105 protein-coding genes, 1 pseudogene and 1 other annotated feature (2 of these 107 only partly in view) are annotated in these 115,343 nt (G+C 38.6%); of the genes and pseudogenes, 85 read left to right on the top strand and 21 right to left on the bottom strand.

Going from position 1 to position 115,343, the window contains the following annotated elements; all coding sequences use genetic code 11:
• The 5 genes from smc to IGJ52_RS12360 form a co-directional block, all read left to right on the top strand.
• Positions 1–1,639 carry the 3' portion of a chromosome segregation protein SMC gene (gene smc, locus IGJ52_RS12380; protein ID WP_438792149.1) on the top strand. Its footprint begins 1,940 nt before the window's first position, so 1,639 of the gene's 3,579 nt are visible here — the last part of the coding sequence; the start codon falls outside the window, past its left edge; its stop codon occupies positions 1,637–1,639.
• Between the two features lie 24 nt (positions 1,640–1,663).
• On the top strand, positions 1,664–2,491 hold the full coding sequence (locus IGJ52_RS12375; RefSeq protein ID WP_002359053.1) for a Cof-type HAD-IIB family hydrolase: 828 nt from the start codon (positions 1,664–1,666) through the stop codon (positions 2,489–2,491).
• Positions 2,492–2,493: 2 nt separating this feature from the next.
• Positions 2,494–3,822 (top strand): signal recognition particle-docking protein FtsY, encoded by a 1,329-nt coding sequence (gene ftsY / locus IGJ52_RS12370; protein ID WP_438792148.1) that lies wholly within the window; start codon positions 2,494–2,496, stop codon positions 3,820–3,822.
• A 160-nt stretch (positions 3,823–3,982) separates the two neighbouring features.
• On the top strand, positions 3,983–4,468 hold the full coding sequence (locus tag IGJ52_RS12365) for a cupin domain-containing protein (protein ID WP_010715467.1): 486 nt from the start codon (positions 3,983–3,985) through the stop codon (positions 4,466–4,468).
• A gap of 119 nt (positions 4,469–4,587) precedes the next feature.
• Positions 4,588–4,986, top strand: coding sequence for a VOC family protein (locus IGJ52_RS12360; RefSeq protein WP_219259741.1), 399 nt, complete (start codon positions 4,588–4,590; stop codon positions 4,984–4,986).
• A gap of 50 nt (positions 4,987–5,036) precedes the next feature.
• Here the strand turns inward: IGJ52_RS12360 and IGJ52_RS12355 are convergent, their stop codons facing one another.
• Both IGJ52_RS12355 and IGJ52_RS12350 read right to left on the bottom strand, forming a co-directional pair.
• Positions 5,037–5,933 (bottom strand): YitT family protein, encoded by an 897-nt coding sequence (locus IGJ52_RS12355; protein WP_002365354.1) that lies wholly within the window; start codon positions 5,931–5,933, stop codon positions 5,037–5,039.
• 189 nt (positions 5,934–6,122) lie between these two features.
• Entirely contained in the window at positions 6,123–6,629 is a 507-nt protein-coding gene (locus IGJ52_RS12350; RefSeq protein WP_194177538.1) for a cysteine hydrolase family protein, read from the bottom strand.
• Positions 6,630–6,799: 170 nt separating this feature from the next.
• On the opposite strand from IGJ52_RS12350, the gene gshAB reads away from it, so the two are divergent.
• Positions 6,800–9,070: a bifunctional glutamate--cysteine ligase/glutathione synthetase gene (gshAB, locus tag IGJ52_RS12345; RefSeq protein ID WP_113793087.1), complete on the top strand. Its 2,271-nt coding sequence runs from the start codon at positions 6,800–6,802 to the stop codon at positions 9,068–9,070.
• Positions 9,071–9,230: 160 nt separating this feature from the next.
• The gene (locus tag IGJ52_RS12340) at positions 9,231–9,416 is read left to right on the top strand and encodes a hypothetical protein (RefSeq protein ID WP_048949489.1); all 186 of its coding nucleotides are present in this window, start codon (positions 9,231–9,233) and stop codon (positions 9,414–9,416) included.
• Between the two features lie 277 nt (positions 9,417–9,693).
• Here the strand turns inward: IGJ52_RS12340 and IGJ52_RS12335 are convergent, their stop codons facing one another.
• Positions 9,694–10,146: a YueI family protein gene (locus tag IGJ52_RS12335; protein ID WP_002383256.1), complete on the bottom strand. Its 453-nt coding sequence runs from the start codon at positions 10,144–10,146 to the stop codon at positions 9,694–9,696.
• Between the two features lie 184 nt (positions 10,147–10,330).
• Between IGJ52_RS12335 and IGJ52_RS12330 the strand changes: the two genes are divergently transcribed.
• The 10 genes from IGJ52_RS12330 (at position 10,331) to IGJ52_RS12285 (ending at position 24,103) form a co-directional block, all read left to right on the top strand.
• On the top strand, positions 10,331–11,278 hold the full coding sequence (locus IGJ52_RS12330) for an ABC transporter permease (RefSeq protein ID WP_438792147.1): 948 nt from the start codon (positions 10,331–10,333) through the stop codon (positions 11,276–11,278).
• Positions 11,275–12,240: an iron chelate uptake ABC transporter family permease subunit gene (locus IGJ52_RS12325; RefSeq protein WP_438792146.1), complete on the top strand. Its 966-nt coding sequence runs from the start codon at positions 11,275–11,277 to the stop codon at positions 12,238–12,240. The genes IGJ52_RS12330 and IGJ52_RS12325 overlap by 4 nt, the downstream gene beginning before the upstream one ends.
• On the top strand, positions 12,237–12,992 hold the full coding sequence (locus tag IGJ52_RS12320) for an iron ABC transporter ATP-binding protein (RefSeq protein WP_438792145.1): 756 nt from the start codon (positions 12,237–12,239) through the stop codon (positions 12,990–12,992). Before IGJ52_RS12325 ends, IGJ52_RS12320 begins: the two co-directional genes overlap by 4 nt.
• A gap of 38 nt (positions 12,993–13,030) precedes the next feature.
• On the top strand, positions 13,031–13,984 hold the full coding sequence (locus tag IGJ52_RS12315; RefSeq protein ID WP_438792144.1) for a siderophore ABC transporter substrate-binding protein: 954 nt from the start codon (positions 13,031–13,033) through the stop codon (positions 13,982–13,984).
• 147 nt (positions 13,985–14,131) lie between these two features.
• Positions 14,132–14,377, top strand: a binding site (T-box leader).
• 49 nt (positions 14,378–14,426) lie between these two features.
• Positions 14,427–16,067, top strand: a complete 1,641-nt coding sequence (locus IGJ52_RS12310) for a peptide ABC transporter substrate-binding protein (protein ID WP_438792143.1) — start codon at positions 14,427–14,429, stop codon at positions 16,065–16,067.
• Positions 16,068–16,088: 21 nt separating this feature from the next.
• Positions 16,089–17,309 carry a peptidase T gene (gene pepT / locus IGJ52_RS12305; protein ID WP_010816819.1) on the top strand — a complete coding sequence of 407 codons (1,221 nt, stop codon included), beginning with the start codon at positions 16,089–16,091 and terminating at the stop codon, positions 17,307–17,309.
• An 85-nt stretch (positions 17,310–17,394) separates the two neighbouring features.
• Positions 17,395–17,952, top strand: a complete 558-nt coding sequence (locus IGJ52_RS12300; RefSeq protein WP_002419597.1) for a GNAT family N-acetyltransferase — start codon at positions 17,395–17,397, stop codon at positions 17,950–17,952.
• Between the two features lie 34 nt (positions 17,953–17,986).
• Positions 17,987–18,598, top strand: coding sequence for a YktB family protein (locus tag IGJ52_RS12295; protein ID WP_002416537.1), 612 nt, complete (start codon positions 17,987–17,989; stop codon positions 18,596–18,598).
• Positions 18,599–18,978: 380 nt separating this feature from the next.
• The gene (locus IGJ52_RS12290; RefSeq protein WP_010816818.1) at positions 18,979–19,350 is read left to right on the top strand and encodes an LPXTG cell wall anchor domain-containing protein; all 372 of its coding nucleotides are present in this window, start codon (positions 18,979–18,981) and stop codon (positions 19,348–19,350) included.
• Positions 19,337–24,103, top strand: coding sequence for a WxL domain-containing protein (locus IGJ52_RS12285; RefSeq protein ID WP_438792142.1), 4,767 nt, complete (start codon positions 19,337–19,339; stop codon positions 24,101–24,103). Before IGJ52_RS12290 ends, IGJ52_RS12285 begins: the two co-directional genes overlap by 14 nt.
• Before the next feature lie 55 nt (positions 24,104–24,158).
• Here the strand turns inward: IGJ52_RS12285 and lepB are convergent, their stop codons facing one another.
• The 3 genes from lepB to rpsD form a co-directional block, all read right to left on the bottom strand.
• Positions 24,159–24,695 carry a signal peptidase I gene (gene lepB / locus IGJ52_RS12280; protein ID WP_002383266.1) on the bottom strand — a complete coding sequence of 179 codons (537 nt, stop codon included), beginning with the start codon at positions 24,693–24,695 and terminating at the stop codon, positions 24,159–24,161.
• A gap of 61 nt (positions 24,696–24,756) precedes the next feature.
• Positions 24,757–25,305: a biotin transporter BioY gene (locus IGJ52_RS12275; protein ID WP_438792141.1), complete on the bottom strand. Its 549-nt coding sequence runs from the start codon at positions 25,303–25,305 to the stop codon at positions 24,757–24,759.
• A gap of 159 nt (positions 25,306–25,464) precedes the next feature.
• Positions 25,465–26,076 carry a 30S ribosomal protein S4 gene (rpsD, locus tag IGJ52_RS12270; protein ID WP_002365342.1) on the bottom strand — a complete coding sequence of 204 codons (612 nt, stop codon included), beginning with the start codon at positions 26,074–26,076 and terminating at the stop codon, positions 25,465–25,467.
• A 324-nt stretch (positions 26,077–26,400) separates the two neighbouring features.
• Here rpsD and IGJ52_RS12265 point away from each other — a divergent pair, with 324 nt between their 5' ends.
• The 3 genes from IGJ52_RS12265 (at position 26,401) to IGJ52_RS12255 (ending at position 28,715) form a co-directional block, all read left to right on the top strand.
• Positions 26,401–27,204, top strand: a complete 804-nt coding sequence (locus tag IGJ52_RS12265; RefSeq protein WP_002365340.1) for a formate/nitrite transporter family protein — start codon at positions 26,401–26,403, stop codon at positions 27,202–27,204.
• Positions 27,205–27,275: 71 nt separating this feature from the next.
• A complete protein-coding gene (locus IGJ52_RS12260) occupies positions 27,276–27,929 on the top strand; it encodes a DNA alkylation repair protein (protein WP_033601053.1) in 654 nt (217 codons plus the stop codon).
• Between the two features lie 9 nt (positions 27,930–27,938).
• Positions 27,939–28,715: an HAD family hydrolase gene (locus tag IGJ52_RS12255; protein ID WP_002361040.1), complete on the top strand. Its 777-nt coding sequence runs from the start codon at positions 27,939–27,941 to the stop codon at positions 28,713–28,715.
• Positions 28,716–28,761: 46 nt separating this feature from the next.
• On the opposite strand, the gene def is transcribed toward IGJ52_RS12255, so the two are convergent.
• Positions 28,762–29,325: a peptide deformylase gene (gene def, locus IGJ52_RS12250; RefSeq protein WP_002381104.1), complete on the bottom strand. Its 564-nt coding sequence runs from the start codon at positions 29,323–29,325 to the stop codon at positions 28,762–28,764.
• 279 nt (positions 29,326–29,604) lie between these two features.
• Here def and rpsO point away from each other — a divergent pair, with 279 nt between their 5' ends.
• The 8 genes from rpsO to IGJ52_RS12210 all read left to right on the top strand — a co-directional run bounded on the left by rpsO (position 29,605) and on the right by IGJ52_RS12210 (position 37,050).
• A complete protein-coding gene (gene rpsO, locus IGJ52_RS12245) occupies positions 29,605–29,874 on the top strand; it encodes a 30S ribosomal protein S15 (protein ID WP_002354983.1) in 270 nt (89 codons plus the stop codon).
• 186 nt (positions 29,875–30,060) lie between these two features.
• Positions 30,061–32,175, top strand: a complete 2,115-nt coding sequence (pnp, locus tag IGJ52_RS12240; protein WP_002367402.1) for a polyribonucleotide nucleotidyltransferase — start codon at positions 30,061–30,063, stop codon at positions 32,173–32,175.
• Positions 32,176–32,356: 181 nt separating this feature from the next.
• Complete coding sequence (gene mreC / locus IGJ52_RS12235) at positions 32,357–33,217, top strand: rod shape-determining protein MreC (protein WP_002383273.1); 861 nt, start codon at positions 32,357–32,359, stop codon at positions 33,215–33,217.
• Positions 33,214–33,723, top strand: a complete 510-nt coding sequence (mreD, locus tag IGJ52_RS12230; protein WP_002359075.1) for a rod shape-determining protein MreD — start codon at positions 33,214–33,216, stop codon at positions 33,721–33,723. The genes mreC and mreD overlap by 4 nt, the downstream gene beginning before the upstream one ends.
• Before the next feature lie 331 nt (positions 33,724–34,054).
• On the top strand, positions 34,055–35,473 hold the full coding sequence (locus IGJ52_RS12225; protein ID WP_438792189.1) for a CHAP domain-containing protein: 1,419 nt from the start codon (positions 34,055–34,057) through the stop codon (positions 35,471–35,473).
• 177 nt (positions 35,474–35,650) lie between these two features.
• Positions 35,651–36,220: a TetR/AcrR family transcriptional regulator gene (locus IGJ52_RS12220; protein WP_002354991.1), complete on the top strand. Its 570-nt coding sequence runs from the start codon at positions 35,651–35,653 to the stop codon at positions 36,218–36,220.
• A 40-nt stretch (positions 36,221–36,260) separates the two neighbouring features.
• Complete coding sequence (locus IGJ52_RS12215) at positions 36,261–36,731, top strand: low molecular weight protein-tyrosine-phosphatase (RefSeq protein ID WP_010715461.1); 471 nt, start codon at positions 36,261–36,263, stop codon at positions 36,729–36,731.
• 88 nt (positions 36,732–36,819) lie between these two features.
• Entirely contained in the window at positions 36,820–37,050 is a 231-nt protein-coding gene (locus IGJ52_RS12210) for a hypothetical protein (protein ID WP_002383277.1), read from the top strand.
• 47 nt (positions 37,051–37,097) lie between these two features.
• On the opposite strand, the gene IGJ52_RS12205 is transcribed toward IGJ52_RS12210, so the two are convergent.
• Positions 37,098–37,832: a class A sortase gene (locus IGJ52_RS12205; RefSeq protein ID WP_002354994.1), complete on the bottom strand. Its 735-nt coding sequence runs from the start codon at positions 37,830–37,832 to the stop codon at positions 37,098–37,100.
• Between the two features lie 233 nt (positions 37,833–38,065).
• Here IGJ52_RS12205 and IGJ52_RS12200 point away from each other — a divergent pair, with 233 nt between their 5' ends.
• From IGJ52_RS12200 to IGJ52_RS12185, 4 genes are all read left to right on the top strand, one after another.
• Positions 38,066–38,851: a hypothetical protein gene (locus IGJ52_RS12200; RefSeq protein WP_002354996.1), complete on the top strand. Its 786-nt coding sequence runs from the start codon at positions 38,066–38,068 to the stop codon at positions 38,849–38,851.
• Positions 38,852–38,927: 76 nt separating this feature from the next.
• Positions 38,928–39,581, top strand: a complete 654-nt coding sequence (locus IGJ52_RS12195) for a PepSY domain-containing protein (RefSeq protein ID WP_438792140.1) — start codon at positions 38,928–38,930, stop codon at positions 39,579–39,581.
• A gap of 163 nt (positions 39,582–39,744) precedes the next feature.
• On the top strand, positions 39,745–40,320 hold the full coding sequence (gene thiT / locus IGJ52_RS12190; RefSeq protein WP_002354998.1) for an energy-coupled thiamine transporter ThiT: 576 nt from the start codon (positions 39,745–39,747) through the stop codon (positions 40,318–40,320).
• A gap of 93 nt (positions 40,321–40,413) precedes the next feature.
• On the top strand, positions 40,414–41,550 hold the full coding sequence (locus IGJ52_RS12185; RefSeq protein WP_438792139.1) for a hypothetical protein: 1,137 nt from the start codon (positions 40,414–40,416) through the stop codon (positions 41,548–41,550).
• A gap of 72 nt (positions 41,551–41,622) precedes the next feature.
• On the opposite strand, the gene IGJ52_RS12180 is transcribed toward IGJ52_RS12185, so the two are convergent.
• Positions 41,623–41,985, bottom strand: a complete 363-nt coding sequence (locus tag IGJ52_RS12180) for a hypothetical protein (protein WP_002354999.1) — start codon at positions 41,983–41,985, stop codon at positions 41,623–41,625.
• 216 nt (positions 41,986–42,201) lie between these two features.
• Here IGJ52_RS12180 and IGJ52_RS12175 point away from each other — a divergent pair, with 216 nt between their 5' ends.
• Positions 42,202–42,978 (top strand): peptidase C39 family protein, encoded by a 777-nt coding sequence (locus IGJ52_RS12175; RefSeq protein ID WP_002419589.1) that lies wholly within the window; start codon positions 42,202–42,204, stop codon positions 42,976–42,978.
• A gap of 76 nt (positions 42,979–43,054) precedes the next feature.
• The gene (locus tag IGJ52_RS12170; protein ID WP_002372857.1) at positions 43,055–43,606 is read left to right on the top strand and encodes a DNA-3-methyladenine glycosylase I; all 552 of its coding nucleotides are present in this window, start codon (positions 43,055–43,057) and stop codon (positions 43,604–43,606) included.
• 37 nt (positions 43,607–43,643) lie between these two features.
• Here IGJ52_RS12170 and IGJ52_RS12165 read toward each other — a convergent pair whose 3' ends face one another.
• Together IGJ52_RS12165 and IGJ52_RS12160 are read right to left on the bottom strand one after the other, a co-directional pair.
• Entirely contained in the window at positions 43,644–45,299 is a 1,656-nt protein-coding gene (locus IGJ52_RS12165; protein WP_002389392.1) for a peptide ABC transporter substrate-binding protein, read from the bottom strand.
• Between the two features lie 318 nt (positions 45,300–45,617).
• The gene (locus tag IGJ52_RS12160; protein ID WP_002355012.1) at positions 45,618–45,959 is read right to left on the bottom strand and encodes a PepSY domain-containing protein; all 342 of its coding nucleotides are present in this window, start codon (positions 45,957–45,959) and stop codon (positions 45,618–45,620) included.
• Positions 45,960–46,265: 306 nt separating this feature from the next.
• On the opposite strand from IGJ52_RS12160, the gene pepA reads away from it, so the two are divergent.
• The 7 genes from pepA (at position 46,266) to IGJ52_RS12125 (ending at position 52,455) form a co-directional block, all read left to right on the top strand.
• Entirely contained in the window at positions 46,266–47,342 is a 1,077-nt protein-coding gene (gene pepA / locus IGJ52_RS12155) for a glutamyl aminopeptidase (RefSeq protein WP_002355013.1), read from the top strand.
• A gap of 11 nt (positions 47,343–47,353) precedes the next feature.
• The gene (locus IGJ52_RS12150; protein WP_002355015.1) at positions 47,354–47,668 is read left to right on the top strand and encodes a thioredoxin family protein; all 315 of its coding nucleotides are present in this window, start codon (positions 47,354–47,356) and stop codon (positions 47,666–47,668) included.
• Positions 47,669–47,815: 147 nt separating this feature from the next.
• Positions 47,816–48,271: a universal stress protein gene (locus IGJ52_RS12145; protein WP_002385249.1), complete on the top strand. Its 456-nt coding sequence runs from the start codon at positions 47,816–47,818 to the stop codon at positions 48,269–48,271.
• 210 nt (positions 48,272–48,481) lie between these two features.
• A complete protein-coding gene (gene ytpR, locus IGJ52_RS12140; protein ID WP_002361057.1) occupies positions 48,482–49,102 on the top strand; it encodes a YtpR family tRNA-binding protein in 621 nt (206 codons plus the stop codon).
• 321 nt (positions 49,103–49,423) lie between these two features.
• Positions 49,424–49,750 carry a hypothetical protein gene (locus tag IGJ52_RS12135; protein WP_010715459.1) on the top strand — a complete coding sequence of 109 codons (327 nt, stop codon included), beginning with the start codon at positions 49,424–49,426 and terminating at the stop codon, positions 49,748–49,750.
• 87 nt (positions 49,751–49,837) lie between these two features.
• Complete coding sequence (locus IGJ52_RS12130) at positions 49,838–51,853, top strand: ABC transporter permease (RefSeq protein ID WP_438792138.1); 2,016 nt, start codon at positions 49,838–49,840, stop codon at positions 51,851–51,853.
• Complete coding sequence (locus IGJ52_RS12125; RefSeq protein WP_002383287.1) at positions 51,850–52,455, top strand: ABC transporter ATP-binding protein; 606 nt, start codon at positions 51,850–51,852, stop codon at positions 52,453–52,455. Before IGJ52_RS12130 ends, IGJ52_RS12125 begins: the two co-directional genes overlap by 4 nt.
• A 306-nt stretch (positions 52,456–52,761) precedes the next feature.
• Here IGJ52_RS12125 and IGJ52_RS12120 read toward each other — a convergent pair whose 3' ends face one another.
• A complete protein-coding gene (locus IGJ52_RS12120; RefSeq protein ID WP_002416060.1) occupies positions 52,762–54,051 on the bottom strand; it encodes a S1C family serine protease in 1,290 nt (429 codons plus the stop codon).
• Between the two features lie 400 nt (positions 54,052–54,451).
• Between IGJ52_RS12120 and rlmH the strand changes: the two genes are divergently transcribed.
• Both rlmH and IGJ52_RS12110 read left to right on the top strand, forming a co-directional pair.
• Positions 54,452–54,931 (top strand): 23S rRNA (pseudouridine(1915)-N(3))-methyltransferase RlmH, encoded by a 480-nt coding sequence (gene rlmH, locus IGJ52_RS12115; protein WP_002383290.1) that lies wholly within the window; start codon positions 54,452–54,454, stop codon positions 54,929–54,931.
• 47 nt (positions 54,932–54,978) lie between these two features.
• Entirely contained in the window at positions 54,979–55,821 is an 843-nt protein-coding gene (locus IGJ52_RS12110) for an LEM-3-like GIY-YIG domain-containing protein (RefSeq protein WP_002381116.1), read from the top strand.
• A gap of 97 nt (positions 55,822–55,918) precedes the next feature.
• Here IGJ52_RS12110 and IGJ52_RS12105 read toward each other — a convergent pair whose 3' ends face one another.
• Entirely contained in the window at positions 55,919–57,322 is a 1,404-nt protein-coding gene (locus IGJ52_RS12105; RefSeq protein WP_002383291.1) for a dicarboxylate/amino acid:cation symporter, read from the bottom strand.
• A 326-nt stretch (positions 57,323–57,648) separates the two neighbouring features.
• Here IGJ52_RS12105 and IGJ52_RS12100 point away from each other — a divergent pair, with 326 nt between their 5' ends.
• The 10 genes from IGJ52_RS12100 (at position 57,649) to IGJ52_RS12055 (ending at position 68,590) form a co-directional block, all read left to right on the top strand.
• Positions 57,649–58,350: a hypothetical protein gene (locus IGJ52_RS12100; RefSeq protein WP_438792137.1), complete on the top strand. Its 702-nt coding sequence runs from the start codon at positions 57,649–57,651 to the stop codon at positions 58,348–58,350.
• Positions 58,351–58,383: 33 nt separating this feature from the next.
• Positions 58,384–59,145, top strand: coding sequence for a hypothetical protein (locus IGJ52_RS12095; RefSeq protein ID WP_438792136.1), 762 nt, complete (start codon positions 58,384–58,386; stop codon positions 59,143–59,145).
• A 39-nt stretch (positions 59,146–59,184) separates the two neighbouring features.
• The gene (gene gst / locus IGJ52_RS12090; protein ID WP_002361063.1) at positions 59,185–59,694 is read left to right on the top strand and encodes a DinB family glutathione transferase; all 510 of its coding nucleotides are present in this window, start codon (positions 59,185–59,187) and stop codon (positions 59,692–59,694) included.
• A 138-nt stretch (positions 59,695–59,832) separates the two neighbouring features.
• Entirely contained in the window at positions 59,833–60,297 is a 465-nt protein-coding gene (locus IGJ52_RS12085; protein ID WP_002383292.1) for an RNA polymerase sigma factor, read from the top strand.
• A gap of 2 nt (positions 60,298–60,299) precedes the next feature.
• Entirely contained in the window at positions 60,300–61,226 is a 927-nt protein-coding gene (locus IGJ52_RS12080) for an anti-sigma factor (RefSeq protein ID WP_033600620.1), read from the top strand.
• 151 nt (positions 61,227–61,377) lie between these two features.
• Positions 61,378–63,159, top strand: a complete 1,782-nt coding sequence (locus IGJ52_RS12075; protein ID WP_438792135.1) for a DNA-binding protein — start codon at positions 61,378–61,380, stop codon at positions 63,157–63,159.
• 111 nt (positions 63,160–63,270) lie between these two features.
• Positions 63,271–64,011, top strand: coding sequence for a tRNA pseudouridine(38-40) synthase TruA (gene truA / locus IGJ52_RS12070; protein ID WP_002355033.1), 741 nt, complete (start codon positions 63,271–63,273; stop codon positions 64,009–64,011).
• A gap of 102 nt (positions 64,012–64,113) precedes the next feature.
• Positions 64,114–64,497, top strand: a complete 384-nt coding sequence (locus tag IGJ52_RS12065; protein ID WP_002355036.1) for a potassium channel family protein — start codon at positions 64,114–64,116, stop codon at positions 64,495–64,497.
• A gap of 128 nt (positions 64,498–64,625) precedes the next feature.
• Positions 64,626–65,888 (top strand): serine/threonine transporter SstT, encoded by a 1,263-nt coding sequence (gene sstT / locus IGJ52_RS12060; RefSeq protein WP_002383297.1) that lies wholly within the window; start codon positions 64,626–64,628, stop codon positions 65,886–65,888.
• A 149-nt stretch (positions 65,889–66,037) separates the two neighbouring features.
• Positions 66,038–68,590, top strand: a complete 2,553-nt coding sequence (locus tag IGJ52_RS12055) for a cation-transporting P-type ATPase (RefSeq protein WP_010816807.1) — start codon at positions 66,038–66,040, stop codon at positions 68,588–68,590.
• 5 nt (positions 68,591–68,595) lie between these two features.
• Here IGJ52_RS12055 and IGJ52_RS12050 read toward each other — a convergent pair whose 3' ends face one another.
• The 5 genes from IGJ52_RS12050 to IGJ52_RS12030 all read right to left on the bottom strand — a co-directional run bounded on the left by IGJ52_RS12050 (position 68,596) and on the right by IGJ52_RS12030 (position 75,175).
• Positions 68,596–70,035: a helix-turn-helix domain-containing protein gene (locus IGJ52_RS12050; RefSeq protein WP_002396642.1), complete on the bottom strand. Its 1,440-nt coding sequence runs from the start codon at positions 70,033–70,035 to the stop codon at positions 68,596–68,598.
• Between the two features lie 100 nt (positions 70,036–70,135).
• Complete coding sequence (locus IGJ52_RS12045; RefSeq protein ID WP_002383300.1) at positions 70,136–71,317, bottom strand: hypothetical protein; 1,182 nt, start codon at positions 71,315–71,317, stop codon at positions 70,136–70,138.
• A 43-nt stretch (positions 71,318–71,360) separates the two neighbouring features.
• On the bottom strand, positions 71,361–72,785 hold the full coding sequence (locus IGJ52_RS12040; RefSeq protein ID WP_438792134.1) for an oxamate carbamoyltransferase subunit AllG family protein: 1,425 nt from the start codon (positions 72,783–72,785) through the stop codon (positions 71,361–71,363).
• A complete protein-coding gene (gene fdrA / locus IGJ52_RS12035) occupies positions 72,772–74,331 on the bottom strand; it encodes an acyl-CoA synthetase FdrA (RefSeq protein WP_002419569.1) in 1,560 nt (519 codons plus the stop codon). Before fdrA ends, IGJ52_RS12040 begins: the two co-directional genes overlap by 14 nt.
• Positions 74,309–75,175, bottom strand: coding sequence for a DUF2877 domain-containing protein (locus IGJ52_RS12030; RefSeq protein WP_279259422.1), 867 nt, complete (start codon positions 75,173–75,175; stop codon positions 74,309–74,311). Before IGJ52_RS12030 ends, fdrA begins: the two co-directional genes overlap by 23 nt.
• Positions 75,176–75,302: 127 nt before the next feature.
• Between IGJ52_RS12030 and IGJ52_RS12025 the strand changes: the two are divergent.
• The 3 genes and pseudogenes from IGJ52_RS12025 (at position 75,303) to IGJ52_RS12015 (ending at position 79,636) form a co-directional block, all read left to right on the top strand.
• Positions 75,303–76,961: pseudogene (locus tag IGJ52_RS12025) on the top strand (PucR family transcriptional regulator).
• Positions 76,962–77,183: 222 nt separating this feature from the next.
• Positions 77,184–77,855: a glucose-6-phosphate 1-dehydrogenase family protein gene (locus tag IGJ52_RS12020; protein ID WP_438792133.1), complete on the top strand. Its 672-nt coding sequence runs from the start codon at positions 77,184–77,186 to the stop codon at positions 77,853–77,855.
• Positions 77,856–77,974: 119 nt separating this feature from the next.
• The gene (locus IGJ52_RS12015) at positions 77,975–79,636 is read left to right on the top strand and encodes a SulP family inorganic anion transporter (RefSeq protein WP_002396652.1); all 1,662 of its coding nucleotides are present in this window, start codon (positions 77,975–77,977) and stop codon (positions 79,634–79,636) included.
• A 165-nt stretch (positions 79,637–79,801) separates the two neighbouring features.
• Here the strand turns inward: IGJ52_RS12015 and IGJ52_RS12010 are convergent, their stop codons facing one another.
• A complete protein-coding gene (locus IGJ52_RS12010; RefSeq protein WP_438792132.1) occupies positions 79,802–80,494 on the bottom strand; it encodes a hypothetical protein in 693 nt (230 codons plus the stop codon).
• A 192-nt stretch (positions 80,495–80,686) separates the two neighbouring features.
• On the opposite strand from IGJ52_RS12010, the gene sylA reads away from it, so the two are divergent.
• The 6 genes from sylA (at position 80,687) to allE (ending at position 87,337) form a co-directional block, all read left to right on the top strand.
• A complete protein-coding gene (gene sylA / locus IGJ52_RS12005) occupies positions 80,687–81,139 on the top strand; it encodes a transcriptional regulator SylA (RefSeq protein WP_002383314.1) in 453 nt (150 codons plus the stop codon).
• Positions 81,140–81,157: 18 nt separating this feature from the next.
• Positions 81,158–81,670, top strand: coding sequence for a GNAT family N-acetyltransferase (locus tag IGJ52_RS12000; RefSeq protein WP_002399070.1), 513 nt, complete (start codon positions 81,158–81,160; stop codon positions 81,668–81,670).
• 593 nt (positions 81,671–82,263) lie between these two features.
• Positions 82,264–83,760, top strand: a complete 1,497-nt coding sequence (gene allW, locus IGJ52_RS11995; RefSeq protein ID WP_438792131.1) for an allantoin permease — start codon at positions 82,264–82,266, stop codon at positions 83,758–83,760.
• Positions 83,761–85,125, top strand: coding sequence for an allantoinase AllB (gene allB / locus IGJ52_RS11990; protein ID WP_002367359.1), 1,365 nt, complete (start codon positions 83,761–83,763; stop codon positions 85,123–85,125).
• A gap of 181 nt (positions 85,126–85,306) precedes the next feature.
• A complete protein-coding gene (allC, locus tag IGJ52_RS11985) occupies positions 85,307–86,530 on the top strand; it encodes an allantoate deiminase (protein WP_002383320.1) in 1,224 nt (407 codons plus the stop codon).
• 21 nt (positions 86,531–86,551) lie between these two features.
• Positions 86,552–87,337, top strand: a complete 786-nt coding sequence (gene allE, locus IGJ52_RS11980; RefSeq protein WP_194177529.1) for a (S)-ureidoglycine aminohydrolase — start codon at positions 86,552–86,554, stop codon at positions 87,335–87,337.
• Between the two features lie 117 nt (positions 87,338–87,454).
• Here allE and IGJ52_RS11975 read toward each other — a convergent pair whose 3' ends face one another.
• Positions 87,455–89,080: a PucR family transcriptional regulator gene (locus IGJ52_RS11975; protein WP_016614291.1), complete on the bottom strand. Its 1,626-nt coding sequence runs from the start codon at positions 89,078–89,080 to the stop codon at positions 87,455–87,457.
• 171 nt (positions 89,081–89,251) lie between these two features.
• Here IGJ52_RS11975 and IGJ52_RS11970 point away from each other — a divergent pair, with 171 nt between their 5' ends.
• Together IGJ52_RS11970 and IGJ52_RS11965 are read left to right on the top strand one after the other, a co-directional pair.
• The gene (locus tag IGJ52_RS11970; protein WP_002355061.1) at positions 89,252–90,460 is read left to right on the top strand and encodes a pyridoxal-phosphate-dependent aminotransferase family protein; all 1,209 of its coding nucleotides are present in this window, start codon (positions 89,252–89,254) and stop codon (positions 90,458–90,460) included.
• Positions 90,461–90,557: 97 nt separating this feature from the next.
• The gene (locus IGJ52_RS11965; protein ID WP_002368361.1) at positions 90,558–91,817 is read left to right on the top strand and encodes an MFS transporter; all 1,260 of its coding nucleotides are present in this window, start codon (positions 90,558–90,560) and stop codon (positions 91,815–91,817) included.
• 45 nt (positions 91,818–91,862) lie between these two features.
• Here IGJ52_RS11965 and IGJ52_RS11960 read toward each other — a convergent pair whose 3' ends face one another.
• A complete protein-coding gene (locus IGJ52_RS11960; protein ID WP_002355063.1) occupies positions 91,863–92,123 on the bottom strand; it encodes a metal-sensitive transcriptional regulator in 261 nt (86 codons plus the stop codon).
• Positions 92,124–92,291: 168 nt separating this feature from the next.
• On the opposite strand from IGJ52_RS11960, the gene IGJ52_RS11955 reads away from it, so the two are divergent.
• From IGJ52_RS11955 to IGJ52_RS11855, 21 genes are all read left to right on the top strand, one after another.
• On the top strand, positions 92,292–92,606 hold the full coding sequence (locus IGJ52_RS11955; protein WP_002365287.1) for a rhodanese-like domain-containing protein: 315 nt from the start codon (positions 92,292–92,294) through the stop codon (positions 92,604–92,606).
• Entirely contained in the window at positions 92,607–94,256 is a 1,650-nt protein-coding gene (locus IGJ52_RS11950; protein WP_438792130.1) for an FAD-dependent oxidoreductase, read from the top strand.
• A complete protein-coding gene (locus IGJ52_RS11945) occupies positions 94,249–94,548 on the top strand; it encodes a rhodanese-like domain-containing protein (protein ID WP_002355066.1) in 300 nt (99 codons plus the stop codon). Before IGJ52_RS11950 ends, IGJ52_RS11945 begins: the two co-directional genes overlap by 8 nt.
• Positions 94,549–94,719: 171 nt before the next feature.
• Entirely contained in the window at positions 94,720–95,886 is a 1,167-nt protein-coding gene (locus IGJ52_RS11940; RefSeq protein ID WP_173958682.1) for an efflux RND transporter periplasmic adaptor subunit, read from the top strand.
• Positions 95,879–96,553 carry an ABC transporter ATP-binding protein gene (locus tag IGJ52_RS11935; RefSeq protein WP_002365285.1) on the top strand — a complete coding sequence of 225 codons (675 nt, stop codon included), beginning with the start codon at positions 95,879–95,881 and terminating at the stop codon, positions 96,551–96,553. The genes IGJ52_RS11940 and IGJ52_RS11935 overlap by 8 nt, the downstream gene beginning before the upstream one ends.
• Positions 96,550–97,758, top strand: coding sequence for an ABC transporter permease (locus IGJ52_RS11930; RefSeq protein ID WP_002419550.1), 1,209 nt, complete (start codon positions 96,550–96,552; stop codon positions 97,756–97,758). The genes IGJ52_RS11935 and IGJ52_RS11930 overlap by 4 nt, the downstream gene beginning before the upstream one ends.
• Positions 97,759–98,139: 381 nt before the next feature.
• On the top strand, positions 98,140–98,805 hold the full coding sequence (locus IGJ52_RS11925; protein ID WP_002383329.1) for a helix-turn-helix domain-containing protein: 666 nt from the start codon (positions 98,140–98,142) through the stop codon (positions 98,803–98,805).
• Between the two features lie 96 nt (positions 98,806–98,901).
• The gene (locus tag IGJ52_RS11920; RefSeq protein WP_002409223.1) at positions 98,902–100,350 is read left to right on the top strand and encodes an amidase; all 1,449 of its coding nucleotides are present in this window, start codon (positions 98,902–98,904) and stop codon (positions 100,348–100,350) included.
• A 65-nt stretch (positions 100,351–100,415) separates the two neighbouring features.
• The gene (locus IGJ52_RS11915; protein WP_002359138.1) at positions 100,416–100,943 is read left to right on the top strand and encodes a histidine phosphatase family protein; all 528 of its coding nucleotides are present in this window, start codon (positions 100,416–100,418) and stop codon (positions 100,941–100,943) included.
• A gap of 120 nt (positions 100,944–101,063) precedes the next feature.
• The gene (locus tag IGJ52_RS11910; RefSeq protein WP_438792129.1) at positions 101,064–103,877 is read left to right on the top strand and encodes a sigma 54-interacting transcriptional regulator; all 2,814 of its coding nucleotides are present in this window, start codon (positions 101,064–101,066) and stop codon (positions 103,875–103,877) included.
• Between the two features lie 71 nt (positions 103,878–103,948).
• Positions 103,949–104,350, top strand: coding sequence for a PTS sugar transporter subunit IIA (locus tag IGJ52_RS11905; protein ID WP_002367343.1), 402 nt, complete (start codon positions 103,949–103,951; stop codon positions 104,348–104,350).
• A 19-nt stretch (positions 104,351–104,369) separates the two neighbouring features.
• A complete protein-coding gene (locus tag IGJ52_RS11900) occupies positions 104,370–104,864 on the top strand; it encodes a PTS system mannose/fructose/N-acetylgalactosamine-transporter subunit IIB (RefSeq protein WP_002368351.1) in 495 nt (164 codons plus the stop codon).
• A gap of 23 nt (positions 104,865–104,887) precedes the next feature.
• Complete coding sequence (locus IGJ52_RS11895) at positions 104,888–105,637, top strand: PTS mannose/fructose/sorbose/N-acetylgalactosamine transporter subunit IIC (RefSeq protein ID WP_002355079.1); 750 nt, start codon at positions 104,888–104,890, stop codon at positions 105,635–105,637.
• Positions 105,637–106,488, top strand: a complete 852-nt coding sequence (locus IGJ52_RS11890) for a PTS system mannose/fructose/sorbose family transporter subunit IID (protein WP_002359140.1) — start codon at positions 105,637–105,639, stop codon at positions 106,486–106,488. The genes IGJ52_RS11895 and IGJ52_RS11890 overlap by 1 nt, the downstream gene beginning before the upstream one ends.
• Before the next feature lie 11 nt (positions 106,489–106,499).
• Entirely contained in the window at positions 106,500–107,603 is a 1,104-nt protein-coding gene (locus tag IGJ52_RS11885) for a DgaE family pyridoxal phosphate-dependent ammonia lyase (protein ID WP_438792128.1), read from the top strand.
• A gap of 3 nt (positions 107,604–107,606) precedes the next feature.
• Positions 107,607–108,350, top strand: coding sequence for a 2-dehydro-3-deoxy-phosphogluconate aldolase (gene dagF, locus IGJ52_RS11880; RefSeq protein WP_010715450.1), 744 nt, complete (start codon positions 107,607–107,609; stop codon positions 108,348–108,350).
• Positions 108,351–108,696: 346 nt separating this feature from the next.
• Positions 108,697–110,610 (top strand): endonuclease MutS2, encoded by a 1,914-nt coding sequence (locus IGJ52_RS11875; RefSeq protein ID WP_033601102.1) that lies wholly within the window; start codon positions 108,697–108,699, stop codon positions 110,608–110,610.
• Between the two features lie 87 nt (positions 110,611–110,697).
• Entirely contained in the window at positions 110,698–112,143 is a 1,446-nt protein-coding gene (locus IGJ52_RS11870) for an alkaline phosphatase (RefSeq protein ID WP_002381148.1), read from the top strand.
• Positions 112,144–112,254: 111 nt separating this feature from the next.
• On the top strand, positions 112,255–113,226 hold the full coding sequence (locus IGJ52_RS11865; RefSeq protein ID WP_016614488.1) for a dimethylarginine dimethylaminohydrolase family protein: 972 nt from the start codon (positions 112,255–112,257) through the stop codon (positions 113,224–113,226).
• Positions 113,227–113,652: 426 nt separating this feature from the next.
• Positions 113,653–114,345, top strand: a complete 693-nt coding sequence (locus tag IGJ52_RS11860; RefSeq protein ID WP_002415866.1) for a WxL domain-containing protein — start codon at positions 113,653–113,655, stop codon at positions 114,343–114,345.
• A gap of 87 nt (positions 114,346–114,432) precedes the next feature.
• Positions 114,433–115,343, top strand: partial view of a DUF916 and DUF3324 domain-containing protein gene (locus IGJ52_RS11855; RefSeq protein ID WP_002419331.1) — the 5' portion only. Its footprint extends 223 nt past the window's final position; 911 of the gene's 1,134 nt are visible here — the first part of the coding sequence; the start codon lies at positions 114,433–114,435; its stop codon lies off the right edge, out of view.

Raw genomic sequence — 115,343 nt, 5'->3', positions numbered from 1 at the left:
CTCATTGGAAGGCGATGTGATGAATCCTGGCGGTTCGATGACTGGGGGAGCCAATAAACGTGGCAACCAAGGAAGCCTATTTTCACAAGCGCAAGAACTTCAAACAATTACTGAACAAATGACTCAATTAGAGACACAACTAAGAAGTGTGGAACAAGAAGTCCAAGCGCTCTCGCAAGAAGTGAAAACAGCCACGGAACGTGCAGAAATGTTGCGCTCTGCTGGTGAACAAAATCGCTTAAAACAACAAGAAATTGACAATAAATTAGCCAATCAAACAGAAACGATTACTCGTTTAACAAAAGAAAAACGTCTGTTTGAATATGAATCACGGGAATTGCATCAATTCTTAACCGAATATCAAACGAAAAAAGCCACATTAACAGAGCAACAAGCAAACTTAACGGCAACGAAAGAACGTTTAGATGCTGAAATGAAACAAGTGGAACAAGAAGCTAGCCAAATGGAAACCTTTAAAGCCCAAGCGCAAGAACGCTTGACGACAGTTCAAGCAGAACAAGCAGTAGCGGCGGAACAATGTGCCCATTTTGCTCGTCAAAAGCAAGACAAACAAGAACAATTGGACGAATTGTTGATTCGAGAAACGGCCATCCGTCAACAGCTACAACAACTAAGTAGCCATTCTAGCGATCACCAGTTAACCGAAGAAGGCTTAGCGGCACAAGTCGCGCAATTAGCGGAGAAACAAACAGCGTTGCAAACGTCTTTACAAACGGTACGCAGTCAACGACAAGCGTTGCAAGAAGAAGTAGACGAGTTAGATACAAAATTAGCGGAAGAAAACAAACGCCAACAACAGTATTTAGCAGATAAAACACAAATTGAAGTCCTAAAAAATCGTGCAGAAATGCAATTAGATAGCTCGTTAAGTTACTTACAGGAAGAATACAGCTTAACCTTTGAAGCTGCCTATGAAGCGTATTTCCCAATCGATGATTTAGCGCAAGCGCAGCAAACAGTGAAACGCCTAAAACAAGAAATTGAGCGGTTAGGACCTGTTAACTTAAGCGCCATCGAGCAATTTGAACAAGTCGATGAACGCCATCAATTTTTAGTCAGTCAACGAGATGATTTATTAAATGCGAAAGAACAATTATTTGAAACCATGGATGAAATGGACCAAGAAGTGAAAGAACGGTTTAAAGAAGTCTTTGAAGCAATTCGTGGCCAGTTCAAAGTGGTATTTCCTAATATGTTTGGTGGCGGCCGGGCAGAACTGGTGCTAACCAATCCAGAGGATCTCTTGAATACAGGGATTGAGATTGAGGCGCAACCACCAGGGAAAAAATTACAACATTTAAGCTTGTTGTCTGGAGGCGAACGGGCATTAACGGCGATTGCATTACTCTTTTCAATTATTCGTGTTCGACCCGTTCCGTTCTGTATTTTAGATGAAGTAGAAGCAGCTTTAGATGAAGCCAACGTTGCTCGTTTTGGCCATTATTTAAGCGAATTTGAAGATGGCACACAGTTTATTGTGGTGACGCATCGTAAAGGGACAATGGAAGCCGCAGATGTTTTATATGGCGTGACTATGCAAGAATCTGGGGTTTCAAAAATCGTTTCAGTTCGCTTGGAAGAGGTCAAAGAAGGTGGCGCAATTGAAAAAAGCAATTAGCCAGAAGTAAGGAGGAGCGAACGTTTGATAAAATTAGTTGCTATTGATTTAGATGGAACATTATTAAATAGCCAAAAAGAGATTTCTTTACGGAATAAACAAGCACTGATGGCTGCGAAACAAGCAGGCGTGAAAGTTGTTATCTGCACAGGTCGACCTTTGGCAGCTATTGGTCCTTACTTAGAAGAATTAGGTTTACAAGATGAAGGCGATTATAGCATTACTTTTAACGGCGGATTGGTTCAAAAAAATGATACAGGGGCCATTATTGAGAAAACATTGATGCCCTTGGAAGCAATTCATGAGCTATACCAATTAGCAACCACACTCAACATGCCGTTTGATGTCTTATCCGATGAGGTCGTGATGCAACTGCCTTCTGCTCCAAATTATCCTTCAATTTATAGTTCTCTAAACAAATTATTAACCTTTGAGTCCTACAAATTAGAAGAGTTAACCCCGAATCGAATTTATAATAAAGTTGTTGTTGCGATTGATGAAGCGTATTTAAATGAACGCATCAAGGAAATTCCGGCCTCTTTTTATGAGCGCTTTGAAATTATTAAAACGCGAAATAACTTATTAGAATTTATGCCAAAAGGGATTACGAAAGCCTATGGTATTTCCTTGTTAGCCAAAGATTTAGGAATCCGTGCGGAAGAAATCATGACCCTAGGGGACGAAGAAAATGATTTACCGATGATTGAATACGCTGGCTTAGGTGTCGCCATGGCAAATGCGATTCCATTAGTTAAAGAAGCTGCAGATGTCGTTACAGACACGAATGACCAAGATGGCGTTGCCAAAGCGGTCGAAAAATATATTTTAACGCCGTTGGAAGGAGGCCAATAAGAATGGGATTTTTTGATAAAATTAAAAAAGCTTTTTCCGCTGAAAAAAAGGAAGAAGAAAAACAAGAGATTGTTGAAGAAACAGTAGACGTAACACCAAGTGATGAATCAGCGCCTGCTGAATCAAAAGAAACCGCAGCAGAAGAGGCGCAAACAACGCCAGAAACGACAGCGGAAGAAGTCGCAGAAACAGCCGATTTAACAGATAACGCTGAAATGGAAAAATTAGCTGGCGTAGAAGAAGCATTAGAAGAAGAGCCAGAAGAAATCTTGACAGAGGAAACACAAGAAGTTGTTGTGGAAGTGCCTGAGGAAGAAAGTAGTGTCGTAACCCCTTTGGCAGAACCAACAGACACGCAGGTTTCAGAAGAAATTGAAGAGTCGAAAGAAGAGCAGGTCCAAGAAAAATATGAAAAAGGCTTGGAAAAAACGCGTAAAACATTTGGTCAACGGTTGAATGAATTGTTTGCTAATTTCCGGAGCGTCGATGAAGATTTCTTTGAAGAATTAGAAGAAACGTTAATTGGTGCAGACGTAGGCTTTGATACATCCTTAAAAATTACAGAAGCCTTGCGACAAGAAGTGAAACTGCGAAATGTGAAAAAACCAGCTCAAGTTCAAAATACCATCATTGAAAAAATGGTTGATTTGTATGAAGAAGCAGGAATTAATGAAAATAACGCGATTAACTTACAGCCAAATGGCTTAACCGTGATTTTATTTGTTGGTGTTAATGGAGTTGGTAAAACAACCAGCATTGGTAAATTAGCCCATCAATACAAGTTGGAAGGAAAGAAAGTTTTAATGGCAGCTGCCGATACGTTCCGAGCGGGCGCCATCGATCAATTAGTTGTTTGGGGCGAACGGGCTGGCGTTGAAGTTGTGCGTGGGAATGCTGGCGGCGACCCAGCAGCGGTCGTTTTCGATGCAGTGGAACGTGCCAAAGCAGAACAGGCCGATGTTTTGCTAGTGGATACAGCAGGTCGTTTACAAAATAAAGTCAACTTAATGAAGGAATTAGAAAAAATCAAACGAGTCATCCAACGAGAAATTCCAGATGCGCCTCACGAAGTTCTCTTAGTCGTGGACGCAACTACTGGGCAAAATGCGATGACACAAGCTAAACAGTTCAAAGAAACAACCGATGTCACTGGCTTAGTTTTAACCAAACTAGACGGAACAGCCAAAGGTGGTATTGTCATTGCTATTCGGAATGAATTACACTTGCCAGTGAAATTAGTTGGTCTAGGTGAAGGCATTAACGATTTAGAACCATTCAATGCCAACGATTTCGCAATGGGCTTATTTAAAGGCTTATTAAAAGATGTTTAGTTGTAGAAAATAAACAGGTTTGGGAAGAACGTGGGACAGGAGTATTTAGCTTCAAGAATGAAGAAGCTACTCCTGTCCCGCCGTTTATTTTAGGATTAGGACGGATGTTCTAAGTTCTTCCTAAATTGTTTCTGAAAAAAATGAAGGAGTGAGGGAGAAGATGACAGAACAAATGTGGATTGAGAAGTTAGGATTAGAAGCGCATCCTGAGGGCGGTTATTTTAAACAAACCAATAAAAGTGAACAATTGATTCCGACCAAACGAGGCGAACGGGCGTTGCATACAGCGATTTTATTTCTATTAAATACAGAAAGTCCGTCACATTTTCATCGTTTAAAAGCGGATGAATTATGGTTTTTTCACGATGGTCAGCCGTTAACCGTTCACTGTATTTTTCCTGATGGAACATATCAAGCTGTTCAGTTAGGGAAAGACTTAGTTCAAGGGCAACAGCTTTCGCTCTCAGTTCCTGCCGGCACAATCTTTGGCTCTACAGTAGCGACAGGATTTGCGTTAGTCAGTTGTGTGGTTACACCAGGCTTTGAGTTTGAAGACTTCGAGTTATTTACTCAAGCGGAATTGTTAAACGATTATCCACAACATAGTGAAATCATTCAGCACTTGGCTTATCGAGAATTACCTTAAGAAAACGTTTTAGTAACATTTCTTTTATGAATATGCTAGTATAAATCAAACAAGCTTGTTGATTTTGTCGCAACGCACACTTAGCTGTCGTAGATGATTAAAAGAAAGGGATGAATCACATGGGCACAATGGTTTTTGTTAACTTCCCAGTAGCGGATGTCCAACGTTCTACAGCATTTTATGAAAAACTTGGATTCAAAAAGAACGAGGAATTTTCAACAGAGGAAGCTAGTTCGATGATGTGGGATGATCAATTTTGGATTATGTTGTTGAACCATGACTTTTATGGAAAATTTATCCAAGAAAAGCAAATTATTGATGCGCAAACAACCAGTGGAGCATTAATTTCCTTTAGTTTAGAGAGTGCCGAAGCCGTAAAACAGTTTGGCGAAATCGCCAAAGCTAACGGAGGCAACTGTTACCGAGTTGATATGGGAATACCAGAAGAGCAAATGTATGGCTTAGAAGTGCAAGATTTGGATGGCAATAGCTTAGAACCTGTCTGGATGAAGATGTAAAAAGAGCCGCAAAATCTCTACAGATTTTGCGGCTCTTCTCCTACAAAAAACTATTGTAAATTATTGGCATTAGTAGCTTCAACACCATAAGAATCAGCTACTTTTTTCAAGCTAAATCCTTTTCCGTAAACTTCACTTGCACTCATTGAAATCAAAAAGGCTTCTTCATCAATCTCAAGAATGGCTTCTTTTAAGCGGGGAAAATCTTTTTCACGAATGACGGTCATTAAGAGCATGCCTTTCGCACTTCGATAACCGCCTTCGATTGGCACCAAGGTCACACCTTTATCTAGTTCACGTAATAAGCGTTCTTGAATAGCGACATATTTTGGTGAAATAATCATCACATTCTTCGAGCGAACCAGACCAACTTGAATCATGTCAACGACACGACCAATTGTAAATAAACAAATTAAAGAGAATAACACAATATCTGCATTAAAAGCGTACATTGCTGATAAAATGACTAAACCATCGACGAATAAAATAGCAATACCTAAGGAAACTTTGAAGTATTTATTGACAATTTGTGAAATGATTGCTGTGCCACCAGTTGAGGCATTGCCACGGAAAACCAAGCCTAGGCCAGCACCTGTAATAATACCGCCAAATAATGCTGCTAGAAAAATATTATGTGTTAAAACAGGCATCCCTGAAGTAATTCCTACAAAAAATGGATAAATAAGACTGCCATAAATGGTTTTGACACCGACCTCTTTCCCAAGAAGTAGGAAACAAAGCACTAAAAGAGGAATATTGATGGCGTAAAGAACAATGGCGGGACTAATCCCGAAAACATAATTAATAACAATACTAATGCCATTGGCTCCGCCTGCCACAAGTTTATTTGGCAATAAGACCGCATTGATTGAAATGGCCAAAATGAATGCACCGACTGTTACATAGGCGGTGTCTTTTAAACGTTGGGCTGTAAAAAATTTGTTCATAAAATACCTCCAATTATTTATTAGTTTAGTGAATGATGACATAAAAAAAGACAGAACATGAGAGACAAGCCTAATCGACTTATGTCCCACACTCTAAATCTTCAACTAATCAACTGAACACTTTTTCCTTATACTAACATGAAATACGACAAGAAAACATAGTGAACAAACAATTTTTTGGAAAAGCTCTCAATTTATTGAAGGCAAAAAAGTCAAAAAGCGGCCAGCCCAAATAGCTTCATGATGCTGGATAATTTGTGCCGCGGTTAAATGTCCATTATCCAAGGTGGAAGTGGTTTTCGGTGTCATCAAACACGTATAGCCTAAACCATGAGCCATCCGAATTGTAGTGTCCACACAAAACTCGGTTTGCACGCCAGCAATTTCTAACGTTTGAATGGCTTGTTCCGTCAATAAATCATTTAAATTTGTTTGGTAAAAGGCATTCGCATGTGTTTTGCGGATGAAAAAATCTGTAGGTTGTGAATCCAGTTTTTCAAAAAGTTGCCAAGAGTCTGAGCCAAAAGGTAGTTCAGTTTCTTCATGTTGAACAAAAATAATGGGCGCATGGTGTTGGCGGTAGACAGCAATACGCTGATTGACCTTTTCCAACACTGCTGGCAGACGGTACAATTGCTGCGACGGACTTTCGATGCCTTTTTGAAAGTCAATTAAAAGTAATGCACGATTTTTCATGAGCAATCCCCACTTTCTATAAACTAGTTGTTTTCAGTATAACGGAAAAAGGCGCTCTCTAAAAGTGTCTCGAAAATTCCCAAGCGAACGTTCAAAAAAACAGCATATTTACTCGTTTTCCTATATAATAGTAAGAGAAACAGATAGTTTGTAGAAAGAAAGGCGACAAGATGAATTATAGAGAATTAATGCAAAAGAAAAATGTTCGTCCTTACGTATTGATGGCTCGTTTTGGTTTAGAAAAAGAAAACCAACGTAGTACACGAGAAGGGCTTTTAGCGACAACTGATCATCCCACGGTTTTTGGTAACCGTTCTTATCATCCATATATTCAAACAGATTTTAGTGAAACACAATTAGAACTAATCACGCCTGTAGCAAATAGCGGCACAGAAATGCTTCGTTTTTTAGATGCCATTCACGATGTGGCTCGTCGTTCGATTCCAGAAGATGAAATGCTGTGGCCATTAAGTATGCCGCCACAATTACCAACAAAAGATGAAGAGATTAAAATTGCTAAATTAGATCAATATGATGCGGTGTTATATCGTCGTTATTTGGCAAAAGAGTATGGCAAACGAAAACAAATGGTCAGCGGAATTCATTTTAATTTTGAATATGACCAAGCCCTGATTCAGCAATTATATGATGAACAATCCGAAGTGACAGATTGCAAACAATTTAAAACGAAAGTGTACATGAAAGTTGCCCGTAACTTTTTACGTTATCGTTGGTTAATTACGTATCTTTTTGGGGCTTCGCCAGTTAGTGAAGACGGCTACTTTAGGGTCTACGACGACCAACCGCAAGAACCTATTCGCAGTATTCGGAATAGTACGTATGGCTACAGAAATCATGACAATGTGAAAGTATCGTATGCCTCATTGGAACGCTATTTAGAAGATATTCATCGCATGGTGGAAAATGGTTTACTTTCTGAAGAAAAAGAATTTTATGCGCCTGTGCGCTTACGTGGCGGGAAACAAATGTCTGATCTGCCTAAAACAGGTATTCGCTATATCGAGTTGCGTAATTTAGACTTAAATCCTTTTTCACGTTTAGGCATTGTGGAAGATACCGTGGATTTCTTACATTATTTCATGTTGTATTTATTGTGGACAGATGAAAAAGAAGAAGCGGATGAATGGGTAAAAACTGGCGATATTTTTAATGAACAAGTGGCTCTTGGTCATCCTCATGAAACGATTAAGTTAATTACAGAAGGCGATCGGATTTTTTCAGAAATGATTGATATGTTAGATGCTCTAGGCATTCGCAAAGGCAAAGAAGTTGTCGGTAAGTATTATCAACAACTGCGGAATCCACAAGACACCGTTTCTGGCAAAATGTGGACGATTATTCAAGAAAACTCCAACAGTGAATTGGGTAATATTTTTGGAAACCAATATCAAAGTATGGCCTTTGAACGCCCTTATCAATTAGCTGGTTTCCGTGAGATGGAATTATCCACACAAATTTTCTTATTTGATGCGATTCAAAAAGGTCTGGAAATCGAAATTTTAGATGAACAAGAGCAATTTTTGAAACTGCAACATGGCGAGCACATTGAATACGTCAAAAATGCCAACATGACTAGCAAAGATAACTACGTGGTACCATTGATTATGGAAAACAAAACCGTGACAAAGAAAATTTTGTCTGCAGCAGGTTTCCATGTGCCTGGCGGTGAAGAATTTTCATCTTTTATTGAGGCACAAGAAGCACATTTGCGCTATGCCAATAAAGCGTTTGTCGTGAAACCAAAATCAACGAATTACGGTTTAGGAATTACCATTTTTAAAGAAGGCGCTTCGTTGGAAGACTTTACGGAAGCGTTACGGATTGCTTTTAAAGAGGACACAGCGGTTTTAATTGAAGAATTTTTACCTGGAACAGAATATCGGTTCTTTGTGTTAGATAATGATGTAAAAGCCATCATGTTGCGCGTGCCAGCCAATGTTACCGGAGATGGCAAACATACTGTAGAAGAATTGGTGGCCGCTAAAAATAGTGATCCATTGCGGGGAACCAATCACCGTGCACCACTAGAATTAATCCAGTTAAATGATTTAGAAAAACTAATGTTGAAAGAACAAGGTTTAACTATCTATTCTGTGCCAGAAAAAGAGCAAATCGTGTACTTGCGAGAAAATTCTAATGTTAGCACGGGCGGGGATTCGATTGATATGACCGATGTCATTGATGATAGTTATAAACAAATCGCCATTGAAGCCGTAGCTGCTTTAGGAGCCAAAATTTGTGGCATTGATTTAATCATTCCTGACAAAGACGTAAAAGGCACACGTGATAGCTTAACGTACGGGATTATTGAAGCAAACTTTAATCCAGCCATGCACATGCATGTGTATCCTTACGCTGGAAAAGGACGCCGTTTAACAATGGACGTTTTAAAACTTTTATACCCAGAAGTGGTTCAATAAAAAAGAATACCGCCAAAAAGTCATAATAGATTTTTTGGCGGTATTCTTTATAAAAACGTTTTCTTGGTGAACCCAATAGGTTATACTAAAACTATTACCAATGAAAGTTGTATGACGGTGGCTCTGAGTTAGAGAGGCAGGTGATGCCTATGTGTATCCGATGCACTTTAACGAAAGGAGCATTTTTTTGTCAATCGAAGCGACATTGGAATTGATGATTAGTTTTGCTCTGAGGCTAAGGCGAAAGCGTTTAGCTCCGAGAAATAAGAAGGAATTTCCGAAAATAGTTCTTCAATTTTTGGAGAATTTCGGCTTATTTCCGAAGGAGTTGCTTTTGTTCAGCTGATTAGCGTTTGTTGCGTTACTGATTTTCGGTATCCTTGAAGCAACGAAAAACAATAAAAAATAACCGTTCATAAGCTTGACAGGCCGAACGGTTAAATAGTAACAAAAATTTAACTCAGTAAGCCACCAGTTCTTATAACTGGCGCTGGTATAAAGGAGAGGTATGTACCCGCATACCTCTCTTTTTCATCTTTATAATAGCACAATTCTATTATAAATGGAAGCGCTCATAACTTATGTTTAAACAATCCAATGACTCATAACTTTTCTTGAGCTTTTTATGAGTGAAATAGTTTTTGCCAGAAGCCTTTTTTAGCTTTTGGCTCTTCTTTTGGCGTTTCGGTTGCTTGAGGATATTTTTCTGTAACGTCAATCACAGGTTCATCGACTGCATGTTTTTCAGCTAACAGTAAGCCGAGAGAGTCAGGGTTGTTCTCCACAAAATTGTTAACAATCTTAAAGGTTGCGCCATGCTGATTTAATAATTTAATATAGGTACTTTGCAGGTCAGAAGAGATTTCGCCGTTTAAAAGTACTGTAACTTCAGGATGCTTCGCTAATTCTTCTAATAAATGTTGTTGGTTCTGTGCATCTTTCATTTCAGCGACGGTCATGGAGAGACGGCAGCGTTCACGAAATGTGCCCATGTATTTGTGTTGTTCTTCAGGATTGACGAGGGGCGTACCATACATTCCTTTATCCAGACGTTGTTGTAAGTCATCATTCGCCATTCAGTAACACTCCTTTCCTAACGTTTCCCTCCATTATAGCATATCTTAGATAAGTCGTTGGTCAGTCGGCTTGAGAAGAAGTTTTTAAGAAAGGAAAAAAAGTGGTTGCATTTGTGATGGTTTTCTCATACACTGTAATTAAGAATGAGAATCATTCTCAATTAAATAAAAATGGAGTTTTCTCATGAAAAAGATTGGTTTGTTTGTTCTACTATTATTTTTCAGCTTATTGTCATTAGTGATAGGGGTGAAGGACATTGCACTTTCTCAGTTGTTTCAATTAGATGCGCAGCAACAATTTGTTTTATTTACCACCCGTGTTCCCCGCACGTTGAGTTTAATCATTGCTGGTAGTACGATGAGTATTTCTGGATTGATTATGCAGCAACTCACACAAAATAAATTTGTCGCTCCTAGTGTCGCTGGAACAACCGATAGTGCAAGGTTGGGTATTTTAGTTGCAATGTTATTTTTCCCAACAGCTCCGTTTCTCTATCGAACGGCAATTGCTTTTATTTTTGCGCTAAGCGGGACCTTATTATTCTTAGCGCTCATTCGATTATTACCAAGTAAGAATCAAGTAATGGTCCCTTTGGTGGGCGTGATGTTTGGTAACATTCTAGGCTCAATTGCCACATTTTTTGCCTATCAATACCAATTGGTTCAAAATATGTCTGCTTGGTTACAAGGAAATTTTTCCACAGTTATGAAAGGGAATTATGAATGGTTATTTTTAATGATTCCTTTGTGGTTTGTTATTTATTTATTTGCTTATCATTTCACTGTCGTTGGTATGGGTGAAGCATTTGCAAATAGTCTTGGCGTCCATTACCAGCGAATTCAGTTTTTAGGTTTGACGCTGGTTGCTTTAGCAAGTGCCATCGTTTTATTGATGGTGGGGAATATTCCGTTTTTAGGGGTTGTGATTCCCAATCTCGTGTCTTTACGTTATGGCGATCATATGAAAAATACCTTGTGGTTAACTGGGATTTGCGGGAGTTTGTTCTTGTTAATCTGTGATATTTTAGCACGAGTATTGATTGCCCCCTATGAAATTCCTGTCAGCGTGGTTGTCGGAACATTAGGGAGCATTTTGTTCATTTTATTATTACTAAGGGGGCGCAAACGATGAAACGGCCTTTAAAAAAATGGCTTTCATTACTTTTGCTTTTAGCTGCCGTAGTAATTGTGAGTCTTTGTTATTTAACTTATAACACGTATGGCAATTGGTCCTTTGCTTTGGCGTTACGAGGGAAAAAGTTATTGGCTTTTATTTTTGTCGGAATCGCTGCGGCTTTTTCAACTATTAGTTTTCAAACAGTCACGCAAAATCATTTCCTAACGCCAAACATTTTAGGGATGGATTCCTTGTACGTCTTTGTGCAGACGGTGTTATTTTTTCTTTTAGGAGGCGCACAAGCGTTAGGTCAAGTAAGTCTTGGCTCGTTTTTGATGAACGTCTTTTTAATGGTATTTTTAAGCACTAGTTTATCGTATTTTCTATTACGCAAAAATCAATCCGACCTATTCTTATTGTTGATGATTGGCATGATTTTAGGTACTTTTTTCAGTAGTATCAGTACGTTTTTACAAGTGACTATGGATCCTAACGAATACGACTTACTCCAAGGAAAGTTGTTTGCCAGTTTCGGTAACGTCAATAGTCAGTATCTCGTTTTCGTTGGTGTGGCGGTACTCATGATTTGTGGGATACTTTGGCGGGAAAGTTACCGTTTAGACGTTTTACATTTAGGGAACCATCAAGCCCAGAATTTGGGGATTGCTGTGAATCAGTTTCAATTAGTGTTGTTGTGTTTGATCAGTAGTCTGGTCGGCTTATCAACAGCATTAGTGGGACCGATTACATTTTTAGGTTTTATCGTGGCCAATATGAGTTATCAATTCATGAAAACCTATCGCCACCGAGAACTGTTTGTGGCAGGGAGTTTAATAGCAGTCTTTTTACTGGTGTTTGGTCAATTGATGGTTGAACAGGTCTTTCATTTGAATACCCCGCTCAGTGTGGTGATTCAATTTGTTGGGGGCGTTTATTTTATATGGAAAATTATTGCAGAAAGGAAGCAACGCACATGATCCAGATGAGTGATGTATCAAAAAAATATGGCGATAAATTTGTCGTTTCAGACATTGATTTACCTATTTCTGAAGGCAAATTAACGGCCTTTATTGGGCCGAATGGCGCTGGGAAAAGCACGCTGCTAGCCATGATGAGTCGCTTAATTCCCAAAGATACCGGGGAAATTTATCTGGACAAGCAAGAAGTAAAAACCTGGAAGCAATCGGCTTTTTCACAAAAAATTGCCCTTTTAAAACAAGCCAACGGTGTACAACTTAAATTAACTGTGCGAGAACTGGTCAATTTTGGCCGCTTTCCTTATTCCAAAGGTCGCTTAAAAAGCGCTGACCATGAAAAAGTAACAGAAGCACTGGAACAATTGGGCTTAACTGAAATGGCGGAAGAATACATTGATACCCTTTCTGGAGGGCAATTACAACGGGCGTATATTGCCATGATTTTAGCCCAAGATACCGATTATATTTTATTGGATGAGCCCTTAAATAACCTCGACATGAATTATGCGGTTCAAATGATGCAGATTCTTAAACGCTTAGTGGGTGAACTAGGAAAAACAATTCTGATTGTTCTACATGATATTAATTTTGCCGCAAGCTATGCAGATGAAATTGTCGCCATGAAAGGCGGAAAGCTCTATGCGCATGGCGCAACAGAGGAAGTTATTCAAACAAGTATTTTAAATGATCTTTATGAAATGAATATCCGGATTTGTGAAATTGAAGGAAAACGCTTTTGTCTTTATCACTAAATCGAGCAATTTAAAAATAACGTTTTTGGAGGAAAAGAATGAAAAAGAAATTTTTAGCAATGATGGCAGTTTCAATGATGGGACTGTTAATGTTAAGTGCTTGTCAAACAAATAAAAAAACAGCAGATTCTGCAACAACAGAAACAGCAGCTAAAACGGAAGTCACAGTCAAAGACACCAATGGTCAATTAACCGTTCCCCAAAATCCTAAGAAAGTCGTTGTTTTTGATAATGGTTCCTTGGATACAATGGATGCACTAGGTGTTGGTGACCGCGTGGTAGGTGCGCCAACCAAAAATATCCCTGCGTATTTGGAAAAATACCAAAAAGTTGAATCAGCAGGCGGTATTAAAGAACCAGATTTAGAAAAAATCAATCAACTAAAACTAGACTTAATTATTATCTCTGGTCGTCAACAAGATTATCAAGAACAATTAAAAGCCATTGCGCCAACCATTTACTTAGCTGTAGATGCCAAAAATCCTTGGGCATCAACGAAACAAAATATTGAAACGTTAGGCACTATTTTTGGTAAAGAAGAGGTAGCCAAAGAAAAAATAACCGGCTTAGAAAAAGAAATTGCTGACGTGAAAAAACAAGCAGAAGCTAGCGCGAATAATGCGCTTGTTGTGTTAGTTAACGAAGGACAACTTTCCGCTTACGGAAAAGGCTCTCGTTTCGGTTTAATTCATGATACATTTGGCTTCAAAGCAGCAGACGATAAGATTGAAGCTTCCACTCATGGGCAAAGTGTTTCTTACGAATATGTTTTAGAAAAAAATCCTGGGATTCTCTTTGTGGTAGATCGTACCAAAGCAATTGGTGGCGACGATTCAAAAGATAACGTCGCTGCAAACGAATTGATTCAAAAAACCGATGCTGGTAAAAATGATAAAGTCATTATGCTTCAACCAGATGTTTGGTATCTAAGTGGTGGTGGATTAGAATCAATGCATTTGATGATAGAAGATGTTAAAAAAGGATTAGAGTAAAATTGTTTTAGAAAAGAGGAATTGAAACCTCTTTTCTTTTTTTGATGAAAAACAAAAAAGTTTTAAATTAAAAATGTGGTTGACGGCCTCGAAAATGTTTGCTAAACTATCCGTAAATCAGTATGATTGATGAAACAAATAAAAGAACAAAATGTGATGAGAAGGAAAGTACTTTTTAAAATAGCTTTCAGAGAGCCTCGTTTGGTGAGAAGAGGTAGTGACGTTAAAGAGGAAAATGGCCTTTGAACAGGTTGGTTGAAGCCGTTCGCTTAAACCAATTCAGGTGCGCCTGTTATAGCGCTACAGTATGATTGTACTGGAAACGAGCGGATCTTTTTTAGCGAAGAGATCAACAAAGGTGGTACCGCGATTGCATAAGCATTCGTCCTTTTTAGGACGAATGCTTTTTTTATTTGTTTAAAAAATATGAGGGGGCAACAACATGAAATTGGGGAAAAAAGTAGTAGGTTTGATTGCAACAGGGTTTCTTTTAGCCGCATGTGGCGGAACCAAAGAAGCAGCAGAGAAAGTAGATTCGGGAAATTTAGCAGCTGAACAAAAAATCAGTATTAGTTCACCTGCACCAATCTCAACATTGGATACAACACAAACAACAGATAAAAATACCTTTACAATGGCACAACATTTATTTGAAGGCCTGTATCGGTTTGATGATAGTGCCACGGTGCCAGCTCTAGCTAAAGATGTCAAGATTAGTGACGATGGGCGCAAGTACCACTTTACCTTGCGGGAGGGGATTAAGTGGAGCAACGGCGAGCCAATCACGGCCCAAGATTTTGTTTATTCTTGGAAAAAACTGGTGACACCAGCGACGATTGGACCGAATGCCTATTTACTAGATAGTGTTAAAAATAGTTTTGAAATACGCAACGGTGAAAAGTCAGTCGATGAATTAGGGATTTCAGCCCCTAATGACAAAGAATTCATTGTTGAATTAAAACAGGCCCAACCTTCCTTCTTAGCAGTCGTTTCGATTGCTTGGTTAGCGCCACAAAATCAAAAATTTGTCGAAGCGCAAGGTAAAGATTACGCCTTGGATAGTGAACATTTACTTTATAGCGGGCCATTTACGCTAGCCAATTGGGATGCGACTTCAGATACTTGGACATTGAAAAAAAATCCAGAATACTATGATGCGGATCAAGTGAAACTGGAAGAAGTTGCGGTTAGTACAATCAAAGAAGATAATACTGGGATTAACTTATATCAAGCGAATGAACTAGACTTAGTTCGCATTAACGGACAATATGTTCAACAATATCAAGAGGATCCAGGCTATGTCAGTCATCCAGATGTGGCCAACTACTTCTTAGATTTCAACAAAAAAGAAGGAACGCCATTAGCGAATGTTCATTTACGAAAAGCGATTGGCCAAGCAATTGATAAAGAAGCCTTAACACAAAGTGTCTTAAACGATGGGTCAAAACCCCTCAACGGATTGATTCCAAGTAAACTTTATGCGAACCCAGAAACAGATGAAGATTTCCGAGCTTACAGTGGCGAATATTTGAAAAATGACATCAAAAAAGCTCAAGCTGAATGGACGAAAGCCCAGGCGGATGTCGGTAAAAAAGTGAAACTTTCCTTGCTAGCGGCAGATACAGATCAAGGAAAACGAATTGCGGAATATGTTCAAAGTCAGTTACAAGAAAATCTGCCAGGTTTAGAAATTACCATTTCATCGCAACCAAGTAATAATGTGAACCAATCGCGACGTGAAAAAAATTACGAGTTGTCTCTTTCAGGTTGGATTGCCGGCAGTAGTGAATTAGACTCTTACTTTAACTTATATGCAGGAGAATCAAGTTACAATTATGGCAATTATCATAATGCCAAATACGACCAACTGGTAGAAGATGCACGAACGATTAATGCCAATAATCCAGAGAAACAGTTTGCAGAATACAAAGAAGCGGAAGACATCTTGTTGAACCAAGATGCTGCCCAAGTACCGCTGTATCAAAGTGCCTCAAATTATCTAATCAATCCTAAATTGAAAGGCATTAGTTATCACTTGTATGGGGATTATTTCCACTTGCGCAATGCTTATTTAACAGAATGATTCAGGAAGAAGGAGTAAGAAATGGAAAAATTAGTCGAACGATTTTTAACTTACGTGAAAGTTAACACCCGTTCAGATGCCAACAGTCAAACCACACCGACGACGGTCGGGCAAGTGGTTTTAGCAAGAATGATTGAAACAGAACTGCATGAATTAGGTTTGGCCGATGTGCATTATAACGAACAAAACGGTTTTTTAACGGCAAGGTTGCCTGGTAACCAACCTGCAGCGAAGAGCATCGGCTTGATTGCACATCTGGATACGGCGGATTTTTCAGCAGAAAACATCCGTCCACAAGTCATCACTAATTATGATGGCCAAGATGTCCTCTTGAATCAAGAACAAGGCATCGTTTTATCGGTTGCTGAATTTCCCAATTTAAAAGAGTATCAAGGGGAAACGTTGATTACTACAGACGGAACCACACTTTTAGGAGCAGATGACAAAGCGGGAATTGTCGAGATTTTAGCTGCTGTTGAGTATTTTTTGGCACATCCAGAAGTAGCGCGGGGGGATGTTTGGCTCGCTTTCGGTCCAGATGAAGAGATTGGACGCGGGGCCGATCAATTTGATGCGCCGAACTTCCCAGTCGCTTTTGCGTATACAATCGACAGTGGCCGCGTGGGGCATTTCGAGTATGAAACGTTTAACGCTGCTCAAGCTGTGATAACAATTGAGGGAACCAGTGTCCATCCGGGAACGGCCTATGGTTCGTTAGTAAATGCCATTAAATTAGGCGAACAACTTGATCAATCACTGCCGCAAAAGGAAGTACCAGAACAAACACGTGGAAATGAAGGATTTTATTTACTCAATAAATTTACAGGAAGTATTGAAAAAGCAGAACTTGTCTATATCATTCGGGATCATGATCAAGAAAACTTTCAAGCGAGAAAGCAATTTTTGGAAAAACAAGTTCAACGTTTAAATGCGCTGGCGGATAAACCCAGACTAACAATTACTTTCCAAGACCAATATTATAATATGAAGGAAATCATCGAAAAAGATTGGACCCCTGTGGAATTAGCCGTCCAAGCAATGGAAAGTTGTGACATTGAACCAATTATCACACCTTTTCGTGGCGGGACAGATGGTTCTAAGATTTCTTTCATGGGCATTCCCACGCCTAATCTATTTACAGGAGGCGAAAATTTTCACGGGCAATATGAATTTATTACCGTTGAATCAATGGCCAAAGCTGTTCAAACAATCATTGCCATCATTCGCCTAAACGCTAATTAAAGAAACACGCGAGGGAAATGCCGATTTTCCTTGCGTGTTTCGCTGTTTTTCGGTAAAGTATTTAGAAAAGTAGGGAGTTTTGCTCATGAATTATCCATTGATTTTTGCAGAAAACCAACAATTGGAAACGGAACGATTGCATTTACGACCAGTGACATTAGCAGATACAGATGATTTATTTGAATATGCTTCAGATGAAGAAACGACGCGTTTTGTGTTTCCTAAAAATGAAACCAAAGAAGAAACAAGAGCCAGTATTGCGAAATATTTTATGGGGGAACCTTTAGGAAAATATGGGATTGAAGTGAAAGAAACGGGCAAAATGATTGGCACGATTGATTTGCGGGTCAATGAAACCAATAATATTGGAGAATTAGGCTATGTCTTGAACCGTGCCTTTTGGGGCAAAGGCTACATGCCTGAAGCCGCGACGGCGTTAGTTGAACTGGGTTTTGCAAAAATGAAACTCATGAGAATCTTTGCTTTACATGATCAAGACAATCCAGCTTCTGGTCGTGTCATGGAGAAAATTGGTTTTACCTACGAAGGAACACTGCCCAATGCCCGAATTAGTAAAGGGAAAATTGTCACAGATGTTTATCGTGGGATGACGCTGGAAACATGGCAAAATCGACAAAAATAGAAGTGTAAGACAAGTTGAGAGAGGAATTAGAGAAATGTTGATGTTTACAGAAAAAGAATTCGCAGCCTTTGAAGTTGCTGGATTAGATGAACGAATGGCGGTTATCCGTGCGCAAATTCAACCGATTTTTCAAGAATTAGACACTTATTTTGCCGAACAACTAGCGCCTGAACTAGGAACGGAGTTGTTTGTCCATATTGCGCAACATCGCCGTCGCACCGTGTATCCACCAGAAAATACTTGGTCCGCACTCAGTCCGAATAAGCGTGGCTATAAAATGCAGCCGCATTTTCAATTAGGCATTTGGGGCGACTATGTGTTTATGTGGTTGTCATTCATTGATAATCCTAAAAATGAAAAGCAGATTGCGCAAGCCTTTTTAGAGAATCAGCCATTATTCCAAGCTTTACCAGAAGATACGTATGTTTCCTTGGATCATACGGTTCCTCAAATTACTCCGCTGCCAGACACGGATTTAGAAAAAGCCTTAACTCGTTTTAGAGATGTAAAAAAAGGGGAATTTGAAATCGGGCGCATCATTCCCAAAGATAGTGCTTTATGGCAAAGCCCTGAAAAAGCACGCGCTTATATGTTGGCAACCTACCAACAACTCCTGCCATTGTACCAATTGGCTGTTGCCCAATAAGAGAAACAGACAGTTATTTTTTGCTTTGGTGTTATTTTATTTAATTGTACAAGCGTCAAAAATTAGAAAAGCTCACAATGTTAGTGTTCAACACTAACATTGTGAGCTTTTCTAAAGTTTTACTAGTAAAACTTTAAGAAATTAAAGGCGTTTTCTAAAGAATGGACGTGTTTTGACAATCATTTTCAAAGGATATCTTTAAATAACGAAGCGGGAAAGGCTTGCTATATAAGAGACTTGTGAAAAATAGGATTGTCAAATGGAAAATAATGGTGTTTTGAAAAGCTGTTTCTTTGTTATCATGGAGGTATAAAAAAAGGTTCTTTGAGCAGCAGGAAGTAAAAGCTCAAAGCGATTGTTGATTTAAAGGAGGTTTTTAAATGAAAAAAAAGCGTTATTTAGTACTTGCGTGCCTACTATTTTCTCCTAGTCTTTTTATAAATGCTGAAGCGTCTGAACGTGGTTCTAGTTCGGTGGGGATTGAATTTTACAAAAAAGCACCCCCGAAAGTAGCTCCGAAAGAAAAGCCCTCACCGAAAACAGACGCGCCAAGTCCTAAGGGGCAAGTATCGGGACAGACGAGAACTAATCAAGCCGGTGTGGTAGGCGGTCAAGGTACCCCTACCACTGGCGACAAACAACTACCGAGTACAGGAAGTAAGAGCCAGGCCAATCTTAGCATACTTGGCTTCGTCGTACTTGGCCTTGTAGCAATAGTACATAGAAAGAGGGGACGACATGAAGCAAAATAAATGGCAACGTCTTGCAGCTATTGGCTTATGTGGTTCTTTGCTAGTAAATGCCTTTTCGGGCGTGACGGCAGTTGCGGAAACCGTGACGATTGAAAGTAGTCCGACCGCCGAAAGTAGTGTGAAAGAAGAAACACAAGCAAGTAGTGAAACGCAAGAAACAACGACTGAAACAAGTCGGGAAGTGGCAGAGAAGACAGAGCAACCAGTAGAGGTGCAGAATCAAGAAACTGTTGATACATCACAAGATGCCTTCGCAGAAAATAATCAATCAAAAGGTGTGCCACCATCCGAGACTACACCGATATCATCAGAGGCAAATCCATCCCAAATTAAACCGAGATGGGTTCCTTTAAAAACGGTTGTTTATCCTAATGTTCAATATGATTTTGTAGATGAAACAGGTACGCCTTTTACAGAACAATTAGTCTTCTCTGGAAACTATCAAGCGTTTAAAGGTGGTGATTTTAATTCAACACCAGTTCCTTTGCCGGCACCATATAATAAACTATCAGCTCAGAACAATGGTTCGGGTTCTTATATTTTAAGTGTTAGTAATGGTTCAGCAATGCCATTTACTGAGCAAACAATTGCAAATTATGGCGGTGGTGGAACAAACCCCGTTGTTAAGTATCGAACAATGTTTATTTTAGATAAATTGAATATTGCAACACCATTGAAATTTGTGGACAGTATTGAATATGATTTTGTAAACAGTAATTGGGCTCTGTACCTGTACACCGGATTTAATGCAACGACAGGTATCTTTGATAACAGTGTTGAGGAAGCAAAAACATTTCCAATGTCGGAAACATCAAAAGATGCGAAGTTCCAAAAAAATGCGCAAGGATATTTTGAAATTATTCAGCCCAGTACCTTTGCGATTTCAAGTGGGGATTTTACTGGTTGGACGATTCCTGGATACAGTAATATTAGATTATTTGGATTTGATGGTACAAATACAATTAAATCAAAAATGATTTACAAAGTTACTCGAAAACAAGTCACAGAAAAATTTGTTGATGGAACAGGTGTGGCAATTACACCACCGACTGGTTTTACGCAAAATAAGAAAACACCGATGACAAGTAACAATTTTACTTATACAAGTGCCAAAGCCTTGCCAGATACGTACAAGGCAGGCGGCAAAACTTACAAGTTCAAAGGCTGGTACAAAGGCAAAACAAAACCAGCGACTTTAAAAACGACGAAGACACCAAGTTACGCTGTGACTTACGATGACAATGACGACATGACAGCGGTCTATGAGGAAGTTGTACCTAAAACAGTAACGGTACCAGCAGTTGATTATTTATTTGGCTTTATCAATGAGAAAGGTGTGTACGTCTATGATGCGAAACTAACTGCAACTATCACAGAGGTCAGTGGTGGAACAGTCAAAAACGGTAGTGCAATCACTAGTGTACCCGAAGGTGTTTTCCAAAAATTAACAATTCCTAGTAAAGCATTAACATATACGGAAACGTCACCCGTGTTTTATGGCGTTACTAAAGCTAACGTGCAAGTACCAAAATACTATAAACAACCAACCGTTAAACCAGGTAGTTATTTTACTGGACCTCTTGGCGGCTACCCGATGGCTACCATCGCTCTGCAAAACATTGCCAACGGTCAAAAAAGTAACGCTTCTGTAGACGGTTCACGCTTTGATGTTGTCCCAAATGAGTCAGCTAAGCCTAACAATTATTTGCTAGTAAGCAATTTTTGGGCAAGTGATACAACTAAGACAGCTTTTTCAAAAGCCTTAAGCATGACTACAACCGTAAACGCGCCGTCCTTCTTTACAACAGAGGATAAAATGTTTTATTTCTTAGAAAACCGACGTATCACCGAAAACTTCGTCGATAGTAATGGAACGAAAATTACACCGCCAACTGGTTTCACGCAAGGCAAACAAACCGTGATTGATAGTGATTCTTATACCTTCAAACAAGCTGGTACTTTGCCTGACACCTATAAAGCTGGCACAAAAACCTACAAATTCAAAGGCTGGTACAAAGGCAAAACCAAACCAGCAACATTAGAAACCAGCAAAACACCAAGTTATGCTGTTACTTACGATGATAATGACGATTTAACAGTTGTCTATGAAGACCAAACATCAATTACTTTGCCAGGTGCAAGCTATCAATTTGGTTTTATTGATGATTCAGGAAAGATAGTGGATCCATCAAAAGTTGGTTTAACCTATGACTTATGGCTGTTAGATAAAAAAGTAAGTACCGTTACTAACAAAAATCTAAGTGGAGTCAATATTGGCAATGTTAAGTCAATGAGTATTCCTGATAAAGAAATTCCATTGCCTGTTTATGGAGATGGGAATAGTCTGTTTAGTCCCATCAACATGACGTTCTCCTTGCCAAAATATTATTCAAATATGACTATCAATACTGGCTTAAATAGCAGTTATCCGCTTCCTGTAGTTACTGAACATCGAAGCAATGAAGCGCCAAAAGAAGTACCAACAACCGATGCTAGTTTTGCTTTACAAAAGGTAGCAGATCAATCTTATACCACAGCATATACGAATAGTAATCCAGTAGCGCCTAATGTTAAGTTTCCAATCCTTTATCGTCGATATGCAGTCCCACCAATGGGGCTTGATCCTTATACTAATTACTCAACCTTTAGTGGGCCAGTATATTATACGTTAACTCAACGGCGAGTAACGGAACATTTTGTTGATAATAACGGCAATGAAATTCCAGCGCCAACAGGCTTCACGCAGGGCAAACAAACCGTGATTGATAGTGAAAACTTTACGTATACGAGTGCCAACGCCTTGCCAGATACGTATACCGCAGGAGACAAATCTTATAAGTTCAAAGGTTGGTACAAAGGTATTGATAAAACTGCGCTGGAAACCACGAAAACACCAAGTTACGCCGTCACTTACGATAACAAAGACGACATGACAGCGGTCTATGAAGAAGTGCAAGAAACCACTGTTCACCCTGGTTTCTACGCGGAGTTTGTCGATGAACAAGGCAAAGCATTCACGAATCCACTTACGCTTTCTGGAAACTATACAGAATTTCTCAGAAAAAATGCTACTAGTCCCTTTGAAGCGACGGGTTCGCTTTACCCAATGGCGGGAAGTAAAGAGGCAACTGTTGCTAATCGCTATAAGATAGAAACCAAGCAAAACGTCTTGATTCCTAATAATTATGAGCTTTTACCTGATCCAGCAACAGGTGTTTTAAATAGAGGATTTGCGTTGAATAACTTTGGTATTACGAATGAATTGAAGTACGTGGACAAAGTGGAAGCAATAACGAAAACCATTACGTTGTACGACTATGATACGATTAGTGACATTGGCACCAACCTTCTGTCAGATGCAGCAACGACTAGTTTAAATAGCTTTGAAACAACGCTTAACAAGGAAACGAACAATACTTTTTCTGTTAAGGCCAAGTGGGGCCAATCAGGATTATCAAGAGATATCCTACCTAATCTGTTATTTTTAACCAGTGCAAATTCCAAACCAAGACTATTTGGTTTTGATGGAACTAGTGACTACAAGCAAACGATAAACTATAAAATTACACGAAAACAAGTCACTGAAAATTTTGTCGATGCAACGGGGGCCAAAATTACACCACCAACAGGTTTTACGCAAGGTAAACAAATACCAATGACAAGCAATAGCTTCACCTACACGAGTGCCAATGCCTTGCCAGATACGTATACCGCAGGAGACAAATCTTATAAGTTCAAAGGTTGGTACAAAGGTATTGATAAAACTGCGTTGGAAACCACGAAAACGCCAAGTTATGCCGTGACTTACGATGACAAGGATGACATGACAGCAGTCTATGAGGAAGTCCAACCAACGGCAGAAATGACTGTTAGTCGGTTACTAGAAGTGATTCCCAACGGATCTTCTATGGTTTGGACAGTTAGACTAAAAAACACCAGTGAAGTTCCGTTGACCAATATTAAACTAGCACCAACGGCCAAATGGGCGGCAGGTATTTCGGCGCCGACTCAATTAGCTGTTCGCATTGGTAGTACATCAAAAATTATCCCAGTGACGGCAGAACAATGGCGCACAGGAGTTAACTTGGGTGTGGAAATTCCGGTGAATGGTGAAGCTTTAGTGACAGTGAACACAGCGAAAATCACTGGAGAACCAAGGCAACTTTTAACCGCAGAAATGACAGCTAGCGGGAACTTTTCTGCAGTGACAGCTAGTAACTTTGTGCGTATTCAAGGCGAAGATCAAACGATTACGCCTGCGCCAGTAGAAGAAGGTTTCATTAGTACACCAACGTTTGATTTTGGGAAAATTACGATTAGCAGTAGTGCCAAACAGTACGGTCTGAAAAAAGCAGCCGATTATTATGGGAATGGTACGCGTAATCCATACTTGCGGATCAAGAAAAGCCAACCCAATTGGCAGTTGACAGCACAATTATCACAGCTCAAAGCATCTACCGATAGTTTGCCAACAAGTACGCGCTTATTATTAGGCAATGCGGATGTTGCAGCAATCGAAAACTATAACCAAGTCACAGAATCAACGAATAAAGTGGGGGTTACGAAAGCCTTAACTTTGACGAGTGACGGTACATCTACACCAGTAATTCTTAATAACCAATTTACAGGTAATGATGTCTACCAATTAGATTTTGATTTTGCTAGCGTGAAATTAGACGTCCCAGCCAATCAAGGGAAAATAAATGAGAAATATCAAGGGACGGTGACGTGGAACTTAGTCACTGGACCTTAAAAAAATAATAAACCACCCTCAAAAAGTCTAACTTTTTGAGGGTGGTTTATTATTTTTATGGAAAGCCAATTTTATCTAATGGATAATAACGAAAAGTCAAAACACCTTCCACGCTCTCTTGTTTTACAAAGCCAAAGTAACGACTGTCATCTGAGCGCGGGCGATTATCGCCTAAGACAAAATACATGCCTTCTGGAACGGTCAGGGATTGGGTGGCTTCTAAGGTCTCTAAGGTAAAATCTTGGGTATAATTTTCATTTTTAGAGACATTTCGTTTAGCACTTGCTAAGTAATCTTCACTGAGTGATACACCATTAATATAAAGGGTATCATCACGATACTCGACTGTTTCGCCAGGTAAACCAATTAAACGTTTGGCTACTCGTTGGCCGTTGCGAGGACTAGGAAAAGCGATAATATCAAAGCGTTGTGGCTTTTTAATCGAAGTCACCCATAAACGGTCGTTGTTATGAAGTGTTGGTTCCATTGAAGAGCCATTCACCGCAGCAGGGGAGAACACATAGTGTCGAATCAGCAAGACAGCGCCGACTAACAAAACCAACTGAACCAATCGTTTTAATAATGAGGACATGGACTTCACTCCTTTGTCCTTTTAGTGTACTACAGACAAGGAAAAGAAAAAAGTTTTCCCCTTAAGAAAGGTGTGCTAAAAAACGTTTCATAAAGCGTTGGCGAATTAAAATACCAACATAAGCAGCTGCGATAGCCTTGATGATACCAGGAATAATAAACGGAGCAAACCCGCCAGCGAAAGCATTTGGCCACGGCAGATTTGCGGAATATTTCAACCAAATCATACCGAAAACTAAGGTAACTAAGGCGCCAGCAATATTTGCGATAATGGCCCAAGTATAGTTAAAGGTTGTTTTTTCTAAAATATAACCAGTTAATAAGCCGTTAAAGATAAAGCCGATTAAATAGCCGCCAGTTGGTCCAAAGAGTACACCGAACCCGCTAGACATCCCAGCGTAAACGGGTAGACCAATTAATCCTAATAAGAAGTAAATTAAAATAGCGTAGGTCCCCGTTCTCTTGCCCAAAACGGTAGCGGTTAAGCCGATGGCAAATGTTTGTCCAGTTAAGGGGACAATCCCCAATGGAATTGTAAATTGTGAAAGTACAGCAATAATCACAGCGAATTCTGCTGCTAAAATTAAGGAGCGTAACGATGCTTTATTCATAAGAAGCCTCACTTTCTATTGTTAACCAATTATTTTTATTTGGTTAACAATAGTTTAGCGGAAGTAAACAATTTTGTAAAGAGGGCAAAGAAAAAAACCTTGCCAAGAAAGGCAAGGTTTTGAAAGAAGGTAAGAACCGTAGTTCGACCTTTTGAAATCTTAAAGTTTTTGGTTGTAGTATTCAACGACAAGTGCTTCGTCGATTTCTGGGTAAAGTTCATCACGTTCTGGTAAACGAGTGAAGCTACCTTCTAATTTTTCAGTGTCAAAGCTTACGAATGCTGGACGTCCAACAGTTGCTTCAACTGCTTCTTTAATTGTTGAGATGTTTTGAGATTTTTCACGAACACCGATCACTTGACCAACTTCAACGTGATATGATGGAATATCAACACGTTTGCCGTCTACAGTGATGTGGCCATGGTTAACTAATTGACGTGCTTGACGACGAGTAGTTGCAAGACCTAAACGGTAAACAACGTTATCTAAGCGTTGTTCTAGTAAAACCATGAAGTTAACACCGTGTTTACCTTCTTTAATTTTGCTTGCTTTAATGAACAACGTACGGAATTGACGTTCGTTCATGCCATACATATGACGTAATTTTTGTTTTTCAGTTAATTGCATTCCGTATTCAGAAACTTTACCACGGCTGTTAGGTCCGTGTTGTCCTGGTTTGTAAGGGCGACGAGCTAGTTCTTTACCAGTACCTGATAAAGAGATACCTAGACGACGAGATACTTTCCATGATGGTCCAGTATAACGAGACATTAAAAATTCCTCCAATAAATAAATGTTTTTTTGGAGTAAAATAATTAGATGAAAAATTCATATTCGTTCAGTTCATTCTTCAACCTTCGCCTTTGCAGCCGCGGTTACGCAGTTGAACCAAGTTTGGCAATGAACTGTTGACGAGTTATTATTCTTCTGCTGCAATTATTTTACACAAAATCTAGTATACTTAATAGGATAGGAAACGTCAAGGTTTTAAAGTGAAATCTGAAAAAAAAGGTAGACAAAAACACTTTTCCTCATTAGAATAAGAGGAGATGTTTTGAAAATATAAGTTGAAAACGGAATGAAAGGGAGTTTACAATGAAGTCTGGTTCACCATTGTTTGAACAAATTGATAAATCCATCGACAAGAAAGTGAATTTATTCTCAAACAGCTTTTCCCGCTACGCTGTTCGTGCAATGCTTGCTTGTCTATTTTTAACGTTGGGAACAGCCGTTGCTTTTGCAATCGCAATTAAAGGAGAAGGAATTTCTCATGGTTTAGGGAAAATGCTTTACGCCTTCATGTTCAGTTGGTCACTTGTGATGATTTTATATATGAATGCCGAACTTGGTACCTCGAATATGTTGTACATGACTGTTGGCGTCTATCGTAAAAAAGTCAACTTTTCCTTAGCTGCAAAAATTTTATTTACCTGTATCTTATTCAATTTAATTGGTGGTGTCTTATTTGGTTTCTTGGTATCACTTACGGTGCCGTTCCAAGATTTACCAAAAGATAGTTTCTTCTTTACGTCGATTGCTGGAAAATTAGAAAAAACCACCCTGCAAATTTTAGTTGAAGCTATGTTCGCCAATATTGTGGTTAATACAGCCGTATTAGTGAGTATGCGAATGAAAGATGACGCCGGCAAAGTCGCGGCCATTATTTTCATTATCTTTATCTTTGCTTTCCTTGGTTTTGAACACGTGATTGCCAACTTCCCAGCCTTCAGTTTAGCTTACTTTGCTTCAAACGGCGCAATTGAAGCTTTCACAGCTGGTAATGTTGTTCATAATCTGTTCTGGGCCTTTATCGGTAACTTTATCGGTGGTGGCTTAATTATGGGTCTCGGCTATGCCTGGTTAGATAAAGACAACAAAAACTTAACGTATTTTGATTAATTGATCAACCAACTATACTAAAACATGGTACACTGTTTTAGTATAGTTTTTTTATTATAAGGAGCGAAGGAATGGACACACTTCAATTTCAGAAGAACCCAGAAACAGCAGCAAAAATGTCTGCTTATATGAAACACCAATTTGTTTTTGCAGGCATCCCCGCCCCAGAACGTCAAGCGTTAAGTAAACAACTTTTAAAAGAAAGTCATACGTGGCCAAAGGAAAAATTATGCCAAGAGATTGAGGCTTACTATCAAAAAACAGAACGAGAATATCAGTATGTCGCTATTGATTTAGCTCTTCAAAATGTTCGGAGATTTTCATTAGAAGAGGTCGTAGCGTTTAAAGCCTATGTTCCACAAAAAGCGTGGTGGGATAGTGTGGATGCTTGGCGAAAATTTTTTGGGTCGTGGGTGGCGTTGCATCTGACTGAATTGCCAACGATTTTTGCCCTTTTTTATGGCGCTGAAAATTTATGGAATCGGCGAGTTGCGCTGAATTTACAGTTGATGTTGAAAGAAAAGACCAATCAGGACCTGTTGAAAAAGGCGATTATTTATGATAGAACTACAGAGGAGTTCTTCATTCAAAAAGCGATTGGCTGGTCATTACGCCAATATAGTAAAACGAATCCGCAATGGGTCGAGGAATTGATGAATGAATTAGTGTTGAGTCCTTTAGCACAACGAGAAGGCAGTAAATATTTAGCGAAAGCGAGCGAATAAGGAGAAATGATGGAAAGAAAACTTTTTGCATTTGATATTGATGGGACGTTGTTAAATTCGGAGAAGAAAGCATTGGATAGCACGAGAGAAGCGCTAGCAAAATTGCGGGAGCAAGGACACTTAGTTACGCTGGCAACTGGCAGAAGTCGTTACATGGCGCAAGAGGTGATTTGGGATTTAGATTTTACCAATTACGTATTATGTAATGGCGCTGCGGCTTTTGTAGATCATGAGCAATATTATCAAAATTTATTGCATGCTGAAGCGTTGGAACGTTTGGCACAAGATAGTGATCAACGCGGCTTAGGATTTGCTTGTGTGGGCTTAGATGATATTAAGAAGAGCAACCAGCACCGTGCTGAAAAAATGGAAATTGCGATGAACTCTTTTCATTTTCATTCACCTGCTTATGATGAACACTTTTATCGTCAAAATGATATTTACCAAGCGCTGGCTTTTTATGACGCAGAAGATCAGTGTACGTTTGAAGAAGAATACCCAGAATTCCGCTTTATTCGCTGGCATCAACATAGCGTAGATGTTGTGCCTAAAGATGGCTCAAAATCAGCTACGTTAACGTATTTAGCTAAACGTGTGGGTATTGATGCAAAAAATATCATTGCCTTTGGGGACGGCGAAAATGACCGAGAAATGTTAAGCCATGCAGGGATTGGCGTCGCAATGGGCAATGCGAGTCCTTCCATTCAAAAAGTGGCCACGATGGTCACAGATACCAATGATAATGATGGCATTTGGAAAGCCTTAAAAGAAATGAAGGCCATTTAAAAAAACTGCACCGTTTGTCTGAAAACAAACGGCGCAGTTTTTTTCTTTATTCGATGACTAAAACGCCCTCTTTTAAAGCAAATGGATTTTCTTTGTTAATATGATCGTAGAACATGATGCCATTAATATGATCAATTTCATGTTGAACCACAATCGCTTCGTAGTTTTTTAAACGAACTTTGTGTTTTTCGCCAGCCATGTCAAAATAACTGACGGTAATTTTGTTATGGCGAACGACATACCCAGGCACATCCCGATCGACAGATAAACAGCCTTCCCCTTCACCTAAACATACATCTTGCACAGAATGGCTCAAAATTTTAGGGTTGTACATTACCGTACTTAATGAAGGCTTTTCGTTTTCTGGGTCGTTACTAGGAACATGGACAGCAATAATTCGTTTAGAAATATCTAATTGTGGTGCAGCTAAACCAACGCCACCACGTAATTGTAATTCTTCGGCTTTGACTGGATCTTGACTATTTTTTAAGAAAGTCAACATGTCCTCACCTAATTGTCGGTCTTCCTCAGTGATAGGGACAGGCACTTCTTCTGCCACAGCACGAAGTGTGGGATTCCCTTCACGAATAATATCTTTCATTGTAATCATTCAATGGTTCCTCCTTTGAAACATAAAAAAATTCTTCTTTTATTTATTCATGCGCTGAAATAATCAGTTGTTTACCACCATTTAGTGTATCACAAAATCACCAAAAAAGGGGCTAGATTGTTTAAAAAAACTGTCGAATAATAGAGATTAAGCTTGCATTTTAGCGGTGTTTCCTGTAAAGTAAGCTTGTGTGGAAACACACCATCTATCACTTGGTTTAGCGAGTCACCAACGCTTCACTCAGTGATCAGACGAATAATAGAGAAAGAGGTGGAACAAATGGCAATTTCACAAGAAAGAAAAAACGAAATCATTAAAGAATACGCACGTCATGAAGGAGATACTGGTTCTCCAGAAGTACAAATTGCTGTCTTAACTGAAGACATTAACCAATTGAACGAACATGCGCGTACACACAAAAAAGATCACCATTCTTACCGTGGTTTAATGAAAAAAATCGGTCACCGTCGTAACTTGTTAGCTTACTTACGTAAAACTGACATCCAACGTTACCGCGAATTGATCCAACGTTTAGGATTACGTCGTTAATCATTACGTATAAAGCGAGGTTCAATCAGAATCTCGCTTTTTATCTTATTGTCACTATTGAAGGTCCTCTTTGGAAAGTTTTTAGGAACTACTAACCAAATGAAAGAGCAACAACGACTTGTTACTTTTTCATTTGTTTAGTAGCCGTCTGACTTTTCCAAAGAGCAAGAGTAAAGGAGAAGAATTATGACAGAAAAACAAGTCTTTAAAACAACTTGGGGCGGCCGCCCACTAGAAGTAGAAATCGGCCAATTAGCCAAACAAGCCAATGGAGCTGTCTTAGTACGTTACGGCGATACGGTCGTTTTAAGTGCTGCTGTTGCCTCTAAAGAAGCAAAAGATGTAGACTTTTTCCCATTAACTGTAAACTATGAAGAAAAAATGTATGCGGTAGGAAAAATTCCTGGTGGCTTCATTAAACGTGAAGGTCGTCCAAGTGAACGTGCGACATTAACCGCTCGTTTAATCGACCGTCCTATTCGTCCAATGTTCTCAGAAGGCTTCCGTAACGAAGTCCAAATCACAAACATCGTTATGAGTGTGGATCAAGATTGTACACCAGAAATGGCTGCAATGTTTGGGTCTTCCTTAGCGTTAGCAATTTCAGATATTCCGTTTGATGGACCAATTGCTGGTGTTGACGTTGGTCGTATTAATGGCGAATATGTTTTAAACCCAACGGTAGAACAAGCGGAACAAACAGATATTGAATTAACTGTTGCTGGAACAAAAGAAGCCATCAACATGGTTGAAAGTGGTGCTAAAGAAGTATCAGAAGAAGATATGTTAGGTGCCTTACTTTTCGGTTTTGATGCCATTAAAGAACTAGTGGCGTTCCAAGAAGAAATCGTTGCCGCTGTAGGTAAACCAAAAATGGACGTGGACTTATTACAAGTGGACGCTGATCTTAAAAAAGAAATTTTTGATGCGTACTACAATACAATGAAAACAGCCGTAATGACGGAAGAAAAATTAGCACGTGAAGTTGAAATTGACAAAGTAAAAGATACAGTCAAAGAAGTTTACGCTGAAAAATTTGCGGAACACGAAGAAGAAGCGCAATTACTAAAAGAAGTGAAACAAATTGCGGAAGATCTTGAAAAAGATGTCGTACGTGAGTTAATCACGATCGATAAGATTCGCCCGGATGGCCGTAAATTAGACGAAATTCGTCATTTATCATCAGAAGTAAGTATTTTACCACGTGTGCATGGTTCTGGCTTATTTACTCGGGGTCAAACACAAGCTTTATCCGTTTGTACATTAGCGCCTTTAGGGGAACATCAAATTATCGATGGATTGGGTGTCCAAGATAGCAAACGTTTCATCCATCATTATAACTTCCCGCAATTCTCTGTTGGTTCAACAGGACGCGCGGGCTCACCAGGTCGTCGTGAAATCGGTCACGGTGCGTTAGGTGAACGTGCCTTAGCACAAATTATTCCATCAGAAGAAGACTTCCCTTACACAATCCGCTTAGTAGCAGAAGTGTTAGAATCAAATGGTTCTTCTTCACAAGCAAGTATTTGCGCGGGAACATTAGCATTAATGGATGCGGGTGTGCCAATTAAAGCGCCAGTTGCAGGTATTGCAATGGGTCTTGTTAGTGATGGCGAAAACTATACAATCTTAACAGATATTCAAGGTTTAGAAGACCACCTTGGCGATATGGACTTTAAAGTAGCAGGAACGAAAGACGGAATCACTGCTTTACAAATGGACATCAAAATCCAAGGAATTACAGAACAAATTTTAACGGAAGCATTAGACCAAGCGAAGAAAGCACGGATGGAAATTCTAGAAGAATTAACAACAACGATTGCTGCTCCTCGTGAAGAATTAAGTCAATATGCACCGAAAATTGAAATGATTCAAATTAAACCAGCGAAAATTAAAGATGTCATTGGTAAAGGTGGCGAAACAATCAACAGCATCATTGATGAAACTGGTGTTAAGATTGATATCGATCAAGACGGTAACGTAAGTATTGCTTCATCAGATGCTGAAATGATTAAAAAAGCCATCAAGATTATTGAAGAATTAACCAAAGAAGTCGAAGTCGGCCAAGTTTACTTAGCAAAAGTTGTCCGCATTGAAAAATTTGGTGCGTTTGTTAACCTAATTAAAGGCAAAGATGGCTTGATCCATATTTCTCAATTAGCAAACGAACGTGTGAACAACGTTGAAGATGTCGTGAAATTAGGCGACGAAGTCCTTGTCAAAGTAACTGAAATTGACAAACAAGGCCGTGTCAACGTGTCAAGAAAAGCATTATTAAACGAAGAAAACAAAGAAAAATAATTTCTTTTTAAACCAACGAAAACCAAGGAAGTTTCCTTTCTTTTCGTTGGTTTTTTCGTTGAAAATAAGCCCTAAAAAAGAAATGATAAAAAAAGCTAAAGACGATCGCCAACTCTTTTGTTTATAGTCAATTAGTGGTAAAATTAATACTATCAGTCTGAAGAATATCTGGGGTGTCTTTGTGAAAAAATTTAATCCAAATAAAAATATAATCATTACCTTAATTTTAGTCATTATTTTAGTAACCATTATTAGTTTAACTGCTGCGCAACGTTCTGAAAAAGGCAAAACCAATGTCGTTCAAGGTGGCGTCAACAATAGCGTTAGTATGGTGGATCGTGTGATTTCTTTTCCAGCTCGTGTGGTGGAAAACGGCTTGTCTTCAATGGGCAATTTAATTAACACGTTTAAAGAAAATGAACGTCTAAAAGAAAAAATTGATAGCTATAATGAATTAGCTGTCCAAAACAATAACTATAAACGCGAAATTGATAGTTTAAAACAAGAATTGAATCTGAACGAAACGTTAGCTAACTATGAAAAAGTAACTGCGAATGTCATTACGCGTTCGCCGGATACTTGGCAAGACTTATTAATTATCGATAAAGGAACCAATGACGGCATTGAAGCGGGCATGGCGGTCATGGCGCAAAAAGGGTTAGTGGGGCGTGTCATTGAAGTCAATGCAACGACTGCAAAAGTGGAACTACTAACGTCTAAAAATGTCAACTCGAACCATTTCCCTGTGCGAGTAACTTCCGCAAATGGCGAATCGTTTGGTTTACTTAAAAATTACGACAATAAGACAAATGCATTAATTGTGTCACAATTAACTGGCGATGCCACTCTGAAAGAAGGCGATGTCGTTCAGACTTCTGGCTTAGGTGGTAATTCCCCAGCCGATTTAGCGGTAGGGACAGTTATTAAAGTGAAACCAGATAGTTTTGGTTTAGATCGTGAAGTGTATGTGAAACCTTATGCGGATGTCTATGGTATCTCCGTTGTGACGGTCGTGAAAAGATCGGCAGGGGAAAGCGAATGATTCGGAAAGAGTATTTAAAATACGTCACACCTATTCTCTTGTTTTTCTTAATGTTAATTGATGCTCATTTAACAAAGTCTTTTGAAACGTGGACAAGTAATGTTTACTTCGCCAGTTCTCATCTGTTATTACTTGCGTTTATGTTTGCCGTTCCTAATTTTTCTAAACGTTATTTATTAATTACTTCGTTAATTTTAGGCTTTATTTGCGATAGCTACTACATTGGCATTATCGGGATTTATACAGTCGCACTGACGATTTCGGTTATGTTGATGTATACATTTAAAGAAGTAATTCAAACAAATTTACTAACTGGTTTTTTTGGGATCGTTATTTTTACCACGTTGTATGAACTGATTGCGGTACTGATTCAAGTGGCCTTTCATTTAGCGGATGTCAGCCCGATTTTATTTATTACGCGTGTGTTGGGCCCTACATTGCTATTGAACATGGTGTGGTATGTTATTTTATCTTATCCGCTGAAAAAACTGTTTTCCGTAAAATAAAAATTGAAAATTTTGTTCGTTTGCGAAAAATGCTCATTTGTTAGCATTTTTCGCTTTTTTTATTTTCTTTAAATAACAAAACAATGAGAAGATTACCCTGGAGCCTTGAAGAAAGTTGTGAAAAAAGTGAAGCTTTTTTTTGTCATTTACAAGAAGAAAATTGAAATATTACTGTAACATCCATATTATCTCAGTGACATACAGCTATGCTACAATTGCTCTATCGTTGAAAAAGAGAAATTTATTCAAATTTTAATAAATAATAAAAAAGCTTAACAAAAAAGGATTTTCGGAGGACAACAGATTGAAGAAAAGTGTATTATCGGCTCTAATGGTATGTTCCATTACATTAACAAGCGTAGCGTTGCCATCCGCAGCATTTGCAGATGAATACGATACAAAGATTCAACAACAAGATCAAAAAATTAATGCGTTAACAAGCCAAATGTCAGATGCAGAAGCAAAAGTTGCCGCGATGGAAAATGATATGGTTGAAACGGCCAAACAAATCGATACATTAACAGCTAAAAAGAACAAGCTATCATCAGAAGTATCTAAATTATATAGTGAAATTTCTGATTTGAATGTCCGTATTCAAAAACGTGAAGTACAAATGACAAAACAAGCACGCGATGTCCAAGTGAATGGTCAAAGTGATTCAATTATTGATGCTGTCTTAGATGCAGATTCAGTAGCAGATGCAATTGGTCGCGTTCAAGCGGTCTCAACAATGATGAGCGCCAACAATGAATTACTAGAACAACAAAAAGAAGACAAAGCGACTGTTGAAAAGAAAACAAAGAATGTTGAAAAACAAATTGCTGAATTAGAAGCAGCAACAAAAGAATTAAATGACAAAACAGAATCATTAAAAACATTGAAGATTCAACAAGAAGTGGCTAAAAATGATTTAGAAGCACAACGTTCTGAAGAACAAGGGAAAAAAGACGGCTTCATTAAACAGAAAAAAGAAGCGGAAAAACGTTTAGCAGAAGAACAAGCACGCCAACGTGCAGCTGCTAAAAAAGCAGAAGAACAAGCGGCAGCGCAAGCACAAGCCGCAGCACAAAAAGCGGCAGCAGAGCAAGCGAAAGCAACAAAAGCAGCCAATGAGGCAGTAGCATCCGCCGCTGAAGAAAAAGCCGCAACACCAGTAGTAGAATCATCAACAACTACTGAAAGTACCACAACGCAAGAAACAACAACTTCAAGTACTGAAACAGAAAGTGTTGTAACAACACCTGCAGCAGCACCTGAAAAAGAAAAAGAAGTTCCTGTAACTAACCCAACGACTCCTGAAAAAGGTAATGAAGCAAAACCAGGGAATGGTGGCGTGACTTCAGGAAAACAAGCCGCAATTAATGCAGCTTTAGCAGATGTTGGTAATTCTTATGCAACAGGTTGGAATCAGCCAGGCGAATGTTTAGTATCCGTTCGTCGCTGGTTAGCGGCAGGCGGTATTAACTTCGGTTATGGTGGTCCAAACAGTGGCTATGTTGCTTCTGGCGCAACACAAGTTAGCTGGAGTAACGTGCAACCAGGCGATGTTGTTCAATATGAAAGTGCCTATAGTCCAGATAGCTGGATTGGTGGCGTGCATACTGTCTTAGTTACAGGTGTAAGTGGTGGAAGTGTTCAAATCGTTGAAGCGAACAACCCAGGAGGTTCTGGTTATGTTTCTTCTAACTCTAACTGGTCACCAGCACCACCAGCAGGATTCCGCGCTGTTGTATGGCGTTTTCCAGGCTAAATAGTCATCTATTAATAATTGATAACAAGGAGTGGTAACTAACAAAAATCGTTAGTTGCCGCTTTTTTTATTCATTTAATTTTAAATATATGCATAAAATGTATCTGAAAATATTGTAATCTGGCCGTTTTTTTGCAATTATAGAGGTATATACATATTAGGAGCGGAGGAATCAGCATGAGCGGAACGCACGATACAAAACAAGCAATCGCTTCAGCTTTAATAGAATTATGTGAACAAAAGGATTTTCGTAAAATAAGTGTCCAAGATATTACCAAAAAAGTGGGCTTGAATCGCCAAACATTTTATTATCACTTTACAGATAAATATGATTTATTACGTTGGATTTATCGTCACGATGCATTGATTTACTTAGAAACAGATATTTGTTTGGAAAACTGGGAGGAACAAGCCCTGAAGTTATTAAAAGCGATTAAAGAGAAGAGCCATTTCTACTATACAACGGTGACCTCAGATTCAGAAGTTCTTCTTAATGTTTTTTCCGCTTCGACCAATCGCTTATTTATATCATTATTTGAACAAGTCGATGTTGAGAATCATTTAACAGATAAAGACAAACAATTTTATGCGAATTTCTTTTCCTATGGATGTAGTGGCGTCTTAACGAAATGGATTCTTGAGGAATATCCTCAGACTCCTTTGGAAATGGCGACGCAATTATTCCGTTTAGCGAAAGATACAGAATTTATGGCTTATCATTTGTATGAACAAGAAGCCAATGAGTAATGTGTGAAGGATAAAAAGTTTTATGAAGGAGTGAAACGTTGTGGTAACTGTGTTATTTGTTTGTTTAGGCAATATTTGTCGCTCGCCAATGGCAGAAGCGATTTTTCGTCAGAAAGTCCAACAAGCTGGTTTAGAATCGGCTATTCAAGTGTTTTCAGCAGCTACTAGCCACTGGGAAGTTGGCAGTCAGCCACATAAGGGAACCAGAAAAATTTTGGAGCAACAAGGAATTTCCTATCAAGGAATGCAGGCAACACAAATCCAGCCAAGTGATTTTAAAAAATATGACTATATCATTGGGATGGATGCGAATAATGTGGCAGATTTAAAAGCATTAGCTCCTCAAGAAGAGCAACGGCGGATTCATTTATTTATGGAAGTTGTGGCTGGTAAAGAAACCATGGACGTACCTGATCCTTATTATACTGGAGATTTTGAGGAAACTTACCGCTTAGTGGAAGCAGGTACCTCAGAATGGTTGAAAAAAATAAAAGCACAGCTGAAAGATTAGGACTATAGTCCGATAGTACTTTCTGTTTCCCCTTGGTACAATAGTGCTAACAAATTGTTCAGGGAAAAAGAGACAGGAGGGAAGTAAGATGAACAGTAGTTATTTATCCTATGTTTTTGAATTAAGTTTGTATTATTTATTGTTGATAATGAGTCTGCCGCTAGTGTATGCTGTCACGTATCATTTATCTTTTAGTAGTATGTATACAAGTGAATGGTTAATGATCTCTGTTTTCTTATCTCCGTTAGTTTTATTATTTGCAGGTATTCGTTATGGTTTTGCTCGTTTGAAACAGCAAGAACGTCAAGCGATGAAATAAAGCAAAAAATCCTTGAAAAGTGTCAAAACTTTTCAAGGATTTTTTTATTAAGCCACCCAATCGGCTAAGGTTTTTTGCTCCAATTGGAAAGCCTTCAACATATCGTCGTTGGCGTCTTTAATAGGCGTCGTTGCTGCTAATGTTCCTTGAACAGCAATTCGCGTCGTTGCTTGTAAATCGCCACAGGTAATTAAGGTAATCATATTTTGACCAGGAACGTCATCAATTAACTCAACGCGGGTTGGTTCGATTTTTTCTACAGAAGTTATTTTGTATGTATAAACAGTAGATAAATCAGTGATATAAATGAGTTCGTCTTTTTTGGTTCTTTCTAAAGGTGAAAATAAGGAAACGCCATCTTCCGTTCGATGACTAGCCAAGGCATAATTGTTTTTCCCCATGACTTGATCTTCTTTCATGGTTCCCGCACCAGTTAATAAAGCGACATTTGACAATCCTTTAAAAATAGGCAAATTAATTTCGACACTTGGTATCGCAATGGCACCAATCACAGGTAAGTTTTTGTTTTCAAATTGGGCTTTCATCACCGCTTCTGTGCTCAAGGACTCAACTGAATCAAAGTCAAACGTTGTTTCACGAGCCATATTTTTCTTCACATCAGCTGGTTTCAGCTTGCTAACGGCGTACGAGCGGCTATTTTGTTGAACCACCCAACTGCGTATCTGATTGTTAAAAATTAAGGCCAAGCCAATGATAAATAGTAAAACTAATAAGCTGTTGATTAACCAATTTTTTCCTCTTTTTTTCTCTTTTGGGCGCATATTCTCCCTCCTTTTAATGTATCAAGTTTACCACAATTTATTTGAAAAACCTATTTATTTTCTTCGGGGAATAGGTAAGCAGACCGGACCTTGATTTAATAAAAAACAACTGAATCGATTGATTTTTCAAAAAAATCCTCATTTTGTAATGGAATTTTAAAGTAAAAGAAACAAGCTTTTCTTTTGAAAATATTGTAAAATGGTAAGGAGGCTAGTAGAGGGGAGATGGGAATTTGCTTGATTTAATTTATGTACATATAGATGTAACCAGCAACGCGGTTTTATCTAAAGGAATTACCCATTCCGATTTTGTTCGTTCAATTGTGCATCATCCACAGAACTTACTATTATTAGATCCTTCTGCCGAAGCTGGCGAATACGATATGCATTCAGGCTTGAAAATTATTCGTGGAGAAGAAAGCGTCAATCGCTATTTTCAATCGCTACAACGTCGTTGGATGACTGAAGAGATTAAATGGATTGACTTTTCCGATGTGACGATGCTAAAAGAGCTAACGCCATTAGAAATTTCGGAACTTCTTTATTTTGGACACATGAAGAATAGTTTGCATTCGCCTTTCTTTTATAAGCTACAAAATGATTTTGTCTTTTTTGAATTTGCAGATCAGATGACGCGTGTCTATTATCGTTATATTGATGAATTTTATCGAATCTTTGCTGATAAAATTACACGTGTTGTTTTAGAGAAAGTCAACCAGAAAAAGGCCTTCTTTAAACGAAATACGCCTGTCGAAAAATTAAGTCCTGAATTACTTAAAAATATGAAAGGTATCTTGCAAGAAGGTGTTATTTTTTGCTTCCAACAAACGGAAGTGGATAAAGAAGAATATCGGATTCCTATTTACTTGGTGGAAGATTCACTTAGCAAGATGAAAAATACCTCTTACCAAAAAGAAGAAATTTTGGCAACGCTTGTCTATAATAGTGAAAAACGCATTTGGCACATTGAACAAGAGAATGATTTCGGTGAAATTTTTATGTTAGCCCATGAAGGCTGAGAGAGCTCTAACTTTATCAACTAAAGTAGGGCTCTTTTTGTAGCTATGATTTGAATGAGAAATCAAGTATAATAAAATGATAAAAAGGAAAGAAGGTTGTTTAATGAAAAAAATACTCTATGGCGCTCTGACTGGCTTGGCCCTCTTTTTGGTAGCTGGCTGTACACCCAAAACGCCTACTGCTGTTTCACCAACAAATGAACAAAAAGAAACAGCAATATCAACTAGTGAAACAAGTTCATCCGTACAACAAGAAGCAACGACGACATCAGAGAAGACAAGTGCGGTAGCTGTCTCTTTAGAAAAAGTAACGATAGCATTTGAGAAAAAATATCCAGAAGCTAAAATAACAAGTCTGCAGTTAGATACAGATTTTGGCCGTTATTTTTATGAAATAGAAGGCGTGGATCAGCAAAAAGAATATCAAGTTGAAGTGAACGCAGAGACAGGCGAATTCACAAAAGAAAAAGTCGAAACTTTGGATGTCGATGAACAAAATAGCGTTAAAATGCAAGAAGAGGCACTTGATTTAACAAAGATCATTTCCAGAGAACAAGCTACAACCTTGGCTGAAAAAGCAGCAAAAGTCGGCCAGGCAACAGATTGGAAGTTAGAGAAAGAATTAGGAATCACCTATTGGGAAGTGAAAGTGAAAGAGGGCCAACAAAAAATAGAGGTAAAAATCGATGCTCATTCTGGTAAAATTTTGACAACTGAGCGGGATGATTAATGGATAAACAGTAGCTGGCATGCGTTTGAGTAGGAGTTGATTCCCTTAAACGTTGGTCCAGCTATTTTTTTGCTTGTTCGACAAACGTGTTTTTCTAAAGTCCCTATGGTAAAATAACGATGTATTAGTGGTTGAGAGCGTCAGAACATAGGAGGAAATTTGTTTGGCTAGAAAAATGGATTTACGTATTTGGGTAGAAGGAACAGTCGTCGCAGCAATGGCAATGGCCCTCTCTTTTTTACCGATTGAATTTGCCAATAGTGGCTTGGACCTATCGTTGGGAATGGTCCCATTAGTTCTTTATTCGTTTCGTCGTGGGTTGCTTCCCGGAGTTGCAGCAGGCTTTGTTTGGGGCATGTTAAATATTATTCTCGGTACAGCCATGAAAAATTTCTTGTCCGTTCCACAGATTATTTTTGAATATCCCTTTGCTTTTGCGTTTGGAGGAATGGGTGGCGTATTCGCTAGAAAAATTCAACTCTATTTTCAAGCGAATCGCTTAAAATCAGCCATTCGTACGATTATTTTAGGAAGTGTTGTCGCAGTCTTCGCCCGCTGGTTTTGGCATTTTTGGGCGGGTGTATTGGTTTGGGGCATGTATGCACCAGAAGGAATGAGCCCATACCTCTATTCTTTTGTACTAAACGGTACGAGTACCGTCGTCAATTGTTTGTATGTAAGTCTAGTACTAGGCTTATTGGCAAAAGTAGCACCGCAATTATTTGTTCCTAAGAAATAAGTTGAGTCCTAAGTCAGAAGTTTCCTTTACTTCTGACTTAGGACTTTTTCTTTTTAAAGCAACTAGCTATTTCATTGTCGAGTACGGTATAATATGAATAAAAAAAGAAAAAAGGCGGTGGTTTCACTGAGTGAATTGTTAGAAGTCTCTTTTTATCCGAAGGCTTTGCCACATGTGGCAAAAAGAGTAACCATTTTCGGTCCGTTAAGTGAACAGGAGCTAGTTGAGCAATGGCAACAAAAACAGTCATGTGCTAGACAGGACGAAAGAACAATAATGCCAGAAAAGCTGTTACAGCAATCAGCTAGCAAAAGTTATTTAAGCATCCGTTGTTTAGGACTGACCTTAGACCCGAAGATTTTGCTAGAAAAGTTGCAACACTTGTTTCCTCTCTTTATCTGGACAAAGGGACAAGCCGAAACAAGCGATACAGAAAATTGTTATTTTTGTGAATTTATACCAATCTGTTCCAATGCGGCACAACCTTGCAACCTCGAAGCAAGCTTACAACAAATGAATTATCCAACCACGCAATCATTGGTAGAAATTGTTAACGAGTGGCTAAATAACGAACGACAAATAGAACAAGCATCCGTAACGGGTACATATTATCAACAGGCAAGTTTACCCCAACAAGTGGGCAGCCAATCTGAAATAAAAACAAAAGAAGAGCAGCAAATTCGATTTCTACAAGAAAGCTTACGACAAGAAAAAGCAGCTAAAGCGCGCATGAAAGTAGCGAAAGAAAAAGCAGAACAAGAGCTATTAAGATTAGAAAAAGGGGTGTTCGCAAGTAGTTGGGCACACTTCGAGGAGCAACAAACTAAGGAATTAGAGGAAGAGGAATGGTACGATCTCGTTAAAATTGATTTGTTTTACTACGATGAGTTATCAAAAAAAGCTAAATTCCTGAAAGAAGCTTGGGAGATTAATCAACAATTATTAAAGGCGTTCCCTCAAAAAGAAGGCCCTACTTTTTTACCAGAATTAGCTCACCATGGTCGCGTGACCTCTTTGACAGACCAAGTTTCTGAATTAGAGATAAAAACGCTCTATGAGCAAGGCGTGTTAATCAAGGAACGAATGAAGCTTACACAAGGCTCCTGGCTAACCAAACCAAGAGTGAAACTTTATCAAATAGACTTGGAACAATTAGAAAGAATTGGCACACTGTTTGATCTTTTACAAACAGAAAATCGTTTAATTGAGGTCGCTTTGGCGCATCCCTAAAATAAAAGAAACCACCAACCTGCAATCGCCAGGGTTGGTGGTTTCCATTTATTTTATAAAGACTTCAATATTCTAGTGAATTTGACGTTGGTGACGATTGGCTAACGTGCTGACTTTCATGACAGAAGCAACAGGAATCATGCGCAACTGTTGTTCATCCGTTTGTAAACGAACGACGATATTGTCCGAAATATTTTTTGAGACAATCCAGCCGATCACCGTTTCGAATTTATGCGCTGTAGGGACTTCTTTCAATTGTAAGACCACTAAGGATTTTTGGGCGGCAGCGACTTGGAGCTCTTGTAAAAGCGCACTGCGTTCCTTTTCTTTATTCTTTTGATCTTGAGAATCTTCTAAAAATGCCGAAAAGAAATGTTGGGAAGAGAGCGTAATCAGTTTAGAAATGCTCTTGATGGTAGCTTTATGTTGATCCATTCTTCTGCCTCCTTTACGAATAAAATAGAATAAAACTCAAATGACTAATTACCTGTATTTTACCTAATTTTGTGATAAAATTCAAGAAAATATGTTCGCCTTCAATAATTATGAGAATTTACCAACGTTTCTGTTTTTCGAAAAAGAAAGTAGTATAATGTGTGAGCATATAAGAAATACATAAGATTATCGGATGTAGTCAATAGATAGAAAAGGATGAATAGTATGTCAAAAAAACCATCAGGTTACCAAAAAAAAGTTCTCACGGTGTTGTTGGTATCGTTTGGATTTGGCGGATTGTTAGCGCAGTTTTCGCCGATGAAATCAGGTGGGTTTTCAAGTTGGTTTGATGATTCATATGTTAAAGCTAGTGCTGAATCAAGTAAAACAAAAGAACCAGCACCAGTTAAAATTGAGAAAAAAGTCAAACCTTTAAGCTATGGACAACAGGTCAATCAAGAAATTGAAAAGAAGCAATATGATGGACATCTGGATTTGCCGTTAGAATTGCAGACAGATGCTAAATGGAAAGACACCGCGTACGGATTTGGCAATGTAGATAAGCCGAATACAATCGAAATTAATGGCTGTGCGATTGTGTCGCTTGCAATGGTTGGTTCATACATGGATCACCAAGAAGTTACCCCGCTAGATGTGTTAGCTTGGGCAAAAAATGACTTCTTTATGGAAGGACAAGGGACGGCGTGGTCTATTTTTGGTGCGTATGCTGAAATGAAAGGCTATAACTGTCAAGAAATTGGGGATATTGAAACAGTGGCAGCTTTCTTGAAGGAAGGTCATCCAGTCATTATTTCTGTAAAACCGGGCTATTTCACTACAACTGGTCACATTATGGTGATGAGTGGCGTGGATGAAAAAGGCGATTTCTGGATTAATGATCCAAACGATTCAGAAGAAAAGGGCCATTCAAAACGGACATTTACAGCCGAAGAAGTGATGAATGAAGCGTTAAACTTCTGGGCATTTTATTAGGAATAAGAAAAGGTGTGGAACAACAGGCAGTGCCCTTTGTTCGCATCTTTTTTAGCAAATAAAAGGAGGCAGTACAATGGAGCGATGTACTTGGGCAACGAATACAACGGAAGAGATGCAAGCCTATCATGATGATGAATGGGGACGTCCAGTTCATGAAGAGCAACAGTTATTTGAGTTATTGACCTTGGAAAGTATGCAAGCGGGCTTAAGCTGGGCGATTATTTTGAATAAACGAGAAACGCTCAGAGCAGCTTATGATGCGTTTGATTATCGGAAAATTGCGCGATATGATGAGGAAAAAATTTTAGCTTTACTAGCAAATCCTGGTGTGATTCGTCATCGTTTAAAAATTCAAGCGACCATCACGAATGCGCAAGTTTTTCAAGAAATTCAGGCAGAATTTGGCTCCTTTGATCGCTACCTCTGGAACTTTGTCGATCAGCAACCAATCGTTAATCACTGGCAGCACCCAGAAGAGGTTCCAGCCTCCACGGAATTATCGCAACAGATTAGTCGAGCGTTAAAAAAAAGAGGATTTAAATTTTTAGGTGCCACGACAGTCTATTCCTTTTTACAGGCGGCGGGATTGGTGAATGATCATTTAGAAACGTGTCAGTATAAATAATAAAGGTCTCCTTCCAAAATTGAAGGAGACCTTTACTTTATTCTTTATACGCCCACTTGAAGTCGTATTTAGCACCGGTTGGATGATAAATAATTTCTTTCACGTTTGGTGCACGTAAGTGTGATTCTGCTTTTTGGTAAATTGGCACAACACCCATATCAGCAATTACTGTTTTTTCAGCATTGATTAGATCTTCCCAGCGTTTTTCAGGATCGTTAACATCTGTGGTTTTGGACGCAGCAATGAATTTATCGTATTCAGGATTGCTGTAACGTCCACGGTTATTAGAAGTTGAGCTTTCTAATAAATCTAAGAAGTTAATTGGGTCTGAATAGTCGGCACTCCAACCACGAACAGCGATTTGGAAATCCCCTTTTAAGGTACGATCTAAGCGAACAGCCATAGGGACAGGCGTCACAGTTACTTTTAAGCCTTCCAAAGTATCAGACAGTGATCCTTGAAGATATTCGCCCATTTTTTTAGCGCCTTCAGAGTCGTCTACCATTAAATCAACCGTTAAGTTGGAAACACCAAGTTCTTGTTTCGCTTTGTTCCAGTATTCCACAGCTTTTTTCTTGTCGTATTTGACTAATTTGTCGCTACCAGCTTCTTTAACAAAGTCTTCACCCGTTTTTGGTGATTTCGCGACATCCACAGGAACGAAGCCTTGTGAAGGAAGAGAGCCATTGGCTAAAATGTTTTTAGCTAATGAATCGCGATCGATGGCATAAGACATAGCACGACGTAAGTTTGCGTTGGTCAATGGTGATTTTTCATCTGCTTGATTCATTTCTAAATAGAAAGAAGAAGCGGCTTTTAATTGGACCAAGTCAGGCGAGTTTTGCATTTGTTGGGCCAGTTCGCCAGATAAATACGTATCATCCACTTCACCAGTTTCATAAAGATTTAAGGCAGTTGGGGCTTCTTTTACCACGTTGATAGCGACTTTATCTAACTTGACAGTCTCTTTGTCCCAATATTCTTCATTTTTAGTTAGAGACCATTTAGTATCTGTTCCGGGACCATCAAACTCAGTTAGTGTAAATGGACCATTGTAGACTGCTTTATCGCTACTCTTTGTATAATCTTTACCAAAACGTTCAACGATATCTTGACGTTGCGGCAAGAAAGAAGGGAAAGCCAATAAATCGTCAAAATATGGTGTTGCTGTTTCTAAAGTGATTTCCAATTCATGATCATTGATTGCTTTAATGCCCAATTCTTCTTTAGGTAGTTCCCCTTTAGAAATTTTTTCAGCATTTTTTACTGGTTCAAACATGTAGGCATATTCTGAAGCAGTGGCAGGGTCCACTGTTCGTTGCCAACCATAAACGTAATCTGCAGCAGTAACTGGTTTGCCATCAGACCATTTTGATTCTTCACGTAATTTAACTTTGTAAACTAAACCGTCTTCTGAAACAGTCGCTTTTTCGGCTGCACCAGCAGGCGCGGGTTTGTTGTCTTTATCTAAACGATAGATTCCTTCGTAGACATTATTTAAAGTGGTAAAACTCACTTCATCTGTCGCAAGGGACGGATCGGCACTAGGCATTTCTTGGGATTCAACCATTGTGTATACTTGGTTGTTGCTACCGCCGTTGCTTGCTCCTTTATCGTCACTGCCACCGCCGCAGGCCGCTAAAGCTAAGCTTGATAATACAAGTAATGAAGTAAATAAAACAGATTTCTTCATTTGACACGCTCCTTTTCATTTTTAGCAATACTCTCAGTATAATGTAAAAATGAAAAGGAGAAATTAAAAAATCGTTAGAAATGATTATTCTTTTATCAATTTTTAAAAAATGTCTAATCTTTTTTATGAAAAAAGTGGACAAACGTTGATAAGTAGAGATTTAAGGTGATTTCCATGCAGAAAACATTCGATTTTTGAGTATTTATTCATCATTGATTTGATTTTTTTGACATAAAATAAACATCCCTTTTACAAAAAACAAATGAGAAGAAAAAAAGATTGTTACAAAAGCAAATAAGTGCTTTTGTAACAATCTTTTTAATCTTTTAATCGTTGGATGTCAATGACAGTTCCTGTGTAGGCATCTGCAGTGAATTCGTATTGAACAATGCCGTCGTCTTCAATGCGGCAAATTCCTCCAGTATACGTTTTGGAGTGGATGGCGAATTTCCGCAAGGGCTTTTTCTCAAACTCAATCCACGAACCTTCAATCGGTCCTTCTTTTAAAAAAGCAGCTTTTACATTTTCTAAGACGAGATCAGCGGAGATTGTTTTTTTCTTATGGTAGAACAAGGTTGAGGCAATGCCGCCTACTAAACCAAGACCAACGCCTAGCGCTAAGCCGCCTTTAAAGTATGTCAACTCATTTTCTTCGTTCATTTGTATGACCTCCCTTGGTCGGTTTCTGCTTACTATTACTTTTGTCAGTATCACTCTTATTTTACCATAGAGAAGGGGCCGCTGAGAAATAAAAAAAGTTTTTCAATCATTCTTTTAGGGCATTCTCATTGTCACGTTTAAAAAGAGAAAGCGATGTGCATTTTCTAGTATTTGCGTTATAATAAGAGTGAAATCATATGAAAGGAGTACCTATTTTTATCGACAGGATAAAGTGACTTTTTAGAGAAAAAGTGACGCTTGGTTGGCGTAATTTCCAACAAATCAAAAGCAATAGGACATACATCTATGGAAGAAAAAACATTTCAACGAATCAAGGAATTAACTGAATTACAAGGAACCAGCGGATTTGAAGACGACATTCGCGCGTACATGAAAGAACATATCACCCCGTTAGTGGACGATGTTCAATATGATGGTTTAGGTGGTATTTTTGGGATTAAACGTTCAAAAGTGGAAGCAGCGCCACGCGTAATGGTAGCAGCCCACATGGACGAAGTTGGCTTCATGTTAACTCAAATTAACGATAATGGTTTATTCCAAGTGGTTCCTTTAGGTGGCTGGAATCCCTATGTTGTTTCAGCACAACGTTTTACGTTAAAAACAAGTAAAGGGAACTATCCATGTATTTCTTCATCTATTCCGCCACACTTGTTGCGTGGTACGAGTGGTCAAAAACAATTAGAAGTCTCTGATGTGTTATTTGATGCAGGATTCTCTTCAAAAGAAGAAGCTGAAAGCTTTGGCGTTCGTCCAGGGGATTCCATTGTTCCACAAACAGAAACGATTAAAACAGCCAATGGCAAAAATATTATCAGTAAATCATGGGATAACCGCTATGGTTGTACGTTGGTATTAGATGCATTGGAAACGTTACAAAATGAAGAATTAGGCCACACATTAATTGCTGGAGCAAACGTACAAGAAGAAGTCGGTTTACGTGGTTCTAAACCATCTGTTCATAAATTTAATCCAGATATCTTCTTTGCGGTGGATTGTTCAGCGGCAGATGATATTCACACGAAAAAAGGGACATATGGTCATTTAGGTGAAGGAACGTTATTACGGATTTTCGACCCAGGTTTGATCACATTGCCTCGCTTACGTGAATACTTATTAGATACAGCAGCGACACACAATATTCCGTATCAATATTTTGTTTCTAAAGGCGGAACGGATGCTGGGGCTGCGCACACAACTAATAATGGTGTACCAAGTACAGTCATCGGCGTTTGTGGTCGTTACATCCATACGCATCAAACAATGTTTAGTATTGCGGATTATGAAGCAGCGCGGGAAATGTTGTTACAAGCATTACGTGGCTTGGATAAATCAACAGTTAATACAATTGTTTACGGAAAGTAGAGGATGTTTAAATGATTTATCCCAATTCATTAGAAGAACTAGCAACTTATGTTGAAAAAGGTAAAAATGTTTTCTTCTTTACTGCTGATTGGTGCGGAGACTGTCGTTTCATTAAACCAGTCATGCCTGAAATTGAAGAAGCATTTCCAGCGTTTCAATTTATCGAAGTTGACCGTGATCAGTTTATTGACGTGGCTGCCGAGTGGAATATTTTTGGTATTCCGAGTTTTGTCGTAATTGAAAACGGTCAAGAATTAGGACGCTTAGTAAACAAAGACCGAAAAACAAAAGAAGAAATCAGTGCATTTTTAACTAGCTTAGGCTAATTTTCATGAACCAGAGGAACCATTAAATTAAGAGAGAATCAGCTGGACAAAAGGGCGTTCTGCGCAAGGGTCCTAAATTCATTTTTGACTCTAATTTCTTAGTCAAAGAAGCCTTTTAGATCAGCCTCCATCGGGAAGGTGACGAAAATGGAAGAACAAATGTATAAAAATATTCTTGTCGGCGTAGACGGTAGTGATCAAGCTAATTTAGCTTATGAACGTGCAATTGAGGTTGCTCGTCGAAACGGAAGCCGAGTCATTGTTGCAAATATTTTAGAAAATCAAGTGTATACAATGATGGGGTATTCGACGTTAAATGATCAATTAATTGATCAAGAAACAGCTGCTGCGGAAGAATTAATGGCCGATTGTAAAAAGTATGCTGAAAGCGTTGATTTTCATAATGTTGAAACAGTTACCATGTTTGGTTCGCCCAAAGAAGTCATGAGTCATGAATTACCTGAAAAATACAATGTTGATTTAATTATGGTGGGACAATCAGGATTAAACGCAGTCGAACGTGTGGTCATGGGAAGCGTCAGTAGCTACATTATTCGTCAAGCCCCTTGCGATGTCTTAATTGTTCACTCTGAAGAAAAATAAGTAAAAAAAGTTATTGATTGAATAGAGAGTTGACCTAACGTTTCTTTTGTTTTTTCAAAGGATCAGCGGCTTGTCACTCAAAATTGAGGACTTGGAGAATAAGTCGTAGCGACATATTTTCCAAGTCTTTTAGTTTTTCGACAAAAAAGTATGCACAATGGGTCAATTTTTGATAAGATAAGACAGGAAAACGACAGAGGAGGAACAGAAATGATTTTTGCATATAATAAAGAACACGTTGGCGATGTTTTACTTGTCATCGTTGCGGACGATCAAGGTGCGGAAAACCAAGTAAAACGTGTCGGCGATGTGGCACGTGTAAGTTTAGTTGAGGCACCAGAAACAGTGGTAGCTTGGAATATTTTCAATGCTTCAGCGCTTCTAGGCGACATTAATGGCACCGGCCAAGTAACTTTAACAGACGAGCAAATCGAAAAAGTCAATACAGCGATTAAAGATGCGGGATTTTCAGAAACCCTTGAAAAAGACGACACCCCTAAAATTGTGGTTGGCTTTGTCAAATCATGTAAAAAACACCCAGATTCAGATCATCTATCTATCACACAAACAGAAGTAGACAACGGCGAAATCTTACAAATTGTTTGTGGCGCACCGAACATCAAAGCAGGACAAAAAGTAGTTGTGGCCAAACCAGGCGCAATGATGCCTGATGGTTTAATGATTTGGCCAGGGGTTTTACGTGGGGAAGAAAGTTTTGGAATGATTTGTTCAGCAAAAGAATTACGTTTACCAAATGCACCTGCTAAAAAAGGAATCTTAGAATTGCCTTTTGATGCAGAAGTTGGTTCTGCATTTGCGGTAGGAGAATAAAAGAAACGATCAATAGAAAACTAGTGCAATAAAAAAGCATCATCCTATTTAGCCAAATAAATAGGACGATGCTTTTTGTTATGTTTAAAGATAATTATTATTCAAATGAATTAAAAATTCGGCTAGTTTAACAAAGGGACATTTTATATTAAAAATAGCTACATGTTCCAAATGTTAAAATATTTCTTTTTTTATTTATATAATAATTCAAATGTTTTTTTAAAAATAAAATCAATAGTTGACAGTTTTTTTTATATTTGATACCATTATTTTGAAATCGTACTCTAATCGTTTTCAAATAATGAAATGGAGGAAGAAAAAATGAAAAAAGTATTATTTGTTGGTCTTGTTTGTGTCGGTTTTTTTAGTAGTGTAGTTTTTGGTGGGAAATCTGTAGAAGCCGCAGTTGCTTATCCACATCCCCATTACAAAGATACTTGGGAGTATGGGGTTACAAAGTCAAACTACGCATATTCTTATTATTATTTAGAAGCTCCTGTTCGCTTAGGAAGTTATGCCTCTGTTACAGATGCATATGGAAATGTGAAAAGTAGAGCAAGATCGAATTATGGATGGGCTAGAGCAGGCGCGCAAAAACAGTGGTATTGGCTAGTCGCTAATTCATATTATGATTGGTATAATTTTTAAGATATAATATAATGAACAAAAATTGAGTGGAACGTTGGCTTTGTGGAATAACGTTTCGCTCAATTCGTCTATTGAGGGAGGTAATATATGAAATGGCGAATCAGTGTCTTGTTGATTATAACGGGACTATTAGCAGTGCTTTCTTTTAGCGAGATAAAAGAGTTTGGTAATGATCTTAAATATCCTGCAGAAAGTGCAGTGAATATTACTAGTTATAGTCAAGAAAGGGACAAGACTAGCGTTATTACTGAATTAGAGAAATTTGCTAAAGAACAAGACTTAGTTTTATTTAAACCAATTTATACAAATAATCATCAATCGACCTTTGTTTTTGGTCATGCACCTCGATGGTTGTCCAAATCAGATGGAAATTATACACAAGATAAACAATTATTATCTGATACAGAACTGACAGGTATGTATTATAGTAGTAAGCCTTTGAATAAAACAATGCAAAGCAAGTTAACTGGAAAAGGCTTCAAATACAAAGCAGGGGATATAGGTTGGTGGTTGGCGCCTCTTGATTTTTTATTCGGAAACTTACGCTCATATTCTGTATGGACAGTTTTTTTTATTTTCGCATTATTACTTTTCGCTATCAAAATGTTTTATTTGAAAAAAGCAATGATTCAGCGAAGTTTGGGACTGTTAAGAAAACAGATGATAAAGGAAATGAGTAGCGATATATTGGTCTTAATTTTATCAACATTGTCTATCATCTTGATCTTTTGTAGTTACCTGGGAAATATCACGAGTGTTTTTGTTAAGACATTTATTTTATTAAATGTAGTAAATATGCTCCTTTTGATTGTGATAAGTTTAATTTCTAATAGTCTTTTTTTCTTAAACGTAGCGTTGTTTAAACCTATTCAAATATTGAAAAATAAAGAAAATAAGACATTTGTTCAGGTCGTCTGGTTAATCGGTATTTTACTGGCTCTGTTTATTTTTGGCCTGACAATTAATGAAAGTCTGAAAGTAAATCGAACACTTTGCAATCAAATAAAAACGTTGGATCATTGGCAAGCAGCAGCAGATTTTGTGAAAATTGACTGGTTTGAAAAAAATACAGAACAAAAAAATGTGAAAGGTGAAGTGAAATGGGAAGACATTATCGAAGAAAGTGAAGAAAACAAACAATTTGTTCAATTTTTTAGTTCTGACGAATGGTTATATTCAAAATCTTCAGATTTAGGAACCGCTGAAGAAATGAACATCCCCGAATTAACCAATCAATTAAAGGAAACAGGCATTGATACGAAAATAGCACAACAAATACACTATGTGAATCCAGCAGTTGTCCAGAAAAATCGAAAAGAATATCCTGAAAATCAATGGCCTAAAGAGGCAAGCAAGCGAATAACAGTCTATGTTCCTGAAAAGTATCAAGAACAAATCGAAGACATCAAAAAAATTATCTATTATGAATGGTTCCAATATACAACAATAGATATAGAAGACAGTGACTTTAATAGTATTCCTAACGAACAAAAAACTTTTCTATTTAACTACCATGAGAATAATGATGTTCTTGCTCATCAAGAAGCAGAAGGTAAAATTATTGTAGAACTAGATTTTTCATTATTTCCATCAGAAGATGAGGTCTTAAATTCTTTGTATCCGCAAGTGGTTTTTGATGGATTATTTAAACAAGAAAAAGTCTTGCTAGCGTTGAAATCTTCTGGATTAAATCAGTCATTTAGTGGAATGACAAATGCTGCAAAAGCAATTTTTATCAAAAAAGAAACGCTAATGAGTCAGTTAAGAGGAACACTAATCGCTATTAGTGTTTTACTTATTGCACAATTTTTCGTGATTTATCAGTATGTAGTTACACAAGTTAGAAGTCGTGGGAAACAAATAGTGATAAGAAATTTACTAGGAGGCAATACAATTTTTGAGATTTTCAAGTGTTTGTTTTACTTAGTAGTAGGGATTATTTGTATAAGCAGTAGTCTTCTTTTTTATACAAAAAATTGGTTTATTTTTGCTAGCCTAAACTTTTTATGTTTGACAGAAGTTTCGCTCATGATATCTTGGGCGTTTTACTTAATTAAGAAGAAACGAGTCCAAATTATAAAAGGAGATTTTGAAATTTTATGATAAAAATAGAACATTTAGAAAAGCGATATGGGGGAAAGCAGATTTACACAGATTTAAATATACAATTGGAAAAAAATCATTCTTATGCTTTGGTTGGACCTTCAGGTTCGGGGAAAACAACGCTATTAAATGCGATTGGACGATTAGAAAAACCTACTGAGGGTAAGATTTATTTCGAGGGTAAAGATATTTGGAAAATGAAAGAATCTAAGTATTTTGGTCAATATTTGGGCTATGTTTTTCAGAACTATGCTTTAATGGATGAAGCAACGGTGTATGAAAATTTAAAAATTATTGATAATCGGTTAAGTATAATTGAAGCTTTAAAGAAAGTTGGACTTGATGAAAGCTATTTAAAAATGAAAATTTACGAACTTTCAGGAGGACAGGCTCAAAGAGTTGCAATTGCAAGGGTTTTACTGAAAAAAGCACAAATTATATTAGCAGATGAGCCTACAGGTGCGTTGGACGAAGTAACGGGTCAGTCGATTATTCAATTACTTTTAGAATTAGTTTCGCCAAATACAATTGTTATTTTTGCAACGCATGATCCACGAGTTTTTGAAAAAGTTGACCATGTTATTGATGTTAGTAAATTATAAAAAGAAGCATTCACAATAATAGGGGTATTGACAGTGGTTTTACTAGCAAATAATCTGTCTGAGTTAATGAAGTGTTATGGAAAAAGAGTCACAATTTAGATAGCTGATTTTTAGGTGATGAAAGTCAGTAAGAATATCTTTTATCCTAATCAGGAATTGAAAAAGTTGACCTTAGTAAAAACAGACAAAAGCACCTACAGAAATTCCCTTTCAGGATATTCTGTAGGTGCTTTTTCTTCGTGAGGTCTAGTAGTGTATGTAGGACATTCAGAATGACAGTTGTTCTACATATTAGGTCATTTTGTATTAGCGATTATTTTGTTGTGTTAAAGCTGATTTATCAATGGTTAAATCGATGGTTGCTTTCATTTCTTTAGAACCACGATAATAAGTCACTTCCATTTTGTCGCCAACTTTTTTCTTGTAAAGCGCGCTTTGTAAATCTGTAGTAGAGCTTACGTCTTGGCCGTCAACTTTCGTGATAACATCGTATTTTTCCAATCCAGCTTTTTCAGCAGGGGTCGCTGCTTCAACACCACGAACCACTACGCCAGTTTTTACAGAAGCTGGAATTTTTAAAATTTGTTCTTGTTTTTGTGAAGAGATACCTGTTAAATCAGACATCGTAATCCCAAGAGCTGGCCGTGTCACTTTACCATCTTTTTCTAATTGGTTGATAATGTTGACTACGTCATTACTTGGAATGGCAAAGCCCATCCCTTCAACGCTCACTTGACTAGTTGATTGCACAATTTTTACTGAGTTAATGCCAATGACTTGTCCTTCAATATTGATTAGTGGACCACCAGAGTTTCCTGGATTGATGGCAGCATCGGTTTGAATGGCATTAATATTGATGGTTTCACCAGACTCGTTTTTATTGGTAATATTTCTATTCACAGAAGAGATGATTCCTTGTGTGACAGAGTTAGCATAATCAGAACCTAGAGGGGAACCAATTGCAATAGCAGGCTCACCGACTGTGATTTTACTAGAATTCCCAAACTCAGCGACTTGATCAACTTTGTCGGAAGAAATTTTAATCACGGCTAAATCCGTATAAGCATCGGTTCCGACTAATTCGCCTTTCACTTTGGTACCATCAGACAAAACAACTTCCAATCCTTGTGCTTTATCTACGACGTGGTTATTTGTCACGACATAAGCCGTTTTACCATCTTTCTTATAAATAACCCCACTACCTTCACTGGCTGCTTCTAAATCGTTACCATTGTTGCCGGAAGAGTCTTGAGTACCTTCATTCCCACCGAACAATCCCCCAAAAGGATCATCAGCCGAAGAATTGTTGCTAGCACTTTGCATATTAATGACAGAAACCACAGAATTTTGAACTTTTTTCACGGCTTTTGTGACATCGCTAGAAACATTGTAACTCACATTGCTGACTTTTGTATCACCGTGATTAGTGGACGTCGTCGTCGCCGCATTATTTCCGCCGTTGGGTGTGGGAATAATCCCAGAATAAGCGCCTCCTAGAATAAGGGCGCCACCAAGTAAGCCGCCAGCTAAACCAATCCCAAATTTTTGCAATAAACTTTTTTTATCTGAATTAGGTGTAACATCTTTTCGTTGCATAAAATAACCTCCCAATAAGTGCATCTGAATTTTCTATATTAAGTATATCTGTTTCCTACTCCTTTAGTCTATCGAATAGCTTTGAATTTTTTATGAACAACTTAGGGAAAAATTACAGAAAAAATACGAATGAAAAAGTTATACACAGAAAAATGTGAACAAATCGGGAATAACTCTGTGTACAGTTTTCAGGAAAGTTATCCACAGAATGTGGATAATGTGGACAAATCAGTGGCGAATATGTGTTTGTATTGAAAAAGCTGTTAAATAAAGTAATTTTTTAGTTTCTTCTGTGGATAACTCTGTGTATATGTGTATAAGTATGTGGAAACGTTGTGGAAAGTAGCCAAACTTCGTGCTAAAATAAGAAAGAAGAGAAAACGAGAAAGTAGTGGAATAGGTGAAAATTAAACTAGTAACAGTCGGAAAACTGAAAGAAAAATACCTGATTCAAGGCATTAATGAATATCTAAAACGTTTAAATAGCTATGCCAAGATGGAAATCATTGAAGTCCCAGATGAAAAAGCCCCGGAAAAACTCAGTGACGCTGAAATGCTTCAAGTCAAAGAAAAAGAAGGCCAACGTATTTTGGGAAAAATTAATGACAACGAATACGTCTTTGTTTTAGCCATTAAGGGCAAACAATTATCTAGTGAAGAATTTTCAAAAGAAATTGAACAATTAGGGATTAGTGGCAAAAGTAACCTAACGTTTGTCATTGGTGGCTCCTTAGGTCTCAGTGATTCAGTCCTTCAGCGAAGTAACCAACAAATTTCTTTTGGCCGCTTAACTTATCCACATCAGTTAATGCGTTTGGTATTAGTGGAACAAATTTATCGCGGTTTTCGGATTATGAAAGGGGAACCTTATCATAAGTAGGGGCGGTGTTTAAGAAGCGGAAATTTAGAAAGAAGGAGTCAAAATAGATGTTAGATAAGTTTTCTGCCCCAACACTAAATAAGTTACAAAAAGATAATCAGCATATTTATTATGTATACTGTTTGGTTGATCCAAGAAACAACCAACCTTTTTATATTGGTAAAGGGAAAGATAATCGTGTTTTTGCTCATCGACAAGCTGCGCTAAATTTGTTGCGACAATCAAATTTATTAAAAAACGATGAAACAGCGGGAACATTAAAAATAAAAACGATTCAAGAGATAAATGCATTGGGGATGCAAGTACTAAGCTATATACTTAGTTATGGATTATCTGAAGCTGAGGCTTTTGCAAGTGAAAATGCGTTGATTAATTATGCACGGCTTATTCAAAGGCTACCGTTGACAAACTTAGTAAAAGGGCATGGTTCTAAAGCTATGTTAGTGGAAGACATTGAAGAATGTTTTGGTTTTCAACCTATGTCAATAAGTGAAATAGCAACAGATGAGTTGATTCTAGCGGTGAAAGTAAGAGATGCTTTTCGCCTTAGTAAGGATGAAACGAAAGAGTATCCATTAGATGATACATTACGTGATGTTAATAACTTGAAATCGCGGACCTTGGGTAACTGGGTAATTGGTCGTGATAAAATACACCGTATTCGCTATATTATTGCCGTTAACACTGGAGCGGACAATGCTGTTGTTGCTGCATACAAAGTTTCTTCAAAGTATTCAGAATCAAAAATATTTGAGAATGGATTGACTCGTTATGCATTCCAAGCTTTATCAAGTAGAAAAGACACATTAAAAGAGCTCAATTTGTATAAAAAATGTTTGCCAGGAATTAAGTTTGGTAGCGGTAGTGCTGTTGCGTATATTAATAACTAGAATTTTTATTTAAAAAAGTTATTTTTTAATGAATATATTCAAAATAACAATAACGAAAAAAGCAGACTTCCATACAAGAAGTCTGCTTTTTCATTAATTACTCCGCTTCCGCATTTTGCAAGTCAGCGACATCAGTCAGATAAGTGGCTTCATCCAACAAATCTTCCGAATGTGCAACATAAATCGCAGTGGCGCTATCACCAACCACGTTTAGGCTAGTAACGAGCATTTCGATTGGACGATTAATGGCTAAAATCAATGAATACGTCGCAATCGCAATCTCATTGTTATAGTTTAAACCAGTTAAAATAGTGAAAAGGATAATCCCGCCAGCGCCAGGTGCCGCCGGTGTACCAATGGATGACATTAAAGCTAAAATGGCAATCAAGGCAATATTAGCTGGTGTCACTTCATAACCAGCTACGCCCGCCACAAAAATAGCCGCAATTACTTGCATAATCGCTGTGCCGTTCATATTAATAGTCATTCCTAACGGCAAGACAAAGGCGGCAACATCGCTGTCGACACCTAACTCTTCAACCGTTGTTTTTGTATTTAACGGTAAAGTGGCTGCCGAAGAAGAAGTAGAAAATCCAAAGACCACAACTTTCATAATCTTTTTAATAAAAGGAACAGGATTTAATTTTGTCGCAAATAAGATAAATAATGGGTAACCGATCATCAAAAAGGCTAAGAGCGTCGCTGTCGTTGTTACGACGTAGACTAACGCTGGTTTTAAATAATCAATCCCGTAAGAAGCAAACGTCCGAACTAACAACATAAAGACGGCGATAGGAGCAAATTTAGTAATTACAAAGGTTAAAAATAACGTGACCATCGCATTGACTTCTTCAATTAATTTTTTGAAAACACGAATTTTATCCCCTAATACATTAATACATAAACCAGTAATCACTGCCAACACAACAACGGCTAAAATCGCACCATTGTCGCTAAATGCAGAACCGATATTTTTCGTGACAGCATTGACAATCACCATTAATGGGTTGCCGCTCGTACTTACTTCGACAGGAGCTAGCGTTTCAGATAACGACACATTAAAAGCACCAGTTAAATATACGCTATAGCCCACAATTCCAGCCGTTAATAGAGCAATCAGTGACATCGATAAAAAGCCAAAAATCGTTTTATAGGAAATTCGTCCTAATTTCTGCGTATCGGTAATATGACAAATGGCTAAAGTAATTGAAGTAAAGACCATCGGCACAATCACTAATTGTAGGCCGTTGATAAATAGTTGACCAATAATATAGAAAAGCCCAATCGCAGATTGTCCTTTTTCAGGATCTGAAATATCTTGGAAAAGAATCTGATTGATTGTCTGCCACACAGCGCCTTGATTGCTGCGAATAAGGTGCTCTCTTAAAAATAAAAAGCCGAGCCCAACGATTAATCCTCCCACCAATGAAATCACCATTTTTTTGGTAAATGAGATACCTTTCACTTCACGTTTTTTCTTTTCCACTTTGTTGCCTCCCAAATAAATTGATTAAGCACCGCGCAAAAAAAGCCTTGCACACAAAAAAAGGGCAAGACATCTCGTATCATTCACTATACAAAAATACAGAATTTTACAGAACTTTGCCTTGTTAGCCTCTCGGACTATCTTAAAGGTACTTTTCCACATACTAAGGGAAACTAAGAGAATTGTCAATTCTTTTTTACTTAGGGAAGTGTTATTTTTGAAGAAAGAAAGGAAAGAAACAGACGTTTTTCATTTTTTGTTTAATGATTGTGTTAAAATAATCATTAGTAGAATAAGTGAAAGGAAATATTACCTTTCTATATGATAGGAGAGTATTTTTAATGAGAAGTGATCGACATCATAATAACAAGTATTTAGGAATAGTGATTGGATTATTAATTGTTATTATTGGATTATTAGTATTCATCTTAGTGAATGGGCAAACAAATTTAAAAAGAAAGACGGTAGAAGAAGTAGATGCAACACCATCTTCCTCTACAAAGACCGTTAGCAGTTATTCAAGTACCTCAGTGGTGCAAGAAAGTGAAAGTAGTTCAGAAGTTACTACTATTTCAGATGAAGAAAATGTGGCTGCAGAAGCAGTAAAAAAACTCTCCACTAGCCAACGTGCGGCGCTAGTTATTTTGGGTGCGCCTTCAGGATGGCGGTTTAATGGCTATCCAGCTCAAGAAAATTCGAATCAATCAGTTCAAGAGATTGCTTTGTCCAATATGAATACCATAACGTTAACCAAAGTAAGTAGTAAGTTAAGTGATAACACTAGTGAAAATGATCAAATGTTTTTTGCAACTGGAAAAAATATACAAGGTGTTGGCGGTGTTCCTTCGCAAATCTATGCGTTCGGACGTGATGGGGAAATGATTTACTATTATGTTGTTAAAATGAACCTGGATAATCCATCCGCTCAACCAACAGCGATAAACTTGGGACAAGCTAATATGAATAAAATTTGGAAAAATTTTTTTGATGTGGGTGATTTAAGTAGTATGAATCGAGTGGCGGATCAGATTGTCATAAAGTAATAGGGCGCTGATTTAGAAAAGGAGTTAAAGCGTATGTTTAATCATCATCACCAAAAAAATAAATACTTCTTTGTTGTGATTATACTGCTACTAGTCATTATTGGCTTACTTATTTTTCTTATTGTTACTGGTGGGAAAAATTCTGAAAAACAAACAAAAAGTTCCAGCAAAACAACCCAAACAACAAAAATTAGTAAAGAGAGTTTGAAAACCATACCTCAAACAATGAGTTCACAGCAAAATAGTTCAACAAGATTAAACGAAATGAATTATACGGAGTCAGAGAAGCGAGCAATAACTAATGAATTTCTGCTCTGGGCTAGTAAACGAGCAGAAATTGGTGGAATGGCTGTTACCACTAGATTTTTTGATCATGGAGCTAGTGGTAAAGGTGATTGGTATGCATTAACACCAGATCGGCAAGCTATTTTAGTTCAGCGGCAAGATTCATCTAGACAAAATAGCTACTCTATTCAAGCCTTGGGTGGGGTAACATTTTATACTTCGAAAGATGGCACCTTGGGCCAGTCTGATAAAGTAATGACTTCGGCTTTAGCAGCAGGCTATAATGAAGTTGCTGATTTAGGAAAACCAATTATAAAATATTTACTTGGTGATGATGGTGAAATTTATGAATATCACAGTAGTGGTTCTTTTACAGATGGTTTTTATGAGATGGATGATAAAGGCAATCGGCAAGAAAATGGAAGGCCTATTCAAACATTTACCCTTTCCGCAGATACCGCAGCCAAAAAAGAACTACAACGGATTCTTTTGCAGTATAATAGAAAATAGAAACGAAAGAACAGGCACCAACACAAAGGAGGTATTTTTATGAAAGTCACTCAACTTTCTAGTGAAACCCTTGACCGAGCGCATGAACGTTTTGAAGAAACACTTGCGCAAATGACCGTTGCCGAAGCAAACACGATGCCCGCACCATTAATCAAGTCTGTTACTTGGCTGATGTGGCACACAGCCAGAGAATTAGACCTACAAATTTCCGCACTTAATCATAGTGAACCGTTATGGCTTAGCCAACACTGGACAGAAAAATTTGCCTTGGATTTGCCAGATGAAACAGAAGACTGGCATCACACACCAGAGGAAGCGGCGAAAGTCGTGGTGGCAGAAAAGCAATTGCTTAGTGACTATTTGGCTGCCAGTGTGGCACTTACCAAAAGCTATTTAGACCAAATCAAAGAAGAACAATTGTCAGACGTGATTGATAAAAATTGGACCCCGCCGGTGACTAGACAAGTGCGTTTAGTTTCAGCGATTGATGATGCAGTGATGCATTCTGGGCAAGCCGTTTATACACGAAGATTAGTCATTGGAAAATGATAAATAAGCAAAAACAAAAATGCTTCTGCTTAAGCAGGAGCATTTTTTATTGAAAGAAAAAATACATAAAAATAATGAACGAAGGACTGTCCACTTTTTCCCTAGTTGAAACGTTGTATAAGTGAAAGGAGAAATCAGATGAAAAAGGAGGCAAATTTTGACGAAGTACTATTTTCTTTGGGGCAAGAAGTCATCCAAGTCTTGATTCGCCGAGGAGCAAGTCTTGAAGATGCACAAGATGCAGTGTCGCAAACATATACAACGATTTTTTCAATATTACCTGAAATTACATCAGAAAATCTACGCCCGTGGTTTTTCCGAGTAACATTTAATTACTACATTACGATGTATCGAAAAAAGAAACGAGAACGCACTTTTGTGGCAAACAGCCATCCTGTACAATCAATAGAAAAAATGGAAGGGCAAGAGTTATTATTATTGATCGATTCCTTAAAAGATGAGGAACAAGAACTATTACTTTTGAAATATTATTATCAATTATCGTATGCCGAGATTGCGTTGATTTTAGAATTATCTGTTGAAAATGTTCGCAAAAAATTGTATCGCACACGTCAAAAATTAAAAAAAGAACTGGAGGAATAGAAGTGGATTTAAAAAAAAGTATTCGTAAAGCGAAAAGAAAACAATTTATCGTGATTGGTGCCATAACCGTTGTTAGTTTTGCTGTATTGTTTGTCGGTTTTTTTGTGGGAATGGATAAACTTTCGACGAAAAACTATCATACCCTACTAGAAGTAATTAATGATCAAGAAATGATTGCTTCACCAAACACTCAATTAGATTCCCAAGTAATTGCTAATAGTTCGCCTTTTGGGGGCGAAGTTGTGACCAATCGTTCAAAAAATATTGATGGTTACACGGTGGAGTGGAGTAATTTACGTAGCAGATATAGCTTTTTCAGAAATTCGATTGACTGGAATGAAGTCTATCCTGGTAGCTATTATTCTTCTAAGAATTTTTATGAATACAACCGACAAACCAAGCAGAAAGTAGCATCTTTTTATAACCCAGCGATTACCAATTACTATGGTGGTATCAAAAACGAATTAAGTGAATTAGATAAAATGGAAAACCAAGTAGCGGAAGTGGCGATTTCTTTTGATAAACCTTATCCATATGAAGAAGTCCGCAAAATGTTACCGAGCAATGTCAACTTAGTTTGGCTCTATGTATACTCCGAAACGGTTAATGAAAAAGAAGGTCCTTCTGGTACGCTGCCTTATGGTTTTCAATTAAGCATGGACGATCACAACGAAATATTTGATCCTGAAAACGACAAGCAACACTTTTTTGAAACCTTAGAAAAATCCCCGTTGTTTGCTGACAACCAAGAAGGCCAAAAGTTTATCCAACAAAATAAAAATAAAAAAGTCGAAAAATTACCTATTTGGGGAGTCATGCTCACCGGACAAACCAAAAATTTCAAAGCCTTACAAAATGAACCTTTTGTTCGTGGTGCTTCAATTGGCGTGACCGTACCTATCGTTCCTTATATTCAGCCAGAGAAATAAACGTTCTTCAGAACTCTAAGCCTTCCGACTGATTTTGCTTCAACGATATTGTCAGTAAAAATAGAAAACGTTATAATAGAATGGATCACAGGAAGTGCTTCTACAATGCGTGGGAGCACTTTTTTTACTTATCTATGAGGAGGGCAAGTGAATGTTTTTTAATTTTATTGGGTTAACGTTATTTTTTGGTATCGGGATCTTAGTTGCGAATGGCGCCAACATTGTAGCGAATAAAGGGAAAAAGAGTAAAGGGACTATTCTATTAATGGTGATGGAACTGCTCTTGTTAGGTATCTTTTTATTTGTGACTTTGCCAAGTAAAAATCTTTCAACCGTGTTGTGGATTAATTTGATTGGCGCAGTGATTGCTAGTGGGGTGTTATTAAGTACACGCTTAGCTAGTAAAGTCGAAGTTCCTGGTATCCAAAAGGGCCGCAAAGAAGTAGGCAAGAATACCAACAAAACGGCTAACAAAGACTGGTCTGGCAAAATTTTGGGTGTTGCCGTTTTGGCAATGATTTTGTTGACCATTGTCAGTAGTATTACCAGAATCTCTTCTATTGATGAAATTTATCAAACGATTCCTTTAAAAACGGAAGAAAAAGCTGAAGTTTTAACTTCGGCGAAAGAAACACCCATTGCGATTGCACCACAAACGGCGAAACGAAAAATGTTACAGAAATTTTCTGTCATTCCCAATTCCAATATGTTTACTTTGGATGGTATAACGGCACAAGTTGTCAATGGCGAGTATGTTTATGTAGCAACAGTCGAATTTAATGGCTTCTTTAAATGGCTAAAACTGGGGGAAGTACCTGGCTATTTCATCATTAGTGCGACAGATATCAACGCACAGCCAGAATTTGTAGAAAAACCAATTGTTTATACTCCTTCAGCTTACTTTGGCAAAGATGCCGCACGAAAAATTTATTCCGCTTATCCAGGTTATGCAGCAACTGGCACAATCAATTTAGAGCTGGATGACCAAGGGAATCCTTACTATATTCAAACGCTTTACAAAGAGTATGGGGTTTCTGGTCGCATGCACTATAATGAATTTAAAACGGCAGTATTGAATGCTACAACAGGAGAAGTTAACGTTTATGACAGTCAAAAAGCCCCAAGTTTCGTTGATGCGCCGATTACTAGCTCAGCGGCGAATAGCTTAAATGAATTCTTTGGTCGTTACAGTCAAGGCTGGTGGAACCAGACAATGTTTGGTGCCAAAAAAGATGTTAAAATTCCAACTGAAAATGGTATTTATGCATCAGGACAAATTACGCCGATGATGAACAAGGAAGGGAACCAGTTGCTTTATTTTACGGACTTTACAAGTAGTGAAAAAGACCAAGATTCCGCTTTAGGTTACTCCTTAATCAATGCCCGAACAGGTCAAGTTACGTATTATCGTGATACTAAAGTCGGCATTATGGATAGTGATGGCGCCATTTCTATCGCCTCAAAAATTTATCCAGAAAAGAAATGGAAAGCTAGTATGCCAGTCCTTTATAACATTGATGGCGTGCCAACGTGGATTGTTTCGTTAATGGACAGTAAAGGGATTTTCAAAAAATATGTCTATATAAACGCCGTAGATAATGATATTGTGATTGATGCAGACACGGCACAAGGCGCATTAGACGCTTATCGAATTGAGTTAGTAACCAAAGGAAGTAACAATGAAAATACAGACAAAGCCAACTTGAAAACGATGCAAGGTAAAGTAGCTCGTGTCTCAGTAGTAGCTGGGGAAGCGCAAACGGTAGTTTCATTTTTACTAGAAGATGAAAAAACCATTTTTAGCGTAACGACTAATAACAGTCCGCTGGCGCTATTCTTAAAAGAGGGCGACCAAGTGACATTTAAAGCCGTAGTGACTGAAAATGCTAAAGCAGCGAATGTTGAAGAATTGAAAATTGAAGGATTAAACTAAATAAAACACCTCTTTTCTATGGAAAAGAGGTGTTTTATTCTTGGAAAAGAAGAAAAATCCACCTATTTCTGCTATGATAAGAGAGAAAAAGAATACGAAGGAGCTTCGCCCATGCGCAACATAAAATTAACCATTGAATATGATGGTAAAAGATACTCAGGTTGGCAACGACTAGGCAATTCAGAGAAAACGATTCAAGGGAAAATTGAAAGTATTTTAACACAAATGACAGGTGAACCGATTGAAATTATTGGCTCAGGCAGAACAGATGCCGGCACACATGCACGTGGTCAAGTAGCGAATTTTAAAACGACTAGTTCACTAACAACAACCGAAATGTTATCCTTTTTAAATCGATATTTACCTGGCGATATTGTTGTTAAAGAAGTTACAGAAATGCCTGAACGTTTTCATGCACGGTATAACGCCACAGGTAAACAATACAGCTACTATGTTTGGAATAGCCCAATTCCTAATGCCTTTGAACGGTATCATAGTTTTCACTTTCCCAAAGCGTTGGATCAAGAAAAAATGGAACAAGCTTGCCAAAAATTAATAGGGACCCATGATTTTATTGGTTTTTCAGCATTGAAAAAAACCAAAAAATCGACTACTCGAACGATTGAAAAGATTACGATTGAAAGAAACGGCGAAATGTTACAGTTCACTTTTGTGGGCAATGGTTTCTTGCATAAAATGGTCCGCATCCTCGTTGGGACACTTTTAGAAATTGGTGCAGGCACCAAAGAATTAGCGATAATTGACGAATTATTTGCAACAAAAGTCCGAGAAGGCGCAGGTGAAACGGCTCCGGCACAAGGGTTGTTTTTAGATGAAGTGTATTATAAATAACAAAAAAATAAATTTTCTTTAACCACACCAATTAAAAAGTTGAACTTTTTTTGAAAAGTGCTAACGTTAAGAAGAGATTAACAATAGAAAGAGGTCATTTTGTTGCTATCTTTACTTATTTCTGTCAAAAAATTATTTTCATCTTTTTTAGGTATCTTAAAAAAAGAAGACACTCGTGCCTTGTTCTTTTTACTGGCAACCACGTTGTTGAGTGGGACTATTTTTTATTCAACAGTGGAAAAATTGTCGCCATTAGATTCGTTATATTTAAGTTTCATGACGTTAACCACGATTGGTTATGGAGATGTGCATCCAGTTACTGACTTGGGAAAAATTTTCACCATGGTTTATGCTACAGTAGGCTTGGGGATTATGGCTATGTTTATTTCGGTCGTAGCAAAATCCTACCTGTATTCTAAACAAAGTCATCACCACCATCACCATAAAAACAAAGAACATTCAGCGGAAAAGTCTTCAGAAAAATAGACGAAATTGAGGAGTTGACCAAGTGTTTCTCGAAAAATGAAAGTTTTTTGAGAAACACTCTTTTTTTATCTTAATAATTATGGTAGTATGTCCCAAACTGTATTTTATTTTAAAGGAGCGTGAAGTGAATGGTCAAAGCGATTCGGAAATTATCGTTAATTCAAAAAATCATGATAGGGATTGTGATTGGAACCACCTTGGGTTTCTTGGTGCCGGAATGGACCTTCATCAGCGTTCTTGGTGAATTGTTTGTGGGCGCCTTAAAAGCAATTGCGCCGATTTTAGTTTTTGTCTTAATTATTGCGTCGCTAGCCCAACAAAAGGCTGGGGCGAAAACATATGTTGGATCAATTTTAGTTGTGTATCTGTTAGCGACATTTTTGGCAGCTGTTGTTGCCGTGACAGCAAGCTATCTGTTTCCCGTTAAGATTGTCTTGGAGGCGGCGCAGGAATCGCAAGCAGCCCCAACGCAACTTAGTGATGTTTTAAGTAATGTGTTAACAAGCGTTGTTCAAAATCCGATTCAAGCGATGATTGAAGGCAATTATTTATCTGTTTTATTTTGGTCCTCATTAATCGGCATTGGGTTACGTCAAAGTTCGGTCGCTACCAAGGATGTGATTGCCAATCTTTCAACAGGGATTACCACGGTCGTTCAAATGATTATCGGCATTGCGCCAATTGGGATTCTGGGATTGGTGTTTCATTCGGTGGCAACCACAGGCATTGCAGGGTTAGCCAAGTATGGCCAGTTATTATTATTGTTAATTGGTACGATGGCCGTGGTTGCTTTAGTCGTTTATCCAGCGATTGTTTTTTGGAATATTCGGCAAAATCCGTATCCGTTAGTCTTTTTTGTATTAAAGGAAAGTGCGATTCCCGCATTCTTTACACGCAGTTCTGCGGCCAATATTCCCATTAATATGGAATTGGCGAAAGCAATGGATTTAAATGAAGAATCTTATGCGGTCTCTATTCCGCTAGGCGCAACGATTAATATGGGTGGCGCAGCCATTACGATTACTATTATGACATTGGCGGCAGTCCACACATTAGGCATGTCCGTACCAATCTATTTAGCCTTATTGTTGAGCATCATCGCCGCTGTTTCTGCTTGTGGGGCTTCAGGAATTGCTGGTGGCTCCTTGTTGTTAATTCCGCTTGCATGTAGTTTGTTTGGCATTTCCAATGACATTGCCATGCAAGTCGTCGGCGTTGGCTTTATCGTCGGCGTAGTCCAAGATTCCATTGAAACAGCGTTGAACTCTTCTAGTGACTTGTTGTTTACCACCTCAGTTGAGTTAGCAGACCGACGTAAAAATGGTGAAATCATTGATGTTAAAGCGTTAATTGGCAAAAGTCAATTGGTGGTCGAACAAGAAAATATTTAAAAGAAAGGAACAACCCGCTAAAATGTGGGTTGTTCTTTTCTTTAATAATCTCGGCCCCATTTTTTTCAGGGGCCACTGAAATTATCGACCATTTTGTGAAGAAAATCCTCTCTATAATAAAGGTATCAAGTAAATAGGAGGTACACGAAATGAAATGGTATCAACTTTCCTCAACAAAAGTAATCGAGCAGACTAAGACGAAGCAAACGGGTCTTTCTAGCGAAGAACGTCAGCAACGTTTACAAACGAATGGTCCAAATAAAATTGAAGAAAAACAACAACTGAAAACGTGGCAAAAGCTAGCCAAACATTTTACAGATTTACTAATGGTGGTCTTACTCGCTGCCGCAATTCTAAAATTTGCCACAGGCGAAGTGGTCGAAGGAAGTATCATTTTTCTAGTGGTACTTGTCAATGGCTTTGTCGGTTATTGGCAAGAGCGTAAAGCAGAAGAATCATTAGACGGCCTGAAACAGATGATGGGCCAAGAGGCAGTCGTTCTAATTGATGGACAAAAAACAACCGTTTCTTCTGAAACATTGGTTCTGGGAGATGTAGTCACGTTACAAGCTGGCGATGTAGTCCCAGCAGATTTGCGCTTATTTGATGTTCATAATCTGATGATTGAAGAATCAATTTTGACAGGCGAATCAGAAGCCGTGGAGAAAATTACCGGTTCCTTGAATGAAGAATTGCCAACAGGCGATCAAAAGAATTTGGCTTTTTCAGGAACACTTGTCCAAGCGGGCTCAGCCTTAGGCGTTGTAGTAGAAACAGGAGATTCCACTGAAGTTGGAAAAATTAATCACGCGTTGCAGTCAGTAGATCAAAAAACAACGCCGCTCGTACGGAAAATGCACCAATTAAACAAGCAAATTTTCCAAGGGATTATGGTCTTGATCTTGTTTCTGATTTTCTTTACCACTTTTCGTCATGGCATGGAATGGAGCCTCTTATTTTCTGCGATGATTGCATTAATTGTAGCAATGATTCCAGAAGGCTTACCTGCTGTGTTAACGATGATTTTATCGATGGGTGTTCATGAGATGGCTAGAGAAAATGCGATTATTAAAGGCATGCCTTCCGTTGAAACATTAGGTTCAATGACAGTTATCTGTTCAGACAAAACAGGAACGCTAACTAAAAATGAAATGACGGTAATGGATGTAGTGACTGAAGAAATGGCCATTGTCAAAGAGATTATGGCCAACTGCCAAGAATTGAAATTACAAGACCAACAAAAAATCGCCGACTTGCAAGGGAATCCTACCGAGTTAGCTTTACTACAATATGTTGATCAGGATCAACTGTCTTTACGCCCTGTAGAAAAGAAAATTCCGTTTAGTTCAAGTTATAAATACATGGCCACTCGCCATCCGCAAGCAGAAGGTTCAATTATTTATGTCAAAGGTGCGCCAGAAGTATTGTTACAACTTTCTACGTTATCTGATAATCAAAAAGGTGCTTGGCAAGCACAAGCTGCGCAATTAGCGCAAAAAGGACAACGGGTATTAGGTTTCGCTTATAAGACAGTTACGTCACAACAGGAACTGACACATGAAACATTGTCAGGATTGACGTTTGCTGGACTGGCAGGCATCATCGATCCGCCAAAAGAAAGTGCCATTCAAGCCGTCAAAGAATCTCAAGAAGCAGGTATTTCCGTCAAAATGATTACCGGAGACCATAAAGATACAGCGCAAGCCATTGGCGAGCAAGTTGGTTTAAAGCATACGAAAAAAGTCCTTGAAGGATTAGAAATTGATGCTATGTCAGATGAAGAATTAGCCCAGCACGTTCAAAAAGTCGATGTATTTGCACGAACGACGCCAGAACATAAATTACGAATTGTCACGGCGTTACAAAACAATAGTGAAATTGTCGGGATGACCGGCGATGGCGTGAACGATGCGCCAGCACTAAAGAAAGCCGATGTCGGAATTGCCATGGGAATTAAAGGAAGTGAAGTAACCAAACAAGCCGCAGATATGGTTTTGGCAGATGATAATTTCCATACGATTGCTAAAGCCGTGAAAGAAGGACGCCGCATTTTTGATAACTTGAAAAAGACGATTACCTTCTTCTTGCCAACCTCTTTAGCACAAGGTTTAATTGTTGTCTGGGCGCTTTTAATGAATCATCCTCTACCGTTGACACCTGTCCAGATATTATGGGTAAACATGGTAACTACGATTACTTTGTCTTATGCATTAGGTTTTGAAAAAGCGAGTGCTGATACTATGAAACGACCACCAAGAGATGTCAACGAAGGCATTTTAACAAAGTACAGTATTTTTAGAATCATCTATGTGTCGGTACTCATTATGGTACCAGGTTACCTCATGGCGTTACAATTTGAGGGCCAAGCCTTACAGCAAACGTTCCTCTTACAAAGTATCGTCTTAGCGCAAGCAGCGTATATGATCAACTGTCGTAAGTTGGTTGATCCGTCGTTAAGCACAGGATTTTTCCAAAATAAAGTGTTGTTTGCTTCATTAGGAATCCTCTTTTTACTACAAGCGCTAGTAGTTTACTGGCCAGTAGCGCAGCAATTAATTGGCACAACTTCTTTAAATGGCCTTCAATTAGCAATGATTTTCGTCCATGTTGTGAGTCTGTTTTTCCTTGTTGAAGGGGAAAAATATATAACCAAACGATTCATGACGAAAGAAAGCCAAAAAACTAGCGAATGTCCTCGCTAGTTCCTTTAAAAATAAGAATGAAGAGTGAGCTCTGCTAGTCGGCGGAGTTCATTTTTTGTTGGAATTAAAGAGAGATAAAAGACAGGAAGATCAAGATGATCCAAGGGGAAATTGGAAATAATTATGTCGGCTTCATTTAACGTCAACTGGCTTAGTTCCACATATTCAATAGCTTGTAATTTCACACGAGTACCTAAATAAGCAGCTAATTCTTGTTGTAAAAAAGCTTTCCAAGCAGGTTCCCCTTGAAAGAGGAAATAGGCAGTCATCGTTTGCGCCTGAATGGAATAACTGGCTTGTTTTTCTAACAAAGAAGCCAAACTAAGAAAATAAGTTGGTTCTTCAATCGTGGTGTAGCGAGATAAAATCTCCAAAAGTTCTTGGTTGCTCTTTGATAACGCAAGGTCCTCTGCGGCTTGTTCGGTCATTAATTCTTGATATTCCAATTGAAATTGCTCAGAAAGTGTTGGGGACTCGGTATATTTAATGAATAACAATAACAGATTATCCAATAAATTTGTTTGGATTAAATCAGGCCGGGCTTCTTCAGTGGACAAATTAGTGACAAACTGCTGTAACGACTTTCGCAGCTGACTGTAATGAGTGTGGAGCGCAGAAGCCAACGTTTCGCCATAGACATTATCGTAATTCCAGCTTTCTAAGAAACAAAAGAAGGCAAAAAAACTTTCTTCTCCTTGCAAATAGATGCCTTCAGAAGCATAAAGTTTTGCTAAGGACGGTTGATAAAGTTGAAACAAGACATCTTTTGAGTCAAAAGAAAATTGACTCACTCGGCAATTGGCTTTGTTGCGAATCGTGTTAATGAAAAACCAACAAGCACCAAAAATTTCTTCCGTTTCCACCGTCAACTCACTACTGTAAACTTGTTTCAAAAATTGAAAATAATGCTCCTCATGAATCGAATAATCGTCAAAAAAATAATTATTATGAGTAAAAGGCACCAACAAACGATGATAAAAAATCCGAATATTGCTTTCTGCCCCGATTAGCTGAATGGTCGTCGTGGTTAGTTGAATCGTTAAATGAAAATCACGTAAGGCCTGATTCATTTTTTTGATATGTCGCTTCAAAGTTTCATAAGAAACACCACTAGTGCTCAAAAAAGAAGTTGTCACTAACTCTTTCGTAAATAGTAGTTCTTTTAATAGCTGAATACTAATGGATTGAGGTAAAAATAATGACCAAAGCTCATTGGTTTGCGCATTCCCCTGATTGCGTAACCGAATACCACTGCTATCGGTTTCAATGGACCAGTCGGCTGGTAATTGACTGCGAATATATTGTAAATCCGAAAAAACGGTTCGCTCTGTCGTCTGGATTTGCGTGGCTAAACGCTTGGCTGTCAGCTGAGGAACATTTAATAACTGTTCCAACAAACGAATTTGCCGAAGCAAATCTTTTTCCGTTATCACACGTTTTAACATGGAGTACATGGCAAAACCTCCTTTTGCTTAAGAATACGGATAAAAAGGGGATTGGTCAATTAAAAAAAGAAGCGAATTACGATTCGCTTCTTTTTATTCACTATACAAAAATATCAAATGTATACAAAACGGCTGACAATAAAATAGTTACAACAGCCATTCCTGATACAAAGCCGACAGCATCAGGAACAAACGGAGGTAATCGTTTAGCAATATAGTTACCGACAGGGGCCGCACTGATTCCTGCTAAAACGGCGATGGTCAGGGAAAGCCAAAAACCACCACCCATCATTAAAATCACACCAGGAACAATGCTGACCAGTGGCATAAACGTTGGATACCAACCTTCTTCAGCGAAATGTTTTCGATAAAGAAAAACACCAACAGCCGAAGCAATCATTTGTCCCATTAAAATGTCAGGAACCAAGCCAGAACCATTTGTAATATGATTAATATTGACAAACCAATCTGTTAAAACGCCTAGAATTACCAAACCTCCAACTAACTCATTTCCATAAAACCAAGCTTCGGAGAAGTCAGCAAAAGTGCGTCGTATTGACCATTGAAAGGTTTGCGTATTTTCAATTTTAGGTTGTTTTTGCCGCTTCTGAGCGATTGGTGCAACAGAAGGAACCATCCAAGGAAGTTGATGACAGATGGCTGAAACAATCCAGCCAACAAAAGCCATTGTGGTAACGTTGGAAACTGTACCAGGCACATTTAAAAGAGGCATCAATTGCGCATTCAGCCAATTGGCAAACGGAAAAGTGAAAAGCGCACTCAACAGAGAAATCGTTCCTAATTTTTTCCAGCCAGGACCGTAAACGAGTGTTAAAGCTGGCGGCGTGCCGACCACTACAATAAACGTTGGTAACCACAACACTTCTTTTGTAAAAAAGCGTGTAAAATCAAAAACATAAATAGTTAAAAAGAGGGAAAGTAGCTGAGAAGCAAGTACCCAAGGCCAAGCACCAGAACCACCAGCAATTGCAAATCCCTGCCATTTTGAATTTTTTCGATAAAGTTGCCAAGCAATCAGACCGCCGATTAGTAAGAAAAGCGTTGTAAAAAGTCCACCGTAAAATTCTCCTTCCGTGAAGTTCATAACAAAATAGATAAATTTGTAAAATCCCTGCTGATTCACTTTGGTAACTACGTCATTGTAAGGAAAAAAGTTAGACACATGTCGAAAGCCATTCATGATCCAATACAGGAACATTCCCAAAAAAATTTTTACAACAAGAGCTAAAACGGCTTCGTAATTGATCGATTTATTTTTCATATGATCGCTCCAAAAAAAATGACATTTTACTAAGTTTTTGAAATTAGTTTATTTTAGATACTAAAGCTTTTAGTGCCTCGTTAAAGACATTTGCTGGCGGATTAGTCAATCCAGCGCCAATCATACCAATCCCCGGTTCTTTATGAGCAATAGCAGTATTAATGACAGGCAGCATCCCTGTTTCTAAGACTTTTAAGACATCGATGCCTGAAGGAATCCCCATAAAATCTAAAACAGGAATCGTGACATTGGGATTTTCTTTCGTAGTAATTTCCAGCATTTCTTTTGAATAATTCAATGCTTCTGCCACTGTTCCGCCAACTAATGGGACAATTGCTGGTGCAGCTGCCATGGCAAATCCGCCAACACCATACGTTTCTGTAATAGCACTATCGCCCATATCCAAACCAGCATCTTCTTGTGTGTAACCAGCAAACATCGGACCAATCACCCGTTGGGCAGGCCCCGTAAACCAGTGATTTCCACCAATCCCACTGACACGAATTCCAAATTCGACCCCGTTTCGACACATGGTGGTGACAATTGTACTATTCTTCACATTATGCCCAGCATCTAACGCACATTTAGCGGCGCCCATCCAAGTCGGACCAGAAAAATAGTCAGAACTGCCAAGAAATTCAAATACTTCTTTTAATTGTTCACGAGAAAAATCAGTTTGAACCATGTAAGGTGTTAATGCTTGGACTAACAACGTACTTCCGGCTACATTGCGATTATGGCACTCATCGCCCATATGCAAGGCTTGCGAAAGCATTAAGCGTAAATCAATGCCTTCTGGACAAAAAGTCATGGCATCATGAAGTAATGGACCTAAAACATCGCGCATCCAAATCAGGCGATCCACGACGGATTGATCATTTGCACCAAATCGTAAAACTTTCGCCAATTGTTCACTTAAATTAGTAAAAGCTGTGTTGCCGTACGTTTCATTTTTGATAATATGAACGTACATATTCGGAGAAGTCACGCCAGCCATAGAACCAACAGCATCATGTTCATGACAAGGAGAAAACGTAATCGCGCCAGAACGAGCAACCCGATCGGCATCAGCTAGATCTTTTGCTAATCCTTCAAAAACAAGCGCTCCTTGAACGGCACCTTTCATCGGTCCGCACATATTTTCATAAGTAATGGCTGGTCCAGCATGTAAAATGGTCGTTTCAGTCATATTGGGCATGACATTAATTGCTTTATCAAATCCCACTAAAATAGGTTTTGATTGAATAATGCGGGTAACCGCTTCTTCGTTGGCTTGTTGGATTTTTTCATAAAGTGTTGGATTTTTTAATTGATCCAATAATTTCAATAGCTCTGGGTCACCATTGGCTGGCGGTGCCCAATTTACTTGATGTGAAGGAATCCCTTGTTTTTTCATATCTTCATGAATAAAGTCAATGCCTACATTGATCGTATCTAAAGGCTGTTTAAAAAGATCATTTCTGCTCATGTTCGTTCGCTCCTTTTACAAAAGTTTTGGTGGCTTCGCAAAGTTGATGACTGCTGTCGACAACGAGAACCTCTAAATCTTCTAAAATTTTCCGCTGTTCATGAATATCTTGTGGATCTTCTTCGGTCCCTAAAACATAGCCAATAATGGCTAGCTCACGACCATCTGATTTCGCTATTGCTTTGGCTTCCTTTAACGCCTCCGCTAACACGCCAACAGGATTTTCGTGAGAACCATAACCTAATTCAAAATCTAACGCTAAAACTGCCACTTCAGGATCTTTGGCTTCTTGAAGAATGCGAGTAATCCGAGAAGTCGGATCGATCATTGGATGTGGGCGGCCTTCTGTGAAACGATCATCACCGAAATCAATCAATGTATGTGCTTGGCTGTGGTCAGGATTTGCTAATTGCCGTTCAGGAATTTTATGAATATTACTATAAACATCATCAGAGACTTCTGTTAAAGCATATAAAAGTTCATCACAAAGAGTGCCACCACAGAACAACCCACGAACAAATTTTTGAGAAGGGGCTTGTTGCTGTTGGATGGTTGTTAACGTTGCGCCTGTCGGATTTTGATAGAGGCTGGTTTCCGCTTCCTGTGTTTGACTAAATTGAATCACCTTTTGAACTGCATCCAGAGAAGAAGTAGCAAAAGTGACGTTGTCTATTTTTCGTTCCGTTTGTTCACTGCCGATAAAATAAATAACAACTGGTTTAGTTGAAACAGCTAATTTTTTTAAAATTTTCTCTATTACTTCTGGAGCAGGCGGTTTAGAAATAAGCAAAATTGCCTTAGTTTGTTCGTCAACCATTAAAGCATCCAGCCCGTCAAGCATCATCAGCCCACCAATTTCAGCAGACAAATCACGGCCACCAGTACCAATTAATTGTGAAATCCCATAACCATATTTATGGATTTGGACACTAACTTCTTGGCTACCTGTACCAGAAGCGCCGACAATTCCAATATCTCCTGAACGTACCTCGTTAGCAAAACATAACCCAACGCCATTAATAATCGCTGTTCCACAATCAGGGCCCATCACAAACAGTTCTTTTTCGTGTGCTTTTTGTTTTAACGCTAATTCCTCGTCAACCGTCACGTTATCACTAAAGAGCATGACATGTTTTTGCTGATCTAAAGCTTTATGCGCTTCTCGTGCAGCAAATTTTCCATTGACAGAAATTACAACTAAGTTGGCATCAGGCTCTTCATGAAGGGCTGAATCTAACGTCTTATAGGTTACTTCAGAAGAAGCAGTTTTCTTTTTCTTCGTAAATAACTCGTCGACTTGCTGTAAAATTTCTTCTGAGTTCGCTTGGTCATCAAGATCTAAAACAATTAATAAATCACCTGTTGTAACATGCTCCAAGGCGGGTGTATATAACCCAACATTCCGAATCACTTCAAGATTCATGTCGGTTCCCATCCCAATCATTGCGGTTTTAACTCCAGCCAGTTCATTGGCTCGTGTTGAAATGGTCATTAAAGTAACTGAATCAAAATAGGCGTTCTCTTTAATTACTGTTTGAATTGTCATGATTATTCTCCTCACAAAATAGTTTTAAACCAAAAATAATGCCGCAAAGTATGTCGCTTCCTGAAGTTGAGCCCACCTCCTCTAAAGCTGAAACTGCTTGAGCCATTTCGTTTGTATTTCCGCTTTCAATTGATAAAAAAACACGCTGAACTAGCTGAGAAAACCGTTCGTTCACTGCTTCATGGATTTCCGCATAACTGACCGCATTCGTTCGTTCCTTGGCTAGCACAGCCAGCTGTTGGAAATTCGAGGGAAGCTGCTGTAATGCAGAAAAACTAGCAAGTAATCCTGTGATAAAATCATCGCCAGTGGGGGTTAAACCAATCCCCAATCCCAAAATCTTCGTTAAACAATCAAGAGCTATTTTAATAGATTTTTGCGCCCAAGCCTGTTGAAAATGAACCATTTCTTTTTGAATCTGGGTCCGACTATAAGAATCAAAAAGAAAGGTTGACGACGAAGCAGGAAAAAGCGCTTGCCAAGGATTGAAACGAGTTTGCTGAATATACGTTAAAAAAATAGCTATCTTTGTTTTACTGGGTGTTAAATAAAGTGGCGTTGGTTGCCAAATTTGGGCATCGGCTAGGGTTAATTGTCGTCGGCCTAACCGGATAAACAGGGGCTCAATTTGGACAGGTAAATCAGCGAAATGGCTAAGTTTTTTTTCATCGAGTATAATCGTGTTAGGTGCTATATGTTCGGGATGCGTTGAAATGGTCAAGAGAATTTCTTGGGTGTCTACATGACCATAATTAATAGCGTGCGTAAAACATTGCAAACTAGTCAATGTTTGATGAGGGAGTTTCGATAAAATCGTTTGGTCATAAGCTAAAATTTTTGTCATTCCAACGACCTCCTTTTTAATAGCGCTTTCACGACTTTATAATAAAAGAATCCAGCACGCTAAACAATTGCTAAAACTGACATTGATTTACAAGTTTGAATGGACAATTTGTACATTGGGAGGATAAATGATGTTAAAAGTGAGTGATTTATTAACGTTAGAAGAATTACCTGGCATTACCTTAGTGGCAGGACATAAAAATCAGGACCAACCGATTTTAAAAGTCAATATTTTAGAAAATCCTGATATTTTAGATTGGCTAACAGCAGGTGAGCTGCTGTTAACGACAGGGTACATATTTAAAGATGATCGGAAATTACAGAAAAATTTTTTGAAAGAACTAGCCAAACACCATTGTGCTGCCTTGGGATTTAAAACCCAACGTTATTTTGAAGAAGTTCCACCAGACCTAATCAAATTAGCAGATGAAATGAACGTTCCTATTTTAGCAATTCCTTACAATTACACCTTTTCGCAAATTGCTGACGTGTTGAAAAGTCGTGTCACGTTAGAACAATTTGACATGAATGCGCAAGAAACCGCATTGCATAATAAAATTTATCAAATCTTAGAAACGGGAAGTAGCAGTTTTCATTTGCTGCAGGATCTAGCAGAAACTATTCAAAATCCTGTCTTGTTATTGAATGACCACTTTGAAGGAGTTAATTTTTTTGACTTGCCTAAAAATCCAATTCGTATTTCTAGCATTTTAGAAGATAGACAAGAAACCTCAGAGTTCCAAAAACAATTACTTGAACAAAGTCATCCATTACTACGCTTTTATCAAGAACCGATTCATTTACAGTTGAAACTCTAGAACCAAGTGGTGCCAATTGAAATTTATCCAATTAAAAAGAAAAATGTTATTTTATATTATTTACTCGTCTGGAACACCTTGGCCCCATTACGACCAGTCGACGTGGCTCATTTTAAAATCACAGCTCATTACTTACTTTTACAATTGCAATTGGAATACTCACGGAAATTTGAAGAATACCAACAACGAAACGAATTATTTTTTAAGCTGATTGCGTATGAAAAGAGGGATCAAGCTGTTTTCCAACAATTTCAACAGTATTATCGCTTGGCAATAGATAAGCCCTATGCGATTTTGCTAATTTCATTAACCTTAAATGAACGCCAAAGGCAAGAAAAAATGTCTATTTTAGGTAACCAGTTAAACCAAGTTATCTTAGGGGATAAACAAAAAATTGTTTGTATTGAAATTGATAGTTCCTTTATTTTATTAGTTGAAGATCCACCTGAAAAAGAAGGCGATTATCTGAAAATGATGCAACGCCTAGCAAAAAGCAGCATAAATCAGTTAATGAAAGTACAAGAAGATGTGGAACTTTTCCTAACAATAGGACCTAAGATTCAAGGTCTGACCCAGATTCATGAATCTTATCAACAAGCGATTGACATTTTAGCCTTTCAACGTCAATTCGTTGCAGAAGAACCTGAAATGAGGATTGCTTCCTACGCGAATTTTCATTTTAGACAGACACTACAACGTTATTTTTTAGAAGAAGGACAAGCAACCCTCAGAAAAAAATATCTTCAACCATTGCAGAAAAGTGATCAACAGCAACATACCGACTTTGTCCATACACTGAATGTCTATTTTCAATCAAAACGAAACTTGTCTCAAACAGCCAAAAAGCTCTTTATTCATCGTAATACTTTGTTACAACGATTGGAGAAAATTGAACAGCTAGTGCTGTTGGATTTTGATAAAGAAGTGGACTTGTTGGCGCTGGAAGTGGCGTTGTTTTTGGGAACTTAAGAAGCAATATAAGTGGCGGTTTTTAATTTAATGGAATATATATAGCTAAAAGAAACGATTATACAAGAAGGATAATTTAATCAATAAAAAATTGGGGTAATTCATTACACTTACACTGTTCCCAATCGTCTCTATACACTATCTGTTTTATATATCATCAAAAATTACATCATGATATAATAAATAATTTTAACAAAATACACCCTAGAAAGAAGCCCAAAAATGAACCTAACCCATCAAGACTTCAATCTATTCAACCGAGAAATCTTCACATTCAAACAACTCAAAGAACAACAAACACCAGCAGAAATCGATGCCTTAAAGCAAACCTACAAGCAACATTGGGAAAAGTGGAAAGCCTTAAACCTCGCCATCGCCCAAAGTTTACCAGCTGAACTCGGCATCACTAAGCCGAAAATTGAAAGCTGGACCAACGGCTGGAATTTACGCAGTCATTTCTGGGCTGCATATCGCAGTGAGCAACGCCAAGCGGAAAATGCTTGTCTGGCGTTGTTATTAAATAAAAAGCAATTTCAAGTATATTTGATGTTTCAACATTACAAAAGTGAGGAGCGGGCAGGCTCAGTCGTCGCTTACAATCAATTGCTCAATCGTTTTGAAGCTTGGAGTCAAACCATCGACTGCGAAGGCTACTATATTTGGCCGCAGGAAGAGCATGAACTAGTGGACCATTTGCCTTTAAAAGATTATTTAGCAGATGAAAAACAACGGAAAATTCTAGAAGAGCGGATAGGCAATCACTCTTTTCAGATTGGTAAGTTGTGGTTTGCGACAGAAAAGCTTGAAACGATTGAAGAAAAAAGTTGTCAGGCGCTTCAAGAATTAGCGCCTCTGTACGTGGCATTACATGAAGAAAAAAACTTCTTTGATTGATTTATTGATCAGAGAAGTTTTTTGAGTTACAGCTATCAACAATTAACTCATTAATAATGGAGAGAAGACGAAAAAATTGCGATTTCCTTCACAAAACACCTTATTATCTTTCCGAAAATATGATATCTTTAGAATGGAAATTTCATGAAAAGAGGATGCGAATGTTTAAAAAGTACACACAAATGATAAGGGATGAATTTAAAGGGTATAATCAAAAAAAATTGAAAAAAGATTTCTTGGCAGGTTTGACTGTCGCAGCCGTCGCGTTGCCGTTAGCGTTAGCGTTTGGGGTCTCTAGCGGCGCCACTGCAGCAGCTGGCATGATCACGGCGATTATCGCTGGAATTGTGATTGGGAGCCTTTCGGGTGGGTTTTATCAAATTTCAGGACCAACAGGTGCGATGGCAGCTATTTTAATGTCAATTGCGGCAGTGCATGGCATGCAAGGGATTTTGTTGGCCACCTTTTTGGCGGGAATTTTCTTGCTTTTGGCAGGGATTTTGCGTTTAGGGAGCTTGACTTCTTTTATTCCGTCACCGGTCATTACCGGGTTTACTTCAGGAATTGCTATTATTATTGCGTTGGGGCAGCTTGATAATTTCTTTGGGGTTCGTTCAGAAGGACACAATTTAATTGAGAAAATCAGCAGTTATCGTTCATTGGGCTTTGATTTAAGTATACCAACGACGGTTATGTCGATTTTAGTGGTACTTGGATTAGTGTTCTTTCCGAAAAAGTGGAATGCGATGATACCAGCTTCATTGGTGATGATTATTTTAGCTACGTTAGCAACAGTGGTTTTTCAACTGCCAGTGGCCACTGTAGGGAAAATTCCGACAAGTATTTTTAGTGATACACGTTTGGAACTTGGTTCGCTTCAATTAAGTGCGTTTCAGGATATTTTGGTGCCTTCGATTAGCATTGCTATGTTAGGTATGATTGAAAGTTTGCTTTGTGGCGCTTCGGCTGGTCGCATGACAGGGAAACCATTAGACAGTAATCAGGAACTAGTGGCACAAGGAATTGGCAACTTAATTTTGCCATTTTTCGGTGGCGTTCCTGCGACAGCAGCGATTGCCCGCACGAGCGTAGTGATTAAATCTGGTGCGCAAACACGTTTAGCGGGTATTTTTCATGCGGTCTTTTTATTGTTATCGATGTTGCTTTTATCGCCAGTCATGTCTAAAATTCCCATGCCTGCGTTAGCTGGTGTTTTAGTGGTGACAGCGTGGCGAATGAATGAATGGTCGGTGATTAAAGAATTCTTCCAGAAACGTTTCCACACAGCCTTGTGTTTATTCTTCTTAACGATGGTAGCGACCGTTATTTTTGACTTGAGTTTAGCGATTGTTTTAGGGGTCTTAGCGGGTTGTCTGTTTTTCATTGCGAAAAGTGCCGTGATTACGATTAATGTCGAGGAAGTTGATTGGTCAAGAATGGGGCTAGTACCGACCGATTGTACGGAAAATTGGGTGGTGGTTTATTTGAGTGGCCCGTTATTTTTCATGTCTTCTGAACGATTGAAACAAACGTTACTACAATTGGAAACAAAAAGTGGTGTAGTATTTTCAATGCGAGGAGTTCCTAGCATTGATAGTACGGCGTTAGATATTTTAGAAGAATTTTGTCTTGCAGCAGAAGGTCGTGGACAACAAGTTCAATTTGCCGCTCTGCAACCAGAAGTTGAAAAAATGATTCGAACCATTCAAGGAAATCAAGAGAAGGAATACCATTTCTCAGTCGCAGAATTTTTACAAACGGTGCATGTTGCAGAACAATAAGTCATTTTCAAATGAAATGTTCTATTTTCTATTGCGTGCTTAATGTGTGAAGAAATAAGAAAAATAAGTGGGGACTAAAACGAGTTTCTAGATGAGTTCCTAAAAAATAATAAAGAGAAAACTTCATACTTAGAAGTTTTCTCTTTATTATTTTTTTTAGGTTATTTATTGAAGTACTTCTAGCATAACGTCTTTTGGATCATCCGTAACATTGCCTGCGTAGTTAGGAGTGATTAAAGATATCGAACCATTTTTATTGTTGAATAAGTATAAAGTACCCGATCTATTTTGTTCATCGTTTGAAGAAATATTAGTTCCTAAAATTAATTCTGTATTTACTTTAACGGTTCGAATACTGTTATCGTCCGCTGAAAATATTCTAATCTCTTTTGTAGGAATTGTATTTATAGATAGCTCATATTTATTAATGGCTTCTTTCACTTGACCATTTTCAGCCCCAAACAATTTAGTTTGGAAGGTAGCAGTTGGTGTTGAATTTAAGTTTTCTAACGTAATTGAAGTTGGCACATTCATTCCTTTAAAATTAAATACGAGTGGGTTGTTTAAACTACTAAGATCGACAGCATAAGGTGTTGCTTCTAAAGAATTTGCTTCTTCGACATTTGTAGATACTTCATTTTTAGACTTTGCCGAATCCTGAGTGGTACTGGCACTTTCTGAAGTTTCTTTTAGTTTATTATTAGAGCTTGTTTCTATGCTAGAACTGTAATGATTAGTACTGCTTTTCATTGATGTTGTATGATTGGTAGAATTTTCTTGTTTTTTAGGCTCATTCGCTTTCTGAGAACTACAACCTGTTAAAAAAATAACTAAAATAACACAAACTAATTTTTTCATACTATTCCTCCTATAGACGCTATAACTAATTTTATCTTACTTGTTAATATAACAAAAGGAATAATTATTTTATTTTCACGAATGCTCAAATTGTTTAAATCTGTAGTTTTTATACTTATTTTTGTTGCATTTGCAACAAAAATAAGTTAAAGTAATGACAATCATAAAATATTAGCGAAAGGAAGTGTCCTAGTGACAGATATTTTAAGAGAAATTGGTATGATTGCGCGGGCCTTAGATTCAATCAGTAATATTGAATTTAAGGAATTATCTTTAACACGAGGACAATATCTTTATTTGGTCAGGGTCTGTGAAAATCCTGGGATTATCCAAGAAAAGATCGCCGAACTGATTAAAGTTGATCGAACCACAGCGGCGCGGGCGATTAAGCGTTTGGAAGAACAAGGCTTTATTTATCGTCAAGAAGATGCAAGCAACAAAAAAATTAAGCGGATTTATGCCACAGAAAAAGGGAAAAACGTTTATCCAATCATTGTGCGCGAAAATCAACACTCGAATCAAGTTGCTTTGCAAGGCTTGTCAGAAGTGGAAATTTCACAATTGGCAGAGTACTTAGTCCGGATGCGTAAAAATGTCAGCGAAGATTGGGAATTTGTCAAAAAAGGGAACACTCGAAATTATTAAGGAAAGGACGACTGATTGATGGGAGAAATAAAACAATTAACAATAGAAGATGCACCAGCGTTACAAGAAATCAGCATTGAAACTTATACAGATACTTTCGGACCATATAATACCCCAGAAAATATGCAAGCCTATTTAGTAGAAGCTTACAATTTAGAAAAATTACAAAAGGAATTGGCTAATCCCCACTCTGACTTTTATTTTATCTTTGTCGATAATCAATTAGCTGGCTACATGAAATTAAATCGTGAGACGGCACAAACGGAACCGATGGGGCCAGAAAAGCTCGAGGTTGAGCGATTGTATATTTTACCTGCGTTTAAAGGAAAGAAGCTGGGGACACAATTGTTAGAACTGGCGGAAGAGAAAGCTCGTGAATTTGGTAAAAACGCACTGTGGTTAGGTGTCTGGGAACACAATGATGCGGCGCGGGCATTTTATAAAACGATTGGCTACCGCTATTATAGTCAACATTCATTTTTTATGGGAGACGATGAACAGACGGATTTTATTTTGTTAAAGGAATTATAGCAAGAAAATTTAGAAACAAAGATTTCTGATAAAATCAGAAATCTTTGTTTATTTTTTTGATTAAAATTAAGCAATTTTTTATTTTCAAAATGTTATTTTTTAAAACGTAAAAATTGAAAAAGAAGATTTTAAATCTGTGAAAAGTTGTCAATCTTGTGAGAAAACTCTTTTGTCAGTGTCTTTTTTCAGGATGGTTCTCTTCCTGAAAATCCACTTCATTTTATCTAATTTGTGTGTGTTTGATTAAAAAATATTGTGTTGTATTTCATTTAAATGTATAATTTATTTATGTAATTTTTAATAATAAGCGTATTTTAGCATTTGAAAAGAGAAGTTGTACATAATATGTGAATAAAAAGATTTGTTTCTTATTTTCTAGAGTGAGAGGGCGATATAAAAAAGGTTGCTATTTTTTCGTTCAAAGTGAACAAAGAATCGTTTGTTATTTAGTTGGGGTAACTAATGATTCTTGTTATAAAAAGCGCTTACAATTCGTGTGATGAGAGTAGTACGCATGTTTGTGCAAAAGTGACAAAAAAGAGAAGGCAGGGTGTTTTAATAGAAAAAATTTTTAATAAAAAGGAGAGTTTGTCGTGGAGAAAAATGTGTCTCAAGTAACAGCTCAAGAAGAAACAGCGCTGAAAGCACGTGGCTACAATGAGGATTTGTTGCCAAGTAGCCCGAAACAACGGACAATGGGCGCGCGCAATTTTTTTACATTATGGATGGGTTCGATTCATAATATCCCGAATTATGCAGCAGTGGGCGGCTTTATTTTCTTAGGTTTATCGCCGCTGCAAGTTATGTTGGCAGTTGTGTTAAGCTCATTCATTGTAGCAGCCTTCATGAATTTGAATGGCGTGGCTGGCTCTAAATATGGGATTCCTTTTGCGATGCACTTACAGTCTACTTACGGCAGTCTCGGAGCAAAACTGCCAGGGTTCTTAAGAGGTTGTGTGGCCGCGATTGCTTGGTTTGGTCTGCAAACATTTACAGGATCGCTCGCTTTATTAATTATTCTCGGGAAATTTTGGCCGAACTTTTTACAAATTGGTGGGTCATTCCAGTTTTTTGGTCTCAGGCTACCTGAATTAATGGCGTTTACTCTTTTCTGGCTCTTAAATGTGGCAATAGGTTTCGGTGGTAGCAAAATTTTGAACCGGTTTACCGCCATTTTAAGTCCATTGATTTATGTCGTTATTATTGGATTAACGATTTGGGCCATTCGAGCTGGGGGCGGTTTAACACCAATTTTGTCCTATCAAGTTTCTGGTGCGATTCGTTCAGTCAATCCACTTGTGGCGTATCTGATTATTTTTAACTCGGTTGTGGCCGTTTGGTCAGCGCCTGGTGCGAGTGTGGCGGATTTTACTAAGAATGCGCGCTCGACACGTGCTCAGGTTGTGGGGCAAACAGCAGGTTTAGTTGTTGGTTATGGGATTTTCGCTTTTTCCAGTGTGGTTATTCTGTTAGGTGGTTCGCTGTATTTTGGGATTCAAGAATGGAATATTTTAAACATTATTGATCGTTTAGATAATGTGGCAGTGGTGGTCTTAGCCATGTCGGTTTTCTTATTAACGACTATTTCAACGAATGCAACGGGGAACATCATTCCGGCAGGTTATCAATTGGCGGCGCTATTTCCTAAAAAAATGACGTATAAAAAAGGCGTCATTATTGCCAGTGTTATCAGCTTTCTCATTATGCCTTGGAAACTGATGGAAAACGCCGATAGTATTTTTATTTTTCTGAACGCAATTGGGGCTGTTTTAGGACCAGTCGCTGGTGTGATGATTGCGAATTATTATTTTGTTCAAAAGCAACAAATTGATTTAAATGATTTATACGTAGATAAACACAAAAAAGAGGAAGCCAATCCTTTTTACGGATTAAACAAGCCGGCGTATGTTGCTACTATTCTGGCGTTGGTTCTTTCCTTAAGTGGTCAATTTATTCCACAGGTTAAAATCATTGCTGATATTTCGTGGTTTGTGGGCTTTGCTACAGGTTTTGTGCTGTACTTAGTGTTAAAAAAATGGACTTGGGATTCAAAAAAAGTGAAAGAAACAGCTTATCAGGAGGGAAAATAAATGCAAGCAGAGTTAGTGATTAAAAACGGGTTAGTTATTTTAGAAACTGGAGAAGTCATTACGGATGTCGCCGTTCAAGGAGGAAAAATCGTAGCGATTGGGCAAGACTTGTCAGGAGAACGTGTGATTGATGCGACGGGTTTAGTCGTTAGTCCAGGGATGGTGGATGCTCATGTTCATATTACCGATCCTGGTGGTGGTTACCGCGATGAATGGGAAGGGTATGTCACAGGAACGGCCGCTTGTGCCAAAGGGGGCGTGACGACCTTTATGGAAATGCCTTTAAATCAGATTCCAGCAACTGTGGATAAGACCTCTCTTGAGATCAAATACAAGGCAGGAGAAAATAAACTAAAAGTAGATGTAGGGTCATTTGGGGGCGTGGTCCCGACCAACTTGGCTGGTGGGATTCAGGAACTTGATGAAGGAGGCGTTTCCGGCTATAAATGCTTTTTAGGAACGTGCGGCGATCGTTCAATTGAAGGAGATTTTCAAAATGTCGACGATTATTCACTATATGAAGGAATGAAACAAGTTGCCAAGACTGGCAAAGTGCTAGCAATCCATGCAGAAAATGCGCCAATTACGGATAAATTAGGCGCGTTAGCTTATCAAAATGGCGAAACGACTTTAGCGGCATATGTAGCTACACGTCCTGTGTTTACCGAAGTTGAAGCGATTCAAAAAGCCATTTTATTTGCCAAAGAAACAGGTTGTCGGATTCATATTTGTCATGTGGCTTGTCAAGAAGGTGTGGAAGAAGTTTTAAAAGCCCAAGCAGAAGGGGTAGATGTGACTTGTGAAACATGTACGCATTATTTATATTTTACCACGGATGAACTTGATGCCATTGGTCCAGTCGTCAAATGTTCGCCGCCGATTCGTGACGCGGACCAACAAGCCGCCTTATGGAACCACGTGCAAACAGGCGGCATCGCGTTTGTAACCTCTGACCATTCTCCTTGTACGCCAGACTTAAAAGATACAACCAATGCTTTTGAAGCTTGGGGCGGCATTTCTGGTGTTCAAAATAACGTCGACGTGTTATTCGATGAAGCCGTCCAAAAACGTGGTTTATCCTTGAAACAATTCGCGGATATGATTGCAGCAAACCCAGCTGACCGTTATCACTTAGCACAAAAGGGCCGCATCAGCATTGGTAAGGATGCCGATTTTGTACTAATTAAACCTAATGCGCCGTATATCTTAAAAGCAGAAGATTTAGAATATCGAAATAAAATTAGTCCTTACATTGGTCGTGAAATTGGGGCCCAAGTGATTCAAACAATTTTAAGAGGCGAAACAATTTACGCACAAGAAACTGGGGTAACCGAGGCGTTTAACGGCGTATTTATCAAAAATTAAACACCTATTTTAGAAATGAAAAGGGACAGAAGCGTGATTGAATTAGCGCCTCTGTCCACGAGTTACGGGTTATACATTGGTTATTTCGCACAAAAATACACTTAATTTTGTTTGATAAGTACAATGAAGATGACTAGGGAAACGTTTACAATCAGAGTGTAATCAGTCAGGAGGTTTTGTGATGGACTTGGAAAAAGTTTTAAAACAAAGAATCGAAGAGTTGTCAGCAATTGGGAGTGATCCTGCAGGAGGGATGACACGCTTACTTTATACAGATTCGTGGTTGGCAGCACAAAAGTATGTGCAAAGCCAAACTGAGGCGTTTGGACTGGAAACGCAATTTGACGAAGTCGGGAATCTGTTTTGTCGAGTGGCAGGAACGGAATTTCCTCAGGAAACGATTTTAACTGGGTCACATATCGACACCGTGGTTAATGGTGGGACCTTAGATGGTCAATATGGTGTTATTGCTTCCATGACGGCTGTTCAATATTTATTAGACAAATATGGGAAACCACGGCGTTCTCTAGAAGTGCTTTCCATGGCTGAAGAAGAAGGGAGTCGTTTTCCAACGGTTTTCTGGGGAAGCAAAAATGTCGTTGGTGAAGCCAAACGTGAAGAAGTAGTCGATATCTCTGACAACGAAGGTAAAAAGTTTGTTGATGAGATGCATCGCCAAGGCTTTGATTTTCGGCAGGAGCAAACTAGACGTGAGGACATTGAAGCATTTGTCGAAATTCATATTGAACAAGGCAATATTTTAGAGAATGAAAAACTCCAAGTCGGTGTTGTTCATAGTATTGTAGGGCAACGTCGCTACACGGTTAACTTAAAAGGGCAAGCCAATCATGCAGGCACTACGCCAATGAGTTACCGTCATGATGCGGTGTACGGTTTTGCTAAAATTTGTGCAGAAGCCATTGATCGTGCGAATGAAATTGGTGATCCGTTAGTTTTAACATTCGGTAAAGTCATTCCGAAACCCAATACAGTCAACGTGGTGCCTGGAGAAGTGGAATTTACAATTGACTGCCGTCATACCGACGCTGCTTTTTTACGACATTTTACCGGTGAATTAGAAGAACGGATGAAGACAATTGCTCAAGAATTAGGCTTAACGATTGCAATTGACCGCTGGATGGATGAAGCCCCTGTACCGATGAATCAAGCAATTGTAGAAGTTATTGAACAAAAAGCCAAAGAAGGCAAGTATCAGTATCGTATGATGCATAGTGGCGCTGGGCATGATTCGCAAATTATTGCGCCCCATTACCCGACGGCGATGATATTTGTGCCAAGTATTGGTGGGATTAGTCATAATCCAGCAGAAGCAACGGCATTTCCAGATTTGGTTGAAGGCGTCAAGCTTTTAGCAGATACCTTATATGAATTAGCGTATAAATAAGATAGAAAAGGAAGAATTGTGATGGGTTATAAAAATAATCGAGTTGGTTACCAAAAAGAATTGTTAACATCAAGAGCTGTGATAAAAAAAGACAATTACGCCATTATTCCCCATGATGGTTTGGTGCAAAATGCAGTACCTGGTTTTGAAAATGTCGATATTTCCATTTTGGGATCGCCTAAATTAGGTGCGACATTTGTGGATTACATTGCTACGTTTCATAAAAATGGTCAACAAACATCTGGTTTTGGTGGCGATGGGATCCAAACGTTGGTTTATGTCATTGACGGTCGTTTGCGCGTTTCAGATGGTCAAGAAACCCATGAGCTTGAAGCCGGGGGCTATGCCTACTTTACGCCTGAAATGAAAATGTATTTAGCGAATGCACAGGAAGCGGACACAGAAGTTTTCTTATATAAAAAACGCTATCAGCCGTTGGCGGGCCATCAACCTTATAAAGTGGTTGGGTCAATTCATGACCAACAACCCGAAGAATATGAAGGAATGACAGACGTTTTACTTTGGAGTTTATTGCCGAAAGAGTTTGACTTTGATATGAATATGCATATCTTATCTTTTGAACCAGGCGCTAGTCATGCCTACATTGAAACGCATGTCCAAGAGCATGGTGCGTATTTAATTAGTGGCCAAGGGATGTACAATTTGGACAATGAATGGTATCCAGTGGAAAAAGGGGACTATATTTTCATGAGTGCCTATGTGCCACAAGCAGCCTATGCGGTTGGCCGTGAAGAACCGTTAATGTACGTTTATTCCAAAGATGCCAATCGTGAACCAGAATTATAACGAAAAGCCGAATGTAAAGTAATGACCTCGGAACAATAGGATTTGAACACGCAGTGGTGAACGGTAGAGTCCTTTTTCTTGGTAGACGTTACTTTTATTCGGCTATTTTCCTGTTAATTATTTTTCTGAAAGTTCCAGCGCTACCCGTAAGAGTAAACTCGTCTCAGGCTCTTGAATAGAGGTACCTAATAATTTTTCACATTGATTCATGCGATATTTAATGGTGTTTCTGTGAAGGTAAAGAGCGTTGGCCGTTTTAGTAATTTCGCAATTGAAATCTAAAAAAACTTTCAAGGTTTTTCGTAATTCTTGTAACGTCGGTTCCGTCGGATAGGCCAACTCTTTCAATTGTTGCTGGCAAAAGTATTCAACATCTTCAGTACCAATCTTTTCAAAAAGTCCAGCTAGGCCTTTGGGATGGAACAATTGCACAGTTGCTGGTTTTTGAGCGTGTAAAGAAGCCTCTAATGTCGAGGAAGCTTCAATATAAGAATTAGGCAAATCTTCTAGGTTTTCATAAGCGTTGCCTAAAGCAAAGCGAATGGTAATAGGCAAAGCCTGTTGCAAACGTTCAGCGAGGTTTTGCAAAATCATCAAATGGTCATTTTTCTTAGATTGAAAAATCAAGATACTTTTATTTTGATTTTTTAATTTAAACAAGGCGACATCTGGCAGGATTTCCGGCAATTGTTCTTTGAGCCATTGGAAAATTAGTTGCCCTTCCGCTTGCTGATAACGAATATGGGTTTCATTTTCTGGTTTAGTCACGCCGTAGACAATCGCTAATTGATAATAATCACTGTTGATTAAACGATAATTTTTCCAAAGTTCCAACCAATTTTGATGTTTACTCAGCGCTTCTTGATGTGTATCAAGCAAGCGGTCCAAAAAGTCTGTTTTGAGATGTTCAAAAGATTCAGCAATTTTCTGGTTTTTAAATAACATAAAAGTCAAAACTAAAATGGCCTGATCAATGGCAAATTCAGAAATAGGATAAGGAATCTGTTCAGGAGATAAGACCAATAAATAATAGGGAAAATAATCGTTCACACGAATTGGAAAGCCAGCTACTTGAATGTTTTCTTGTCGCTCATCCTGTAAACGAAAGATTTTCTTTTCTTGTGCCAATTGTTGAAAGTGGTCTTTTGATAATTGTTCGATGAAAAACTCCGCCGATTTTTGATTGCCATAAAAATAATTCGAGTGGGCAATCACCTGTTGCCAAGGACTTAATAAAATAATTGGCGCATTTAAAATTTTCGCAAATTCAGCGATGAAACGCGTAGCATCAACATCTTGCATTAATAATGTTGAAAAACGCTTTTGGATGTCAAATGCCGCAGACATCTGTTCGGTTTTGCTATCACGAAGATAGCCTACAATTTCATGCAACAACCCGCCTAGTGGCTGTGTGCTAGGAATTTTAATCAGGGGCAAATCAACGGCACTGGCATAGGCAACAATTTCTGGTGAAATTTCGTCAAGGAACCGCCCAACTTTGATTCCTAAAGCCGTACACTCTGCTTGTTTTAGCGAGTCAATAAAAGGTTTCAATTTTTCTTGATCATCTTTATAAATCATTGCCGTTGTTAAAATCATGACATTTTTAGGGATAAAATCAGCCACATCAGGTGTTTCCGTGATTTCTACACTTTCCAAGGGCTGTGTTAAGTTTGAGTGAGACGATAATAATTGTAAGTCAGAAAATCTTGGTAAAGCCAAGACCTCAGCTAATATTTTCATCACAACAACCTCCTTTTTTTATAGTATAGCGAAGAATAAAAAGGAGTACAAAAGATAGTTATTGAATATGTCTAAAAAACAAAGTCAAAATAGTGCAAATTGAACAATGAATTTCTGAGTTTTTCCAAAGATAATAAAAGAGAAGAATTAAAAATGAAGTGAGGGATTACTATGTATCAACAACCAAATTTTGTACGGCGAACAATCATGACGCCGGGACCAGTCGAAGCCCATCCATCGGTACTTCGTCAAATGGGTCAACCAATTTTAGGGCAATTCGATCCAGAATTTCTACAAATTATGGATGAAGTTCGGGAAATGATTAAAGTACCTTTTGCCACAAAGAATCAACAAGCCTTTGCCATTGATGGCACGTCACGTTCAGGCTTGGAAGCGGGGTTATTTGCATTGATTGAGCCAGGCGACAAAGTGCTTGTGCCTGCGTATGGCCGGTTTGCTTATTTATTAGGTGAAATTTGCGAACGCGCCCGGGCCGAAGTCATTTATTTAGAAAAGGACTGGCTCGCACCGTTTGAACAAACAACGGTGATTGAAGCGATTAAAGAACATCAACCAAAAATTGTTGCGATGGTCCACGGCGAAACGGCGAATGCACAAATGCAACCACTGGATCAAATTGGCGCCTTTTGTCGGGAAAATGAAATTTTCTTCGTAGTAGATATGGTGGCGACTTACGGCGGTGTCGAAACAAAGGTCGATGATTGGAAGATTGATATTGCGGTAGCAGGCACTCAAAAATGTGTCAGCGTACCTTCAGGCCTTTCTTTGATTACCTACAACCAACGTGTAGCCGATTATCTGGCGGGCCGTTACCAAAAAGAGTTAGGGCTTGGCGCGGATGCGCGGAATGAACGGTTCATTCAAAGTAACTACTTGGATTTATCGCAATTAGAAAAATATTGGGGACCAGAGCGCTTAAATCACCATACAGAAGCGACTACAATGATTTATGGGCTACATGAAGGGCTGCGCTTGTTACTTCAAGAAGGCATGGAAAATGTCTACGCACGTCATCGGAAAAACGATCGTATTTTAGTTGAAAGTCTGCAAAAAATGGGCTTAGAAATTTTCGGGAAGTTAGACACAAAAACACCAACAGTCATTCCTGTGGTCATTCCAGAAGGAATTGATGGTGAAAAGGTGCGGAGCTTATTACTGGATCATTTTAAAGTTGAAATTGCCTCTTCTTTCGGTGATTTAAAAGGAAAAATTTGGCGGGTCGGTAATATGGGGTACAGCAGTCGCGAAGACAATGTGTTGCATTTCTTGAGTGCCTTTGAGACTGTATTGAAACACCAAGGTTATCAATTTGAAGGCGGTAGCGGTAGTACTCATGCATTGGCTGAGTATTTAAACTAAAAAAGAAGGTAGGACAAAGGTCACTACGTAAAAAAGCGTAGTGCTTTTGTTCCTTATGAAACGTTAACCAAAAAAATGATTGGTGGAGGAAAAGAAAATGACAGACAAGACAAAAAGTTCGTTGGCTTATTGGAAAAAAATCGTTATTTTACTATGTATGGGCTGGGTAACAATCTGGATTTATCGTTCCGCGCTTTCTCCTGTTTATCCGCAAATTCGTGCGTCTTTAAATGGTAACGCTTCAGATACGGCCCTAGGGTCCATTTCTAGCTTTTATTTTCTCGGTTACGTAGTCATGCAGATTCCTGCAGGCTTCTTGGTAGACAAAATTGGGAAAAAACGTGTATTAATTCCAGGCTTTATCTTGTTTGCGCTGGCAGCATTACTGATTGCCCAAGCCCAAACGATTGGAACAATTTACTTAGGTAGCTTATTGGCAGGCTTAGGATGTGGTTCTTTCTATGGCTCGGCTTACTCGTTGACGTCGCAAAACATTCCTCAAGCCAAAAAAAGTTTTGCAACAGCTATTGTCAACAGTGGTTCAGCCGTTGGTTCAGGTTTAGGGATGATTTTATCTAGTTATTTAGTTGCCCAAAAAGGATTGCCTTGGCAAGTGATGATGTACATTTCCGCCTTTATGATTATTTGTATGTTAGTGGCTTTTCAAGTGATTATTCGCAATCATAAAGAAGACATGGCCTTGATTCAGCCAACCGTTGTTGATGAAAAAGATAACGGAGCGGTAAAAGAAAAAGTGCCCTTTAAAAAACTGTTTGCGCCACATATGCTATTTGCGTATATTTTATATTTTGGCACTTGTTATGCATATTATATGATTGTGACTTGGTTACCTAATTTTTTAAGTACCGAACGTGGTTTCCAAGGAGCGGCAATTGGATTGTCCTCTTCGCTGGTCGCATTTGCCTCTATTCCAGGAGCGTTATTTTTTAGTCGGTTGGCGGATAAGTACATGCATAAAAAAGTTCAATTCATCGTTGTTTTAGAATTTTTAGCAACAGCCATGCTTTTGTTAACTGTACAAGTAAGTAATGCAACGTTGTTATTAATTGCTTTAATTATGTATGGGTTCTTAGGGAAATTAGCTGTAGAACCGATTATTATTTCTTGGCTAGGTGAAAATGCACCAAAAATTGGAATTGGTACTACTTTGGGTGTGTTTAACTTTTTCGGCATGATGTCATCTGTGATCGCCCCAGCTTTAACTGGGAAAATTTCTGACACAACTGGTTCGAAAGTCATGGGCTTTTATATCGCCGTCGTGATTTTACTAATTGGCACGATTCTTTTTATGCTTGTCAATTTAAAAAAACGCGGGGCAGATTCGTCTAATAAATAAAAAAACAACGCAAACTTATCTTTCGCTGAATAAGTTTGCGTTGTTTTACTTTTTGACAATCATATTAATCGCTTGTGCTAATCGCTCTTCTTGTTCTTTAGGATCTTTTTCAGGATTTTCAAAGCAATGCTTTAAATTCTCCGCAACTATCATCCCCATTACGCGATCAATACTAGAACGGACCGCACTCAACTGAGTGATAACATCGATACATTCTTTTTCTTCATCAATCATTTTTTGAATCCCGCGAATTTGACCTTCTGTGCGGCGTAAACGATTCAGCACTTTCTTTTTTTCTTCAGTCATTTTGCCCCTCCTTAAGAGTAGTGATTGGTTTAAAATATACCTACACGAGGTATTTTTGTCAACTATCTTTTCTTTGAATCTAAAAATGGCAGAAATCTCTTCAGTTGACAAGTCTAACTTTTTCATGTTAAATATACCCCGTAAGGTATATAAGAGAAGGAGAAAAAGATGTTATTTCAATTGTTTAAAAAAACGCCAAGTATTTCAACAAAAGAATTGCAGTCACGTTTATCTAAAGAGATAACGTTATTAGATGTCCGGACACCTAGCGAATACCGCGCAGGGCATATTCCACAAGCGATTAATGTCCCACTTAACAAAATTCCCGCCTACAACAAATCCGCTAACGAGGTCTATGTGATTTGCCAGTCCGGCATGCGCAGCAAAAATGCGGCCAAAATTTTAGCGAGAAAAAACTATCACGTGATTAACGTTCGTGGCGGGATGTCCCAATGGTCTGGTCAAATTAAAGGAGGAAAATAAATGAAAATTGTAATTATCGGAGGCGTGGCTGGTGGCATGTCAGCAGCGACACGTTTACGTCGTTTAATGGAAGATGCTGAAATTGTTGTCATGGAAAAAGGCCCTTTTGTTTCATTTGCAAACTGTGGTTTGCCTTACTACGTTTCTGGCGAAATCGCAGAAAGAGAGCAACTGCTTGTTCAAACACCCGAAGCGTTAAAGGCACGGTTTAATTTAGATGTTCGTCCTCACCATGAAGTCGTGGCGATTGATCCAATAGAAAAAGTGATCACAGTGAAACATGAAACAGAAATTTTAACAGAACACTATGACAAATTAATTTTATCACCAGGGGCGAAACCTTTTGTGCCGCTAATTACAGGATTGGCAGAAGCCAAAAATGTTTTTTCATTAAGAAATGTTCCTGATTTAGATCAAATTATGACAGCCTTGACACCAGAAACAAAACGAGCCGTCGTGATTGGCGCAGGCTTCATTGGCTTGGAAATGGCAGAAAACTTGCAAAAACGCGGATTAGAAGTCACTCTCGTGGAAAAGGCACCCCATGTTTTACCGCCATTAGACGAAGAAATGGCCGCTTTTGTCAAAGTTGAATTAAGCAAAAACAATGTTCAAGTAATTACGGGACAGTCTGCGGTTGCTTTTGAAGAAGAAGGGCAAGTGATTCGCTTAGAGGACGGTCAAACATTAGCTTCTGATTTAACCATTTTGTCGGTGGGTGTCCAACCAGAAAATACCTTAGCAGTTGAAGCAGGTGTAGCAACTGGTTTACGTGGCGGTATTGTTGTTGATGAACACTATCAAACGAATCAACCCGATATTTATGCGGTTGGGGATGCTATTGTAGTGAAACAACAAATCACTCAAGAAGATGCGCTGATTTCTTTAGCTTCCCCCGCCAATCGCCAAGGACGTCAAGTAGCGGATGTGATTGCTGGGTTAGAGAGAAAAAATCAAGGGAGCATTGGGACCGCCATTGTGCGAGTCTTTGATTTAACCGCCGCTTCAACTGGTTTAAGCGAACGGGCTGCTAAAGCTGCTGGACTAACAACAGCTGTTGTGCATATCAGTGGAAAAGACCATGCGGGGTATTATCCTGGCGCAACAGATCTTCAGTTAAAATTAGTTTTCCATCCTACGACAGGGGAAATTTATGGCGCACAAGGAATTGGGGCAAAGGGCGTAGATAAGCGGATTGATATTCTTGCGACCGCTATTAAAGGACAGTTAACTATTTTTGATTTGCCTGAATTAGAGTTTACCTATGCGCCGCCGTTTGGTTCAGCGAAAGATCCTGTGAACATGTTAGGCTATGCAGCGATGAACCTTGCAGAAGGATTGAGTGAAAACGTTCAATGGTATGAGATATCCAACGAATTAGCTAATGGGGCTGTTTTATTAGATGTCCGTAATCCCGCCGAACGAGCCGATGGTCAATTTAAAAATGCTGTCTCTATTCCTTTAAATGAGTTAAGAGAACGTCTGGAGGAATTAGACAAGTCAACGGAGTACATTGTTAGTTGTCACAGCGGTTTGCGTAGTTATATCGCAGAACGGATGCTAAAACAAGCGGGCATCTCAGCCAAAAATTTAGATGGTGCTTTTGCGCTATATAGAATGGTAAAACCGGAGGAACTAGAAAATGTATAACACGATTGGCATGCCTGAATTTTATCAGGAAGCAAAACGAAAAAAATTACCGATTATTGATGTACGAGAAGAAATGGAATACCAACTGGGGCATGTCCCTCAGGCCATCAACTTACCTTTAAGTACTTTAACCGAAAATTATCAGCAATTAGATAAAAACCAACCCTATTATCTGATTTGTCAAATGGGATCGCGCTCCGCACAAGCATGTGCGTTTCTCAGTCAACAAGGGTATCAAGTAACCAATGTTCTAGGTGGTACATCTGGCTGGTTGGGTCAATTAGAACAATAAAATAACAAAAAACGTTTATCCTTTTACACAGGATAAACGTTTTTTTGTTAGATAAAGATGTGTCAAAACTGTAAGAGGAATGATAGGAAGATGAAGGGACCGATTTTTTTATTCATTATATACTAAATAAAATGACAAACTCGTCAACAGAAATCAAGGAGGAACAAATAAATGAAAAAGTCAGGCCAGAAGAAGCGAAATAAAAAAGTGTGGTTCGGTATTGGTGCCGCAGTGGTCGTCGTCGGATTTATCGGAGCAAAAACAGTTTTTTCTTCAAAAGAAGTTGAACCTGAATACACAACGTATACCATTACAGAAATGGCCTCATTAAAATTAGATGGTCAAGTGAGTTTTCTAGATACTCGGGATATTTTCTTTGATCCTTCTTTAGGGAAAATTGCCGAAATAAATGTTGAAAATGGTAAAGAAGTCAAGAAAGATAGTCCATTGTTAACGTACAATAACTCAGACATCCAAGCCACAGAAACAGAACAAGCGAATGCCGTTAATCGGAATAATCTTCAAGTCCAACAAGCACAAGAGAACGTTAACTTAGCCACTCAAAAATACAATGAAGCCTTAAACAAAGTTGCTGCAGCCAAGCAAAAATTAAACACCGCAAAAGAGGCTGAAGAGAAAGAAACACTAAATGCGGAAATTCAGCAATTGAATGAAGCTGTTAGTGCTGCGAATAGTGAAGTCGCCCAAGCTAACCAAGCCCTTCAATTAGCCAACAGTGATGCCGTCGGAGCAGCAAACACGCTTGAACAAACACGTGGCAAAGTCAACACAGTCGTTACAGCACCAATTGATGGCCAAGTCACTGTCGATGCTAGTGCCATGAGTAGTACCGACAAACCAGTCATTAAAATTGCAACACAAAAGAAAAATATTCAAGGAAAAGTAACCGAATATGATTACGATAAATTACAGACAGGGGAAGAAGTAACAGTGACGACCGTTGGTTCAGGCAAAACAGCGCCAGGCAAAATCGTTTCCATCGCGCAAACCCCAATAGCTAAAAATGAAGGCAACCCAGTAGTGAGTTATCAATTTACAGTAGAAGGTGATTTTCCTTGGGCAGAAGGCTTGTCTACTAGCATCGCTGTGCCGCAAAAACAAATGATTATACCGACAGCAGCAATCCAAAAAGAAGGCGAAAAAGAATTTGTCTATGTTTACAAAGCGGGCAAAGCGAAAAAAACACTGATTGAAACAGAAACAAATTTAGGTCGTAAAGTTGTCAAAAGTGGCTTGAACTGGAAAGACCAAGTGATTGCCAATCCCAATAAAGAATTAAAAGATAATCAAGATGTTCAGGTAGCTGCCAATGATTAAGCTAGCCCATATTCATAAATATTATTATTCCGAAGAAGAAACACTGCATGTGTTAGATGATATTAACCTCCAAGTAGACGCTGGAGAATTTTTAGCGATTATGGGTCCTTCTGGTTCTGGGAAATCGACTTTGATTAATTTGCTAGGCTTTATTGATAAAAAGTTTGAAGGAACGTATTTATTTGAAGACCGTGAAATTGGCGACTTTTCTGATAAGGAACTATCCCGAATTAGAAATGAAGCAGTCGGCTTTGTCTTTCAGAATTTTAGTTTAATTGAAACACTAACAGTTGAAGAAAACATTGAATTGCCTCTTTTATATAGTGGGTTAACCCCAAAAGAAGCCAAAGATCGTGTCCACGAAGTTCTGACAAAAGTCGGCTTGCCAGATAAAGGCAAGAAGCATCCAAAACAACTTTCGGGTGGACAACAACAACGTGTGGCCATTGCACGTGCGATTGTCAATCGGCCAAGTTTTATTATTGCAGATGAACCAACTGGGGCTTTAGATAGTAAAACATCGGAAGAAATTTTAACGCTCTTTCAGCAATTAAACAATGAAGGTGTCACCATTATTTTAGTGACACATGATGAAGAGACAATTGAATACTGCAATCGTTTGATTAAAGTTCGTGATGGAAAGATTTTAGAGGAGGTGCTGACATGAAACGTTCAATTATTTGGAAAACCGCCTTCCGTTCCATTTTGAAAAATAAGCGACGCAGCTTGTTAACGATGCTAGGGATTGTCATCGGGATCGCTTCGGTGATTACCATCGTGGCTATCGGTAACGGCTTTAAAGAAGACATGGTCGATAAATTATCCGCTGAAAAACAAAAAGAAAATGTGAAGAAGATTTCTTTTTCGGCCTACAACACTTCGGATATGTTTAGTGACCAAGCGATGTTTACCGACAATGATTTAGGGGTCGTGCGCATGGTTCCTGGCGTAGAAAAAATTGATTTTGATCAAAGAGAAGTTGATGGCGCCCAAAAAGGTACACTGAATTTTCAAGCAGGACCGAAAAATCTTTCCGTAACCTATGAACTTGCCAACAAAACCACCAAAGAATTGTTGGCGGGACGCCAACTGAATGATGGAGACAATGCAAAACTGGATAAAACAGTGGTGGTGGATGAACTGGTTGCCAAAGAACTCTACCAAGACCCAACTGCAGCAGTTAATCGAACTTTTCCATATAAAGAGCAACTTTTTACCATTGTTGGCGTGACAACCAATACCAGCGGTGCCATTGGTCCAGGTAATGATGACTCATTACTTTATTTTCCCAAAAAGACCTATGAACATTATTTCGGCAAGCTAAAAGATACATCTACGTTGAAGCTAACAGTGGCACCTGGCTACCAACCAGATCAAGTATTGAAAGAAACAATAAAAGCTCTCTCTCAACAAGGAACCATGAAAAACAGCGGGACATATCAAGAATATAATGTTAAAGATACCATCAAAGAAATGGGCTCTTTATTAAATAATTTAACCTTGTTTATTTCCGCAATTGCAGCCATTTCACTGGTAATTGCTGGGGTCGGCGTTATGAATATGATGTACATTTCGGTCTCAGAACGGATTAAGGAAATTGGTATCCGACGTGCATTGGGCGGGACAGCCAGTGATATTAAAAAGCAATTCTTAACAGAAGGAATTGCCTTGACCTTAATCGGCGGAATTACTGGTTATCTTTTAGGAATGATTATTGCCTACTTGGCCTCAATGGCACTACCGTTTTCTGTTCGACCAGATTTAATGACCGTTTCATTAGCCATCGGGATTTCTGTCTTTATCGGGGTTGTATTTAGCTATTTCCCTGCCTCGGCAGCTTCGAAAAAAGACTTGATCGATATTATGAAATAAATATAAGCAGCAAAAAAACAGCCACTTTTGGCTGTTTTTTTTAGTGAAAGTAGAAAAAAATCCAAAGATTTCAAGAGAAAATAGCTAACAAACGTCAAAAGGTTGATATTAGCTACCAACCTTTTGACGTTTGTTAGCTAAATAAAAAAAGAAAAAATTAAAAAAATAGCATATTGAGGATTAAATAACAAATATTTTTTTAAATAAGACTATTAGAAAGCCTTTATAAATCAGGGATTATAGGAATGACTGTTAATGACTGATTTGCTTGTAAATTTCTAAATTTTAATTCGAAAAATTTCCAGTATACTAAATATATCAAATCGAAACACGAAAATTGAGAAAATTTTGAACTAAAAAAGAATTAAGGAGGAATCAAGAATGAAAATAATGGTCATCACAAAAAATATTTTATCAGAAACTGCTTTTCAAAACCGCTTACAGCATTTAGATCACCAAGTTTTTTGTACGACGTGTCTGATTGGTGAAATTAAGGAAAGTCATTTGTTTTATCGAAAATTTGATGCCATCATTCTCAGCGAAACGATTCCTCGCAAAGAACAATATTTATATCTAAAGGAATTAGCCAGAGTTAAAACGCCGTTGTTTCTTCGCTCCGAAGACATTCCTACCTCGGAAGAATTGAGCATCAGCTATCAATATGGCATTCTCAATTGGCTACGATTGGATGCGACTTTGGATACATTAAGAGAAAATCTCCTCTTGGCAGAATTAAATAAACCCATCCAACGAGAAGATGAAAAGTTAAACGTAGAAGGGATAAAGCTAACCGCTACAGAACGGGCACTACTGGCTGTCTTGTACAGTACGCCAAAAGAACACTTACCAATGGAGCGCCTGTGTAAATTAATTTATGACACAGAAGAAACAGCCAACAATCGAAAAAAAATGACCAAACAGCTGACAAAATTAAATAAAAAAATTCAAGTAGGGGGCTTTAAAAAACAAGGTATCCAAAATACACGGTATAAAGGCTACAAACTGCATCCGCAGTTGCTTCCTTACATTGGCGAATTATTTACTTAAAATAGAGAAGCACTTGACGAATGAAAATCACCATCACAGGATGACCTCTAAAAACCATGCTATACTAATACGGAATAGTATAGGAGGTGGGTCTGTATGAAAGACGGACTATATTGGGTACAACAATTAAAAGAACAGAAAGTAAGTCGCACAGAACTCTTAAAGGATATTGAGAAAAAAGTCCAAAAGTTAAATCCAAAGATCAATGGCTTTGTAACTTTTGATAGCCAAGAAGCAGAAGCAACTTATCAAAAAAATAAACAGCAGGACACACTATTTGCTGGTTTGCCATTTCCATTGAAAATGTTAGGCCAAGAAAAAGCGGGGTGGTCAGCAACGGCCGGCTCGCAACTTTTTAAAAATAGTACTGCAACAACGACCTCTAACTTTGTCAAACAAGCAGAAACGATTGGTTTGATGCCCTTAGGACAAACCAACGCCCCAGAGTTTGGCTTTAAAAATATTACGGATCCTGCGCTTTACGGGCCAGCCCGCAATCCTTGGAACCTGGAACATTCGCCAGGCGGTTCCAGTGGCGGCGCTGCCGCAGTTGTCGCTAGCGGGATTGTTCCTATCGCCGGCGCTAGTGATGGCGGTGGCTCCATCCGAATTCCCGCCTCTTTTAGTGGCTTAATTGGCTTAAAACCTAGCCGTGGCTCCATGCCTGTCGGCCCAGAAGGCTGGCGAGGCTGGCAAGGTGCCTCGATTGACTTTGCGTTGACTATTTCTATGAGAGACACCAAAGCATTATTTTATGGCCTACGTGGTAGCCACAGTGGCGCCCCCTACCAAGCGCCCTTGGCAGAATGGCAAACACACCCTAAAAAACAACGGCTAAAAATTGCTCTGTGCACCGCTTCGCCTATCGGCTCACTGATTTCGCCAGAAGCAACACAAGCGGCGAAACAAGCGGCTGATTTTCTGGCAGCCGCTGGCCATGAAATCATTGAGATTCCTTATCCAGTCGATGGTGCAGCGCTGATTCGCTCCTATTATCAAATGAACGGCGCAGAAACTACAGCGATGATGAATAGCATTCAACAGGGGCTCGGGCGCCCAATTCGTAAAGAAGAAATCGAACCTTTTTCATGGACCATGCATCAATTTGGCCAAAAGATTCCAGCAGCCACCTATGTTCATTCATTACAGTTGTGGGATCAAGCAGCAGTAACGATGGAAGAACTTTTCCAAAAATTTGATCTGTTTTTATCACCAACAACGGCTTTTTCAGCACCAAAAATTAACGAAGATTTGCAAAGTGAGCACATTCGTCAACGAATGGCGCAAGCAGCAGAATTAACAGAAGCAGAATTAGCTGAATTAATCTATGATTATTTTGATAAAAGTTTACAGCTAACACCGTATACTCAACTAGCGAACTTGACAGGACAACCAGCCATCAGCTTGCCCACACATGTGACGGCAACGGGGTTACCCTTAGGCATTCAATTGCTGGCTGCTCGTGGACGTGAAGATCTCTTATTCCAAGTAGGCGAACAGTTTGAGCAAGAAGGCAAATTTAAATTACCAGAAAGTTATCGCTAAATAGGGTGTTATTGTGACCAAATTTCAGATAAAATAGACACAAGACAAAAAACTGAGGTGGAAAAATGCTGTACGTAGTGAGACATGGTGAAACAGATTATAATGTGGCCCGTAGAATTTGTGGTCATGCGGAAGCGCAATTGACCGAAAAAGGCTATCAACAAGCGGAATTGGTAGCTGAAAAAATTGCCAAACAAGGAATTCAAATCGACCGTTTACTGGCGTCGCCTTTAAAACGGGCGCAAGAAACAGCACGTAAAATTGCGGAACGAAATCAATTGACGATTGAAACAGAACCACGTTTAATTGAGATGAATTTTGGCATTTATGATGGTGAACCGATTGAAACAACGGCTTTCCAGGAAAATCGTTCTGAGATTTCCTTGCCATTTCCAGAAGGGGAATCAGTCTTAGATGTCGCGGGCCGAATTTATCCCTTGATTGAGGAAGCCTTGGCTTCAGAGGAAACTTACCTATTTGTTTGCCACAATGCGGTTATGCGAGTCATTGATAACTACTTCAATGGTAAAAAAATCCAAGATTTCTTGGACTTTCATTGTGAAAATACACAACTTGTACAATACGGAGAATAAAAATCAAGTCTTTAATCTTTTGGTTAAAGACTTGATTTTTTTATGGTAAATAAGAAACCGCTTCCGTTTTAATGTATAATAAATTAACTTTTGGATCAAAAAAGAAATGGGGAAAAGACTATGAGAATTGATAATATTCATCAAGCGTTAAAAAAGTTTCACGTACAAAATCCAAGTAGCAAAGCAACCTTGTTGCCCGCAACGGCTTCGCAATTAAGTCAGGCCTCTGGCTATACCCGAACCGCTGTTAGTGAAGAGCTTTCAGAATTAGTGAGAAAAGACCAAGTCGTTAAAGTTAAATCAAGACCAGTGTTATTTTTTGATAAAGACTACTTAGAGGAACAGTTTCCTTTTTTTAAAAGTAGCACGTGTTACGATTCCCTCGCTTCGCTGCAAGAGGACATTTATCAACAGACAGAACAGATACATAAGAAAAAGCAGCTACTGAAAATGAATCCATTTGCGAACGTAATTGGTTTTGATGGGAGCTTAGCAGACGCCATCAAGAAGTTGAAAGCCGCTATTTTATATCCGCCTAATGGCTTGAATATTTTACTTACTGGAGAATCTGGAGTTGGGAAAACCTTAATTGCAGAACAATTACACCAATTTTATCAAGTTAAAATGAACCAAGAAGTTCCATTCATTTATTTTAATTGTGCAGAATATTTCAACAATCCAGAATTATTAACTTCTCATCTGTTTGGCTATAAAAAAGGCAGTTTTACTGGTGCCGTCAATGACCAAAAAGGCTTAGTGGAGTTGGCAGATGGTGGTTTTTTATTTTTAGATGAAGTCCATCGATTAACGAGCGAAGGTCAAGAAAAATTGTTTACAGTTTTGGATAAAGGGTATTTTACACGGATGGGTGAAGCCGAAAAACAAAGAAATGTATCGATAAAATTTATTTTTGCAACAACCGAAGCAGTCAATCAACATTTTTTGAAAACGTTTTTAAGAAGGATCCCTGTGACATTAGCTATTCCAGCTTTAGCCGAGCGCTCTATGAAAGAAAAAATTCAATTGATTTTGTCCTTTTTCTTAGAAGAAAGTCAACGGATTCAAAAGAATATCCATATTCGTTATGAGGCGTTGAAACAATTAACGTTTACTCATTTTGAAGCCAACGTTGGCGAATTGAAAGCGGCGATTCAATTTATGAGCGCACAAGCCTATTTAGAGGTGTTCGATCAATTAACGGAAACTATTTGCATTGAAGCAAACGAGGGGACAGTCAAAGAGCAACCTGATGTAGAAAGTCTGCTGGCTTTTAATGAGTGGATACCTAACGATGGCCTCACGATTCAATACAACCATTTTTATTTAAGCAGTCAAGAGTTACTCAAATCAGAAAGTCTGAAAAATGATCGTTTTTATAATTTTCTATTGAAAGAATATGCAGATTTGAAAAAATTAACTCTTTCGACAGAGGATGCGCTAGCAATCATGCAAAACAAAGTCGAGCAACTTTATGATATGGACATTTTTGCTCAAGAACCGCTAGCCTTAGAGTCCATTGACGAAACATTGCAGCCAAAAATTCAAGAAGCCATTGTCTTTTTTGAACAATTAATCCAAGAAAAATTGACAGAGGATTTCCAGAATATTTTAATTGTCCACCTTTATTCTGCTGTTTTTTATTCTGCACAAATGAATGAAACATTTTATTCAGATACCAAAAATATCTATTCTGGCAAAGTAACCCAGTATCAAGCTGCTAAGACCATGGTGGACTTTTTACAAACGCTGTTTGGGATTTCTTTTGCTGATACGGAAATCCTCTTTTTTGATCTATTTATTCGTAAAGTCACAGCTAAAAAAAGAGCGCACTCAGTTGAAGAAAACTGTGGCGTTATCGTCGTTGCACATGGTGCCGCGACGGCCAGCAGCATGGTTGAGTACACCAACCTTCTGTTCTCAACAACGGTCATGCGTGCAGTTGATATGCCAATTAATCAATCAGTGGAAGAAACATTAGAAAAAGTCCGTACAATTGTAAAGCAAAATCAGTATAAAAAAATTATTTTAATGGTGGACATCGGTTCCTTGGTTTACTTTGGTAATGCTATCAGTCAAACGTTTCAAATGGAAGTGCTGCTAATTAGCAATATCAATCTCTTAACATTGCTAGAAGTGGCCCGAGAAGTCATTTATGAATCGACGGCGTTTGAGTATCTATTACCAGTCTTAAAAGAAAAAAATCATCGCGCCTTGATTTGCAGTAAAGGTCGCTTCAACGAGGCAAAAGTTCTCATTATTTCCTGTCTAACTGGCATGGGGACTGCTATTAAAATTGAACAGTTGTTACTAAAAACTTTTCCTAATGAATTACTAACGAATGTACGCATCATTACTTTAGAGAAAAGAGAAGTGGAAGACATTGATCGTTTGCATTCTTTTATTCGGAAAGAAGAGAAAATCGTTGGTATCATTGGCACCGTAAAGACAGAAGTGCCAGATATTCCGTTTATTTCTTTACAAGATTTACTATCGAAGCGGGGCATTCAGCTAGTTTTCGAATTATTAGGCCATCATTTAGAAGAAAAACAAAACCAAGAGTTACTAAAAAAAGTTTCAGCTAAATATATTCAAGGATTATCAATCGAAGCTATTACAGACTTACTAACGGTTTTGAATCCTACAACCATTTCAATCGAATTAGCTAAGATTTATTCAGATATTTGCTTGCAAACTAAAATAAAAAGTGACGAAAAGGTTTTACTTCGTTTTATCATTCATTGTGCTTGTATGTTAGAACGGCAATTGCTAAATCCAGAATATGACCCGACAGCTTATGAAGTGTCATACCGAGAGTTGCCAGAAGCAGTATCTGTCATAAAAATGGCGTTTCGACCGATTGAAGTGTCCTATAATTTGTTGATTCCACCTTTGGAAGTGCGTTATATTTATGAATTGCTCTTTGAAAAGGCTTAATTCAAACGGAAATGAAAGTTGGCACACTTATTGCTTTTAATAAAATGATTAATTAGCAAAGGAGTTTGTTTATGGAAAATGAACCAATTTTACTTTTAACACACAATGGTTGGGGCTTGGAATTAGTCAAAAGCGTCCAGATGATTGTTGGAGAAGTTACAAATGTACATGAAGTTGCATTACAAGCAGAGGATTCACTGGGGGATTATTTAGAACGAGTCACAGAAAAAATTGAACAATTAACGTGGCACAACCAGCTGCTAATTTTAACAGATGTTAAAGGCGGCACACCTAGTAACGTTGCATTGCGTTTATCAAAAGATTATGACCTCCTGATTGTGTCCGGACTATGCACATCGTTATTATTAGAATCCGTCATGAAACAAAGTGGTCCTGGGTTTCGTTTACAAGACGCAGAAATGATTCAACAAGCAGCAGTAGACAGTTGTCAAATTTTAGAAATTCCAAAATAAGAAAGTACAGGTGAACAGAATGTCAAAAATCGTATTAACAAGAGTCGATAGTCGTTTAATCCATGGACAAGTAGTGACTAAATGGTTACAACAATCAGGTGCAAATGAAATTTTGGTAGTGAGTGATGAACTAGAGCAAGATGAATTTTTACAAAGTATTTATTTAATGGCAGCGCCTCCAGGGGTTTCTGTAGTAATTAAAGGGATTGAAAATGCCAAAGAATATTGGGAATCGCAAGAAAAGGAAGAGAAAAAGGTGTTATTTTTAGTGCCAGATTTAACGACCTTAAAAGCGATGGTGGACCAAGAAATTATTAAAGAGGAGATTCAAGTTGGTGGCTTAGGTGGCGGACCAAATCGGAAAAATGTTTTAAAAAATATCAATTTATCTGAAGAAGATGTTGCAATTTTGACTGAACTTTTAACGAAGGGCATCCATGTTTTCTTCCAAGCGATTCCCGAAGAAAATCCCCTACCAATTCAAAAATTAATTGAAAAATATCAATCACTATAATCAGAGAAAAAGGAGAGAATCATATGGGCGTTTTAGGTGTTTCAATTATTATGGGACTTTATTATTGGTTTGCACGTTTGCGTTTTGGGTACACATTTTCAGGCATGCTGTCTCAGCCATTAGGTGCAGCATTGGTGGCTGGTTTAGCAACAGGAAAACTTAGTGAAGCAATGGTTGTGGGGGCGGGGATTCAACTTGTTTATCTCGGAGTCACCTCTACACCGGGCGGCAATGTGCCTAGTGATCCGGCTTTAGCTTCAGCAATTGCGATTCCAATTGCTTTAGGTGTGGGAATGAATGCCGAGGCGGCTGTTGCACTAGCTGTTCCTTTTGGTGTGTTAGGCGTCTTTATGGATCAATTACGGCGGACCATCAATGCGACGTGGGTGCATATGGCTGATAAATATGCAGAAGAGTTAAATTATGGGGGGATTTACCGAGCTGCGTTTGTTTATCCAGCTTTAGCGGGATTTTTAATTCGCTTTCCGTTGGTTTTTGCGGCGAACTTTTTTGGTCAATCTGTGGTGAATAAAGTCTTAGAAGTTATCCCAGCATGGTTGATGCACGGCTTTGAAGTAATGGGTGGTATTTTACCAGCGTTAGGATTCGCCTTAACAATTATGGTAATTGGCAAGAAAAATTTGATTCCTTATTTTTTAATTGGTTTTGTTGCAGTAGTATATTTTGGCGCAGAAGTTATGGCCGTCGCTATTTTAGGAATCTGTATTGCCTTTTTAGTTAGAAATAAGGCATTGAGTGAGGAGGCAGCATAATGGAACAAATGACACAAGCAAATGAACAACAATTGGAACAGAAAAAAATTACTAAAAAAGAATTATCCAAAGCCTTTTGGATTTATCAACTAGGCTGTGAGTTATCCAATTCTTATGAACGTCTCCAAAGTTTAGTTTTTTGTGCATCGATGATTCCTGCAATTAAAAAACTTTACGCAGACGATGAAGAACAACAAAGAGAAGCTCTGAAACGTCATTTGAATTTTTTTAATACTGAAGGAACAGTAGGGGCTTCAATTCAAGGGATTGCAATTGCTATGGAGGAAGAAAAATCCAATGGTGCAGCGATCTCTGATACGGCGATCACATCGATTAAAACTGGGTTGATGGGTCCGCTGGCTGGGATTGGCGATTCGATTATTTGGGCAGCATTAATGCCGTTAATCATTTCCATTTTTATTCCAATGGCTAAAGGAGGTAACGTGATTGGAAGTATCGGTCCGTTGGTTCTGTACACAGCCATTACGTTATACATCAGTTGGACATTAGTGAATAAGTCCTATACATTAGGGCGTAATTCAATCTTAAGTTTGTTAAAAGACGGCAAAATTAAGCAAGTCATTTATTCAGCAAATGTTTTAGGAATGATGATGATGGGCGCTTTAAGTGCGAGTTATGTTAAAATTGCTAGCCCGATGACGTTTAAAGTTACTGGCGGTGCCACGATTGTTTTACAAGATATTCTAGATCAAATTATGAAAGGGTTACTTCCTTTAGCAGCAGTCATGGCTATTTATTTCTTCATGGTAAAGAAAGGCCCACGTTACGGTATCATTATCGGCACGATTGTCTTAGTTAGTTTGGTCACTTCATTCTTTGGTTTGTTATAAAGGAGAAAATAATGAATAGTTACGAAAAATTCCACTTAAAAGAAGTCATTAATGCTTCTGGGAAAATGACCATTCTAGGTGTCTCCAAAGTTTCGGAGGCAGTCCTAGCAGCTCAACGATTCGGCGGCGAACATTTCTTTGAAATGAGTGAACTTAGTGTGCAAACAGGGGCCTTTTTAGCCAACTTGTTGAAGGTAGAAGATACCCAAATCGTTTCCTCGGCTTCAGCGGGGATTGCCCAATCGGTGGCTGCCTTGATTGGAAAAGGCAGCTTGTACCACGCGTATCATCCCTATACAGAAAAGATCGAACAACGGGAGATTGTTTTACCTAAAGGGCACAACGTGGACTACGGCACGCCTGTAGAAGTCATGGTAGCGCAAGGCGGCGGCCAAGTAGTGGAAGCTGGCTACGCCAACATTTGCAGTCCAGAACACGTGGAAATGATGATTTCCGAAAAAACAGCGGCCATTCTATACATCAAAAGCCATCATACCGTGCAAAAAAGTATGCTGACGGTGGCCGAAGCGGCCAAAGTGGCGCAACGCCACAAGGTGCCGCTAATTGTTGACGCGGCAGCAGAAGAAGATCTTTTCAAATACACTGAAGCAGGCGCTGATTTGGTGATTTACAGCGGCGCCAAAGCCATTGAAGGGCCAAGTGCCGGTTTAGTGGTCGGGAAAAAAGAATACATTGACTGGGTGCGCCTACAAGGCAAAGGCATTGGTCGAGCAATGAAAATTGGCAAAGACAATATCCTAGGCTTTACGCAAGCAGTGGAAGAATACTTGGCGCATGGCAGTGAATCAGGGGCTTCGATGCAAGAGCGCTTAAAACCGTTTGTTGAAGCTATCAACAACTTGTCAGATTTAACCGCCAAAATCGTCCAAGATGGCGCTGGCCGAGACATTTATCGCGCCAGTGTCAAAGTGGACGGCAGAAAAACCGCTAAGGAAGTCATCCAAGCATTAAAAGCAGAAAGTCCGGCCATTTATACGCGTGAATATCAAGCCAACAATGGCATCATTGAATTTGACATTCGTTCTGTCAATCAAGAAGAAATGAACAAAATCGTGCAACGATTACAAGAAATTATGGACACAAAGGAGAAATAAGCCATGTCATTAAAACCTAATTATTTAGAAGAACGCATTTGTTTAAACGTCTTAGCCAATTCAGTAGAAAATGCCCAAGCCTGTTATGAAGCAGCAGAAGGGCATGTTGTGTTAGGCGTCCTTTCAAAAAACTATGAAACCGATGAAGCAGCCATTGAAGATATGAAAAAATACCAAGCAGCAACCAACAACGCTTTATCTGTCGGCTTAGGGGCTGGCGATCCTAATCAAAGTCAAATGGTGGCTCGCTTATCAGAAGTTCTACAACCGCAACACGTGAACCAAGTCTTCACAGGTGTCGGCGCTTCGCGGGCCTTACTTCGTCAAGACGAAACAGTGATTAATGGCTTGGTGTCACCCACAGGCAAAGTTGGCTATGTTAACATTGCGACAGGTCCGTTAAGCTCGGGTGCGCCAGCGGCAGAAGTACCTATCGAAACTGCCATCAAATTGTTGAAAGACATGGGAGGTAGTTCCATTAAATATTTCCCGATGAAAGGCTTGGCTCACAAAGAAGAATACCAAGCAGTAGCAGCAGCTTGTGCCAAGTATGACTTTTATTTAGAGCCAACAGGGGGCATTGATTTAGAAAACTTTGAAGAAATTGTTCAAATTGCGGTGAATGCCGGCGTTAAAAAAATCATTCCTCATGTCTACAGCTCAATTATCGATCAAGAAACAGGGGACACTAGAACAGAAGACGTGAAAACGTTACTAACCATGATGAAAAACACATTGAATAAGTAAAGGGCCAATCTTTAGTTGACTTTCTCCACCAGATTTGCTACTCTCAAGTGGAGAATAAATAAAAACCAACAAACGAATGTGGGGTATTTTGGTGAGTGTCGTAGGTATCTAATTGATAAGTTGAATAACCAGTGAACCAAGCAAGGTTTATTTGGTGTGCTTAGAAAGTGATACCTGTCAGTCATCTCAATTACTAAATACCTCATTTAAAAGAGGTTTCTTTAGTAACCTTTATCCAACGAAAAAGAGGACAGCGGTAGAACGCTGTCCTCTTTTTCTGTAGAAACTGGTTTTTATTTAAAGGCGCCAGGTATTCTTTTCGCGATAGAAAGGAAGAAAAAAACAAATGAATCATGAAACCATTCAAAAATTACAATTTACAACAATTCTTAAAGAAGTTCAAACACGTGCGATTGGCGAGTATAGTAAAGAACGGTTGGCGAAAATGGTCCCTGCAACACGTTTAGAAACAGTGCAGTCCCGCTTAACGGAAACAACTGAGGCCCGCTTAATTATTGATAGCGGACAACACGTCCCTTTCATGGGCTTGAGTCAAATTACCCGCTTGCTTCAACAAGTGAAAAAAGGCTTAATCCTTACACCAAACGAATTGATTGAGGTGGCTGACTTTTTAAGAAGTAGTCAGCGAATCCAGAAGTTTTTTGAAAAAAATCAATACCAAACACCACGCCTATTTAGTTACAGTCAGCACTTAGCTGACTTCAGAGCAATCGAAGAACAAATTTATACGAAAATCCATAACCAAAAAGTCGCCACCGATGCTTCCCGTCAACTTCGGAAAATTCGGCGTCAAATCAATGAATGCCAACAAGACATTGAAACAAAAGTCACCAAATTTTTACGTAATAAAAATAATCAACTGTATATTCAAGAAAATATGATGGTGAAAAAAGGGGAACATTACACGGTACCAATCAAAGCTAGCTATAAAAATAAGGTTTCAGGCACAATCATTGAGCAATCCAATAAAGGACAAACGGTCTTTATTGAACCTGTAGCAATTAGTAAATTAAATGAACAATTGACACTCTTAAAAGCGGAAGAAACAGCGGAAGAATATCAAATTTTGGCGGAACTAACTGGGTTAATTAATGAGCAAGAACGACTTGTCGATCAAGCCGTCGATACAATGACCACCTTAGATATTATTTTTGCACGAGGAAAGTATAGTCGCGAAATTGGTGGGATCACGCCAAAAGTAAACAAAGAAGAACGCTTGCGCATTGTTCAAGGAAAACATCCACTTTTATTAGAACACGCAGTACCATTGACGTTTTCTTTAGGAGCAGAGTATCGAGGACTTGTCATTACAGGCGCTAATGCTGGTGGTAAAACGGTTGTCTTAAAAACGGTGGGCTTATTGACTGTCATGACACAATTTGGGTTGCAAATTCCAGCACAAGCGGGCACAGAGATTCCAGTATTAGATGAAATTTTTGTCGATATTGGTGATCAGCAAAATCTGGAAAATGCGTTAAGCACTTTTTCTGGGCACATGAAAAATATTGCGGAAATGTTGCGTAACGTTAAGCGACACACACTTGTTTTATTAGATGAAATTGGCAGTGGCACCGAGCCAAACGAAGGAGCTGGCTTAGCGATTGCGATCATGGAAACGATGTATCAAAAGGGTGCCTTGGTAGTTGCGACGACCCATTATGGTGAAATTAAACGTTTTGCCCAAGAACATGATGATTTTGTGCCCGCCGCAATGGCCTTCGATCGTGAAACATTAACGCCCAAATATCAATTGAAAATTGGTGAAGTTGGCGATAGTCAGGCGCTTTGGATTGCACGTAAAATGAAGATGGAGCCACAGCTCATTGAAAAGGCGGCTCATTATATTCAGCGGAAAGAATACCCTACTAATCGAATTTTATTTAAACCCCTGAAAGCAAAAGAAACGACCTTTGCCACGTTTGTAGAAGAAACACACCGTTATCAAAAAGGTGATCGTGTCCTATTGACAGAAACACAACAAATTGGGTTGGTTTTTACAGATGAGGGTGAACAAGAAATCCAAGTATTTGTGAATGATAAAATTGAAAATGTACCACGAAGACGGTTGAAATTACAAGCGAAAGCACAAGATCTATATCCGCAAGACTATGATTTAGAAAGTTTATTTACAGATTTCCATGAACGAAAGAAACTCAAAGATATTGAACGCGGCTCAAAAAAAGCGCAGAAACAATTACGCAAAGAGGCCGAAAAAAGAGCAGCAAGACGCGACAAATAAGGAACTTAACAGAAGCAACACAACAACTTAACACTTTGTTTACTTGTTATTTATCAGAAATCAACTAAGACTTGTTATAGTCAATGTATGGGTAGATATGAAGGAGGAAACAAGGAAATGAAGAAAAGAGCTTTGCTAGGGGTTACCTTATTAACATTCACAACATTAGCGGGTTGTACAAATTTATCTGAACAGAAAAGCGGCGAAAAACAAACAGAGGTTGCTGAAGCGAAGGCAACTGAATCCGAAAAAGCACCAGTAAAAAATGTTATTTTTATGATTGGAGATGGTATGGGGAATCCGTATACAACGGGCTATCGCTATTTCAAAGCCAATCACTCAGACAAGCGTGTTCCCCAAACAGCTTTTGATACCTATTTGGTCGGACAGCAAGCCACTTATCCAGAAGATGAAGAAGAGAATGTCACCGATTCAGCATCCGCAGCGACAGCGATGGCTGCCGGAGTAAAAACCTATAATAATGCTATAGCACTCGATAATGACAAGTCCAAAACAGAAACAGTGCTGGAACGTGCGAAAAAAGTGGGGAAATCAACGGGGCTTGTAGCAACATCTGAAATAACACATGCAACCCCTGCTGCATATGGCGCACATAATGTTTCACGCAAAAATATGGCAGAAATCGCCGATGACTATTTTGATGATCAAATCGACGGACAACACAAAGTCGATGTGTTACTTGGCGGCGGCTCCGAATTATTTGCGCGGAAAGATCGTGATTTAGTCAAAGAATTTTCCCAAGCGGGTTATGGTCATGTCACAGATAAAAAGTCGTTAAATGAGAACCAAGACGACAAAATTTTAGGCTTGTTTGCACCAGGCGGGCTACCTAAAATGATTGACCGAACGGAAGAAGTTCCTTCATTAGCTGATATGACAGAAGCGGCTCTTCAACGGTTAGATAAAAATGAAAAAGGCTTCTTTTTAATGGTTGAAGGTAGCCAAATTGATTGGGCCGGGCATAGCAATGATATTGTTGGCGCGATGAGCGAAATGCAAGACTTCGAAGCGGCGTTTGAAAAGGCCATCGATTTTGCCAAAAAAGATGGTGAAACATTGGTGGTTACAACTGCAGATCATTCTACTGGTGGTTTGTCTTTAGGTAAAGGCGATCAATACAATTGGTTGACGGAGCCTTTACATGCGGCAAAACGCACGCCTGATTTCATGGCAGAAGAAATTATTAAAAATGGTAATGTGGAAAAAACAGTGACTGAGTATATTGATTTTCAATTAAGTGAGGCTGAATTGAAAGCAGTGAAAACAGCGGCGGAGTCAAAAGATGTTGAAAAAATCGCTCAGGCATTAAGAAAGATTTTTGATGAACGTTCGAATACTGGTTGGACTACTGGCGGACACACGGGAGAAGATGTAAATGTCTATGCTTATGGCCCACAAGCAGAAGCTTTTTCAGGACAAATTGATAATACAGACCAAGCAAAGATTATTTTTGGCTTAGTAGATGGCACCGGGCAAAAAGCTGAGATTAAAGACAAAGGTATTGGCAAATAACAAAATAAAGAAAAAGCAGAACTTCTATACGTTCTGCTTTTTCTTCATTAAAGGCATAAAAATTTTATCTCTGTTATAATGAAGGTAACCAGATAAAAGTGAGGTCAAATAATGAAAAAAATGCATGTTGAAAGTGAATTTGCACCGTTGCGTTCAGTTGTTTTAGCACAATCGCAATTTTGTTTACCAGATAAATTTGATGAAGCGGATACGACTTTTTTAACAGAGGAAAATGCCCGTTTAACACAGAATAATGAAGGGCGTGATTTAGCAGACTTTGCACCAGAACAACAAGTTCGTTGGGAAAAAGAAAAAGAAGTCATGCAAGGAGTATTAGAATCTTATGGCGTAGAAGTATTTCGTCCGCGTTTATTGACAACCTATGAAAAAGAACATGGCAAGGAATTGGGTGTAGGATATAGTAACTTCTTTTCACGAGACCCTTTTTTTACAATTGGCAATCTCTTAATAGAAGGAAACTTAAGATTCCAACACCGTCGACAAGAAATTTTACCAATTCGTCCGATTATTCAGCAGTGGACACAAGAAGCAGAAGGCTATTATTTTGCTGCGCCACAACCTGACATTTCTGAAGGGGCTTTAAGTGAAGCAGGTCCCTTTATTGAAGGCGGCGATGTTTTAGTTTTAGGAAAAACAATTTTTGTGGGCTACTCCGGTTTGGCAAGTAACCTAGCGGGGATTCAGTGGTTGACCAATATGATTGGTCATTTTGGTTATGAGGTGGTGCCAGTTCGGTTACATCCACATATTCTCCACTTAGATTGTGCGTTAAGCTTGTTGAGAGATGGCTTGATGATTGTTTGTGAAGAAGCCTTTTTGGATGGTCTTCCTGCGCAATTAGCAAACTGGGAAAAAATTCACGTTACTTTGCAAGAAGCAGCGTATTTAGTGACAAATGGTCTACCACTTAATGAAGAAACGTATATAACGGACCAATCGTTTACAACCTTAATTCCTCAAATAGAGGAAAAAGGTATCAAAGTTGAGGCAATTGATTACCATGTTTCTAGAATGTTAGGTGGTTCTTTCCGTTGTACAACGCAAGCTTTGATTAGAGAATAGTCAGCGAGTGATTATCAATTTTCGTAAGAAAAAATGTACGTTTTGTCTATGAAAACGATATAATTTTAGTTTTCACTAATTTTTTTAAAAATATCGAGGGAATTTTGATTTAATAAATGCGAGAAAACGTCAAAATGTTAGTGTTTGTTACTAATGTTTTGACGTTTTTTCGCTGTTTTTTTATAAAATCACCACTTTATATATGGAAAAAAACAATATCTTTTTTGAAAATTACGTTTTCAAAGACGCGAAAAGTCGTTGGAACCTTGCTGTTATAGTAAATTCATTTTTTTTGCATGAGGTGTTTAAAATTTGAAATCACAAGCAGGCTTTTTTTCGCTATACTTAATTTACGTTCTACCGAGATAGAAAAGTTTTTAACTTTTTTATTCATTAATCAACCAAGATAATAAAGGAGAGAGTAAAATGAAGAAAAAAACATTGGTAACTTTATTTGCAGGAACAGCTATTTTAGGAGCAAGCATCGCTCCTGCAGCAGCACATGCAACAACGACTGGTACAACACCAGCAAACGTAGAAATGACGAGTGGTTCATTACCACCTGATGGGACTGGAGATGGTGACGGAGATACACAAGATCCAGATCCTGCAAATCCGAATACTAACTTTGATTTGTTATATGTTCCAACAGAATTCAAATTTGCTGCGACAGAAGTTAGTTCTGATTTATCAGCGATTTCATTAGATGCAAAAGGAACCCAAACAAAACGTTATGCCGTTGGGGATGTTCGTGGAACACAAGCTGGTTGGTCGGTTACTGCAGGCGTTGCTGAAATGAAAAATGGTACTGCTACTTTAGAAGGTTCAATTACCTTTACACAAACAGGGGCTGTAGCTAAATACAATGAAACAGCAAAAACATACTCACGTGATGTGGCTGCCTTTGCAGCAGACCCAGGAAGCCCTGAATTTGCTGGAACAACTATTCCAGTAGGTGGAGCAGCTGTATCAATTGCTACAGCAGCAGTTGGTAAAGGTCAAGGTACATGGGATTCTGAATTATCAAATGTAAAATTAAACATTACAACACCTAGTTCACAAATTACAAATGGTGCGTATACAGGTAACGTAACTTGGACATTAGTGGCTGCGCCATAAACAGTTACTAACGAGAATACTGCATTACTAGAAAAGGAGCTGCGCAGTGGTGCACGGCTCCTTTTCGATACATAGGAGGAACAAATAATGAAGACAATGCGCTGGCTAATCGTCACAGTTTTTATTTGTGTGATGGCATTAAGCATCCCTTCTGCTGTACAAGCAGAAGAAGCGGATGACAACATGAATACAAAATTTACAGTTAAACCCAATATCCCAGAGAATCAAGCGAAAAATACGCAATCCTACTACGATCTCATTGTGAAACCAGGACAGAAACAAGAAGTAGAACTGTCATTAATTAATAAAACAAATGAAGAATTAACGATTGATTTAAATTTGGCAAATGCTACGACGAATGACAATGGTTTAATTGTGTACAATGATTTCGAGAAAAAACCAGATGCAAGTTTGAAAGTACCCTTGACAACATTGATCAAATTGCCTGAGGAACACGTGAAAGTTCCCGCTAAGAAAACCGTAGCAGCCAAAATGACTGTCGAAATTCCAGAAAATGGTTTTCAGGGATTAGTCTTAGGTGGTGTCTATGCTTCGCTTGCAGAAGATGAAAAGGAAGAAAAAGGAAAATCAACGGGGTTAACCAGTCGATATGGGTTTAACGTAGCGATTGCTTTACGAACGTCAGAAGATACACCAATGTATCTAGCAGAGACTCTTCAATTAGTTAAATTAGTTCCGACCATTGCTTTAGGAAATAAATCGGTCCAAGCGGTTATTCAGAATCCGACATCCGCTATTTTTCCTGAAGTACGTTTAGAAGGAAAAGTAACGAAAAAAGGCGAAACGAAAGAATATGCCAAACGGATTTTACCAAGTGTTCGTTTCGCACCGAATTCGACGATGAACTTCCATTTAGATTTCGGGAAAGAAGATCTTCGTCCAGGAACCTATATTTTTGAAGGAAAAGCGGTCTTGAAAGAAGATGAACAACAAGTGTGGCCGTTTAAGCAAGAATTTACCATCAGTAGTCAAGAAGC

Source organism: Enterococcus sp. DIV1758 (assembly GCF_051711985.1).
Classification (GTDB): Bacteria; Bacillota; Bacilli; order Lactobacillales; family Enterococcaceae; genus Enterococcus; species Enterococcus faecalis.
Note: the sequence above shows the minus strand (reverse complement) of the source record. Positions and strands in the feature narration are given on the sequence as shown.

Bases quoted from the DNA above. Each gene is read 5' to 3' on its own strand.
- ftsY (WP_438792148.1), top strand. From the start codon at position 2,494: ATGGGATTTTTTGATAAAATTAAAAAAGCTTTTTCCGCTGAAAAAAAG.
- IGJ52_RS12365 (WP_010715467.1), top strand. From the start codon at position 3,983: ATGACAGAACAAATGTGGATTGAGAAGTTAGGATTAGAAGCGCATCCT.
- IGJ52_RS12360 (WP_219259741.1), top strand. From the start codon at position 4,588: ATGGGCACAATGGTTTTTGTTAACTTCCCAGTAGCGGATGTCCAACGT.
- IGJ52_RS12355 (WP_002365354.1), bottom strand. From the start codon at position 5,933: ATGAACAAATTTTTTACAGCCCAACGTTTAAAAGACACCGCCTATGTA.
- IGJ52_RS12350 (WP_194177538.1), bottom strand. From the start codon at position 6,629: ATGAAAAATCGTGCATTACTTTTAATTGACTTTCAAAAAGGCATCGAA.
- gshAB (WP_113793087.1), top strand. From the start codon at position 6,800: ATGAATTATAGAGAATTAATGCAAAAGAAAAATGTTCGTCCTTACGTA.
- IGJ52_RS12340 (WP_048949489.1), top strand. From the start codon at position 9,231: ATGCACTTTAACGAAAGGAGCATTTTTTTGTCAATCGAAGCGACATTG.
- IGJ52_RS12335 (WP_002383256.1), bottom strand. From the start codon at position 10,146: ATGGCGAATGATGACTTACAACAACGTCTGGATAAAGGAATGTATGGT.
- IGJ52_RS12330 (WP_438792147.1), top strand. From the start codon at position 10,331: ATGAAAAAGATTGGTTTGTTTGTTCTACTATTATTTTTCAGCTTATTG.
- IGJ52_RS12325 (WP_438792146.1), top strand. From the start codon at position 11,275: ATGAAACGGCCTTTAAAAAAATGGCTTTCATTACTTTTGCTTTTAGCT.
- IGJ52_RS12320 (WP_438792145.1), top strand. From the start codon at position 12,237: ATGATCCAGATGAGTGATGTATCAAAAAAATATGGCGATAAATTTGTC.
- IGJ52_RS12315 (WP_438792144.1), top strand. From the start codon at position 13,031: ATGAAAAAGAAATTTTTAGCAATGATGGCAGTTTCAATGATGGGACTG.
- IGJ52_RS12310 (WP_438792143.1), top strand. From the start codon at position 14,427: ATGAAATTGGGGAAAAAAGTAGTAGGTTTGATTGCAACAGGGTTTCTT.
- pepT (WP_010816819.1), top strand. From the start codon at position 16,089: ATGGAAAAATTAGTCGAACGATTTTTAACTTACGTGAAAGTTAACACC.
- IGJ52_RS12300 (WP_002419597.1), top strand. From the start codon at position 17,395: ATGAATTATCCATTGATTTTTGCAGAAAACCAACAATTGGAAACGGAA.
- IGJ52_RS12295 (WP_002416537.1), top strand. From the start codon at position 17,987: ATGTTGATGTTTACAGAAAAAGAATTCGCAGCCTTTGAAGTTGCTGGA.
- IGJ52_RS12290 (WP_010816818.1), top strand. From the start codon at position 18,979: ATGAAAAAAAAGCGTTATTTAGTACTTGCGTGCCTACTATTTTCTCCT.
- IGJ52_RS12285 (WP_438792142.1), top strand. From the start codon at position 19,337: ATGAAGCAAAATAAATGGCAACGTCTTGCAGCTATTGGCTTATGTGGT.
- lepB (WP_002383266.1), bottom strand. From the start codon at position 24,695: ATGTCCTCATTATTAAAACGATTGGTTCAGTTGGTTTTGTTAGTCGGC.
- IGJ52_RS12275 (WP_438792141.1), bottom strand. From the start codon at position 25,305: ATGAATAAAGCATCGTTACGCTCCTTAATTTTAGCAGCAGAATTCGCT.
- rpsD (WP_002365342.1), bottom strand. From the start codon at position 26,076: ATGTCTCGTTATACTGGACCATCATGGAAAGTATCTCGTCGTCTAGGT.
- IGJ52_RS12265 (WP_002365340.1), top strand. From the start codon at position 26,401: ATGAAGTCTGGTTCACCATTGTTTGAACAAATTGATAAATCCATCGAC.
- IGJ52_RS12260 (WP_033601053.1), top strand. From the start codon at position 27,276: ATGGACACACTTCAATTTCAGAAGAACCCAGAAACAGCAGCAAAAATG.
- IGJ52_RS12255 (WP_002361040.1), top strand. From the start codon at position 27,939: ATGGAAAGAAAACTTTTTGCATTTGATATTGATGGGACGTTGTTAAAT.
- def (WP_002381104.1), bottom strand. From the start codon at position 29,325: ATGATTACAATGAAAGATATTATTCGTGAAGGGAATCCCACACTTCGT.
- rpsO (WP_002354983.1), top strand. From the start codon at position 29,605: ATGGCAATTTCACAAGAAAGAAAAAACGAAATCATTAAAGAATACGCA.
- pnp (WP_002367402.1), top strand. From the start codon at position 30,061: ATGACAGAAAAACAAGTCTTTAAAACAACTTGGGGCGGCCGCCCACTA.
- mreD (WP_002359075.1), top strand. From the start codon at position 33,214: ATGATTCGGAAAGAGTATTTAAAATACGTCACACCTATTCTCTTGTTT.
- IGJ52_RS12225 (WP_438792189.1), top strand. From the start codon at position 34,055: ATGGTATGTTCCATTACATTAACAAGCGTAGCGTTGCCATCCGCAGCA.
- IGJ52_RS12220 (WP_002354991.1), top strand. From the start codon at position 35,651: ATGAGCGGAACGCACGATACAAAACAAGCAATCGCTTCAGCTTTAATA.
- IGJ52_RS12210 (WP_002383277.1), top strand. From the start codon at position 36,820: ATGAACAGTAGTTATTTATCCTATGTTTTTGAATTAAGTTTGTATTAT.
- IGJ52_RS12205 (WP_002354994.1), bottom strand. From the start codon at position 37,832: ATGCGCCCAAAAGAGAAAAAAAGAGGAAAAAATTGGTTAATCAACAGC.
- IGJ52_RS12195 (WP_438792140.1), top strand. From the start codon at position 38,928: ATGATAAAAAGGAAAGAAGGTTGTTTAATGAAAAAAATACTCTATGGC.
- IGJ52_RS12185 (WP_438792139.1), top strand. From the start codon at position 40,414: ATGAATAAAAAAAGAAAAAAGGCGGTGGTTTCACTGAGTGAATTGTTA.
- IGJ52_RS12180 (WP_002354999.1), bottom strand. From the start codon at position 41,985: ATGGATCAACATAAAGCTACCATCAAGAGCATTTCTAAACTGATTACG.
- IGJ52_RS12175 (WP_002419589.1), top strand. From the start codon at position 42,202: ATGAATAGTATGTCAAAAAAACCATCAGGTTACCAAAAAAAAGTTCTC.
- IGJ52_RS12170 (WP_002372857.1), top strand. From the start codon at position 43,055: ATGGAGCGATGTACTTGGGCAACGAATACAACGGAAGAGATGCAAGCC.
- IGJ52_RS12165 (WP_002389392.1), bottom strand. From the start codon at position 45,299: ATGAAGAAATCTGTTTTATTTACTTCATTACTTGTATTATCAAGCTTA.
- IGJ52_RS12160 (WP_002355012.1), bottom strand. From the start codon at position 45,959: ATGAACGAAGAAAATGAGTTGACATACTTTAAAGGCGGCTTAGCGCTA.
- pepA (WP_002355013.1), top strand. From the start codon at position 46,266: ATGGAAGAAAAAACATTTCAACGAATCAAGGAATTAACTGAATTACAA.
- IGJ52_RS12150 (WP_002355015.1), top strand. From the start codon at position 47,354: ATGATTTATCCCAATTCATTAGAAGAACTAGCAACTTATGTTGAAAAA.
- IGJ52_RS12145 (WP_002385249.1), top strand. From the start codon at position 47,816: ATGGAAGAACAAATGTATAAAAATATTCTTGTCGGCGTAGACGGTAGT.
- ytpR (WP_002361057.1), top strand. From the start codon at position 48,482: ATGATTTTTGCATATAATAAAGAACACGTTGGCGATGTTTTACTTGTC.
- IGJ52_RS12135 (WP_010715459.1), top strand. From the start codon at position 49,424: ATGAAAAAAGTATTATTTGTTGGTCTTGTTTGTGTCGGTTTTTTTAGT.
- IGJ52_RS12130 (WP_438792138.1), top strand. From the start codon at position 49,838: ATGAAATGGCGAATCAGTGTCTTGTTGATTATAACGGGACTATTAGCA.
- IGJ52_RS12125 (WP_002383287.1), top strand. From the start codon at position 51,850: ATGATAAAAATAGAACATTTAGAAAAGCGATATGGGGGAAAGCAGATT.
- IGJ52_RS12120 (WP_002416060.1), bottom strand. From the start codon at position 54,051: ATGCAACGAAAAGATGTTACACCTAATTCAGATAAAAAAAGTTTATTG.
- IGJ52_RS12110 (WP_002381116.1), top strand. From the start codon at position 54,979: ATGTTAGATAAGTTTTCTGCCCCAACACTAAATAAGTTACAAAAAGAT.
- IGJ52_RS12100 (WP_438792137.1), top strand. From the start codon at position 57,649: ATGAGAAGTGATCGACATCATAATAACAAGTATTTAGGAATAGTGATT.
- IGJ52_RS12095 (WP_438792136.1), top strand. From the start codon at position 58,384: ATGTTTAATCATCATCACCAAAAAAATAAATACTTCTTTGTTGTGATT.
- gst (WP_002361063.1), top strand. From the start codon at position 59,185: ATGAAAGTCACTCAACTTTCTAGTGAAACCCTTGACCGAGCGCATGAA.
- IGJ52_RS12085 (WP_002383292.1), top strand. From the start codon at position 59,833: ATGAAAAAGGAGGCAAATTTTGACGAAGTACTATTTTCTTTGGGGCAA.
- IGJ52_RS12075 (WP_438792135.1), top strand. From the start codon at position 61,378: ATGTTTTTTAATTTTATTGGGTTAACGTTATTTTTTGGTATCGGGATC.
- truA (WP_002355033.1), top strand. From the start codon at position 63,271: ATGCGCAACATAAAATTAACCATTGAATATGATGGTAAAAGATACTCA.
- sstT (WP_002383297.1), top strand. From the start codon at position 64,626: ATGGTCAAAGCGATTCGGAAATTATCGTTAATTCAAAAAATCATGATA.
- IGJ52_RS12055 (WP_010816807.1), top strand. From the start codon at position 66,038: ATGAAATGGTATCAACTTTCCTCAACAAAAGTAATCGAGCAGACTAAG.
- IGJ52_RS12050 (WP_002396642.1), bottom strand. From the start codon at position 70,035: ATGTTAAAACGTGTGATAACGGAAAAAGATTTGCTTCGGCAAATTCGT.
- IGJ52_RS12045 (WP_002383300.1), bottom strand. From the start codon at position 71,317: ATGAAAAATAAATCGATCAATTACGAAGCCGTTTTAGCTCTTGTTGTA.
- IGJ52_RS12040 (WP_438792134.1), bottom strand. From the start codon at position 72,785: ATGAGCAGAAATGATCTTTTTAAACAGCCTTTAGATACGATCAATGTA.
- fdrA (WP_002419569.1), bottom strand. From the start codon at position 74,331: ATGACAATTCAAACAGTAATTAAAGAGAACGCCTATTTTGATTCAGTT.
- IGJ52_RS12030 (WP_279259422.1), bottom strand. From the start codon at position 75,175: ATGACAAAAATTTTAGCTTATGACCAAACGATTTTATCGAAACTCCCT.
- IGJ52_RS12020 (WP_438792133.1), top strand. From the start codon at position 77,184: ATGAACCTAACCCATCAAGACTTCAATCTATTCAACCGAGAAATCTTC.
- IGJ52_RS12015 (WP_002396652.1), top strand. From the start codon at position 77,975: ATGATATCTTTAGAATGGAAATTTCATGAAAAGAGGATGCGAATGTTT.
- IGJ52_RS12010 (WP_438792132.1), bottom strand. From the start codon at position 80,494: ATGAAAAAATTAGTTTGTGTTATTTTAGTTATTTTTTTAACAGGTTGT.
- IGJ52_RS12000 (WP_002399070.1), top strand. From the start codon at position 81,158: ATGGGAGAAATAAAACAATTAACAATAGAAGATGCACCAGCGTTACAA.
- allB (WP_002367359.1), top strand. From the start codon at position 83,761: ATGCAAGCAGAGTTAGTGATTAAAAACGGGTTAGTTATTTTAGAAACT.
- allC (WP_002383320.1), top strand. From the start codon at position 85,307: ATGGACTTGGAAAAAGTTTTAAAACAAAGAATCGAAGAGTTGTCAGCA.
- allE (WP_194177529.1), top strand. From the start codon at position 86,552: ATGGGTTATAAAAATAATCGAGTTGGTTACCAAAAAGAATTGTTAACA.
- IGJ52_RS11975 (WP_016614291.1), bottom strand. From the start codon at position 89,080: ATGAAAATATTAGCTGAGGTCTTGGCTTTACCAAGATTTTCTGACTTA.
- IGJ52_RS11970 (WP_002355061.1), top strand. From the start codon at position 89,252: ATGTATCAACAACCAAATTTTGTACGGCGAACAATCATGACGCCGGGA.
- IGJ52_RS11965 (WP_002368361.1), top strand. From the start codon at position 90,558: ATGACAGACAAGACAAAAAGTTCGTTGGCTTATTGGAAAAAAATCGTT.
- IGJ52_RS11960 (WP_002355063.1), bottom strand. From the start codon at position 92,123: ATGACTGAAGAAAAAAAGAAAGTGCTGAATCGTTTACGCCGCACAGAA.
- IGJ52_RS11955 (WP_002365287.1), top strand. From the start codon at position 92,292: ATGTTATTTCAATTGTTTAAAAAAACGCCAAGTATTTCAACAAAAGAA.
- IGJ52_RS11950 (WP_438792130.1), top strand. From the start codon at position 92,607: ATGAAAATTGTAATTATCGGAGGCGTGGCTGGTGGCATGTCAGCAGCG.
- IGJ52_RS11945 (WP_002355066.1), top strand. From the start codon at position 94,249: ATGTATAACACGATTGGCATGCCTGAATTTTATCAGGAAGCAAAACGA.
- IGJ52_RS11940 (WP_173958682.1), top strand. From the start codon at position 94,720: ATGAAAAAGTCAGGCCAGAAGAAGCGAAATAAAAAAGTGTGGTTCGGT.
- IGJ52_RS11935 (WP_002365285.1), top strand. From the start codon at position 95,879: ATGATTAAGCTAGCCCATATTCATAAATATTATTATTCCGAAGAAGAA.
- IGJ52_RS11930 (WP_002419550.1), top strand. From the start codon at position 96,550: ATGAAACGTTCAATTATTTGGAAAACCGCCTTCCGTTCCATTTTGAAA.
- IGJ52_RS11925 (WP_002383329.1), top strand. From the start codon at position 98,140: ATGAAAATAATGGTCATCACAAAAAATATTTTATCAGAAACTGCTTTT.
- IGJ52_RS11920 (WP_002409223.1), top strand. From the start codon at position 98,902: ATGAAAGACGGACTATATTGGGTACAACAATTAAAAGAACAGAAAGTA.
- IGJ52_RS11915 (WP_002359138.1), top strand. From the start codon at position 100,416: ATGCTGTACGTAGTGAGACATGGTGAAACAGATTATAATGTGGCCCGT.
- IGJ52_RS11910 (WP_438792129.1), top strand. From the start codon at position 101,064: ATGAGAATTGATAATATTCATCAAGCGTTAAAAAAGTTTCACGTACAA.
- IGJ52_RS11905 (WP_002367343.1), top strand. From the start codon at position 103,949: ATGGAAAATGAACCAATTTTACTTTTAACACACAATGGTTGGGGCTTG.
- IGJ52_RS11900 (WP_002368351.1), top strand. From the start codon at position 104,370: ATGTCAAAAATCGTATTAACAAGAGTCGATAGTCGTTTAATCCATGGA.
- IGJ52_RS11895 (WP_002355079.1), top strand. From the start codon at position 104,888: ATGGGCGTTTTAGGTGTTTCAATTATTATGGGACTTTATTATTGGTTT.
- IGJ52_RS11890 (WP_002359140.1), top strand. From the start codon at position 105,637: ATGGAACAAATGACACAAGCAAATGAACAACAATTGGAACAGAAAAAA.
- IGJ52_RS11885 (WP_438792128.1), top strand. From the start codon at position 106,500: ATGAATAGTTACGAAAAATTCCACTTAAAAGAAGTCATTAATGCTTCT.
- dagF (WP_010715450.1), top strand. From the start codon at position 107,607: ATGTCATTAAAACCTAATTATTTAGAAGAACGCATTTGTTTAAACGTC.
- IGJ52_RS11875 (WP_033601102.1), top strand. From the start codon at position 108,697: ATGAATCATGAAACCATTCAAAAATTACAATTTACAACAATTCTTAAA.
- IGJ52_RS11870 (WP_002381148.1), top strand. From the start codon at position 110,698: ATGGGTAGATATGAAGGAGGAAACAAGGAAATGAAGAAAAGAGCTTTG.
- IGJ52_RS11865 (WP_016614488.1), top strand. From the start codon at position 112,255: ATGAAAAAAATGCATGTTGAAAGTGAATTTGCACCGTTGCGTTCAGTT.
- IGJ52_RS11860 (WP_002415866.1), top strand. From the start codon at position 113,653: ATGAAGAAAAAAACATTGGTAACTTTATTTGCAGGAACAGCTATTTTA.